Here is a 113,817-nt window from a genome sequence, read left to right as displayed (position 1 = left end):
GCCCGAATTCGAAGCGACCGTCGAAATCGAAGAAGCGTCGCGCCATCAGCTCCGTATCGAGATGGCGAAAGTCAGGACTTGCCAGCACCTCGCCGAGGGAAGCGGTAATGGTCGCCGTGGCCTCGCCGGGTTCGTCGGGCAGCCCCTGCTGCTCCAGCGTTTCGCCGAGAATGAAAGAGAGCAGCGTGGTCATCGCCCAGAGCGCCCGGTCGCGGTCGAGCCCGGCTTTCACCAGCAGCTCCATGAGTGTTTCGGCGCCGCGCAGGGTGCTGTGCTTGGCGGAATAGCTGCCACCCACGATACGCGCCCCGTCACGATACCTCAGCAAGGTACGCCGTAGGCGCCGGACGAACTCGGCCAGATTGACATAGGCATCCTCGTCATCGAGCCCGCCCAGCGGAACGGCGGCCACGACGGCATCGGCCATCTCATCAAGCAATTGCCGCTTGTCGGCCACGTGGCGGTAGATCACCGGCGCCTGCACGTCCATGGCATCGGCCAAGGCTCGCATCGTCAGCCCATCCAGGCCATCCCGGTTCACCAGGAACAGCGCCGCCTCGGCGATCTGCCGTACGCTCAGCTTCTCCTTCTTCCGCCGCCGACGCTTCGGCGCACTGTCGTTTTCCGTCACGCGAATTCTCGCTTCGTGTCATTTGTCGCTTGACATATTAACATCGTTAACAATACATTCAAGCCAGGCATATTAACGGCGTTAACAAAATGCTCCCGATGGCGTTTCAACTCCTACTCACACCGCCCAGATGGCCACGTATTCTGCTCTTCCTGTCGGTCGCGCTGGTGCTTACCGCCTGCACCGAGGGGGGCACCAGCACCGACAACGAGAGCGTGATACGCCCAGTGCGGGTGGAAAACGCCATGTCGCTCCCTGCGCCGAGCCACCGCTTCGTTGCTCGCGTGGAAGCCGCCAGCACTGTCGATCTGGCTTTCCGGGTCGACGGCCAACTCCTTGAGCAGGGCCCACGCGAAGGCGCCCTCGTACCACACGGCGAAACCTTGGCAATGCTTGATACCACCGACTTCGAACTGGCGCTGCGCCAGGTGGAAACGCGGCATGGGCAGGCCCGGCGGGAGTACGAGCGCCTGCGCCGGCTGCATACCCAGAACGCCGCCTCGACGGCGAGCTTCGAGCAGGCAGAGGCCGAATTTCATACCCAGACCGTGGCGCTCGAGCAGGCTCGCCGGCAGCTCGCCTACGCCCGCCTCGAAGCCCCCTTCGACGCTCTGGTGACCCGCAGGCTGGCCGAACCTTTCGCCACCGTGGCCGCGAACACGCCGATATTGCGCGTGCAGGACATGAGCGAGCTTCGCCTGCGCTTTCATGTGCCCGAGCGGCTCAGCGCCCTCCTCGAGCACCCCGAGGCGTACCGAATGGAGGCCATCTTCGAGGCCGCTCCCGAACGGCGCTTCCCGGTCCGCTATCGGGAGCACCGCCCCCAGGCCGACCCGGTAGGGCAAAGCTATCCGGTCAGCGTAGCTCTGCCTCGTCCAGACTCGCTCGAGCTGTTGCCCGGCATGACCGCGAATCTCGTCGTCACTCGGCTCGACTCCGAGCCATCCGGCGTCACGGTGCCGCTTGCGGCGCTGGACCCCGGCAACGATGGCGAGATGCGCGTCTGGCAGTTCGATCCCGAGTCGCAAACGGTAACGCCACGCTCCGTCACCCTCGGCGCTGCACTGCCCGACCGCGTGACAGTGCTCGACGGCCTGGCGGCAGGCGAGCCGATCGTCACTTCCGGCACCCACCTGCTGCGCGACGGCATGCGGGTCAGGCGCCAAGCGCGCCTCGACTAGGACACGTTCATGGACATCGCCCGCACCGCCATCGACCGCCCCGTCCAGACCTGGCTGATCATTCTGGCCTGCCTGTTGGGGGGCCTGTGGGCAATGCTGACCCTGGGCCGGCTGGAAGATCCCTCGTTCACCCTCAAGACCGCCATCATCACCACACCCTACCCCGGGGCGAATGCCGAGCAGGTCGAACAGGAGGTCACCGAGAGGCTGGAATCGGCCATCCAGCAGCTGCCGGCCGTCGACTACGTTCGCTCGCGCTCACGCCCTGGCATCTCCGAGGTCGAGGTCGAAATCAAGCGCGCCTATCCCAGCCGCAACATGCCGCAACTCTGGGACGAGCTGCGCCGCAAGATCGGCGATGCCCAGGCCAGCCTGCCCCCGGGCGCCGGCCCTTCCCTGGTCAACGACGATTTCGGCGATGTCTACGGTATCTACTACGCAATCACGGCGCCGGAACTGAGCGATGCGGAAATTCGCGATCTGTCGAGGTTCCTGCGTCGGGAGCTGCTGACGGTGAACGGCGTGGCCAAGGTCACCACCGCCGGCGAGCGCAGCGAGACCTTGTACGTGGATCTCGACAGCGAGCGTCTGGCCAGCCTCGGCGTACCGCTGGAGCAGGTGATCGAAACCCTGCGCGCTGCCAGCGCCATCGCCGAGAGCGGTGCCATCACCCTGGATGAGCGCCGCCTGCGCATCGCCTTCTCCCAACAGTTGGCGAGCCCCGCTCACCTGGAGGAGCTGCGCATCGGTCGCCCCGGCACCACCGAGCAGATCCGCCTGGGCGATATCGCCACGATCCGGCGCAGCACAACCGAGCTGCCCGACCACCTGATCCGCTTCAATGGAGAGCCCGCCTTCACGCTTGCCGTGGCCGGGGTGGCCGACGTCAACATCGTCGAGGTTGGCCAGGCGGTGGACGCCCGGCTGTACGAGCTACAGGAACGAATACCGCTGGGCGTCGAGCTCCATCCGATCTACGAGCAGCACCGGGTGGTCGACGATGCCATCGGCAGCTTTCTCGTCAACCTGGCGCTGGCCGTGGCGATCGTCATCGGCGTGCTGTGCCTGTTCATGGGCTGGCGGGCCGGCCTGGTAGTGGGTGCCACTCTGCTGCTGACGGTGCTAGGTACGCTGCTGTTCATGCGCGTGCTCGGCCTCGAGATGGAGCGCATCTCGCTGGGCGCGCTGATCATCGCCATGGGCATGCTGGTCGACAACGCCATCGTGGTGACCGAAGGCATGCTGATCGGCATGCAGCGCGGAGCCAATGCCCGCGACGCCGCCAGCACCGCCGCCAAACGCACCCAGATACCGCTGCTCGGCGCCACGGTCATCGGCATCATGGCGTTTGCCGGCATCGGCCTCTCGCCCGACACCACCGGCGACCTGCTCTTCTCCCTGTTCGCGGTGATCGCCGTTTCGCTGCTGCTGAGCTGGGTACTGGCCATCACCGTCACGCCCCTGCTGGGGCACTATCTGCTGAGAACGGTGCACGAAGCCAAGACGCCCTACACGGGCAGGCTCTATCGAGGCTATCGCCGGCTGCTAGAGGGCGTGCTGCGCTGGCGCCTGCTTACGCTGCTGAGCCTCCTCCTGTTCACCGCCGGCTGCATCTTCGCCTTCGGTTTCGTCAAGCAGGCCTTCTTCCCCGCCTCGAATACGCCCATCTTCTTCCTGCACTACCAGCTGCCCCAAGGCACCGACATTCGCGCGACGGACCGTCACATGCAGGGTCTCGATGATTTTCTGCGCGCGCAGCCGGAAGTGCTGTCGGTAACGCAGTTCGTGGGGCGCGGCGCCAGTCGCTTCGTGCTTACCTATACACCGGAACGGCCCAGTTCCAGCTACGGTCTGTTCATGATCCGCACGGCCGAGCGCGACCAGATAGAACCGCTGGCAGCGCGGCTGCGTCAGCGGCTCGACGCACATCACCCCGATTCGCAGACAAGGATCGAGCGCCTCATGTTCGGACCCAACGTCGTCAGTATCGAAGCACGCTTCTCGGGACCCGATCCGGTCATGCTGCGCTACCTGGGCGACCAGGCCAAGGCAATCATGGAGCGCGACGCCTTGCTGACGGACATCGTCGACGACTGGCGCCAGCGCGAACTGGTGCTCGAGCCGGTATTCGACGAGGAGCGCGCTCGCATGGCGGGAGTTCAGCGCGACACGGCCATGCGCGCACTACAGTTCGCCACCACCGGTATTCAGGCAGCCCTCTATCGCGAAAACGATCGCCTGCTTCCCATCGTGCTGCGCCCACCCGAGCACGAGCGCCTGGACGTGACGCGCCTGCATGAGAGGCAGTTGGAAAGCGCCAATGGCAACGTACCTATCCCGCTGCGGCAGATCATCGAGCGTTTCGACACCACCAGTGAGGAGAGTGTCATCCGCCGCCGCGACCGCATGCGCACCCTGACAGTTCAGGCCATTACGGTGAGTGGCGTTACCGCCAGCGATGGCCTTTCACGCATTCGCGCGCCCATCGAAGCGATTCCCCTGCCCCTCGGTTATCGCCTGGAGTGGGGCGGCGAATACGAGGCCTCCGGCCGCTCGCGGGCCTCGCTGCGCGCCCAGCTGCCGTTGGGTTTTCTCGCCATGCTGGTGATCAGCGTGCTGCTGTTCGGCAAGTGGCGCCAGCCGCTGATCCTGTGGCTGGTGGTACCCATGTCGATCTGCGGCGTGGTGATCGGGCTGCTGGCCAGCGGCATGCCGTTCACCTTCACGGCGCTGCTCGGGCTGCTCAGCCTCTCCGGCATGCTGATGAAGAACGGTATCGTGCTGCTCGACGAGATCGACGCCCAGATCCGCGAGGGCAAGCCCGGCGGCCCGGCCGTGGTGGAAGCCAGCGTCAGCCGCCTGCGGCCGGTGGTACTGGCTGCCGGCACCACCATCCTCGGCATGCTGCCCCTGCTCGGCGACGCTTTCTTCGCCAGCATGGCAGCGACGATCATGGGCGGGCTCGCCTTCGCCACGCTGCTCACCCTGGTCGCGATACCGGTGCTCTACGCCCTGCTGTTCGGCATTCAGCCATCGCCAGGGCATGCTTCGCGATGAGAGTGTGGACACTACAGCTCACGACGCCAAACCTGGCCTACCAGGTCCTTGCCGAAGCTGTGATGGGGCTCTTCCTCCACCAGTTCGAATCCTGCTTTTTCATAGAGCCGGCGCGCATCGGTCAGTACGCTGTTGGTCCACAGAATTATCTTCCGGTAGCCGACCTGGCGGGCGAACCTGAGGCACTCCTCCACGAGCCGACTGCCTACCCCAAGGCCACGGGCGCAGGGATCGACGTAAAGCAGCCGCAGCTTTGCGGTCGTGTCGTCTTCCCGAACGATGAACACGGACCCAACGACGCTGCCATTCTTCTCGGCGATCCAGCACCGCTCCCAGCGTGGGTCGAAGTTGCGCAGGTACTTGGCGACGATCTCCGCAATCAGCGCTTCGTACTCTGTGTTCCAACCGTACTCCTGCGCATACAGCACCGCCTGGCGATGGACGATCCACCCCATATCGCCTGCTTGTGGATCGCGCAGCAAGTAGCTCGCCCCCCCGTCGCCGAGCAGGCCCTTGATTTGGCCCATCGCCTCGACCAGCCCTTGCTGCTCGGGCTCCGACAGTTGCTGCAACATGGCAACGACTTCGCGCTGTGACGCCTCGTTCAGTGGCCTGTAAGTCGCCCAGCCCTGCTCCGTCAGCTGCAGTTGCGCCGCTCGCCTATCCGACGCCGAGGGAGTCTTGGTAATGAGCCCCTGCTTTTCGAAGCCCTTGAGCACCCGGCTCACATAGCCGGCATTGAGACCAAGCTCTCGGCAGATATCGGCGCTGGTGAGCATCGGCTTATGCGCCAGCTCATACAGGATGCGAACCTCCGTCAGCGAGAATTGACTCTCCAGAAGGTGCTCGTGCAACACCCCAATCTGCCGCGTGTAGAAACGGTTGAAGCTTCGTACGACCCCGGCGCGCTCTTCAAGAAGCTGATCTGTTCTCATGGAAAAAGCCTTTAAACTTGCCTAAAGCAAACAATTAGCTGCTTTAGGCAAATATGTCAATGGTCCGTGCGCAGCACTTGTCCTCCTGTCGAATCCGACCCCACCAGGACGACTACCTCGTGCAAAGACAGCAACAGGAGAACTCCTCATGTCAGCGCACGATGCAATATCCCACCCCGTCGTCTCCCGCGATGAATGGCTCGCCGCCCGCAAAGAGCTACTGACAAGGGAAAAAGAACTCACCCGCCTGCGCGACGATCTGAGCACCAAGCGCCGCGCTTTGCCGTGGGTGAGGGTCGATAAGGAATATGTCTTCGATACGCCAGAAGGCCGCAAGACGCTCGCCGCGTTGTTCGAGGGTCGCAGCCAGCTCATTGTCCATCACTTCATGTTCGGCCCCAGCTGGGGGGCGGGCTGCATCGGTTGCTCCTTCACGGCCGACCACATCGAAGGCACACGGATACACCTCGAGCATCATGACGTGAGCCTGGTTCGGGTCTCCCGCGCCCCGCTCGACGAGATCGAGGCCTACCGGCGGCGCATGGGCTGGCAGGTGACGTGGGTCTCCTCCCACGGCAGCAACTTCAACTACGACTACCAAGTTTCATTTACCCCCGAAGCGATCGCCCAGGGAACGGCCACCTACAACTACGCCACGGCCAACGTCTCGATCGAGGACCTGTCCGGCCTCAGCGTGTTCTACCGAAACACCGATGGCGAAATTTTCCATACCTACTCGACCTACGGGCGCGGCGACGAACTCGTCGACACCACCTACATGCTGCTCGACTTGACGCCCCACGGCCGTAACGAAACCGGGCCTCACCGCAACCTGATGGATTGGGTGAAACGCCACGACGAGTACGAATCAGCAACTTAGCGAGTGCCGCCCGCCTCGGAGCCGCTCCACGGCGGTAAGCGATGCTCGACCGGGGAGGACTGGACGATTGCGGTATTGGTCATCGCGTAGGGAATGATTTCGTCGATCAATCGCTCCAGATGCTCGACCGATGCCAGGTGCGCTCGGGCGATGAAGCAATCATCGCCCGTGATACGGTCGCACTCGGTGATTTCCGGCAGCCCTTTCAGTAGCTCGGCGACCCTTTGCAGTTGGCCCGGTATCGGCCGGATGCGCAGCCACGCGGTGAGCGACAAGCCAAGCGCCCGAGCATTGACCCTGACGGTATAGCCCTCGATGACCCCCGCTTCCTCCAGGCGCTTGATCCGCTCCGACACGCTGGGTGGCGACAGGCCGACGAGACGCGCCAGCTCCGCGATGCTGATACGCGCATCGGCGACGAGCGCCTGCAACAATCGCCGATCCGTCGCGTCCGGCACTCCATTTTCGTATCGAAGACGTTTCATGAAATTCCCCTTCTCTTCGTGAGAATTACCTCAACTATCCCTTACTTCATGCATGCCATTCCCGCTCCTATCTTTCACATAATAAGAAGAAAGGAGCTACCATGCCGTTGCCGAATACTACCCTCAACCGGGCCGCCGAGGCCGTCCCGCCTCACGTCTGGTTCGGGGTGAGCGCCATCTTCCACTATCTCGGCCCCTCCTTCGCCGTGCTGCTCTTTCCAGCTGTCGGCGTGCTCGGCGTGGCCTGGTTCCGGATCGCAACGGCGGCCATCTTCTTCGCGCCTCTTACCCGGCCATGGCGAACGATTCGACAGGCCGATCCCCGGACGCGGCTGCTGCTGTTGGGGCTCGGCGCTTGCCTGGCGATTATGAACACCTCGTTCTATCTCGCCCTCGAACGCCTACCGATGAGCCTGGTGGCGGCCATGGAATTCGTCGGCACCATCGCCGTTGCTCTCTACGGCCTACGCACACGCCGCAACCTGCTGGCACTCGGCCTGGCGGTGATCGGCGTCTTCGTGTTGATCGACCTAAAATGGACGACCGACCCATTGGGGCTTTTCTGGGCCAGTCTGAACGGGGCACTCTTCGTCGGCTACCTGATACTCGGGCACAAGGCGGCCAGAGACGGTGCCAGTGGTGGCGTCGAGCGACTCGGCGCCGCCATGGCGATCGCTTTCGTCATCCTCGTTCCCATCGGCATTGCCGAGGCTGTCAGGGCCTTCGGTGCGATCGAGTTGGTGCTGGCGGGCATCGCCGTCGGCATATGCTCCTCCGTCATTCCCTACGTCTCCGACCAGCTCGCCATGTCCCGCCTGCCGCGGGCTACCTTTGCCCTCTACCTGGCCATCCTTCCGGCGACCGCTACTCTCATCGCCGCGATCATGCTCGCCCAAATCCCGACACGCCAGGATATGCTCGGCATTGCGCTGGTCATGGCTGGTGTTGCACTACACACACCCGCTAGAGCCCCGTAATTATTGCCGTCGGTTCGGACCAGCCGCGGCTAGCCATAACGCCGCCGCACATGGTCGCGATAGCCGCCTGGCGTCAGGCCAGTGACGGCCTTGAAGTCGTGGATGAAGTGCGACTGGTCGAAGTAGCCGGCGGTAAAGGCAGTATCGGTCAAGGAAGTGGCACTCCCGCCCAGCTTGATCAGCTCGCGGCTATGGGCGACACGCAGCAGCCGTGCATAGCGCTTGGGCGAAAACCCCACGTGGCGCTGAAACAGCCGCTCCAGACGGCGCTGGCCAAACGGCAATTCCTCCACCAGCGCAGCGATGCTGACCTGGCCTTGGTGTCGCTGCAACCAGCCAAGCGAGGACACCAGCCCCGGCGGCACCGGCTCCGCGTCACGCAGCCTGCCCAACAGATACTCCTCTAGCAGCGCCAAGCGCCCGGCCAGGCTGGGAGCCTGCCACAGACGCTCATGTAGCGTTTCGAGCTCAAGCCGGCGCAAGGCATCTCCCGGCGTCAGCTCCCCGCCGGCCAGGGCCGACAGTGCCTCACTAACGAAGGGAAATGCCATGCCCGGCAGGAAGCGTACACCGAGCAAGTCGAGCGTTTCCCCCACCGCCAGCCGCGCTGTGCGCCGCTTGGGGCCATCGACCCAACAGGCGCCACCCACTCGCTCACCATCGCGCTCGAGCATGCCACCGAAGTTGAACAGCAGGCCGGCGGCACCATCCGGATGTAGCAGTTCCACCCTCGCCGCTTCGCTACTGGCTTGCGCCCTGGCCTGCCAGAAACACTGCACGTAGGGACGCAGTGCCGCGCAAGGGTTGAACCGACGAAGCGTCAGGCCTGCAGCAGAGCGACCAGCAGGTCGAAAACCTACAATGCCACCGCTATCTGTCTGGCTAGAGTGGAACCCTTCTTTCACTCAGGAGACCTCCCAATGCGCATGAACTACTTCTCGGCCAGCCCCGAAGGCCTCAAGACGATGCTCAACCTGCAAGGCCATGTCCAGAAGGCCGCGGAAAGCGGCGAACTGGGCGACGGCCTGCTGGAGCTGGTCTATACCCGCGTTTCACAGCTCAACGGCTGTGCCTACTGCATCGACATGCACACCAAGGACGCGCGCAAGGCCGGTGAAACCGAGCAGCGGCTATACGCCCTTAGCGCCTGGCGCGAAACACCCTTTTACACCGAGCGCGAGCGCGCCGCTCTGGCCTGGGCCGAGGCCAATACCCTGATTGCCGGCAACGGCATCGACGAGGTCTTGTACGAGGCCACCCGCGAGCACTTCTCCGCGAAGAGCCTGACCGATCTGACCCTGGCGGTCTGCACCATCAATGCCTGGAACCGTCTGGCAATCAGCTTTGCCGCCGAGGCCGGCAGTTACCAGTCCTGATCGCCAAATGCCAAGCTTGCTTGACAAAAACCATAATGACAAACAAGCTTGGCATATGCACAATCACATTCGCGCGCTGCGCAAGGCGCGGCAGCTGACCCAGGCTGACCTTGCCGAGGCCATGGGTGTCTCGCGCAACACCATCAACTCCATCGAGGTTGGCCGCTACGTGCCCTCGCTGCCACTCGCCTTGCGCCTGGCGCGATTCTTCGGCAAGCCCGTCGAGGAGGTATTCGATGACACACCACCATGACACGCCAGCCCATGACAACCCCCTGCTCGTGCCGCTGGTCGGCGCGGGTCTTGGGGTTGCGATGTTCCTGACCGCCTGGTTGGCCGCGGATGCGCCCGGGGTCGGCCTGGCCATGTTCGCCATCATGCTGGGCTATGCCGCGCTGATGCGCTTCGGCCAGCGCTTCGAGTCGGTCCAGGTACTTAGCCAGGACCCACCGCTGGATGAGCGCCACGCCCTGATCCAGCTCCACGCCCTGCGTGCCGCCTACTGCGCCGTGCTCGGCGTGGCACTGCTCGGCTTCTTCTGGGAGATCGCGCGCGGTGCACCCGGCGCCTTCACCCTGATCGCTGCCGTCGGCGGCGCCACTCACCTGCTCGCCACCATGATCGTCAGGCGACGCCTATGAGCGGCAGCGTGTCACTCCTTCGGTCCTAAGAGCCCTCACCCCGCCAGGGCCTTGCGCAGCCCACCGAAGCGGCGCCGGTACTGAGCCGGGGTCAGGCCAACCTTACGCCGGAACAACCGGCCAAAAAACGCAGCGTCTTCGTAGCCCACCGCCTCGGCGATGGCATCCACCGGCGCCTTCTCGGTCTCAAGCATCTGCTTGGCCTCTTCCAGGCGCAGGGTATGCACGTACTCCATGGGCGTCAGGCCGGTGGCCTTCCTGAAACGACGGTGAAAGCTGCGTTCGCTGAGCCCCGATACCTCGATCAAGGCGGCCACGGGCGACGGCTCGTCGTAGTGTTCGGCGATCCACGTCTGGCAGCGCGCGATGACGGCATCCTCGGCCTGCCGGGTGCGCGCAAGCATGGCGAAGGGAAGCTGGCCGGCCGCATGCCAATCGATCAGGAACAGCTTGGCGAGATGCATCGCCTCGTCGACGCCGGCTAGGCGCGCGACGAGATACAGCGCCAGGTCGCTCCAGGAGGTGCCGCCCCCCGCCATGACCAGGCGACTCCCGGTGCCGCCGATCACCAGGGCTCGATGCGGATGCACCCGTACGTCCGGATAGCGACCCAGCACATCGCAGTAGGCCCAGTGCGTGGTGGCATCCTCGCCCCGCAGCAGCCCTGACTCGGCCAGCAACAGGGCGCCGGAACAGGCAGTCGCCAGGATGGCGCCAGCGGCATGGCAGCGCTTGAGCCATTCGACCTCCTCGCTATAGCGCCCCTCGAGCACCGCGTCAGGCGGCAGCATGATCTCGGGAATGCACACCACATCGGGCACCCAATCCAGCCCGGCATCGGGAACGATGCGCACACCGTTGGCGATAACCATCTCGTGGGGGCCAGCACGAGCGGCCACCTGCGGCACGAACAATGGCTCACCGGTCTTACCCTCGATCAGGGCGGGCCAGTCGCGCCCTGCGGCGGCGAAGACATCGTAGATCCCATAGAGGGTAGAAGCCGCCACTTCGGGAATCGCCAGCAAGGCGATGGTGGGTTTCTGCATCGACATGGCGGAAACCGCCGGTTTTTGTCCGTAGGGACTTCAGTGTAGCCCAGCCGGGAGCGCCAGAATGGACGCGTCAATGACACAACAAGACCTATGGAGAAACGCCATGACTGCCCAAGCCCAACCCTCCGTTCCCGCCAATTTCGACGCCTCCCGCGCCGCCGACTTCGAGAACCGCTTCGTGCGTGCGCTCAACGAAGGCGCCATGCTGCAGCTGATCTCGCTGGCCCACCGCAGCGGCCTGCTCGACCACCTGGCCAACGGCGAGCCAGTGACCAGCAGCGAACTTGCCGCCAAGGCCAAGCTCGATGAGCGCTACGTGCGCGAGTGGCTGGGTGGCGCGACGGTCGCCGCCCTGGTCGAGCACGACCCACGGGCCATGACCTATCGCCTTCCCCCCGAACATGCCACGCTGCTGACCGACGGCGGCGAGGCCAACCTCGCCGTGTTCTCCCAGTACCTGCCGCTGATGGGCCAAGTGGAGGACGACGTGCTGGAATGCTTCCGCCACGGTGGCGGCGTGCCGTACTCGCGCTATGCCCGTTTCCATGAGGTCATGGCCGAGGATAGCGGCCAGACCGTGCTGCCCGTGCTGTTGGATGCCATCCTGCCGCTGGCAGCAGAGCTGCCGGACAGGCTGGCGCAGGGCATCGACGTACTCGACCTGGGCTGCGGCCGCGGCCTGGCGCTGATGAAGCTCGCCGAACGCTTCCCCAACAGCCGCTTTACCGGCTACGACCTATCTGCAGAGGCCATCGGCTGGGCGACGCAGCGTGCCGCTCGCCTGGGCCTGGCCAACCTGCGCTTCGAGGAGCGCGACCTCAGCGACTTCGACCGCACGGCGCCGGCACAGCGCTACGACCTGGTTACCACCTTCGATGCCATCCATGACCAGGCCCACCCGCTGAACCTGCTCAAGGGTATCCGCCGCACCCTGCGCGAGGATGGCGTCTACCTGGCCCAGGATATCCACTCCTCGAGCCACCACCACGGCGACCGCGACCACCCCATGGGCACGTTGCTCTACACCCTGTCGATCATGCACTGCATGAGCGTCTCGCTCGCCCAGGGCGGCGAAGGGCTGGGAACGATGTGGGGCCGGGAGAAGGCACGGGAGTATTTCGGTAAGGCCGGCTTCGGCAACATCGAGGTGCACCAGTTGCCCCACGACATCCAGAACGACTACTGGGTGCTCAGGCCTTGAGCCGTTCGCCGACAACAAGGCCCTGCTTGGCGCTGCGGCCCCGGCTCAATGCTCCATGCTCACTGCCTGCCCGGTGACAACAATGCCGCCCGAGAGCGGAATGTCCACCTGCAGGCGGCTGGGCCGGCCCATCGCCTCGCCCTGCCGGATCGTCAACTGAGCCGGAGCCTGGAGCAGGCCGGCGTCACGAAGGTAGCCACCCAGCGCCGCGGCCGCCGCGCCGGTGGCGGGGTCTTCCACCACACCGCCCACCGGGAACGGGTCACGGGCGTGGAAGTACCCTTCGCGCTCGCGCCATACCAGCTGCAGCGTGGTCAGGTTCTCGCGCAGCATCAGCGCCTTGAGCTGCTCGAAATCATACTCGAGCCGTTCGAGGCGCTGCTGCGTCTTGCATGCCAGCACCAAGTGCCAGGCCCCGGCATAGGCCCGTGCCGGCGGAATCTCGGGATCGAGTTCATCCGCCTGCCAGCCAAGCAGCTCACGCACCTCCTCGACCAGCTCCGGTTCGGCGGGGCGATACTCCGGCGCAACCGACACCAGCGATGCCTGCCACTCCCCCGCCACATCGCGGACCGTGACGCTCACCTCGCCCACCGCCGTCTCCAGCAGATAGGAGCCCGCCCCGCTCAGCTGCCCCACCAGCACGCCGCTGGCTACTGTGGCATGACCGCAGAAACTCACCTCCGCCTCGGGACTGTAGTAGCGAGCCGTGCGACGCTCACCCTTGGCCGGGGCAATGAAGGCGGTTTCGGAATAGCCTACTTCGGCGGCGATGCGCTGCATCTGCGCCGGCTCGGGCAGCGCCTCGCCCAACCACACCCCCGCAGGGTTGCCACCGTTCGGATCGTCGGTGAAGGCCGCAAGGCGATATAGGATACCACTCATTGGGAAGCTCCTCGGGTGTAGATGGTGCCTTAACAGTGTGAGACGAAGGAAAGGATAGAGCAGGCAGGACGATAGCGAAGCGACTATGTTTAAGCATTTCGTAGCCCTGCACTAACCACGCACAACAACACATCCCCGAGGCGCCACATGCAAGTCAAACGCATCATGTCCAACTCGGCCACATCGGATCTCGACAAGGCTGCTACCTTCTATGGTGACATCCTGGGTCTCGATCTGCTCATGGATCACGGCTGGTTTCGAACCTACGGCTCGGACGCCAAAATGACCGTTCAGGTGAGCTTCGGTACCGAAGGCGGCTCCGGTACACCGGTGCCCGATCTCTCCATCGAAGTCGACGATATCGAAACGGCACAGGCACGCTTCGAGAAGGCCAGCATACCCATCGAATACGGGCCGGTAAGCGAGCCCTGGGGCGTGCGAAGGTTCTACGTTCGAGACCCGTTCGGCAAGCTCATCAATATCCTGCAGCATGAGTGAGCCATTTGCTCTGAACATTCTCCGTGCAGATTGGGAGGGAGCCATGGACGAAGACCTGGACAAGATGACCCGCGAACAATTGATCGCAGAAGCCAAGCGGCTACGCCAAGGCATTCGTGAGCACCGAGACTGCAGCGGGCACGATCTGTGCTGGCACCACCCAGCCCTCTGGGCATTGCTGCCCGACAAGAGCGACCCGGTTCCCGTGGTACCTGAATGGCCGGAATTCATCCGTGGCTGCATCAAGTACCGGCAGTCACTCGATGAACAGATGCCAAGCGCCCCGCGTACCGATGAGCCGTATGATGAATAGCCCTACTGCCCAACTGGACCGTCAATTAGGCCGACGCCTCGACTAGCGACTCAACCCGCCTCAGCAATGCCGCCTCCTGTTGCGGCGCAAGCACCAGGCCGAAGCGCTCACGCAGTATCTGGGGCAGCGCCTCGGCATCTAGCCGCTGCAATTCAGGCGCCTTGCCGGGACGGAAGACCTTCAGCTCCAGATCGGTCAACGCCAGGCGCTCCTCCGCGCCGTTGTGCTGGGCCACAATGCGTCGCACGAAGGGCGAGTCCGGATGATGGGAGACGAGGTAGTTTTGCTCCGCATAGTCGGCACGGTAGTAAGGCTCGTCGCTGAACTGGTAGAGATTGAACCAGCCGTCGTGGCGGTGATGGCGCAGCAGCCAGTACCCCAGCGATGAGCGCTCCAACAGGTACTCCCAGCGGCCATGGCGTGCCTCGACGCCCTCCTCGAGACGGATCGGCTCGCGCGGCCCAACGTTGCCGACCCCGACATCGACCAGCCACTGACGCCCCGCCACGGTCACGTTGAGAATGGTGTGACCGAGCGGAGTCACCTTGGCCGCATCATCGCCCATCAGCATCCGCGCGCTGCGCCCCGCGACGACGAAGCCGAGCCGGTCAAGCACCGTGGCAAACAGGGTGTTCTGCTCGTGGCAGTAGCCACCCCGCCGCCGCCTCACCAGCTTGTCCTGCAGGCTCTCCAGATCGAGGCGGATCTCACCGCCGGTGACGATCTCGAGATTTTCGAAAGGCACCGCCGCGAGATGCGCACGCTGCAGCTCGCGCAGCGTACTCAATGTCGGCGCGAGTGGTCCGCGATAATCGATGCGCGCCAGGTAGGCGTCGAGGTCGAGCGGCGATGTCTCCCACTGGGCCGTATCGTCAAGAGCGGATCGAGGCAGCGTAGCGGTCATGTTTGAAGACTCCCTATCCCAGCGGCACGCCGCCGCTGATGGTTTTGCCATGCCGGCACATGAGGGCCGGCCCACTCTTCGGAGCCTAATAGCTGAAGTTAAGTTGAGATCAATGAAACCGCAGACTATCGCTGCCATAGCGACTGCCAATGCCTGGCTTTCATCCTACATCACACCACCGAGGAGGCAGCGGTTGCTTACCTGCCTCCTCGATGGATGAGCGCCACTCAGCCAAAGCGACTAGGCGTGTCGACTACGGCTCACCCAGCGGCTCGAGTGGCTGCCAATCGGAGCGATCGGCCAGAAATTCCGGTCTCGGCCGGTTGCCGCAGTACGGTTCGTGGAGCGTGTTCTCGACACTGTTATAGACGAAGAACAGGTTGCTCCTCGGCCAACAAGACATATTGATATTCGAGCCATGCAGGGTATTGCACTCGAAGATGATCAGCGACCCGGCAGGCCCTTTGGGCGCTTCGATGTCGTTCTCCAGCATCAGTTCTCGCAGGCTGCTGGCGGGCGGCACTCCGACCTCCTGGCTCTTGAGCGACTCCTTGTAGTTGTTCTCCGGCGTGCGCCCCACGCAGGGCACGAAGTAGCGGTGCGAACCGGGGATCAGCATCAGCGGCCCGTTGAACTCACCGTTATCGGTCAACACGATGGAGCAGCTCAGCGCACGCATGCGGGGCATGCCATCTTCGCTGTGCCAGGTCTCGAAATCCGAGTGCCAGTCGAAGCCCTTGCCCTTGAAGCCGGGCTTGTAATTGATCCGCGACTGGTGGATGTAGACATCGCTGCCCAGCAGTTGCTTGACGATCGCCAGCAGGCGGGGGTCACGCGTCAGGCGGTTGAAGCGCTCGGACACCTGATGGATGCCGAACACCGTGCGAATTTCCTCGCGGCCAGGTTCGAGAACGGTGCCCTCGGAGAGCTTCAGGTCGGCATCGTCTTCGTAGCCCCGCAGCTCATCGATAAAGGCCTGCATATCGTCGGGGTCGAAGAAGCCGTCGAACGACAGAAAGCCGTCGCGCTCATACGCCTCGATTTGCGACTTGTCCAACGGCCCATTGGCGAGCTGTGCTTCATCACCGTACACCACTGGGTCGATGCGCTCGAACATGCCCAACTTGCGTTCCAGGCGGGTGGGAAAGAGATCTTGCGAGTCTCTCATGGCAAACTCCTCCATTAGTCTGCATTTAGCCGGTGCGTCACTGCACCCACCCCCAACGTAGCCGCCATCCTGCTCCCCAGCAATGCCCGGCAGGTGCACCTTACCCAAGTACTCGGTCGCTCGCCATGCCATGGGCAATGCGTGTCGCCGACATTGACCAAGGCAACATGCAAGGCTCCTCAGTGGTGAGTTTCGCCAAAGGCACCCACCACATGCCCTGCCAAGGCGTCGCCGGCCTCGCTCAGGTCACTGCGCTTGACCAGCGCGATCTGGTAATCGCCCAGCGGCGGCAGCCGATCTTGCTCGATGCGCCGCAGCGGGGCGCGAATCAGGCTGCGCGGGTAGGGCGATACGACAAGGTCGGCGAGCATCGCCGCCTCCTGGCCCGCCGAGTGCTCACAGGTATAGGCGATGCGGTAGCCGATGCCGGCCCGGTCGAGGGCGTCCAGCGCCATACTGCGCCAGGCGCAGCCTTGGTGGGCCAGCGCCACCGGCAATGGTGAGCGCTGCACGGCCACGCCCCCCTCGCGGCCCACCCATACCAGCGGCTCGCTATGCACGATCTCGCCGCGTAGCTCCTGGCCTGGATTGCCAGCGGTGATCAGTATCAAGTCCAGTTCGCCGTCATCCAGGCGCTGCAGCATGCTGGCGCTATTGCCCACCACCACATCGACATGCACCGCCGGATGCGAGCGGGCGAACTGGGCCAGCACCCCGGGGAGGATGCGCGTGCCGACATCGTCGGTGGTGCCGAACCCCACCCGCCCCTCCAGCGCAGGCGCCAGAAACTGTGTCACCGCCTCCTCGTTGAGCTTGAGCAGCCGCCGGCCGTAACCCAGCAGCATCTCGCCCTCGGGGGTGAGCCGCACCTGGCGGGCTTCGCGCACGAACAGCGGCTGGCCCAGGGTCTCCTCGAGGCGCTTGATCTGCATGCTGAGCGCAGACGGTGTACGGAAGACCTGCTGAGCGGCGCGCGTAAAGCTGCCGCTCTCGGCAATTGTCACGAAGGTCCGCAGCACATCGCTATCCAGCAGGGGCAAGGCACGATGGCCGGAGGGTGAAAGCATCTGTGTCATGGCCACACCTTTCAATTTTCCTTAACTGAAACTGTAGTCCTTTTCGTTTGTTTGATCAAAGAGCCCGAGCCATGCTTCCACCCAGAGGTCGCGACCCTCCACTCACAACCACAGAGACACCGCAGCCGCCGCTAACGGCTGCCTGCATGGAGGTGCGAGATGACCCAGTACCAGCCCATTCATCGTCCAACGCCAACTGACGACAAAGCGCCCACACCGCCGCCCCGGCTGGCGCTGTATATGCCGGCCACGCCACCGCTCGGACTCATCTATGCGCTCGAGCTCTGGTGGTGGCGATACCGCCGGCGCCGCCAGTTCCGGCAGCGTTTCCTGCCACTGCTGGCCCATGACGACCATATCCTCGAGGACATGGGGCACCAACGTGACGATATCCTGTGGGCATCGCGCCTGCCGCTGAAAGAGGATGCGCACCAGGCCCTCACGGAGCGACGGGCGCGGTACAAGCGCTAGCGGCACGTCCAGTTGGCGGCCGAGAGTCGAGGTCGGCCGCTCAATCCAGTATCGCCGCCTGATCATAGTCCTGAACGGCACGGCCCTGGCGCAGCGTTTTGGCCCACCAGGCAAGCCGTGCCAACAGGGTCTGCATACCCCGCTGGAAGCGTTGTGCCTGCAGCGGCTGGCCGCGCTCGTCAAACTGCTCCCAGGCGTTGGGAAACATCACGCCGTCGCGAATGCCCACGGCGTGCAGTTCGGCAAACACATGGCGCAGGTGCTCGACCGCCCGCACGCCGCCCGCAGCGCCGCCATAGGAGACGAAGGCCACCGGCTTGGCCTGCCACTGCGATTTATAGGCGTCGATCAGCGCCTTGAGCGCCGCGGGGAAGGAGTGGTTGTACTCTGGGGTGACCACGATGAAAGCATCCGCCTCGTCGAGACGCCTGGCAAATGCCGAGGCGGGTTCGGCGGCAGGGTCGATCACCAGCGGCGAGAACGCCTCGTGTTGCTGAATCTGGTCCAAGGCCCACTGCCCGACGGTAGCGCAGAAACGTCCTTCCCTGACGCTGCCATAGATCACCGCCACTCTGATTGTCTTGCTCATCGCACTGTCTCCTGCTGATTGATGGGTGCGATGAACGATACGACCTCAAGCTTAGTTTAGGTCAAAGGAGAAAGGCTCGATGGCTCCGATAGCGCTTGGTTATCGATACGGACCGATCACGCCCATCCCTACTTGTCGTACGACTCTCCCTCCAGCCCATCGAGCAGCTTGCCGAGCAACTGGCCGAGCGCTGCCTGCTCTTCACGGCTCAACGCCGCCAGCATGTTCGCCTCGTTCGCCACATGCAGCGGGACGAGCCGGTTCATCAACGCCAGTCCATCGTCCGTCAACGACACCAGGGTGCCGCGACGGTCGTCGGGATTGGGATTACGCCTGATCAGCCCCGCCCGCTCCAGACGATCCAGCCGATTGGTCATGCCCCCGGACGAGACCATCAGGGCGCCGAACAGCTGGGTCGGCGTCAGTGCATAGGGCGCCCCGGCGCGGCGCAGGGTCGCCAGCACGTCGAACTCTCCCGGCTGCAGGTCATGCGCCTTGAAGAAGGCCTCGAGCTGGTTGCGGGTATGCAACTGGCTGGTCTTCAGGTAGCCGACCACCTCCATCGGCAGTAGGTCGAGGTCAGGCATCTCGCGCTGCCACTGGGTGATCGCCGATTTCACTCTGTTCATTGCCAACCACCTATCTTGGTACTAAGATACTTTGTCTCGATGACAAGATACTTTTTGAAGAGATACTTCATGTCGAGATTTAGGAGGAATGATGTCGAATGCACGACTGCCGCGCAAGGGTGCGGACCGAAACGGGCTCTACGCCCTGGGCTGCCTGCTGCTGGTGGGTACCTTCCTGGCGCTGTCGCTGGTAGTGGCCAAGCTGGCCGACGGTGCCGGGGCACCGCGGCTGACCTTCCTGATGGCCGCCATGACGGGTGCCGGCTTGGTGCTGAGCGCGATCGGAGCGATACAGCGTCAGACGATGAGGATCAATCTGCGCAGCCTGGAGTATGCCGCCGTGGCCGGCGCCTTGTTCGCCGTACCCAACGCCTTGGCCTTCCTGGCGATACGCCATGTCGGGGCCGGGTTCATCTCGCTCAGCTTCGCCTTCCCGATCCTGATCACCTGGGTGCTGGCCGTCTGGCTGAGCCTGGAGCGCTTGCGCGCCCTGCGCCTGCTGGGCGTGCTACTAGGGCTCTCCGGCGGGCTGGTGCTGGCCACGGCCAAGGCCGGTGGCGCAGGCGATGCCCAAGGCTGGGTGCTGCTGGTATTGGCCATGCCGCTACTGATCGCGCTGGGCAACATCTACCGCACCCTGCGTTGGCCGACAGGCACCTCGCCGGTGTTCCTGGCAGCCCTGATGATGTTCGGCGGCGCCACGACCCTGCTGCCCTTCGTACTGCTGTTCGAGCCCGGCGAGTACCAGGCACTGCTGACAAGCGGGGCCGCGATGCGGCTACTGCTGGTGGAAATCGCCGTATTCTCGGTGCTCTACCTCTTCTATTTCGTGCTGCAGAAACTCGCCGGCCCCGTCTATCTGAGCCAGATCGGCACGGTAGCGGCGCTAGTCGGCACGCTGATCGCGGTACTGGCGCTCGGCGAGGCGCCGCCCCCCAACCTGGGCCTGGCCGCGCTGCTGGTGGCACTGGGCACCCTGCTCTTCCATCGCGGCGCCCGCGCCGCATCCATATCGAGGGACGCAACGCCCACATGATGGCGTCACCCTCGCAATCCCCTACAAGGAGTAAGCCATGAACCTCATCGATGCCCTGAACTGGCGCTATGCCACCAAGCGCATGAACGGCAAGCAGGTGCCTCAGGCACAGCTCGACAGGATCCTCGAGGCAGTGCGCCTGGCGCCCTCCTCCTATGGCCTGCAGCCCTACTCCGTGCTGGTCATCGAGGACCGGGCGCTGCGCGAGCGGATCAGCCCGGTGGCCTTCGGCCAACCACAGATCACTGAGTCCTCGCACCTGCTGGTCTTCGCCGCCTGGGAACCCGTGGAGGAGGCCCACGTCGACGACTTGATCGAGCTCACCGCCGAGACCCGCGACCTCCCCGCCGAGGCGCTGACAGCATACGCGGGCGCCATCAAGGAGACCGTCAACGGCTTTGCCTCCGACCAGGACAAGTTTCAGTGGGCCGCCAAGCAAGCCTATCTCGCCCTGGGCACGGCTCTAGCCGCAGCTGCCATGGAAGGTATCGACGCCTCGCCCATGGAGGGCTTCGACCCGGCGGCGCTGGATGACCTGCTGGGGCTCAGGGAGCAGAACCTGCGCAGCGTCGCACTGATGGCGCTAGGCTATCGTGACAGCGAGGCCGACCGATACGCCGATCTTGCCAAGGTACGCTGGCCACGTGAGAAGCTGTTTATCCAGATGCCGCCGGCATAACGGCGGCTCATCCCAGACGTTCTATTGAACGCTCAGGGCTGGCCTCAATACTCAGGAGCATCACCGTAATGCATCAACACGACTACCACGTACAAGTCACCTGGACCGGCAACCAGGGCAGCGGTACCCGTGATTACCGCGCCTATTCGCGGGACCATGACATCGAGATCGCCGGCAAGGCCACTCTGCAGGGCTCGGCGGACCCCGCCTTCCTCGGCGATGCCGGGCGCCACAATCCCGAGGACATGTTGGTCGCCTCCCTCTCCGCCTGCCATATGCTGTGGTACCTACACCTGTGCGCCGAGGCCAGGATCGTCGTCGAGGACTATACCGACCAGGCTCAGGGCAGCATGGCCTTGACCAGCAGCGGCGGCGGTCATTTTACCCAGGTGACCTTGCGGCCGCGGGTCACTGTCAGCGGCGACAGCGATGCACAGCTCGCCGAGCGCCTGCATGAGCGCGCCCATGCACTCTGCTTTATCGCCAATTCGGTCAACTTCCCGGTGACATGTGAACCGCGCATCGTGCTGCAGTGAAAGGCGACTGATGCCGGCGTGTCGGAATGCTACGCTTTGGCCTTCCCGAAACCCTTAGCAAGGAAATTCGCATGAAATATCTCGGTGCCCACGTCAGTGCCGCCGGCGGACCGGATCAAGCCGTGCTGCGCGCGGTGGAGATCGGCGCCGATGCCTTCGCCCTGTTCACCAAGAACCAGCGCCAGTGGAAGGCCAAGCCGCTCACCGACGAAGCCATCGAGGCGTTCCGCAGCGCCTGCCGCGAACACGGCTTCGGGCCCGGGCAGATCCTTCCCCACGACAGCTACCTGATCAACCTCGGTCACCCGGATGCCGCCGGGCTCGACAAGTCCCGCGCCGCCTTCCTCGACGAGTTCCAGCGCTGCGAGCAGCTCGGCCTCTCGCTGCTTAACTTCCACCCCGGCAGCCACCTGAAGAAGATCAGCGAACGCGAATGCCTGACCCGCATCGCCGACTCGATCAACCATGTGCTGGCCGAGACCCGGGGCGTCACCGCAGTGATCGAGAACACCGCCGGCCAGGGCACCAACCTGGGCTGGCGCTTCGAGCACCTGGCCGAGATCATCGACCAGGTCGACGACAAGTCGCGGGTCGGGGTGTGCATCGATACCTGCCACGCGTTTGCTGCCGGCTACGACCTGCGCACGCCGGAGGCCTGCGCCGCTACCCTCGATGAGCTCGGCAAGGTGGTCGGCTTCGAGTACCTGCGCGGCATGCACTTGAACGACGCCAAGAGCGCCTTCGCCAGCCGCGTCGACCGCCACCACAGCCTGGGCCAGGGCAACATCGGCCTCGACGCCTTCACCACCATCATGCGCGACCCGCGCATCGACGGCATCCCCCTGGTGCTGGAAACCATCGAGCCGGCGATCTGGGCCGAGGAGATCGCCTGGCTGCGCGGCCAACAGCGCTGAGCCATCATCACACGGCCCCCTGCCGCATGGACTTCGACTCCTCCGCCGGCGGGGTACCCAGCCCTATCCTGCCGGACGGCCGGCTGCTCGCCCTACCGATCCCGGATGCGGCCTCGACGATTCGCTATGCGGATATCAGCTTCGACGGTGCGCCGCTAAGCCGGCTGGTCGAACCGCTCACCCGCGGCAAGATCACTGCGGAACATGGCGCCCACATCGACCCCGACCTGATCCCCGAGATGCTGCCGCGGGCGCCCGGCTGGCGACCGCTCTTCGGCCAGAGCGGCCAGGCCCAGGGGCATTTGCGCAACCACGGCGTCGGCCCAGGAGACCTGTTTCTATTCTTCGGCCTGTTTCGGCGCGTCGAACCCCACGCCGGCGGCTGGCGTTGGGTGCCTGGATCGAGGCCCCGCCATGTGATCTGGGGCTGGCTCCAGGTCGCCTCGGTCTTGCCGGTCGATCAAGCCAGAGGCGACCACCACGCCTGGGCGCACTATCACCCCCATTTTCAGCGCCAGGACGATCCCAACAACGTGCTCTATCTGGCACGTCCCCAGCTCGCTCTGCCGGAACTCGACGAGCCGCTGCCAGGTGTCGGCGCTTTCTCGCACGTCGCGCCGGAACGGCAGCTGACGGCCCCCCAGGCGACGCGGGTCTCCCAGTGGAGGCTACCGCGCTGGTGCTATCCGGAGCATGGCCGCACGCCGCTGAGCTACCATGCCAATCGCCAGCGTTGGCGCCAGCACACCGACCATACTGAGCTTGATGCCGTGGCCCGCGGCCAGGAGTTCGTGCTGGATGGCGACGAATATCCCGAGGCCCTTCCATGGGCAGCTGCACTGATGCAAGGCGGCCGGCCTGTTTAAATCAACGCCCGCGTATCTGCCTGGCCCCACGACGCTTGACCTCAAGTGAAGTCCAGGAGCTAGCCTCGCTAACGAACGAGCCGACAACCGGCTCGCCAATATGCGAGGAGACAGCAGATGCGCATCATGATCGTGGGAGCGAGCCAGGGGCTGGGGCGAGCCTTCATCGAAGGGCTGGGCGACAGTGGCGATAGTCTGATCGGCGTATCGCGCAGCGTGCCGACGAGGCTGCCCGAGCGTGCCGGCATCGAAATCGAGTGGATTGCCGCCGACCTGGCCTCGCCCGAGCCGGCGGCCGCCAAGGTGGCCGGGGCGATGGCAGGGGGCAAGCTGGATGTGCTGATCTATAACCTGGGGCTGTGGGAAAGCCGGGCCTTCGAGCCCGACTACCGCTTCCTGGCGGACAGCCCCGCGGAGATTCAGCACATGGTCACGGTCAACGTCAGCGGAGCCATCCTGCTGATCCAGGCGCTGCTTCCTGCGCTGCTTAACTCCGCCGCTCCACGCATCATCCTCACCGGCTCGACCTCCGCGCTACCCGGCCACGGCAGGCCGGAGGTCACCTTCAGCGCCACCAAGTTCGCCCTGCGCGGCATCGCCGAGGCGCTGCGCGAGGGCTTCCGCGACCAGGGCCTGGCGGTCACCTGCCTGCAGCTCGGCTATCTCAATACCGAAGACGACCTGGCCGTGCCCCTCGAGCGCGCAGCCCAACGCGACGAGGGCGAGTCCATTCCGCTTCATGACGTGGTCCATTTGGTTCGCACTTTGCTGGCGCTGTCGCCGAATGCCTACGTCAGGGAAGTGGTAATGCCGGCCATCGGCGATACGCGCTTCTAGAATATTAAACCATGTGGTTGACAAACTAGTACCCACCGACTATTTAAACCATATGGTTGAATTTAATGAGATGCACTTGGACCGGGTCTTCCACGCCCTGGCCGACCCCACCCGTCGCCGGCTTCTCGAGCGGTTGGCGGCCGGTGAGTGCAAGGTCGGCGAGCTGGCCGAGCCGTTCGACATCTCGCTGGCCGCCGTCTCCAAGCACGTGCGCGTACTGGAGCAGGCGGGGCTGGTGGAGCGGCGCGTCGAAGGACGCGCCCACTACTGCCGGCTGCAACCACAGCCGCTGGCGGCGGCGGAACAGTGGCTAAGCGTCTACGAAGGCTTCTGGAGCCAGCGCCTGAATGCGCTGGAAGCGGCGCTGAAGGCCGAACCCCATGACAAATTGTCGGATGAGGGGGAGTTGAAATGAGTAACACCGGCTACGGAGAGAAGATTGCCGAGGAGAGTATCCGCTTCGAGCGCCTGCTGCCGGGCCCCATCGAACGGGTCTGGGCCTTCCTCACCGAATCCGACAAGCGTGGCCAGTGGCTCGCCCCCGGCGCCATGCAAACGCGAGCAGGTAGCGCCTTCGCACTGCACTTCCACAATAGCCAACTGACGCCCGACAAGACGCCACCAAGAGAGCGGTTTCGCCGCTACGACGGCGGCTTCACGACGCAGCACCAGGTGCTGCGCTGCGAGCCACCCCACGTGCTTGCCTGGACCTGGGGCGGGGGCAAAGAAGCCCTATCGGAGGTGACCTTCGAGCTCAGCGAGATCGGCGACCAGGTACGCCTGGTGGTGACCCATCGTCGCCTCGCCGATGACGACACCATGGTCAACGTGGCCAGTGGCTGGCATACCCATCTCAGCGTGCTGGAAGGCGTGCTGCTGGGCCATGCCCCTGCCCCTTTCTGGCCCACCTTCGAGCGCCTAGAGGAGGAATACCGATGCCACATCATGTCGCCCCGCAGTTGATGTTCGAAGGCAATGCCGAGCAGGCCATGCGCTTCTACGTCTCGCTGTTCGACGATTCCGACATCGTCCGGCTCGATCGCTATGGCCCCGAAGGGCCTGGTAGAGAAGGCAGCATCATGCAGGCCGAATTCACCCTGGCCGGCCGGCGCTACACCTGTATCGACAGCCACATAGCACACCCCTTCAGCTTTACGCCTTCGATATCGCTATTCGTCGAGTGCGAAAGCCGTGAAGAGTTCGAGCGCCTTCGCGAGCAGCTCGGGGCGGATGGCGAGACGTTGATGCCAGCCGACGACTACGGCTTCAGCACTCGTTTTACCTGGCTCAACGACCGCTTCGGCGTGTCGTGGCAACTCAACCTGGCCTGAGAGGAAGAACACCATGGTACCCCTGGCCCTGCCCCCTATCGTCTCCGAAGAAGAATGGCGCAGCGCTCTGAACGAACAGATCGCCCGCGAAAAGGCTCATACCCGTGAGCGCGACCGCCTAAACGCTGCGAGACGCCGCCTGCCGATGGTCGAGGTGAGTGCCGACTACGTCTTCGAAGGGCCACAGGGCGAAGCCAGCCTGCTCGACCTGTTCGAGGGGCGCCGCCAACTGATCGTCTACCATTTCATGTTCGGCCCCGACTGGCAGGCCGGCTGCGACGGCTGCTCCTGGGTGGTGGACGCCATGACCCACCCCGCCCACCTGCACGCCCGCGACACCACCCTGGTGCTGGTCTCCCGCGCATCGAGGGAAAAGCTTCTACGCTATCAGGCACGCATGGGCTGGCAGCACCCGACGTGGGTCTCGTCGCTGAACGGCAGCTTCAACCAGGACATGGGCGTGACGAGCTGCAACTGTCATGCTCCCGACACCGACCGCGGCGAACGCCATGGCATCAGCGTCTTCCTGCGCGACGGCGAGCGTATCTACCGGACCTACTTCAGCGGCAAACGCGGCGTGGAGTACCTCGGCAGCCTGTGGTCCTACCTGGACCTGACGCCCTACGGTCGCCAGGAGACCTGGGAGGACTCACCGGCAGGCTGGCCGCAGACACCGCCCTACGTGTGGAACCGACGTCACGACGAATACGAGACATAGTCGAGCCGTTCGACAATGATGGAGTGAACGGCAATAAAGAGGAGGGACACGACCATGAAGACCATTGGCCTGCTCGGCGGTATGAGCTGGGAATCCACCGCCAGCTACTACCGCGCCCTCAACGAAGGCGTGAAAGCCACCCTGGGTGGGTTTCATTCGGCCAAGCTGTGCCTCTACAGCGTCGATTTCGCCGAGATTGAGCGGCTGCAGCACGCTGGCGACTGGGACGCCACCGCCGAGATCCTCAGCCAGGCCGCTCGCAGCGTGGAGGCCGGTGGTGCCGACTTCCTGCTGATCGGCACCAACACCATGCACAAGGTCGCAGCAGAGATCGAGGCCTCGATCTCCATTCCGCTACTGCATATCGCCGATGCCACGGCACGGCGCCTGGCCAATGACGGCATTCACCGTGTCGGCCTGCTCGGCACCCGCTTCACCATGGAGCAGGAATTCTACAAGGGGCGAATCGCCGAAAGCTTCGGCATTGAGGTGCTGGTACCCAACGAGGCCCAGCGCGACCTCATTCACGAGGTGATCTATACCGAGCTGTGCCTGGGCGAGGTGAAGGAAATGTCACGGCAGCGCTATCTGGAGATCATCGATTCGCTACATGAACGTGGCGCCGAGGCGGTAATCCTCGGCTGCACCGAGATTGCCCTGCTGGTGCAGCAGCCCCATACCGAGGTGCCGCTCTACGACACTACGGCCATTCACGCCGAGGAAGCGGTCAAATGGGCGCTCGAAGGTTGAACAATAGCAAGAAGCAGCCCGCCGAAGCGGGCCGCACTCTTTAGACAATGCTCAAGTTCAAGCGGTCGCCAATGGCCGTGTTCTTACCCCCACCAGGATCATCAGCGCGGCCAAAAGTAATACGGCACCGCTAGCGGCGAATACGTTTAAAGCGCCGCCCAGGTCGAAGATGAGGCCACCCACCGCGGCGCCGGTAGCGATCGCCAGGTTGATGGCCGCCACCAGCAGACCGCTGGCGCTCTCGGCCTCGTCAGGCACCGTGCGGGTGAGCCAGGTCGACCACGCCACCGGAATGGCACCGAATGCCAATCCCCACATCGCGACCAGCGCGGCATCGGTGGCCGGCGTGCTTTCCAGCAGCACCAATGATACCCCGAGCGCGCCCATCAGCAGCGGCATCGCAATCATGGTCAGGCGCAAGTTGCGTTCGACCATCCAGCCGCCCAGGTAGTTACCGAGGAAGTTGGCCACGCCGAAGCCCAGCAGGATGGTGGCCACGCCGTTCACGCCAACCCCGGTCACGGTTTCGAGGAACGGCCGAATATAGGTGAAGAAGGCGAAGTGGCCGGTAAAGACCAGTGCCGCGGCCAGCATCCCCACGCCGATGCGCGGCCGCATCAGCACGTCGAACAGGGTACGCAGGCGGGTCAGACCGGTCGGCGCCATGCGCGGCAGGGTCATAAGCTGCGCCGCCAGCGCCAGCACCCCCAGCAGCGCGGCCAGGCGGAACACGTCGCGCCAGCCGAGCAGGTCGCCGAAGTAACTGCCCAGTGGTGCAGCGGCAATGGTCGCCGCGGAAACGCCGCTGAACATGATCGACAGCCCACGTGGCACCAAGTCCTCGGGCACCAGGCGCATCATGGTGGCGATCGACATGGTCCAGAACCCACCCAGGGCCAGACCCAGCAACACACGCCCGAACAGCAGGATCGTCAGGTTGGGAGCGAAGGCCACCACCAGGTTCGAAGCGACCAATAGCATCGAGAAGCCCAGCAGTACGTGACGGCGGTCGAAGCGCCGTGTAGCGGTGGAGATCAGCAGGCTGGTCAGCAGCGCCACCGCGGCGGTGACCGTTACCGCCTGCCCCGCCATGCCTTCGGTAATCCCCAGGTCTGCCGCCATGGGCGTGAGCAGGCTGGCGGGCAGAAATTCCGCCGTTACCAGCCCAAAGACGCCGAGGGCCATAGAGATGACCGCCCCCCATGCAGGTCGTGCCCGCGATACCAAGTCGTTCATGCTCGTCCTCCTATCCTAGAGAAGCGTTCGTCAGGAACGAGAAGACTAGAGCGACCAGGCCGGACGATCTATGCTAGACACTCTTGAATACTTGATTATTCATCCGAATCTTGAAGAAAGGAGTCCGAGATGCCCAAGCCGGAACAGCCCAGCGACCTGGTAAGCGAACTGCTGCTTGGCATGCGCCTGCGCGGCATCGCCTATCGACGCATCCAGCTCTCGCCTCCGTTGGGGGTGGAGTTCGGGCAAGTGGAGGGCTGGGCGCAGTTCCACTTCGTGGCGCGCGGCCCCGTCTACCTGCGCAGCCCCAGCGGCAGCGTTCATACCCTCTCGACGGGAGACGCCCTGTTGCTGCCGCGCGGTGGCTTGCATGCCCTGCTCTCCGCGCCCGATCAGCCGGCTCAGGACATCGCCGCCTTCGAGAGCGCCACGCTGTGCGAGGCGGTCAGCGCAATCCGCGCTTGCCCGCAGGGCTGCACCGTGGATGGCGCCCTGACGTTCAGCGGCTGCATGGAGTTCGACCTGGGCAGCATGCACGCCTTGGTCTCGCTGATGCCCGAAGTGATGCACGTCGGCACCCTGCTCGAGCGACAGCCCGAGATCCTGCCCATGCTCGAGGCGATGGAGCGCGAGGCGGGAAGCGAGCGGGCAGGCTACGCCGCCATCCTGGCGCGGCTCGCCGATGTGATGGCCGCCTTTATCGTACGCGGCTGGGTGGAGTGCGGCTGCGGCGATGCCAGCGGCTGGATCGAGGCGCTGCGCGACCCGCGCCTGGGCCGCGTCATCGCCGCCCTGCACCGCGAGCCGGGGCGCAACTGGACGGTAGCGGAGCTCGCCGCCGAGATGGGCAGCTCACGCTCGGTATTCGCCGAACGCTTCCTGGCGGTAACCGGCATGACACCGCACCGCTACGTGACCGAGCTGCGCATGCGCCTGGCGGCCCAGTGGATCGGCCGGGAACGACAGCCGATCGAGACCGTGGCCTACCGCCTGGGCTATGGCAGTGCGGCCGCCTTCAGCCGCGCCTTCAAGCGCATCCACGGCTACCCGCCCGGGGTCCTGCGCCAGCAGCGCGAGCCTGGTACCGGCATCACCATGACGACCTCTGCTACCGAGACTACCCATGAACGACGCCCAGTCGCTGCAGCAGGCCATTGACGAGCCAGTGCAGTTGGTGGAGTACGATTCCACCTGGCCGGCACGCTACGCCGCCGAACGCGACCGCTTGCTGCAGCGATTCCACGCCGAGCTGCTCGACGTGCAGCATATTGGCAGTACCGCCATGCCCGGCATGCCGGCCAAGCCCATCATCGACGTCATGGCCGGGGTCGCTTCCATGGCCATGGCCGACGCCCTGTTCGAGCCAATGCTCGATTACGGCTACGTGACCTCGATCGAGTTCAACGCCGGCCTGAGCGACCGCCGCTGGTTCATGCGCCACGCCAACGGCCGGCGTACCCACCACCTGCATGTGGTGGTGCACAACGGCGAGCTGTGGCGCCAGCGACTCGCCTTCCGCGACGCTCTGAGCCGCGACCCGGCGCTGGCCGCACGCTATGCCGACCTCAAGCGCGAGCTGGCTTCCCGCCACCAAGCGGACCGCGAGGCCTATACCCAGGCCAAGGGGGAGTTCGTGCGTTTCGTCATCGCTCAATAAAGATGCACCGCTTCGAACTGCGCCACGACTGCGCCTGACTCATCGCGTAAGGTCAGTGCCTGACCTTCGACCTGCCAGGTGGCCGTCGCTTCGAGTGCGCCAAGAAAAGCCGGCTCGGTATCGCCTCCCTCCAGACAGGCCATGCGCGTGGTGACCAGCGGGCCAAAGCTCAGGGCATCGTTCTCCAGCCGGTAGCTGCCTGCCAGGCGGTTGCAGCCGGTGGAGCCCGCCACGCGGTTCTCCTCGGTGTGCAGCACGAAATGCGCCTCGCGCTGGTTGTCCACCGCTACGGGCGTGACATCGCCGACTCGAGTCAGCTTCCAGTAGGTATTTTCCAGCGGCTCGTCGTGGGTCGTCGCATGCTCCATGCCGGTACAACCCATCAGCACGACGGCCAGCGATCCCAACAAGATGGCAAAGCGACTTTTCATTCTCATTCCCTCATCAAGTTTTCTCCACTCCCGCCGCTACGCAGCGGGCTCCATGTGCCGTAATGTCGGAAAAGCCGCGGCGAATAGCCAGCCTGAATTACGCAGATACCGGGGATTTCGCACCCTCGCCCGTCAGGTCGCCGAGATCGAGCAGCGTGGCCGCCACCGCCTGGGCGCGAGGCACCAGGGTGTCGAGGCGGCAGACCTCCTCATCGGTGTGCATCTTGGCCCCTACCGGCCCGACGCCGCACAGCGTCGGCACACCCAGGCTGGCGGTGAAGCCGGCATCCGAGCAGCCACCGGTGAACTCCCCCTCCACCGCGAAGCCCAGCCTGGCGGCGTGCCCCTGGTAGTGGCCGAACAGCACCTCGCTCATGCGCGCTTCCAGCGGTAGGAAGGCGGAGGTTCGGGTCAGGGAACCACTCGTACCTGGTAGCTCCTGCTCGGCAACGATGGCCTCGATGTCGGCATAGAGCCGCTCGCGCTGCGACGCGCTGACGAAGCGTACGTCGAGCTGGGCGCGGGCCCAGGGGGCCACGGTGTTGCGCGACATGCCACCCTCGATGACCCCGACGTTGGTGGTGACACCAGCGGCATGATCGGTCAGGGCGTGAAGTTTGACGATCTTGCGTGCCAGCGCCTCGATGGCGCTGGCGCCGTCGGCGTGATTCACCCCGGAGTGCGCTGCCCGGCCCTCGACCTCGATGAGAAAACCCGCGCCACCCTTGCGAGCGGTGACCACATTGCCGCTGACCCGCCCCGGCTCGGCATTGAAGACCGCCCGCGCGCCCTGAACCGCTTCCTCGATGAAGGCGCGGCCATCCAAGGAACCGATCTCCTCGTCGGCAGTGAACAGCGCATGTACGGGATACGGCAGCGAAGGCAGGCGGCGCAGGGCGCGCAGCACGAAGCAGTTCAGCACCAGCCCGGCCTTCATGTCGGCCACACCGGGGCCGAAGGCCAGGTCGCCCCGCTGGGTATAGCCGCGGCGGGCTACCGTACCGGTGGGAAACACCGTATCGCGGTGCCCCATCAGCAGCACATGCCCTGCCTGAGTCCCCTCCAGGCGCGCCTCGAGAATATCGCCGGCGTGCGGTCGCGATGTTCGCTTGAGCTCAATGCCGTCGGCCTCGAGCCAGCCGGCGATCACATCGGCCACGGCATCGTTACCAGCCTTGTCGTGGCTGTGGGAGTCGATCTCGACCAGGGTCTTCAGGCACTCGGCCATGGCCTCGCGCTGATCGGCGAGCCAGCTGCATGCCTGCTCCATCAGCCTCGCCGTCATGACGATCTCTCCTTCAATATCTCCTGCCCCTGGGCACCCAGGTCCCACCAGAGCCCCGCCATCAGCAGCAGGCCCTCACGCGCGACGCTGCCCAGCAGGTGCTCGTCCGGGGCGTGCTGCGAGCAGGCCGGATAGGAGTGCGGCACCCACAACGTAGGCAGTTCCAGCGTCTCGGCGAAGACGTCATTGGGCAGCGACCCTCCCAGGTTCGGCAACAGCGTCGGGGCCTTGCCGCTGGTCGCCTGCATCGAGGCCAATGCCCAGCCGACCCACGGGTCTTCCGGGTCGAGACGCGTCGCCGCCATCTGCGACACCCGCGCCGGGGTCACCTCGATGTCTTCGAAGCCGTGACGGTCGAGATGCTGGCGCAGGTGTTCGAGGAAGCGGGTATGGTCGCTGCCCACGACATAGCGCAGCTGGCAATGCGCATGGGCACGCTCCGGGATGGCATTGGCCGGCGCGCTGGGATTGCCGGCTTCGAACGCCAGGATCTCCAGGGTGTTCCAGGCAAACAGCCGTTCCGCCGGCGACAAGCCCGGTTCGCCCCAGTCGGGGTCGATGGCCGGGGCATTCTCACCCGTACCGACCTGTAGCGAAGCGAGTGCCGCACGTACCGCCTTGGGGATGGGCCCCGGTCGCAGCCCCTCCACCTGAATCACGCCATTGGCATCGACCAGCGTCGCCAGGGCGTTGGCCAGGCGCACAGCGGGGTTCTTCAGCACCCCGCCCCAGTTTCCCGAGTGGTGGGCGCCTTCCCTGGCGCACAGCCGCAGGTCGAAATTGAACGAGCCCCGCGAGCCCAGGAACAGCGTCGGTGAATCGGCGTTCAGCCGTGGCCCGTCAGAGGCGATGAAGAGATCGGCGGCGAGTCGCTCGCGGTGGCGTCGGCAGATCTCCTTCAGGCCCGGTGAGCCGGTCTCCTCGCCCATCTCGATCACCAGCTTGACGTTGTAGCCGAGCCGACCGTCGCACGCCTCGAGGGCACACGCCAGCGCCGCCAGGTTGATGCTGTGCTGGCCCTTGTTGTCCGCCGTGCCGCGGCCATACCAGCGGTCGCCCTCCCGGGTGATACGCCATGGCGATAGCCCCTCACGCCAGCGGTCGTCGTAACCGCGTACCACGTCGCCGTGGCCATAGGTCAGTACGCTCAGGGCGGCATCCGGCTCGATACGCTCGGCGATCAGGAAGGGGCCGAACCCGGCCACCGGGTTATCGACGATCTCCCAGTCGAACCCGAGGGCCTCGATGTCGGGCACGACCTGCTCGTCGAGGTAACGCTGCAGCTCATCGAGGCGCCCCGCTACCTGGCTCTCACTGGGCACCGCCACACGCGCCTCCAGCCGTCGTTGCAGGGCACCGCTATCGAAGTGGTGGCGGGCGTTATCCAGCGCTCGTTCGCGCGACATGGCAAGCTCCTGATTCACAGTTAGAGATTGGAGTGGCACGCTCACGCCAGGTGGCAGGCAACGCGCCCCCCGCCCTCGGCGTCATTCAAGGATGGCCGGTGCCTTTCACAGTTCGCCTCGGCCAGCGGGCAGCGCGGGTGAAAAGCACAGCCGGAGGGCGGCGCGCTGGGGTCGGGCTGTCCGCAACCCAGACCGATGTCCGGCACGCCGAGGCCGGGCTCTGGGGTCAGCGCCGAGGCCAGCAGCGCCCGGGTGTAGGGATGGCGCGGGGCGCCGAAGATTTGCTCGCGGCTACCCTCCTCGACGATGCGCCCGAGGTACATCACCGCCAGCCGGTCGGCGAGATGCTCGACTACCGCGAGGTCGTGACTGATGAACAGATAGGTGAGGCCGAACGCCTCCTTGAGGTCGAGCAGCAGGTTGAGGATCTGCGCCTGTACCGAGACATCCAGCGCCGAGGTGGGCTCGTCGCAGATCACCAGGGCGGGGCGCATGATCAAGGCCCGGGCGATGGCCACCCGCTGGCGCTGGCCACCCGAGAGTTGCCCGGGGTACTGCCGTGCAGCGCGCCCCGGCAGGCCGACCAGATCGAGCATCTCGGCTACCCTGGCGGCCTGCTCCTTGGGGCTGCCAATACCATGGACGCGCAGCGGCAAGCCGACGATCTGGGCGATCCGCTGGCGGGGATTGAGCGATGAGTATGGGTCCTGGAAGATCGGCTGAATATGGCGAGCCAGCGCCTTCTGGTTGGCACCTGCGATCGGCCGACCGTCTACCAGCACCTCGCCGGCAGTGGGCGATGTCAGCCCCAACAGCATCTTGGCCAGCGTGCTCTTGCCGCACCCCGACTCCCCCACCAGGCCCATGACCTGGCCGCGAGGCACGCGCAGCGACACCTCGCTGACGGCGTGCAGCTTGCGTCCCTTACGCAATAATCCACTGCCCAGGGTAAAGCTCTTAGACAGAGCCCGGAGTTCCAGGGCGCATGGTTGCTCCCCCCCCGCCGACGGCACCTGGGTGGGTTCGGTCGCAAGCATCATGACATCACCTTAGGCTGTGGTTGGCGGGAAGGATCGGCCAAGCGCGTGGCGAAATGGCAGCGTGCGACATGCCCGGCGGCGATGCGAGTCTGCGGTGGAGGCGTCTCGCACGCAGCCTCGGCCAGCGGGCAGCGATTGCGAAAGGCGCAGCCCTCGACCGCTCCAACCAGACTCGGCACCACCCCGGGTATCGCCTGCAGGCGACTACCTGGAGGGGTCTTGCCAGGAGCCGGAATACAGTTCAAAAGCCCCTGGGTGTAGGGATGACTGGGAGCCGCGAAGAGCGCCTCGGCGCTTGCCGTTTCGATCACCTCGCCGGCATACATCACCGCCACTCGGTCGGCGATGCGTGCCACCACCCCCAGGTCATGGGTGATGAAGATCACCGCGGTGCCGAACTCGCGCTGCAGGTCGCGCAGCAGCCGCAGGATCTGCGCCTGGATGGTGACATCAAGCGCCGTGGTCGGCTCATCGGCAATGATCAGGTCGGGTTCGCACATCAGCGCCATGGCGATCATCACCCGCTGGCGCAGGCCGCCCGAGAGCTGGTGCGGGTACTGGTCCATACGCTCGGCGGCAGCACTGATGCCGACCCGCTCCAGCAGATACACGGCCCGTTCACGGGCTTCGCCGCGGCTCACCCGGCGATGGCGACGCAGCGCCTCGCAGAGCTGGTTGCCCAGCGTATACGCCGGGTTGAGAGCGGTCATCGGCTCCTGGAAGATCATCGCCATGCGCGCGCCGCGCAAGTCGCTGCGGGCCCGCTCCGTCAGGCCCAGCAGCTCCATGCCATCGAAACGCAAACTCTCGGCCGTGACCCGCGCCCGGCGCGGCAACAGCCCCATCAGCGCCAGCGAGGTCATCGACTTGCCGCAGCCCGACTCGCCGACCAGACACAGCATCTCGCCGCGCTCGACATGAAAATCGATGCCGCGCACGGCATGCAGCGTCCCGGCGTCGACCGGCAGGTCGACGCGCAGCTTGTTGACCGTCAGCAGTGGCATGGCTGGCTCACTCATTTCGACCTCCCGGCGCGCTGATGTCGCGCAAACCATCGCCCAGCAGGTTGATCGCCAGCACCAGCACGAACAGTGCGCTGCCGGGAATGGCGATCACCCAGGGTTGGAAGAACATGTAGGACTTGCCCTCGGCGATCATCAGCCCCCACGAGGGCAACGGCGGCTGCACCCCCATGCCCAGGAACGACAGGGTCGCTTCGAGCAGGATGGCATTGGCCACCTCCAGGGTGGCGACCACGATCAGCGCCGCGGCGATATTGGGCAGCACCTCGCGCAGCAGGATGTGATGCAAGGGGCAGCCCAGCGCTCGCGCCGCCTGGACGTACTCGGCGTCGCGCAGCTGTAGGGTGGCGGAGCGCGCCACCACCGCGAAGCGGTCCCACAGCAGCAAACCCAATAGCAGGGTCACCGTGATTAGCGAACCGCCGATCAGCGAGGCCATGGCCAGCGCCACCAGCACCACCGGCATGGCCAGGCGGGTGGTGAGCAGGTAGCTGATCACGGCATCGACGCGGCCGCCGAAGTAGCCCGCCAACACCCCCAGGGTGGAGCCGATCAGCCCCGAGATCAGCGCCGCGACCAGGCCGATGAACAGCGAGATGCGCGTACCGTAGATCAGGCGGCTGAGATAATCGCGCCCCAGCCTGTCGGTGCCCAGCGGATGTTCCCAGCTGCCCGCTTCGTGCCACACCGGAAGCACCATGCGGTTGGCGGTGTTCTGCAGATAGGGGTCGTGGGGGGCCAGCCAGGGCGCCAGCAAGGCGGCGAGTAACAGCAGCGTGACGATGGCGGCACCCAGCGCCAGCCCGCGATGCCCAAGCACGGCACGCGTGAAGCGCGGCCATGTGCCGTCCGCCACGGCACCGGGCGTCGATATCAGGGAATCGTTCATGACGCTCTCCTTAGCGGGCACGTAGCCGCGGATCCAGCACGGCGTTGAGAATGTCCGCCAGCAGGGTCAGCACGATGTAGAACAGCGCGATGATCAGCACCACGGCCTGCACCACCGGGTAGTCGTTGCGCGAGATGGAGTTCCAGGCCAACTGCCCCAGCCCGCGCAGCGAGAACACCGTCTCGATCACCACCGAGCCGCCGAGCATGAATCCCAGCTCCACCGCCGCCAGGGCCACCACGGGAATCACGGCGTTGCGCAGCGCGTGCTTGAAGACCACCGTGCCGGTACGCAGCCCCTTGGCCCTCGCCGTGCGCACGTAATCCGACGCCAGCACCTCGAGCATGCCGCTGCGTGTCAGGCGCATCATCGCCGGGGTGGCGTAGTAGCCCAGGGCGATGGCCGGCAGCACGAAGCCTTGCCAGCTTTCGCTGCCGGCCGCCGGTAGCCACTGCAGGTTGACCGCGAAGAGGATGATCAGGGTCAGGCCGAACCAGAAGTTCGGCATCGCCTGGCCGGTCACGGCGATGGCCATCGCCAGGCGATCAACCCAGCTACCGCGCATCAGGGCAGCTGCCACGCCCAGCGGAATCGAAACGCCGATGGCGATGGCCAGCGACAGCACCCCGAGCGTCATAGTCACCGGCAGACGCTCGACGACCAGGTCCATCACCGAGCTCTGGTAGTAGTAGGAGCGCCCGAAGTCGAGCTGTATCGCCCCCCATAGCCAGCTGGCGAACTGCTCGACCACGGGACGGTCGAGCCCATACTCGACGCGGATCCGCTCGACCTGCTCGGCGGTGGCCTCCGGCCCACCGATGGCCACCGCCAGGTCGCCGGAAAGCTGTAGCAGGCCGAAGCAGAGCACCGAAATGGTCAGCGCCACGCACAGCGCCAGCAGGCTTCGCTTGAAGATGAATGATCCCATGATGTCTCACTCCCGGGCCGCCGCGATACCGCGGCCCCGTTGATCAGTGAAAGATCGCCAGCGCCGTTACTTCCAGCTCGCTTCGTAGAAGCGCGGCAACTCGTCGGGATAAGCGGTGAAATCGAGGTCGGCGGTATGCGCGTAGTAGGTGGAGTAGGAGAACAGCGGCGCCCAGTAGGCCTGCTCGGAGATGCGCGCCAGGGCCTGGCGGTAGTGCTGGCGGCGCACCTCGGGATCGACGGAGTTGTCGGCGATGCTCAGCCACTCCTGCACCTGGGCGTCCTGCCACAGGTCGTCAACGCCACCATTGAAATAGACGCTGGTGAAGGCCGAGACGTCGTTGATCGAGAACGAGCCCCAGGCCTTGAACGCCATGTCGGTACGCCCACTGCGCTGCAGCTCGAGCAGGGCTGGCGAGGTCATGAAACGCAGATTGGCGTTGATGCCCACCGCGCGCAGGTCGCCGATCATCGCCTCGGCGTAGTCGCGTTCGCGATAAGCGTGCAGATCGATCTCGAAGCCATCGGCATAGCCCGCCTCGGCCAGCAGCTCGCGCGCCTTGTCGGGATCGTACTCATACTCGATCACGTCCTGGGTCTCGCAGCCGAACTGGGTCGGGAAACAGGGCGCATACAGCGGCTGGCTGCCGCCCCGCACCAGGTCATTGGCCAGGCCTTCGCGGTTGAGGGCATGGTTGATGGCCTGGCGCACGCGTAGATCGCTCAGCGGCGAGTCGTCGCGCGTCGCCGCGTCCAGCCCAACGTAACCGACGCGCATGGTCTCGTCGCCCAGCACGCTGATCTGGGGCATGCGCTCGAGCGACTCGGCCTGATCTGCCGGTACCCGCCAGATCCAGTCGACCTGTCCCGACATCAGCTGCGCCATGCGCGAGTCCTCGTCGGCGATCGCCTTGAACTCGATATTGCCGATCTGCGGCTGGCCGATGGGGCTCTCCTCGAAGTACTCCTCGAAGCGGGTCAGGCTGACGCCATCCCCGGGGCGCACGGCGGTAATCCGATAGGGGCCGGTACCCACCGGCTCGCGGCTGAAGCCCTCGAGCCCCACTTCCTGGAAATACTCGGCGGGGTAGATCGGCGTCGGGCCGGAGAGATACTCCAGCGCCGCCGGAAAAGGTGCCCCGAGATGGATGCGGACGAGATAGTCATCGAGCGTCTCGACGCGCTCGATCCAGTCGACGTTCTGCCGCGTCACCACCCGGGACTCGGGCGACACCGCATAGTTGAAGGTGAACGCCACGTCGTCGGCATCGAACGCCTCACCGTTGTGAAACGTCACCCCTTCGCGCAACTCGAGCTCCAGGGTGGTGTCGTCGACCCACTCCCAGCGCGTCGCCAGCCGCGGCTCGTACTCCTGGGTGTCGGGGTTGCGATAGATCAGGGTGTCCCATGCCAAATGGGCGAGGATCACCCCCTCGCGCAGATTGTTGTGGTAGGGGCTTACGTTTTCCGGCTCGCTGTCGGAGGCATAGACCAGGGTGTCGTTGGCCTTGCCGGCCAGTGCCGGGGATGCCAGGCAGCCCAATAGGGCAACGGAAATCGCATAGCGGAGTGGACGCAATTGCAGCATGTCATACCTCGTTTGTTATTGGTCTGGCAGCGGATATGAGCGTTGGGAGCACCTAGTGGTGTTGTCGTTGTTAGGTGTCGCTTCACCATGGGTCCAAACTAGGCATGGACAAGAAGTGCTACAAGTATAATGTTTAGAATATATCGTTGCCGTTTCGGCAAACCTTTACCGCATCGAGGAGCCAATGCGATGAATACCCGCGCCCTGCAGGAGACCGCCCTACGCTATTTCCTCGAAGTGGTGCGCTGCGGCTCCATCAGCGAAGCCTCCGAGCGACTCAAGGTGGCGCCCTCGGCCATCAGCCGCCAGATCGCCCGGCTGGAGAGCGAGCTCGACACCCTGCTCTTCGAGCGCCGCGCTCGCGGCATGATGCCGAGTGCCGCCGGTGAGCTACTGGCGGTACACGCTCGACGCATGCAGCTCGAGGCCGACCGGGTGGGTAGCGAGATCCTGGCACTGCGCGGCCTGCAGCGGGGCACGGTGCGCCTGGCCAGTTCGGAGGGGTTTGCGGTGGACTTCCTGCCCGGTGCGGTGGCGGCGTTTCGCCAGCGCTACGACGGCATACACTTCCAACTAGCGGTAGGCCCGCCGGCCGAAGCGACCCGTCGTGTCAGGGAGGGAGAGGCGGATATCGGCATCACCTTCAGCCTGAAGCCCGAGCCCGACGTGCAGATCGAATATCGCCAGCCCGCGCCGATCATGGCAGTGGTAGCACCAGGCCATGAACTGGCCGGCAAGCGTCAGGTATCGATGGCGCAGTTGCAGCGCTATCCGCTGGCACTGCCCACGGCCGATACCACCCTGCGCCAGCTGTTCGATATCTGCAGCAGCCGTCAAAATCTGACTTTCGAATCGATCTTCAGCAGCGACTACACCGAAGCGCTGATCAACTTCGCCATGCTGGGAGGTGGGGTAGCACTTTCCGGCGAGATCTCGATCCGCCAGCGCATGCAGCAGAGACGAGTCGTCGCCATTCCGCTTCGCGACCGCGGCATGGACTCACGCTTCATCGAGATCCAGACGCTCGCCAAGCGCACCCTACCAAGCGCCACCCAGGCATTCCTCGAGTTTCTCAAGGGCCATGTCCCGACGGGTCGTCTACCGCTGGCGGAGTCGGCCTCGGCGCTGGACGGCGAGGCCTGACGCCTCAGCCAGGAATATCGATACCCCGGTGCCCTTGGCCGGTTAAGCCGACCGCCATGCTCAGCCGCCCCGGCACCGCTGGTTGGGGCATGTGACCACTTAGGAACATGGACGCGATAGGCCACTGTCTCCAATCGCAAGCGCTGAATCATCCGAGGACACCAGCTCTTAGGGACAGGATATAGCGCAACAGGTCACTTGCTCGGCCATCGCTCACCAGTTGCTCTGGCGTCTGGTAGTCGAATGTGGGAATCGGCTCGTTACGAAACCAGAACAGAGCGTCCGGCAGATTGCCATTGATATCCGCAGCAGCACCGAGCACCCGGATGGCATCGCGCAGGAAAGTCTGCAGCTTCTCGGCCCCCTGGGCACGAGCGATCGTGCTCCGATGCACATGGGCACGAACAGCCAGCGTTTGGATGTCCATGCCGAGGGCACTGGAAAAGAGCCGCGGATCGATGATTGGCTCGCCGCTCGCACGGGCTGAGACCTTCAGGTCCGCGACAAAACGCTCAAACGACTCCGGCGCATGGTACTTGGCCGGATCGGGATCGCGGAGGACTTCAGCGGTCATAGGAGGCTCCTTACCACACAAAAGCAACGCATTTTCTACATATATGTAGCATAGCAGTGTCAGATAAGAAATGCGCAACGACCATTCAGCCCATCTCGATGGAACTTTCCGTGCCCCCCCTACCCCCGAAGAGGGTTCCACCATGGCCTCCATGAATCCTGCCATGCCTCGGTCGTCTGCCAGTGCAGTCGCCGTATGGTCAAGGTTACGTGTTATCGCCGAGGGCCGCCTGCCGGTAACGCCGGGCCGGCAGCAGCAGTGCTGCCACCGCCACCCCGACGGCACAGGCGGCCAGCAGCAGATAGAGCCGCCCGAATCCACTGGCCGGATCGTAACCCCAGGCCACGATCGGTACGGCCAGGGCGCCAACGCCCAACGACAGCACGTACTTCACGGCATAGACACGTGCCCGCCAGCCGCTGACGGCATGGCGCGCCACGATGGCGTCCTGCACGGGAATGACCCCGAATACGGTTATCATCAGCCCCAGCGACAGTAAAACGACCCACCACTGCCCGCCCTGGGTCAGCAACAACAACAGGGGCACCTGCACCAGCGCCAGCAGCAGCATCAACTGCCGCGGCGACACCCGATCCACTGCCCTACCGGTCACCAGCTGCGCCATGGAGGCGCCGGCAAAGATCAGCGATGCCAGCCCGGTGGCACTGATCAAGCCATTCCCACCACCACGGAAAGCCTCCTCCATGATCTTGGGCAGCACGATGGTGGTAGCCGCGAACACCAGCCCACCCATCAATGCCGTGATGACCAGGTAGGCGAGGATACGGCCAGGCAGCGCCGTCGAGGCTTGTACCGGCGGTGTATCGGCGGTCTCAGCCGTCGACTCACGCGTATCGCGCTCGGCCGGCACCAGTGCCAGATAGGCGATGCCGCTGGCTAGACAGAGCGCGCCGGGCATCAGGAAGGCCGCCTGCCAGCCGAATACGCCCGTCAGCGCACCGGTCAGCAGCGGCGCCGCCGCGACACCCATGTTGCCCCATACGCCGTTCACGCCCAGTGCTTGGCCTACCCCCGCGCCGCTCTCCGCCACCATGGCGATACCCACCGGATGATAGATCGCCGCAAAGGCGCCCACCAAAAACAGACCGGCCGCCATCTGGTATGGGCCGCTCGCAACGCTTGTCAGCATGGAAGCCACCCCGAGCCCCAGGAACATCAGGGCCATCATGCCGTTTCGGCTCCAGCGGTCACCCAGCCAGCCCGCCGGCAAAGTAAACACCGCAAAAGCGACGAAACCCGCGGTGGCCGGCAACAGCAGCTCGCCATACTCGCCCTGGCCGCGCCGCTCCAGCACCACCGCCACCGTGGGGTGAATCAGCATGAAATAATGGGCGTAGGCGTGCCCCAGGTTGAGGAACAGTAGCCGAATGCGATTGCCGCTCATGGCCAGACTCCAGTTGGTCGGCCTTTCAGGCTAAACTCGACGCGACGCCGTTTCTCTCGCTATTCTGACAATATATATAGCGAAACAGCCAATATGCACCACACCAACCCCCTGCCACGCAACGCCCTGCAGCAATACATCGATACCGCTCCAGGCCCCGTGCAGCCCTATGCCTGCGACTACCCCAGCGGTTGGGATACCGGCCGCCATTGCCACTCGCGCGCTCAGCTCGTCTTCGCCACGCAAGGCGTGATGACGGTATCGACTCATGCAGGGTGGTGGGTGGTGCCGCCACAACTCGCCGTCTGGATACCGGCACGCCAGGAGCATGCCCTGCAGATGCATAGGGTCGTCAAGCTGCGCACGCTGTATCTCGACGAACGACTAGCGGAGCTACCCTCCCAGCCACGCGTGTTGAGCGTCTCGCCACTGTTACGCGAACTGGTACTGCGTTTGATGGAGCTACCGGCCGAGGCGAGCGCCAGCGGTGCCGGTGCACGGTTGATAGCGGTACTGCTGGATGAGCTGCGCGAAGGGCCCACCGCCCCATTGCACCTTCCAGACCCCGACGACCCCGTGTTGCAACGGATCTGCAGCGCCCTGCGCACCGATCCGACGCATCAGCAGGATCTCGCGGCCTGGGGCCAAGTGGTGGGCGCTTCGCCACGGACCCTGGCGCGGCGCTTCCAGTCACAGACGGGCATGGGCTTTGCCGCCTGGCGACAGCAAGCACGCTTGCTCGCCGCCCTGCCCATGCTGGCGGAAGGCCGCCCGGTCACGACGGTGGCCCAGGAGGTCGGCTACGAAGCACCGAGCGCCTTCATTGCCGCCTTTCGACGCCACCTGGGAGTGACCCCGGGGCGCTACTTCGCGCGCCCGGGATCCCGTCACTGAATCGAACTCGCACGGCGCCTATAGGCGCCTAGAAAGACAGGCAGATCTTGCCGAAGTGGCGCCCCGCCTCTTCGTGACGGAAGGCATCGGCGATCTTCTCCAGCTCGAAGGTGCTGTCGATGATCGGGCGCACGCCGATGGCCTCGATGCCACGCACCATCTCCTGCTGCTGGGCACGGCTGCCGACGATCAGCCCCTGCAGGCGCGCCTGCTTGGCCATCAGCTTGATGGTCGGCACCTCGCCACCGCGGCCAGTCAGGATACCGATCAGCGCAATATGGCCGCCGATGCACACCGCATCGATGGACTGCGGCAGGGTGCCGGGTCCGCCGACCTCGATCACGTGATCCACACCCCGGCCGTCGGTCAGTGCCTGCACCGTCTTGCCCCACTCCGGGTCGGCCTTATAGTTGATGGTGTGGTCGGCGCCGAGCTCCTTGAGCTTCTCGATCTTCTCATCGGAAGAGGAGGTAGAGATCACCCGCGCGCCCATCGCCTTGGCGAACTGCAGGGCAAAGATCGAAACGCCGCCGGTGCCCAGGGTGAGCACGGTATCGCCGGCCTTGAGGTTGCCGTCCACCACCAGCGCGCGCCAGGCGGTGAGCCCCGCCGTGGTCAGGGTGGCGGCCTCGGTGTGGCTATAGCCCTTGGGTGCGTGGGTAAACCAGGTGGCCGGGCGCACCACTTGCTGGCGGGCGTAGCCGTCAAGGCCGTCGCCGGGGGTGGTCTTGAAATCCGCCACCCTCGCCGGGCCGTCGAGCCAGTAGGGGAAGAAGGTGGAGACCACCGCATCGCCCACCGCGAACTCCTCGACGCCTTCGCCCACCGCCTCGACCACGCCCGCCCCGTCGGCCATGGGGATACGGCCATCGTCGGTGGGGATCATCCCGGCGACCACGGCATAGTCGTGGAAGTTGAGGGAATTTGCCTTCACCGCCACGCGGATCTCGCCCGGGCCCGGCTCGCCGGGCGCATTGCGCTCGACGACGTGCAACTGGTCCAACCCACCACCACTGCCTAATGTTACAACCTTCATGGCGTACTCCTTCTTGAACCTAAAAATGAGCGTGCTAAGAGACTAGCCCAACATGCCGGCGGCAGGTCAAGCAATGGCTCGCTGCATGCAACCCACCAGCGCTTCCACCCGCGGCATGCGCAGCGCCCAGTCGTCACTGCCCTCTTCGAGATAGGCGCGCCGCGCCAACGCCAGTGCGTCGCGGTGCGCCGGGGGCAGGCGACAGCAGCATCCTTGGGGTAATGGCCCTTGCATCCATTCAGTAGTGCGGCGGTGTCATCGCCCAAATCACTATGGTCTTGGACTGTCCCGGATTCCTATACCTATGAGGCCGTGAAGAATCGAAATGGAAGCTATCGCCTTCATTGAGCAGAAAGACTTCTGACTCAATGGTGAGCTCCAGCTGTCCTTGGTCCACATAGCCGGCCTCTTCCCCTTTATGGCAATAGAGTTCGTTTCCAGAAGACCCGCCAGGCTCGAGGGTGCACCGCAGGAGTTCAAGCTGACCGGACAGCGTGGGCGTGAGTAGCTCATCACGGATTCCCGACTCGAATTTCAAGGCACGGCGCCGGGATGCGCGCACGACGATTGCAGCCTCGGGCGCTTCTTGCTCTTCTGGATCGGGGAAGAACCAGTTGATATTCACGCCGAGGATACGCGCAATCACATTCAGCGCACGGATCGACGGCGTCGCCTGCTCGCGCTCAAGCTGACTTAGATATCCAACGGACAGACCGGTTTCACCCCCTAAGGCCTGAAGTGTCATTTTCTTTGCTTTGCGCAGCTCACGCATGCGCGAACCAATGATCGGCTGCGTCTCACGCGGGCCAGCACCTCTGGAGCCATTTTGCCCTTGATCCGAAGTATACCTAGATTGACTCATCTAAATTTTTCGCATATTTTTTTGATGTGAGTATAAATATCTATCAAAAATTGTAGCACAACTGGGAATGGAATCATCCTCACTCAGTTAAGGTTGCTCTGCCTTCTGCAGGGCGATGCGAGGAGCAACCGATGGGACGATCTGGACTCAACAAGAAAGCGCTTCTAGACCGCGCAGGTGCAAACGGGCCGGTCATGATCCTTTGTGCAACGGCACTGATGGCGTTCCAAGACGCCATGGTAAAAATAATGAGCGCTGACCTGCCGCTTTGGCAGCTATTCCTAACCCGGTCAATGATCGCCCTTCCAGCGCTTCTGATACTGTCACGGGAAAAGTCCAGCACGGTACTGAGAGCCGCCCTCGCCCCCTGGGCGCTTCTTCGGTCGTGTCTTATTGTAGCGATGTACGTTGCATTCTATGCAGCGTTACCAATTCTGGATCTGTCCATAGTGGCTGCATGCTACTATATGGGACCTATCATTATCGTTTTGCTCTCAGCAATCTTTCTCCGGGAACCGGTTCGACCAGGACAAATCGTTGCCATCGGCATGGCATTCTGCGGCGTCCTGATCATTGTCCAGCCAACGGGCGAAGCGTTCTCCGCAGCGGCCCTCATACCTCTCGCTTCGGCACTTTGCTACGCGATTGCCGCAGTAGTGACACGAGGCTATACGAGTGCAGCTGGCCCCTGGGCCCTTACCGTTTCGGTTAATATTGCCTTCATAGTAATCGGCGGTACTGGTATCGGGGTCCTGAAAGTTTTCGCCCCGGATCCAGTTTATCCATTTCTAATGCGCATCTGGGTGCCGCTCGGCAATGAGACGTTTGCGAGTCTCGCAGTGCTTGCAGCAATCTCCATCGGCATTCACCTAGCTCTGGCACGAGCGTATCAGGCTGGACCGATGACGGCCGTCGCAAGTCTCGACTATTCATACCTCTTATTTGCCGCACTATGGGCATTTATCCTCTTCGGCACTGTGCCTGAAAGCATGATTGTAGCCGGCACCGGCCTTATCACCGCAGCCGGAATGTGGATCACATTAGGATATCGAAAGCGGCGAGGCTAACCTCCGTTATGAACATGTCTCCCGCTTGCATTGCAATACTGTTTTAGCAGCATCCCCGTCCCATTTTAATTTCTTCAATAGCTATAGAGAAACTGGGGACCCCGGTACGACTCCGATGGCCAAGTGATTAGTCAAGCACATCCGCCTAGAGGTCAAGCAATGGCTCGCTGCATGCAACCCACCAGCGCTTCCACCTGCGGCATGCGCAGCGCCCAGTCGTCACCACCCCCTTCGAGATAGGCGCGCCGCGCCAACGCCAGGGGGTCGCGGTGCGCCGGGGGCAGGCGCTCCAGCGCCCAGGCGGCGGCCACGTCCTTGGAAGCGATCTGCCCCGTTTCCAGGGTCATCCACATCCGCGCCAGGGTCAGTAGCACGTTGCGCTCATCGCCCTCGAGGCCAGCAACCAGGCCAGGCAGCGAGTCGACGATTGCCCGTCGCAGGTCCGCCTCGGGAATCGGCGCGATCAACTCCTCGAGCTCGGGCCCACACAGGGCGAGGCTTTGCTGCCTGGCAGTGGTCAGCACCACCGCCAGGTCGGGGTCGGCTGCCGCCGGCGGAATGCGGCCCTGTTCGAACTCATCTCGCAACCACTCGCCATAGACCAGCTCGCTGCGTGGCGGGTAGCGCCAGGGCACCAGTGCCTGCCGACACAGCAGCGTCACCTCCAGCGGCCTGGTCGTGCCATCGTCTTCAGGGCTGCCGGACACCGCCATCAGTGCCTCGACAATGCGCCTACGCACCAGCGCATCAGGCGGCTGGCCGATGATCGCCAGCACGTCCACATCGCTATTGGGACGCAGCCCGCCAGCCAGTGCCGAGCCGAACAGATAGACGCCGACGACGCTATTGCCCAGCTCGCGCGTCAAGATATCGAAGGCGGCCTCGGCCTCGTCAGGCAGCGGGGTCACGGCATCCTGTCCATCAGCGGCCGCAATGCCACGCTACGCGGCCCGCCGTCGAAGTCGTCGCTGACCAGCACCTCGGCGCGCTGGCGCAGGTAGTGTCCTGCACCCTCTACCTCGGCGATGCGCTGCATCTCGGCCAGGGCCTCGATCAACTGCGGCGTCAGGCGGTCGAGCACCGGGCGCACTTCCTCGCCAAGGTCAGGCGGATCGGCGAATGGCGGGCGCCCCTCCTGAGTCCACTGCAGATGGAGCCGCCGCTGAATCTGCTTGCTGGCCTCGAACTGCTGCTGAAAGAAGTCGCGGGCGAAGCCCTCATCGATGCCTGCCGCAACCGCCTCCTCGGCCACCGACTCGAGGATCTGCGCTTCGCGCTCCGGCGCTTCGATGGCTGCCCCTGAGTTCCACTTCGACTGCGCCACCAGCGGCGCCACCTCGAGGCGTTCATCGACCAGCTGCAGCATGTGGTCGATGGCCGCCTGGTCCTGCTCCGGCGGTGCCGGCGGCTGTGTCTGACACCCGGCGAGCAGCAACAAGACAACGAGGCCGACAAGATGGCAACGCCATGTAGCGCGATAACCAAACGACATGGGAACGACTCCTTTCGTGATTGAACGACACCAGTTTGGCAGCATGGCCGGTGTCCGGCCACCCGCTATCCACTGCCACTACCCACCACTGAACGAGGGCGGTCTCAAGTACCAAGTGCAACGCTATTGAAGGGAGCTTGGACCAGCGACCGATTTCTGGAGCACCTCGGCCCCAAAGGCCATGAACGCCCGAATGCGCGCCACCTGCCGCAGGTCGGGATGGGTCAGCAGCCACAGGTCAGTGGCAAGCTCCTCCCCCACCAGCGAGCCTGTGTCGACAGTCGCCAGGATCACCCTAAGATTCAGCCCCTGTTCATTCATGCAAAGTCACTTCTCATGGAAAGGGAATGTTCGATCACAAATGAACAGCATAGCCTCGAACCTACACACTCCTTCAAAGGTTTCCGCCATGAACGTGCTGATCGTGTTCTGCCATCCCGAACCCCGCTCCTTCAATGGCGCTCTCAAGGAGGTTGCCGTGGAAACCCTGCAGCGCCAGGGTGATAGCGTCGAGGTCTCGGATCTCTACGCCGAAGGCTTCGATCCGGTGGAGGGAGCAGCGCACTACCCCGAGCGCGGCGAACCCGATACCTTCTTTCCGCTCACCGAGCAGCGCCACGCCTTCAAGGGAGGCACCCTGCCCGCCGACGTACAGCGCGAGATCGCGCGGCTCGAGCGTGCGGATCTGATCATCCTGCAGTTTCCCCTTTGGTGGCACGGGCTGCCGGCGATGCTCAAGGGCTGGTTCGACCGGGTGATGGTCTACGGCGGCCTCTACTCCGGCAGCATGCGCTACGACCGCGGCCGCCTGGCGGGCAAGCGGGCGATCTGCTCGGTGACCACCGGCTCGCCGGCGGCGGCCTTTAGCCGCCACGGGCGCGGCGGCGACATGGCAACGCTGCTGTGGCCGATACACTGCTCGCTCTACTACCTGGGCCTGGAGGTGCTGGCACCGCAGGTCGTCTATGGCGTGCAGGGCGGCGGGCTCAGCTACCAGGCCGAGGGCGAATTCCGCGAGCACCTCGAGAGCGCCAAGGCGAGCTGGGCCCAGCGGCTGCCCAGCCTCGCGGATGCTGCGACGATTCCCTTCAGCGGCTGGCAGGACTGGGACGAGCACGGCGTGCTGAAGGCACAGCATCCGCTGAGCTGGAGGCCTTAGAGACCCTAAGCACGCTGCGGCCAGCCGCCCGCCAGCGCGCGATAGAGCCCCACCAGCGCCGTGGCCGAACGCGTGTGACTGCGCGCCAGGCTATCCTCGGCTTCCAGCAGCGAGCGCTCGGCGTCGATGACCTCCAGGAAGTCGATCACGCCCACCTCGAAGCGTACGCGGGCCTGGCGCGCCGCCTCGGCGCTGGCCTCGGCGGCATCCACCAGGTGTTCGCGCTCACGCAGCGCCTGGGCATAACGGGCAAGCGCCGTCTCCGCCTCTTCCAGCGCTTGCAACACGGTCTGCTCGTAGCGCGCCAGGTTGACCTCGGCGTCGGCATCGGCGGCGGCCATGCGCGCCCGCACCCGGCCGCTGTCGAGAAACGACCAGTCGACCCCCAGCGCCAGCAGCCGGGTCTCGCTGTCGCGGCCGAACAGATCGCCGGTGCTGGCGGCCTGGGTGCCGAGCAGGCCGCTGAGGGTGAAGCGCGGGTAGAGATCGGCGGTAGCCACGCCGATGCTGGCGGTGGCGGCGTGCAGGCGCCGTTCCGCCGCAGCGATGTCCGGGCGGCGGCGCAACAGCTCGCCGGGCAGGCCGATCGCCACCTTCTCGTGCAGCGCCGGCAGCGCTGCCGGCGCCTCCAACCGCGCAATCAGCGCGCCCGGCTCGCGACCGGTCAGCACCGCCAGGCGATGGATGATGGCGGCGATCTCGCCTTCCAGTGCCGGAATGCGCGACAGCGTGCTCTCCAGTTGCGCCCGGGCGCGGACGCTATCGAAGTCGGTACCGCGCCCCGCCTCGAGGCGCGCATCGACCAGCGCCAGCGACTCGCGCTGGTTATCGGCGTTGGCCCGGGCCACGCGCAGCTGCTCCTGCAGCCCGCGCAGGCGCACGTACTGGTCGACCAGTTCACCGACCACCACCACCTGCATGGCGCGCACATCGGCGGCCGAGGCCTCGGCTTCCGCCTGCTGCGCCTCCACGCTGCGCCGCACGCGGCCGAAGAAGTCGAGCTCCCACAGCGCGGCGACGCCGGCGTCATAGCGCTCGACATCACGCTGCGAGCGAGTCGCCTGGGGCATCTGGTCGGCGCTGGCGCGCTGATGGGCGGCACCGCCTTGAGCGGTAACGCTGGGCGCCAGGTCGCGACGCGACTGGCGCAGTAGGGCCAAGCTGCGGTCGTGGCGCGCCAGGGCAATACGCAGGTCGTGGTTGGCGTCGAAGGCTTCCTCGACCAGCTCGCTCAGCAGCGCATAGTCGAAGCTGCGCCAGAAGTCGTGCTCGACGGCCTCGGGTGTCACCAGCCCAGCCTCGGCACGCACCAGGGCAGCGGGCTCGGGCAGCGCCGGTGCACGGTAGTCCGGCCCCACCGCGCAGGCGGCCAGCGCCAGGGTCAGTGGCAACAGCATCAGGTGTCGCATGGCTCTCATGGGTTTGGCCAGATCAGGCATGATAGGCGCCCTCCACAGGCTGCGCGTCGCGTGGGTCGGGTTGGCCACGCGTGACCAGCTTGCGCAGCGCAACGTAGAACACCGGGGTCAGGAACAGGCCGAACAGGGTGACGCCGAGCATGCCGGCGAACACCGCGGTGCCCAGCGCCTGGCGCACCTCGGCGCCGGCTCCACCGGCCAGCATCAGCGGCACCACCGCCGCGGTGAAGGTGATCGAGGTCATGATGATCGGCCGCAGGCGCAGGCGGCAGGCCTCAAGCGCCGCCTCGACGATGCCGCGGCCCTGCATCTCCAGCTCGCGGGCGAACTCGACGATCAGGATGGCGTTCTTGCATGCCAATCCGATCAGCACCACCAGGCCGACCTGGACGAAGATATTGTTGTCACCGCCGGTGAACTTCACGCCGATCAGCGCCGAGAGCATGCACATCGGCACGATCAGGATCACCGCCAACGGCAGGGTCCAACTCTCGTAGAGCGCCGCCAGCGCCAGGAACACCAGCAGGATCGCCAGCGGGAAGACCACCAGGGCGGCACCGCCCTGGTTGACCTGCTGGTAGCTCAAGTCGCTCCACTCGAAGGTCATGCCGGCGGGCAGCACCGCCGGCGCCAGGCCCTCAACCAATGCCAGCGCCTGGCTCGACGACAGCACCCGAGGATCGGATTCGCCCATCAGGTCGGCGGCCGGGTAGCCGTTGTAGCGGATCACTGGATCCGGCCCAAAGGTCTCGCTGATACGGATCATGCTGCCGATCGGCACCATCTCACCGTAGTCGTTGCGGGTGCGCAGACGGTCAATATTCTCGGCATCCATACGATAGTCGCCGTCGGCCTGGGCGATCACCTGCCAGGTGCGGCCGAAGCGGTTGAAGTCGTTGACATAGGCCGAGCCCAGATAGACCTGCAGGGTCTCGAACAGGTCGCTCAGCGGCACCCCCTGCGACTTGGCCTTGACCCGGTCCACGTGCAGGTCGAGCTGCGGCACGTTGGCCTGGTAGGAGGTGATCGGATAGCCCATCCCCGGGGTCTGCGCCAACGCCCCGCTGAGACCGTCGACAGCATTCTGCAACTCGCCATAGCCGAGGTTGGCGCGATCCTGCACGAACAGCGAGAACCCCGAACCGGAGCCGAGTCCCAGGATCGCCGGCGGCATGAAGGCGAAACTGAAGGCCTCCTGCAGGGCGGCGAACTTGCCGTTGAGCTCGGCGGTGATCTCCTCGGCACTGCGCTGACGGTCGCCGAACGCTTCCAGGCCGAAGAACACCGTGCCGGAGTTGGGCGTGTTGGTGAACTGCAGCGGATTGAGGCCGGGGAACGCCACTGCCGCCTCGACCCCCTCGGTCTCCAGGGCGATCTCGGTCATGCGCCGGACCACCTCCTCGGTGCGATCCAGCGAGGCCCCCTCGGGCAGCTTGGTACCGCCGATCAGGTACATCTTGTCCTGGGTGGGGATGAACCCGCCCGGCACCGCCTGGAACATCAGCCCGGTGGCCGCCAGCAGCAGCACATAGATGCCGAACACTACGCCACGCCGGCGCAGGCTGCGCCCCACCCCGCGCTGGTAGCGCTCGGAGCTGGCGCCGAACAAGCGGTTGAAGGGGCGGAACAGCCAGCCGAAAAGCAAGTCGATCAGCCGCGACAGGCGGTCCTTGGGCGCATCGTGGGGCTTGAGCAGCAGCGCGGCCAGTGCCGGCGACAGCGACAGCGAGTTGATCGCCGAGATCACCGTGGAGATGGCGATGGTCACCGCAAACTGGCGATAGAACTGGCCGGTGACGCCCTCCAGGAAAGCCATCGGCACGAACACCGCGCACAGCACCACCGAGATCGCGATGATCGGCCCGCTCACTTCACGCATCGCCTGGTGGGCCGCCGCCAGCGGCGCCAGTCCCTCCTCGATATTGCGCTCGACGTTCTCCACCACCACGATGGCGTCGTCGACCACGATACCGATCGCCAGTACCAGCCCGAACAGCGTCAGGGTATTGATCGAGAACCCCAGCAGGTAGAGCACCGCAAAGGTACCCACGATCGACACTGGCACCGCCAGCAGCGGGATGATCGAGGCCCGCCAGGTCTGCAGGAACAGCGTCACCACCAGCACCACCAGCAGCACCGCCTCGAGCAGCGTCTTGATCACCGACTTGATGGAGTCGCGCACGAACACCGTCGGATCGTAGACGATCTCGTGCTCCACGCCCTCGGGGAAACGCTCGGCCAGCTCGGCCATCTTCTCGCGCACCGCGTCGGACAGATCAATGGCGTTAGAGCCCGGCGCCTGAAAGATGCCGATCGCCACCGCCTGCTGATTGTCGAGCAGTGAGCGCAGCGAGTATTCGGCAGCGCCAAGCTCCAAGCGCGCCACGTCGGAAAGGTAGGTAACCTGGCCGTCACTGCCGGCGCGGACAACGATATCGCCGAACTCCTCCTCGCTGACCAACCGCCCCTGGGCATTGATCGAGATCAGGAAGTCCGAGGCCTCCGGCGTCGGCGGCGCGCCGAGCTGGCCCGCCGAGACCTGCACGTTCTGCTCGCGGATCGCAGCCAGGATATCGCCGGCGGTCAGCCCCCTGGCGGCGGCGCGGTCGGGATCGATCCACACCCGCATGGCGTAGTCGCCAGCACCAAACAGCATCGCCTGGCCGACGCCGGGCAGGCGCGCCAGCTCGTCGCGCACGTGCAGCGCCGCGTAGTTGCGCAGGTAGGTGCTGTCGTAGCGCCCGTCCGGAGAAATCAGCTGCGGCACCATGGTCAGGTCGGGCGACTGTTTCTCGGTGGTCACGCCCTGGCGGCGCACCGCTTCAGGCAGCCGCGCCAGCGACTGACTAACCCGGTTCTGCACCTGCACCTGGGCCGCGTCCGGGTCGGTACCGGGGCGGAAGGTCAGGGTCATCGCCAGTACTCCGTCGGAGCCGGCCACCGACTTCATGTACATCAGGTCCTCGACCCCGGTGATCGCCTCTTCCAGCGGCGTGGCCACCGTCTCGGCGATCTCCTTGGGGTTGGCGCCGGGATACACCGCCCGCACCTGCACCGTGGGCGGCACCACGTCGGGGTATTCGCTGATCGGTAGTAGCGGGATGCTGATCGCCCCGGCGATGAAGATCAGAATCGACAGCACCGCGGCAAAGATCGGCCGGTCGACGAAGAATTTCGCAAAATCCATGGCAAGGCTCCCGCCTCGGGGCAGACGCCGAGCGTCAGCCCTGGGGGCATCGTTCAGGGGTTATGGTTGGCACTGAAGTGGTAACGCTCAGCGCGTGGCGGCGAGCTCCGTGCCGCCGGCGGTTGGCCCACGCATGTCGACGCTTTCGGCTGCCACTTCCATGCCCGGGAAGAAGATCCGCTGGGTACCGCGCACCACCACCCGGTCGCCGGACTCGAGACCGGACGCGACGACCCTCAGCCCCTCGGCCATGCGGCCCAGCTGCACGTCTCGGCGCTGCGCAATACCCTCGTCGTCGACCACATAGACATACTTGCGGTCCTGGTCGGTGAGCACCGCCTTGTCGTCGATGAGGATGGCCTGCTGCGAGCCGCTGCCGAGCAGCTGTACCCGAGCAAACATGCCCGGCGCGAAGCGCCCCTCGCTGTTGTCGAGCACGGCCCGCATCAGGATGGTGCCCGCGGCGGCGTCCAGCCGGTTGTCGACGAAGTCCACCTCGCCCTGATACGGATAGCTCTCATCGCTGGCCAGCCCCACGCGGACCGGCGTGCGCTCGTCGCGGGAGCTCGCGCGCTCGCCGCTGCGGGCCATGGCGTCGTAGTTCAGATAGGCCCGCTCGTCGCTATAGAAGTACACGTGGACCTGATCCAGCGAGACGATGCTGGTCAGCGGCGTGGCCTCGGAGACCAGATTGCCGACGGTTACCAGGGCCCGGCCGGTGCGCCCGGAAATCGGCGCGCGGACCTCGGTAAACGCCATGTTCAGGCTCGCCGTGTCGAGCGCCGCCCGCGCCGCAAGGACCTCGGCATTGGACTGGGCCGCCGCCGCCCGACGCTGGTCCAGCTCCTCGCGGGAGATGGCCCGGGTCTGCGCCAGGGTCTCCGCCCTGGCGGCCTCGCTGCGGGCAAGCTCGGCGCGGGCACGCGCCCGCTCCAGGTCGGCCTCTGCCAGCGCCAGCGCGGCCTGGTAGGGACGCTGGTCGATCACGAACAGCACCTCCCCCGCCTCGACACTCTGGCCCTCGGTGTAGTGAATGCTGTCGATATATCCGGTCACCCGCGGACGTAGCTCCACCGTCTCCACCGCCTCGATGCGGCCGGTGAATTCGTCCCAGAAGCGCACGCTCTCGACCACCACATCGGCCACGCTGACCTGGGGCGGAGGCGGCGCCTGCTGCGCATTGTCGGCCTGGCTGTCACAGCCGGCCAGGAGTACGAGTCCCACCGCCATGGCGGTAACCATAAGGCGTCTGGCGAGACCCGAGGAAAGGAACATCTCGTGGACGTTCATAAGTGACCTCTATCGACTCGGAAAAGCGAAATGCACCGACAACGCTCGTCGGACCTGGCAGTTGAGTTGCCGTGGACGCTAACCAGTCGATTGATGTGACGGGGAATCGACGCGCGGCAACCTATCGCAATGCGACACCATAAAGCCCTATTGACAACTTGATTAGTCGGGCTACCAGGGAAATACTGTCCCGTTGACGGGACAGTCAGCGAGCAGGCATTCCTCGAGCACCACACAGGACAACGACAATGTTGCAGGATCTCAACGACGCCTTGATCTTCGCCAAGGTGGTGGAACAAGGCAGTTTTATCGCTGCGGCCAAGCAGCTGCATCTTTCCAAGACAACGGTGAGCCGCAAGATCCAGGGGCTCGAGCAGCGTCTGGGCGCCCGCCTGCTGAATCGCACCACACGCAACCTGAGCCTCACCGAGGCCGGTGCGGTCTACTTCGACTACTGCAATCGCATCGCCCAGGATCTTGGCGAAGCCGAGAGCGCCGTCCAGCGCCTGGAGGACAGCCCACGTGGCTGGCTACGAGTCACCGCCCCCTTCACCATGTGTACCGAGTTCACCTCGGATCTGGTGCGGGAATTTCGCGTGCGCCATCCCGCCGTCAGGATCGAGCTAGTACTCTCCAATGATCGCCTCGACTTGGTCTCCAACCAGATCGACGTGGCACTGCGGGTCGGCCCACTGCCGGACTCGACCCTTGTCGCCCGTCCCTTGGCGCGCTTCCGCTCGTTCGTGTACGCCAGCGACCACTATATCGCCATGCATGGCGAGCCCAGTGAGCCGGCGGACCTGGCCCACCACCCGGCACTGGCCAAGTCCACCGACCAACGCGGCCAGCGCTGCCTGTGGCAGTTACGCAATGGAACGCGTCAGGTGGAAGTAGAGATCGACCCGATTGCCATCGCCAACGACCCCTTCGTGCTGCGCGGGCTGCTGGTCGAGGGGCAAGGCGTGATGCTGGCCAGCGAGATCGTCGCCTGCCTGGGGCCGGAAGAGCAGCGGCTGCGCCGCGTGCTCGAGGGGTGGGAGGGCCCCGAGGTAGAGCTCAATGCGGTCTTTCCCGGCGGGCGTCTCATCTCTCCCAAGGTGCGCACCTTCGTCGACTTCGTCGTCGAACGCATGCAGATCGAGAACATGCCAACTTCCGAGCTATGGCATCCCCCGGCGTATCCCGAGACCGAAGCGCCGGCACCGGCCACGGCAGAGACCGCCTGATCCGACAGGAACCCTCGCGGCCCCGAACGAGTCAGACAGGGGGCTGATTCGATACGGAGATCCCATGCTCGAGCACCACAACGACCCCACCCTGCCCAGCCCGCACTTCCCCGGTAGCCATATCGTGCTGGACGACCGCTACGCCTTCGTCTCCGGCCTGACCGCCGCGGATATCCACGGCACCGAGGGCGATATCGGCAATATCAAGGAAGAAACCCACCGCATCATGCGCGAGCTCGAGCGCATGCTGGATATGGTCAACGTGCATATGAGAGACGTGGTGAGGGTTGATCTCCACCTCGCCGACCTCGACGAGATCAGCGAGATGGACAGCATCTACGCGGAGTTCTTCGAGGGGCCGAACTATCCGGCGCGCACCTGCACCGAGTCACCCAAGCTGTTCGGCGGCTGCCGGATCGAAATCACGCTGATGGCGCGCCGACCGAAGTAACGGCAGGTTCGCCGTTGACGTCGACGCCCAGAAAGCCCCCCGACTGACGCCGCCACAGGGCAGCATAGAGCCCGTTCATGTCGAGCAGCTCCTGGTGGGTGCCGGTCTCGACGATGCGCCCCTCATCGATCACCACCAGCCGGTCGAGCATGGCGATGGTCGAGAGGCGATGGGCGATGGCGATCACCGTCTTGCCCTGCATCAGGGTGTAGAGCTGCTCCTGAATCGCCGCCTCGACCTCGGAATCCAACGCCGAGGTCGCCTCGTCGAGCACCAGGATCGGCGCATTCTTGAGCAGTACCCGAGCAATCGCAATGCGCTGGCGCTGCCCGCCCGAGAGCTTGACCCCGCGCTCGCCGACGTGGGCATCCAATCCGCGCCGGCCCTGCACGTCGACCAGGTCATCGATGAAGCTGTCGGCATGGGCGCGGCGCACTGCCTCCAGCACCTGGGCCTCGCTGGCATGCGGGCTGCCGTAGCGAATGTTGTCGCGCAGAGAGCGATGCAGCAGCGAGGTGTCCTGGGTCACCATGCCGATCTGCTGGCGCAGCGATGACTGGGTGACCGCGCCAATATCCTGGTCGTCGATCAGGATGCGGCCCCCCTCCAGGTCGTAGAAGCGCAGCAGCAGGTTGGCCAGGGTCGACTTGCCGGCGCCGGAGCGGCCAATCACCCCGACCTTCTCCCCCGGCGCAATGGTCAGGCTCATGCCGTCGAAGACCCGCTGGGCCTCGCCGTCCGGCCGCGCATAGCCGAAGCGCAGCGCATCGAAGCGAATCTCGCCCTGCGACACCTCGAGCGGCCGGGCGCCCGGCGCATCCTTGACCTCGGGTTCACGGGCGATGGTATTGATGCCGTCCTGCACCGTGCCGATATTCTCGAACAGCCCCGCCACCTCCCACAGGATCCAGTTGGACATGAAGCGGATGCGCATCACCAGCGCGATGGCCACCGCAATCACCCCCAGCGAAACCGCCTCCAGGTACCAGGCGCCGATGGCGATGGTCGCGACCCCGGCCAGCAGCAGCGAGTTGAGTAGCGTCAGGCTCACCGTCAGCTTGGTGGCCAGGCGCATCTGACGGTGCACCGTGGCCATGAAGCCCTCCATGGCATCGCGGGCGTAGTGCTGCTCGCGCTGGGTATCGGCAAACAGCTTGATGGTCTGGATATTGCTGTAGCTGTCGACGATGCGCCCGGTCATCCGTGCGCGGGCGTCGGCCTGCTCCATGGAGACCTGGCGCAGGCGCGGCACGAACACCCTCATGATCGCGATATAGCCGACCAGCCAGGCCACCAGCGGCAGCATCAGCCACGGCTCGGCGTTGCCCATCAGCAGCATGGCGCCGATGAAGTAGACGATCACATAGACCAGCAGGTCCATCAGCTTCATCACCGTCTCGCGAATCGCCAGCGCCGTCTGCATCACCTTCTGCGAGACCCGACCGGCGAACTCGTCCTGATAGAAGGCCATGCTCTGGCCGAGCATATGGCGGTGCGCCAGCCAGCGGCCGATCATCGGGTAGTTGCCGAAGATGCTCTGGTGGGTGATCAGCGACTGCAGCAGGGTCAGCAGCGGCAGGCCGACCACCACCAACGCCGCCATGCCGGCCAGGCGCCAGCCATATTCAGCGAAGAAGCCCTCGCGCTCTGCGGCTGCCAACCAGTCGACCAGGTCGCCCATGTAGCTGAAGAACAGCACCTCGACCGCCGACACCAGCGCGGTGAGCAGCGACATCACGATCAGCAGCGGCAGCACCGGCCGCGAGAAGTGCAGTATGAAGGCACCCAGCCCGCGGGGCGGCGTCTCGGGCACACCAGGCGGATAGGGGTTCACCAGATTTTCGAAGAATCGGAACATGTCATCACCTTGTGTTGAGGCGACCAGCAGGGTAAAACCTCAAGTAAACTACAGGTCAAGGAAAATCGCATGTCCCGTAGCATCCCACGTGAACTCAGTGTCGGCGAGGTCGCGGCGCGCAGCGGCGTGGCCGTCTCCGCCATTCACTTCTACGAAGCCAAGGGGCTGATCGCCAGCCGCCGCAACGCCGGCAATCAGCGCCGCTTCACCCGCGACGTGCTGCGCCGGGTGGCGATCATCAAGGTCGCCCAGCGCACCGGCATCTCACTTGCCGAGGTGGGTGAGGCCTTCGCCACCCTGCCCGACCACCGTGCCCCCAGCGCCGCCGACTGGCAGCGCCTCTCGGCCAACTGGCGGGAAACTCTCGATGAACGCATTCGCTGTCTGACCCAGCTGCGCGACCAGCTCGACCACTGCATCGGCTGCGGCTGCCTGTCGATGGACGACTGCCCGCTGCGCAACCCTCGCGACACCCTTGCCGAGCAGGGCTGCGGGGCGCGCCTGCTGGAACCGGGCTGAAACCTCACAGCAGGCTGTCGAATCGACAAGGCCAGGTTCGACACACGGGGGTACCCACCAGCGAGGAGAGATCGCATGCGTTTCATGATCATCGTCAAGGCCAGCCAGGAGAGCGAGGCCGGCGCCATGCCGGAGGACAGCATGGTTGCCGCCATGGCCGAGTTCCACGAGCAGCTGGCCAACGCCGGCGCCCTGCTCGACGCCTCGGGCCTGCAGCCCAGCGCCAAGGGCTGGCGCATCGAGTACCGAGACGGCGAGCAGCTGCTCACCGACGGCCCCTTCAGCGAGGCCAAGGAGCTGATTGCCGGCTACACCCTGATCAAGGTCGCCTCACGCGAGGAGGCGCTGGAGTGGACGCGGCGCTTCCCCAATCCCGGCGGCCCAGGGGGCAACGCCGAGATCGAGGTGCGCCAGCTGTTCGAACTGGAAGATTTCGCGCCCGGCGAAGGGATACAGCGCTTCCGGGCGCTAGGCACGGTTTAACCCGCCACCTCACCCGGTACCCTGACCCAGCCCTCCATCAGCACCCGGGCGCTGCGGCTCATGGTGACCTGCTCGACCTGCCAGTCGTCTCCCGCCCGGCTCGCCTTGGCGCCGACCCGCAGCGTGCCCGAGGGATGGCCGAAGCACACCGAATCGCGCTCGGCGCCGCCAGCGGCCAGGTTGACCAGGGTGCCGGGGATCGCCGCGGCGGCGGCGATGGCCACCGCCGCGGTGCCCATCATGGCGTGGTGCAGCTTGCCCATCGAGAGCGCCCGCACCAGCAGGTCGATCTCTTCGGCCGCCACCTGCCGGCCGCTGGAGGCCGTATAGCCCGACGGCGGTGCCACGAAGGCCACCTTAGGCGTGTGCTGGCGGCTACCCGCCTCACTGACGTCCTTGATCAGGCCCATGCGCAGCGCGCCGTGGGCGCGCAGCGTCTCGAAGCGCAACAGTGCCGCCGGGTCGCCGTTGATCGCCTCCTGCAGCTCGGTGCCGGTGTAACCGAGATCGGCGGCGTTGACGAAGATGGTCGGAATGCCGGCGTTGATCAGGGTCGCCTTGAGGCGTCCGCCCGCCACCACCTCGGCGGGCACCTCCAGCTCATCGACCAGGTTGCCGGTGGGGAACAGCGCGCCCTCGCCGTCGGCGGGGTTCATGAAGGCCACCGGCACTTCCGCCGCCGGGAAGGTCACCCCGTCGAGTTCGAAGTCGCCGGTCTCCTGCACCTGGCCGTTGGTGATCGGCACCCGCGAGACGATGGTCTTCTCGATATTGGCCTGCCAGATGCGCACCTCTACCACTCCGTCGGCGGGAATCCGCGCCGGGTCGACCAGGCCGTTGGCGATGGCGAACGGCCCCACCGCGGCGGAGAGGTTGCCGCAGTTGCCGCTCCAGTCGACGAACGGCGTGTCGATGGAGACCTGGCCGAACAGGTAATCGACATCGTGATCGGGGCTCGCGCTCGGCGACAGGATCACCGCCTTGCTGGTGCTGGAGGTCGCCCCGCCCATGCCGTCGACCTGCTTTTGATACGGGTCGGGGCTGCCCAGCACCCGCAGCAGCAGTGCATCGCGGGCCGGCCCGGGCACCTGGGCCGCGGGTGGCAGGTCGGCGAGGCGGAAGAACACCCCCTTGCTGGTGCCGCCGCGCATATAGGTCGCGGCAATGCGGATCTGCGGCGTATGGCTCATGCGCTGGCCCCCGCGCTGGATTCGAGGAAGTCCTGGGCGAAGCGCTGCAGCACGCCGCCGGCGGTGTAGATGGTCAGCTCCTCCTCGGTGTCCAGGCGGCAGATCACCGGCACCCGCAGACTCTCGCCGCTGGCACGCTGGATCACCAGGGTCAGCGTCGCCTGTGGCGCCGCCGAGCCCTCGACGTCATACACCTCGGTGCCGTCGAGTTCGAGGGTGTGGCGGGTGGTGCCCGGCTCGAACTGCAGCGGCATCACGCCCATGCCGACCAGGTTAGTGCGGTGGATGCGCTCGAAACCCTCGGCGACGATCGCCTCCACGCCAGCCAGCGCCACGCCCTTGGCCGCCCAGTCCCGCGACGAACCCTGGCCGTAGTCGGCGCCGGCGATGATGATCAACGGCTGCCTGCGCGCCATGTAGGTCTCGATGGCCTCCCACATGCGCGTCACCTTGCCCTCTGGCTCGATCCGCGCCAGCGAGCCCTGGCGCACCTTGCCCGCGGCGTCGCGCACCATCTCGTTGAACAGCTTGGGGTTGGCCAGGGTGGCGCGCTGGGCGGTGAGGTGGTCGCCGCGGTGGGTGGCGTAGGAATTGAAGTCCTCCTCCGGCACACCCATCTTGTCCAGGTACTCCCCCGCCGCGCTATCGAGCTGGATGGCATTCGACGGCGACAGGTGGTCGGTGGTGATGTTGTCGGGCAGGATCGCCAGCGGGCGCATGCCCTTGAGGCTGCGCTCGGCGGACATCTTGCCCTCCCAATAGGGCGGACGGCGGATGTAGGTGCTCTGCGGACGCCAGGCGTAGAGCGGCTCGGTCCTGGCCGCCGCGCTCTTGTCCAGGTCGAACATCGGGATATAGGTCTGGCGGAACTGCTCCGGCTTGACCGCGCGCTTGACGATGGCGTCGATCTCGGCGTCGTCGGGCCAGATATCCTTGAGCGTCACCGGATTGCCGTCGGCGTCGACGCCCAGGGCGTCCTTCTCGATATCGAAGCGGATGGTACCGGCGATGGCGTAGGCCACCACCAGCGGCGGCGAGGCCAGGAAGGCCTGCTTGGCATAGGGATGAATGCGGCCGTCGAAGTTGCGGTTACCCGACAGCACCGCCACCGAGTAGAGGTCGCGCTCGACGATCTCCTGCTGGATGACCGGGTCCAGCGCGCCGGACATGCCGTTGCAAGTGGTGCAGGCATAACCCACCACGCCGAAGCCCAGATTCTCCAGCTCGCCCATCAGATCGGCCTCTTCGAGGTACATCTTGACCGTCTTGGAGCCCGGCGCCAGCGACGACTTCACCCACGGCTTGCGGATCAGGCCAAGGCGATTGGCGTTGCGCGCGATCAGCCCCGCCGCCACCATGTTGCGCGGGTTGGAGGTGTTGGTGCAGCTGGTGATGGCGGCGATGATCACCGCGCCATCCGGCAGCTTGCCGGCCTGCTCCTCGGCGCGGGCGGCGTCGAGCCCCACCGCCACACCGCGCTTGGCGAGTTCGCTGGTAGGCAGGTGGGCGTGGGGATTGGAGGGCCCGGCCAGGGTACGGGTCACGCTGGAGAGATCGAAGCGCAGCACGCGCTCGTACTCGACCTCGGCGAGGCTATCGGCCCACAGCCCGGTGTGCCTGGCGTAGGTCTCGACCAGCGCCACCTGCTCGTCGTCGCGGCCGGTGAGCCGCAGGTAATCGATGGTCTGGTCGTCGATGTAGAACATCGCCGCGGTGGCGCCATACTCCGGGGTCATGTTGGAGATGGTGGCGCGGTCGCCGATACTCAGTGCCTCTGCACCCTCGCCGTAGAACTCCAGGTAGGCCCCCACCACCCGCTCGCGGCGCAGGAACTCGGTGATCGCCAGCACCATGTCGGTGCCGGTCACGCCGGGCTGCAGCTTGCCGCTCAGCTCCACGCCGACGATGTCCGGCAGGCGCATCATCGAGGCGCGGCCGAGCATCACGCTCTCCGCCTCCAGGCCGCCTACCCCCACCGAGATCACCCCCAGGGCGTCGGTCATCGGCGTGTGGCTGTCGGTGCCCACGCAGGTATCCGGAAAGGCGACCCGCTGGCCGCTGGCATCGGGCTGGACCTGCACCACTGGCGACATCTTCTCCAGGTTGATCTGGTGCATGATGCCATTGCCGGGCGGGATCACGTCGACGTTCTCGAACGCGGTCTTGGTCCAGTTGATGAAGTGGAAGCGGTCGTCATTGCGGCGATCCTCCACCTGGCGGTTCTTGTCGAAGGCGTCCGCCTCGAAGCCGGCGTGCTCCACCGCCAGCGAGTGGTCGACGATCAGCTGGGTGGGCACCACCGGGTTGACCTTGGCCGGGTCGCCGCCCTGCTCGGCAATCGCGTCGCGCAGGCCGGCCAGGTCCACCAGCGCAGTCTGGCCAAGGATGTCGTGACACACCACCCGCGCCGGGTACCAGGGGAAGTCGAGGTCGCGCTTGCGCTCGATCAGCTGGCGCAGCGCATCGCTGAGCAGCGCCGGGTCGCAGCGTCGTACCAGCTGCTCGGCCAGCACCCGCGAGGTGTAGGGCAGCCCGGCGTAGGCGCCGGGGGCGAGGTCCTCGACCGCGGCCCGCGCATCGAAGTAGTCGAGCTCGGTGCCGGGAAGCGGCTTGCGGTAGTCGGTATTCATGGTCTCACCCCGTGGTCAGTGGGCTCAGTCACGCTGCTCGATAGGCAGCCAGCCGCGGGCGTCCGGTCCCACATAGTCAGCGCTTGGGCGAATGATGCGATTGTTGTCGCGCTGCTCGAAGACGTGGGCGCACCAGCCGGTGACCCGCGAGCAGACGAAGATCGGCGTGAACAGCTTGGTCGGGATATCCATGAAGTGATAGGCGCTGGCGTGGAAGAAGTCGGCGTTGCAGAACAGCTTCTTCTCGCGCCACATCACCGCCTCTACCCGCTCCGAGACCGGGTAGAGCACGCTGTCGCCGACGTCGTCCGCCAACCGCTTGGACCATTTCTTGATGATCGCGTTGCGCGGGTCGGACTCGCGGTAGATGGCGTGACCGAAGCCCATGATCTTCTCTTTACGCTCGAGCATGCCGAGAATCTCGCGCTCGGCCTCGTCGGCGGAGCGCCAGTGCTCGATCATCGCCATCGCCGCCTCGTTGGCGCCGCCGTGCAGCGGGCCGCGCAGGGAGCCGATGGCGCCGGTCACGCAGGAGTGCATGTCGGAGAGCGTCGAGGCGCACACCCGCGCAGTAAAGGTCGAGGCGTTGAACTCGTGCTCGGCATAGAGGATCAGCGACACGCTCATCACCTGGGCGTGCAGCTCGCTGGGCACCGCGTCGCGCAGCAGGTGCAGGAAGTGGCCGCCCACCGAATCGTCGTCGGTCTCGGTATCGATGCGCACGCCGTCGTGGGAGTAGCGGTACCAGTAGCAGATGATCGACGGCAGCACCGCCAGCAGGCGGTCGGCGGCGTCCTGCTGCTCGTCGAAGCGCTCCTCGGTCTCGAGGTTGCCGAGCATCGAGGCACCGGTGCGCATCACGTCCATCGGGTGGGCATCGGCGGAAATCTGCTCGAGCACCGCGCGCAGCGGCGCCGGCAGGCCGCGCAGGCCCTTGATCTTGGTGATGTAGGCGTCGAGCTCGGCCTGGGTGGGCAGCTTGCCCTTGAGCAGCAGGTAGGCGACCTCTTCGAAGCGCGCCTTGTCGGCCAGCTCGGCGATATCGTAGCCGCGGTAGGTCAGCCCCGAACCGCTCTGGCCCACGGTGCACAGCGCCGTGCTGCCAGCGCTCTGGCCACGCAAGCCGGCGCCTGGTGTTGGTTTATCTGCCATGACGTGTCTCCTTCTCCCAAGCCGCACGGGCCGGTGAATATTGGATATTGTTATGGGGTATGCGTTGCCGTTACATGCTGCGCAAACTAGGCCTTGTTCTCCTGCACGAATAGCGCATCCAGCTTGCGCTCGAAGTCGTGGTAATTGAGGAAGTCGTAGAGCTCGTCGCGGGTCTGCATCAGCTCGACCACGTCGCGCTGGTGGCCGTTGGCGTGGATGCTCTGGTAGACCTTGAGCGCCGCGGCGTTCATGGCGCGGAACGCCGAGAGCGGATAGAGCACCATCTGGCAGCCCACCTCGGAGAGCTCCTGCTGGGTGAACAGCGGTGTGGCGCCGAACTCGGTGATATTGGCCAGGATCGGTGCATCGACCCGCTCGCAGAACGCCTGGTAGTCGTCGAGGCTGTGCACTGCCTCGGCGAAGATCGCATCGGCGCCGGCCTCGACGCAGGCATTGGCACGCTCGATGGCGGCATCCAGCCCCTCCATCTGAAAGGCGTCGGTGCGCGCAATGAGGAAGAACTCCGGGTCGATGCGCGCGTCGGCGGCGGCCTTGATGCGATCGACCATCTCCGCCTGGCTGACGATCGCCTTGTTGGGGCGATGCCCGCAGCGTTTCTGGGCCACCTGGTCCTCGAGGTGCACGGCGGCCACCCCGGCGCGCTGCATCTCCTTGACCGTACGCGAGATATTGAAGGCACCGCCCCAGCCGGTGTCGATATCCACCAGCAGCGGCAGCTCGCTGGCGCCGGTGATGCGGTGGGCGTCTTCGACCACGTCGTTCATGGTGGTCATGCCCAGGTCGGGCAGGCCGAAGGAGGCGTTGGCCACCCCGCCGCCGGAGAGGTAGATCGCCTGGTGCCCGACCCGCTCGGCCATCAGCGCGGTATAGGCGTTGATGGTGCCGACGATGGGCAGTGGCTGGTTGGCGTTGAGCGCGGCGCGAAAGCGGGCACCGGGAGTGGCATGGCTCATGGGGCTCTCCTTGTAAGGTGGCGGTGTAATGACAGTGGTTACGACGCCGGCTGGCCGGCTTCCTGCTCGAGCACCGCGGCGTAGCGCTCGGCGACGTTGGCCCGCGAGGCGCTGACGTGGCGGCGCATCAGCAGCTCGGCGAGCTCGGCGTCGCCGCTCTCAATGGCGTCGACGATGCGGTGGTGCTCGACGAAGGCGCGCTGCGGCCGCGAGCCGCTGGCACTGAACTGGGTTCGGTAGAGGCGCACCAGGTAGTAGAGGTCGTCGCAGAGGATCGTCATCAGCATGCGATTGTGGCTGCCCTGGACGATGCGATAGTGAAAGTCCAGATCGCCCTCGCGCTGGAAGTAGGCTTCGCCGCGCTTGAGGTCGGCCTGGCGCTCGTGCAGCGCCAGCACCTCGCGCAGCCCGGCGATCTCCTCGGCGGTCATGTGCTCGGCGGCAAGCCTGGCGGCCATGCTCTCCAGCGCCTCGCGCACGTCGAACAGCTCGAGCAGTTCCTTCATCGACAGCTTGACCACCCGCGCGCCGACGTGGGGCACCCGCTCGATCAGGCGGTGCACCTCGAGGCGGCGCATCGCCTCGCGCAGCGGTCCACGGGAGATGCCGTAGGTCTTGGACAGGCCCGGCTCGGTGATCTTGGCGCCCGGCGCCAGGTCACCGCGCACGATGGCCTCCTGCAGCTGGTTGAAGACCCGCTCGGCAAGGGTGCGGACTTCTGGCGTATTCAGTTCTGGTGTGGCTTGATTCATGATTAATTGTCGACAATTGGGATCTAAAGGCACTCTACCCAGCCGTCGCCGAGGAATCAAGCACCGGCTACGCTGCATGGCCTACGCCTTTGGGCGTAGGGCCCGACCGTCACGCTGTCTACCCACCAAGACATTGTCAACAATGATGCTATTTTAGCATAAGCCGTTGATAGGCCGTCGCCTACGCCTCCACGGCAGATGAGACAAACGCCGGGGCGACGCCTAGAATGAGGCGCTCGTTGAGGAAAGTGCCGCGCATGACATCACCACTCGAGATCACCGCCCTGCCCTATCAGCCCGACCCGTTGGGCTATTTTGCCGCCCTGCGCCAGCAGCCTGGCGCGGTGCTGCTCGATAGCGGCCGCCCCCATGGCCCCGGCGGCCGCTACGACATCCTCAGCGCGCGCCCCCTCGAGACCCTCGAGATCGACACCCGCGGCCAGGCCCGCGACGCCCAGGGCAAGCCCCTGCCGGGCACGCCCATCGAGGCGCAGAAGGCGCTGTTGGCCAGCCTCAGGTGCGACCCGCCCGACAGCGAGCTGCCGTTCCTCGGCGGCTTGATCGGTTTCTGGAGCTACGACTTCGGCCGCTGCCTGGAACCGCTCGACGGCGCCGCCCGCAGCGCCACCGCCCTGCCCTGGAGCCGCGTCGGCCTCTACGACTGGGCGTTGATCCAGGACCACCAGCGCCAGCAGAGCTGGCTGGTGGCCAGCGCCGCGCGCCGCGCCGAGGTCGAACAGTGGCTGGCCGCAGCGGCGCCAGAGGGCGCGCCGTTCAAGATCACCGCGCCGTTCGCCGCCGAGCTCGACCGCGACGGCTACGGCCAGCGCTTCCGCCGCGTGAAGGACTACATCCAGGCCGGCGACTGCTACCAGATCAACCTCGCCCAGCGCTTCAGCGCGCCCTACCACGGCGACCTGTGGCAGGCCTACCTGCGCCTGCGCCGAGCCACCCCCACGCCCTTCGCCGGCTACCTGGCGTGGGACGACAAGGCGGTGCTGTCGCTGTCGCCGGAGCGCTTCCTGCAGGCCCACCACGGCCAAGTCGAGGCGCGGCCAATCAAGGGCACCCGCCCGCGCGGCGCCACGCCGGAGGAGGATCACCGCCTGGCCGAGGCGCTGCTGACCAGCGAAAAGGACCGCGCCGAGAACGTGATGATCGTCGACCTGCTGCGCAACGACCTGGGCCGGGTGTGCCGCCCCGGCAGCGTACGGGTACCACAGCTATGCGGCCTGGAGAGTTACGCCAACGTCCACCACCTGGTCAGCAGCGTGCGCGGCGAGCTGGCCACGCGGCGCTCGACCCTCGACCTGCTGGCGGCCTCGTTCCCCGGCGGCTCGATCACCGGCGCACCCAAGGTGCGCGCCATGCAGATCATCGACGAGCTCGAGCCCAGCCGGCGCAGCGCCTACTGCGGCAGCCTCGGCTACGTCGACCAGCGCGGCCACATGGATACCTCGATTGCTATCCGCACCGTAGTGGCCGATGCCGGCCAGCTACACCTGTGGGGCGGCGGCGGCCTGGTCGCCGACTCCGACGAAGAGGCCGAGTACCACGAGACCCTGGACAAGATCCGCCATCTGCTGGGTGCCCTGGACCACGACAGCGCCGCGCATTGACACCAGCGCCGCCCCTTAGCACGTTCTGCACTAACAGGGCAGCCACAAACTTGCTTTTCGCTATATAACGACCTAACCAAACGATATTGGGGCGTTGCCCACCGCCTTTGGTAATCTGGCGCCATACACCAGAGCGGCGGTTCTCCGCCTATGGAAGCGCTTTACACATCGTGCGGCGTTTCCCTTCAGGAGCCAGGTAATGGAACTCGATATCGACAGCATCAACCAGCAGTACGGCAACGACCCCGAGGCCCTCACCCGCTGGGCACTTAGCCTCGGCAAGCGCGCCATCTGCACCACCAACTTCCGCCCCTTCGAAGCGGTGATCCTGCATATGGTCACCCAGGTACAGCCCGACATCCCGGTGGTGTGGATGGACAGCGGCTACAACACCGAGGCCACCTATCGCTTCGTCGACGAGGTCGTCAAGCGCCTCGGCCTCAACCTGATCACCTACCACCCGCAGCGCTCCCGCGCCCATCGTGAAGCCCTGGAAGGCGACTTTCCCGGCATCGACGACCCGCGCCACGCCGCCTTCACCGAAGAGGTCAAGCTCGAGCCCTTCCAGCGCGCGCTACGCGAGATGGCTCCCGAGGTGTGGTTTACCGCGCTACGCGCCGAAGACACCGCCGAGCGCGCCCGCATGCAGCCGGTCTCGCGCAACGCCGACGGCCTGATCAAGGTCGCCCCGGTGCTGCACTGGACCGCGAAGGAGATGTACCAGTACCTGCAGCAGCACGACCTGCCCAACAACTTCGACTACTTCGACCCCACCAAGGTGGAAGAGAAAAGAGAGTGCGGGTTGCACCTCCAGCACTGACACCATCGTCCAGTTAAACGAAAGGCCCGCCCGGTAGAACACTACCGGCCGGGCCTTTTGCTGTTGTCGGATGCGCGTTTAGCGCGTCGGCAGCTCGACTTTCTCGAATAGCTCCTGCTCATGGCGCGGGCCGGCGGCCAGCGCGGCATCCACGCTGTCGCGGTCGAGGTGGGCGGCGAAGCCCTGCACGAAGTCGTACATATAGCCGCGCATGAAGGTGCCACGGCGAATGGCGATCTTGGTGGTGGAGCTGGCGAACAGATGGCTGGCATCCAGCGCCACCAGGTCGCTGTCGGCCTCCGGGTCCACCGCCATGTGCGCGACGATGCCCACCCCCATCTTGAGCCGCACATAGGTCTTGATCACATCGGCATCGGCGGCGGTGAGTACCACGTTGGGAGTCAGGCCGCGGGCCTTGAAGGCGTCGTCGAGCTGCGAGCGGCCGGTGAAGCCGAACACATAGGTGACTAGCGGATACTCGGCCAGCGCCTCCAGGGTCAGCGTCTCGACATCCGCCAGCGGATGCCCCTGGGGCACCAGCACGCAGCGGTTCCAGCGGTAGCACGGCAGCAGCACCAGGTCGTTGAACAGCTCCAGCGCCTCGGTGCAGATGGCGAAGTCGGCATGCCCCTCGCTGACCATCTGGGCGATCTGCTTGGGTGTGCCCTGCTGCATGTGCAGCGCCACGTCGGGGTACTTGTGGGTGAAGTCGTGAATCACCGGCGGCAGTGCATAGCGCGCCTGGGTATGGGTGGTGGCAATAGAGAGGCTGCCGCGGCGCTCGTCGCTGTGCTCCTGGGCCACCTGCTTGATGTTCTCAGCGGTACGCAGCACCTGGCCGGCCAGCTCGATGATCGCCTCCCCGGCCGGGGTCACTCGGGTCAGGTGCTTGCCGCTACGGGCAAAGATCTCCACCCCCAACTCGTCCTCGAGCAGGCGGATCTGCTTGGAAATCCCCGGCTGCGAGGTGTACAGGCTCTGGGCGGTGGCGGATACGTTGAGGTTGTGGCGCGTGACTTCCCAGATATAGCGCAGCTGCTGCAGTTTCATCCCCGAAACCTCTTGCTGTTGGGCCGGCCGCAAAAATCGGCCGCCTAATACGACAAGGCAATAAGCCTGAATTTATAAATTACTTTATAGCATATAAAGCCAGGTGCCGTAACGGCGCGGGATCCGCCTCGCTGGCACCTTCCGATAGCTCCCCGCTATCATCGGTATTGGCCAGGCGATATTTGCCAGCAACGCAGGCTGCCGCTAACATCGGTCAGCTAACCTTGCGAAAGCACGCTCGACAAAGCGCAAAGCAACTGGAGATTCACATGGCTAATAACGTCGATGTCACCACTGCCAACTTCGAGCAGGAGGTCCTCAAGGCCGACAAGCCTGTCCTGCTGAAGTTCTGGGCACCCTGGTGCGGCCCCTGCAAGATGATGGCGCCCGTGGTCGATGAAGTCGCCGATGAGCGCGCAGATAACCTCAAGGTCGTCAGCGTCAACGTCGACGATGCCCCGGAAATCGCCGCCGAGCACGGCGTGCGTGGCGTGCCCACCGTGATGCTGTTCAAGTCCGGCGCCAAGGTCGCCTCACTGGTTGGCGCGCAGTCAAAGTCTCAGCTCGCGCAGTTCATCGAGCAGAACGCCTGATCGCAGCGACGCCATGTCGCTATTCGGCGCCCCGATGATCCTCATCATCGGGGCGCCGTCGTTTGAGGCGCACCCGCCCCGGCAAAATCTCGTCGCCCGCCGCCTTCTTCTCCGCCCCCGGCCCCAGCAGCCGTGCGATCCAGCGCGTGTCCGGGTGGCTATCGAGGGCGATCTTGAGGGTCATGGTCAGCAGCACCGAGAGCAGCATGCCCACCGTGCCGAGTATCCAGCCCCACACCACCAATGATAGAAACGCCACGAAGGTCGACAGCCCCAGCGCGCGGCCCATCACCCGCGGCTCGACCAGGTTGCCCATCACGAAGTTGATCGCCAGATAGCAGAGTGCCAGCACCACCGCCGAGCCCCAGCCGGCGTCCGGCGACACCAGCAGCAACAGTACCGGCGGAATCGCCGCCAGCGCCGAGCCGATGTTGGGAATGAAGTTGAGGCCAAAGGCCAGCGTGCCCCACAGCAGTGGAAAGCCCACCCCCACCACCACGCAGGCGATCCATACCAGCACACCGGTGACCAGGCTGATCACGGTCTTCACCGCCAGGTAGCGTTTCAGGGTCAGGCTGAATTCGCTGAGCCGGCGCAGGCTCGGCGCCGGGTCGAGCAGCGCCTGGGTCACCTTGTCACGAAAATTGAGCGTCTCGAACAGCATGAACACCACCAGCAGCCCGACGATCACGCTCTGAACCAGCAGGTTGCCCAGGTGGCCGAGGAAGGTCGGCACCATCTGGGTGGCATTGACATCATCGAACCACTCGGCGAACTGCTCGGGCCGCACCGACATACCGCGGCTGGCCAGCCAGTTGAGCAGCTCATAGTAGTAGGCGTAGGCCTGCTCCTCGATTCCCGGCAGCGCGGCGATGAAGGTGCTGAAGGTATTGGCCAGCAGCAGCATCAGCAGCAGCAGGAAAGAGCCGATCACCAGCAGGGTCACGCAGACCGACTTGCGCAGGCTCAGGCCAAGGCGGTTGAGCCACTGCACCGGTGCGGTACACACCACGGCGATGAATAGCGACAGCAGCAGCGGCACCAGCAGGTCGGCGCCAGCCTTCATCCCGCCGATGATCACCACCAGCGCGGCCAGCGCCAGGGTCAGGTTGAGCGGGATGGTACGGGTATGCTGATTCGAGTCGGGATCCATGAGCCTTCCTGGCGTTATAATTGTCCTTCATGATGGCCGCAGTTGCACGCCGAGACAAATCCGCCGCGCCGCTGCCATCCTGATTGGGGAAACACCGTGCAGACACGCACCGTCCGGGAACCGCTCCCCCGCAGCGCGCTCGAAGCCACACACACTACCTGCAAGGAGGCCACACCATGACACTCAACCGTTCTCGCCTGGGTTTGCCGCTGGCACTGCTGCTCGCCGCCAGCCTCAGTGCCCCGCTGGCGATAGCCGACATGCCCCGTCCCCAGGAGTCACGCCTCAGCGTCCAGGCCCAGTCCAGCGTCGAGGTAACCCCCGACAAGGCCAGCCTCAGCGCGCGGCTGTGGGAGCGCACCCCGGCGGTAGCCGCCGGTGACGACCAGCAGACCGACCCCGACGCCCTGCGCGAGGCCCGCGAGCGCCTCGAGGAGCGCACCGGCGAGCTGATCCGCACCCTGGAAGAGGCCGGCCTGGAGCGCGACGCCATCAGCGCCGGCTCACTCAACGTGCGGCCCGACCATATCAATGCGCCGCGCCAGCAGGATGGCGAGCGCGAGACCCTGGTGCGCACCCAGCTCGAGCGGCCGATCACCCTGACCATCGACGACCTCGAGCAGCTGCCGGTGATCCTCGATGCCCTCACCGAGGCCGGCGTCAACGCGCTGGACGGCGTGCAGTACGACCTTCACGACCGCGACGCCGCCACCGACCGCGCCCTGACCCAGGCGCTGGAGAAGGCCCGCCATAAGGCACAGCTGATGGCCGACACCCTGGAGGTGAGCCTGGGCAGCGTGACCAGTGTGAGTGAGGTGCAGTCGCCGGTGTTCATGCCGCGCATGATGGCGATGCGCGCCGACGCCATGGAGAGCCAGGGCGCCGGCGCCGAATACCGCCCCGGCACCATCGCCATCGACGCCGAGGTCAGCGTTAGCTGGGAAATTCAGGACTGAAGAAGCAAGAGCGAAGAAGGAAGAGGGAAGAATCGCTAACCCCACCATCGGTGGGGTTAGCGCGTATGGAACGTCTTACGCGTTAATCACTTCGACGCCACCCATATAAGGCCGCAGCGCGGCGGGGATGGCGATCGAGCCATCGGCCTGCTGGTGGTTCTCCATCACCGCCAGCAGGCAGCGGCCCACCGCCAGGCCGGAGCCGTTGAGGGTATGCAGCAGCTGCGGCTTCTTCTGCTCCGGGTGGCGGAAACGCGCCTGCATGCGCCGCGCCTGGAAGTCCTCGCAGTTGGAGACCGAGGAGATCTCGCGGTAGGTCTCCTGGCTGGGCAGCCACACTTCCAGGTCGTAGGTCTTGGCGGCGCCGAAGCCCATGTCGCCGGTGCACAGCGTCACCACCCGGTAGGGCAGCTCGAGCTTCTGCAGGATCGCCTCTGCATGGCCGCGCATCTCCTCCAGGGCGTCGTAGCTGGTGGCCGGATCGACCAGCTGCACCATCTCCACCTTGTCGAACTGGTGCTGGCGGATCATGCCGCGGGTATCGCGGCCGTGGGAGCCCGCCTCGCTACGAAAGCACGGTGTGTGCGCGGTGAGCTTCATCGGCAGCGCCTTGGCGTCGAGGATCTCGTCGCGGGCGAAGTTGGTCAGCGGCACCTCGGCAGTGGGGATCAGGTGGAAGCCGCGCTCGTCGTCGAGCTTGAACAGATCCTCGCCGAACTTGGGCAGCTGGCCGGTGCCGGTTAGCGACGCCTCGTTGACCATGTAGGGCACGTAGCACTCTTCATAGCCGTGCTCGAGGGTCTGGACGTCGAGCATGAACTGGGTCAGCGCGCGGTGCAGGCGGGCGATCTCGCCGCGCATCACCGCGAAGCGCGAGCCGGTCAGCTTGGCCGCCAGCTCGAAGTCGAGGTTGGCGCACTTGGCGCCCAGGTCGACGTGATCGAGCACCTCGAAGTCGAAGGTCCGCGGCGTGCCCCAGCGGTGCAGCTCGACGTTCTCCTCCTCGCTCTCGCCTTGCGGCACGCTCTCATGGGGCAAGTTGGGCAGCCCCACCACTGCCGCATCCCACTCGGCCTGCACCTCGACCAGGCGCGCCTTGGCAGCGTCCAGGCGCTCGCCCAGGTCGCTGACTTCATCGAGCAGCGGCTGGATGTCCTCACCTGCGGCCTTGGCCTTGCCGATCGCCTTGGAGCGCGTGTTGCGCTCGTTCTGCAGGGTCTCGGTCTCGGTCTGGATCTCGCGACGCCGGGATTCCAGCGCCTCGAGTCGCGCGGTATCGAGGGTAAAGCCACGCGTGGCCAATCGTTGGGCAACCTGTTCGAGGTCACCACGCAGCAGTTTCGGATCGAGCATGGAATCCTGTCCGTCGCAATTCGGTGGTGGGTAATTACCAATCAGGCGCTTATTGTAGGGAAAAGGCACAAGGGGCGCCACGCACAGCGGCCAGCTCCCGGTATCAGGCTGTGATTACCTCCCCCCTTCAACGTTGCCAAATCCTGGCGACGCCCTATCATCATTGTCCCATGTCGACCCCCGGAAGCCAGATGCCCGACACGCGACCACACTGCCCTCTCTCCACGAGCAGCACCCCATGAATATGCGCAACTGGGGCATTGCTGCGTTCACCGGCCTGGCACTGCTGGTGTTGGCAGGGCTCTGGTTGATCTGGCAGTGGCAGTACACCCAAGCGATGCAAGATGCCGAGCGCCATGCCCAGAATCGACTGGCGCTCTACAGCAGCAGTCTTGAGGGAGCGCTGGAGCGCTTCGCCTACCTCCCGAGGCTGCTCGGCCGGCAACCGCTGGTACAGGCCGCGCTGATGGATGATGTCGGTATCTTCGCCGACCAAGTCAACGCTCACTTGGCGGAGGTGGCCGAACGCTCGGGTGCCGAGGCGATTTTCCTGATGGATGCCCAGGGGGTAACCGTGGCAGCCAGCAACCACGCCACGGACGATAGTTTCCTCGGCCACCACTACGCCTTCCGGCCCTATTTTCGCGATGCCATGAGCAGCGGCCAGGGCGAGTTCTACGCCATCGGCAGCACCACTGGCCGCCCCGGCTACTTCATCTCCGCCGCGGTGGAAGGCGGCAACGACGGGCGCCCCCAGGGCGTGCTGGCACTCAAGGTTTCACTGGAGAATCTTCAAGAGAGCTGGCGTCAGGCTGGCGAGAAGGTACTGCTTTCCGACGCCAATGGCGTGGTCATCCTGTCGAGCCGTCCAGACTGGCGCTATCACCGCTTGGGTGAGCTATCCACCCAGGCGCGTGAGGAGATCCATGAGCAGCGGCAGTTCATGGATCACCCGCTACCTGCCCTTGGTGAGCGACTTCGCGACGGCTCGCTCAAGACGGGTAACCAGGGGCACGCCGAGCGTTTTCTGAACATGTCCCTCGACCAAGCCACCCTAGGCTGGACCATGCACTACCTGGTACCAGTACGCCCCCTCTATGTGAGCGCACGCAATGCCCTGCTGGCCGCCGCCGGCTCCACGCTGGCCTTGCTACTGCTGGGGCTATGGCTGCGTGAGCGCCAGAAACGCCAACGGCTGCGCGACCGCGAGGCGCGTATCATCCACGAGGCCAACGAACGCCTCGAAGCCCGCGTGACAGAGCGCACCCGCGAGCTCCAGGAGGCTCAGACCGAACTGGTCCAGGCCGGTAAGCTGGCCGCCCTGGGCACCATGGCGGCCGGCATCGCCCACGAGCTCAACCAGCCTCTGCTGGGGATTCATACCTATGCCGCCAACGGCGAGCGGCTGCTCGCCCGCGGCCGGGGCGATGCGGCCGAGGAGAATTTTCAGCGTATCCAGGCGCTTTGCGAGCGCCTCGGCACCCTGATCCGCCAACTCAAGCTGTTCGCTCGCAAGGGCGGTGCCCGAGAGCCCGTGGATCTCATGGCTCGGCTGGGTTTCGTTCTCGAGTTGCTCGACGAGCGCATCAAGCAGCAGGGCGTCACGCTTCGGATATCATCCCCCGAGACCACGTCAGGTGCCATTCCATGGGTAGCAGGTGATGAGGTGCGCATCGAGCAGCTGCTGACCAATTTACTGCGCAATGCCCTGGACGCCCTGCGCAACGTCGCGTCGCCTATGCTGACCATCACGGTCGAGGTATCGGCCGCACGCTTGGTGCTCACTATCACCGACAATGGGCCTGGCATCGACACTACCGCACTCGAGAAGCTCTTCGATCCTTTCTACACCACCAAAGCGGTCGGCGACGGTCTCGGCCTGGGGCTATTCATCAGCTACGGCATCGTCCAGGATCTCGGCGGTCGCATCACCGCCGGCAATCGCCAAGCGGGTGGCGCCTGGTTCCAGGTAGAACTGTTGACCTTGGAAGGAGACACCGGCCATGAGCGATGAGCTGGCACCCATACCGTCCCTGCCAATCTGGCTGGTCGACGACGACCCCGTCGTGCGTGAATCCCTGAGCCAGTGGCTGGAGGTCTCGGAGCTCGAAGTGCGAACCTTCGCTCGTGCTCAGGCAGCACTCGACGCATTACAGGCCAACGCGGCCTGCGGTGTGCTGGTCAGCGATGTCAGGATGCCGGGCATGGACGGGTTGGCACTACTCGATGCAGTGCAAAGACTCGACGCGCCACCCCCGGTGGTGCTGATCACCGGGCATGGCGATGTGCCCATGGCGGTGGCGGCAATGCAAGCCGGGGCCTGGGATTTCGTCGAGAAGCCCTTCGCTCCGGAGCGCCTCGAAGAGTGTATACGCCGTGGCTTGGAGCGCCGCCGCCTGGCGCTGGAGAACAGCCGCCTGCGCCAGGCGCTTCGTGAAGGCGGTCTGGCCACTCGGCTGCTCGGCCAGGCACCAGCCATCGTGCGCTTGCGCGAACAGCTGATGAACCTGGCGCCGGTTCGAGCCAATATACTGGTGCTTGGCGAAACCGGCAGTGGTAAGGAGGTTGTCGCGCGCTGCCTGCACGACAACGGCCCGGGGCAGGATACCGCCTTCGTGGCACTCAACTGCGGCGCCATGGCCTCGGAGCTGATCGAGTCGGAACTGTTCGGCCACGAGAAGGGCGCCTTCACCGGCGCTCTGGAGCACCGCATCGGCAAACTGGAGTACGCCAGCGGTGGCACTCTGTTCCTCGACGAAGTCGAATCCCTGCCGCTGGCCGCCCAGGTCAAGTTGTTGCGCGCCCTCCAAGAGGGTGAGATCACCCGCCTGGGCAGCAACGAGGTACGCCCTATCGACCTGCGCGTGGTGGCAGCGACCAAGGTCGATCTGCAGGCGCTAGCCAGTGAAGGGCAGTTCCGGGAAGACCTCTACTATCGGCTGGCCATTGCCGAACTGACCATTCCTCCCCTGCGTGAGCGGCGCGAAGATATCGCCCTGCTGTTCCAGCACTTCTGCCGCCAGGCCGCCGAGGTCCACGACCGCCCCCTGCGACACAGCGACAGCGAGTTGCTGCGCGCCCTGGAGCAACACTCATGGCCGGGGAATTTGCGCGAGTTGCGCAACGCCGCCACCCGCTACGTGCTCGGCCTCGACATACCCTGCCTCGCGACGAGCGATTCGGCGCAGCAAGATTCCCTCGCCGCCCTGGTGACCACCTTCGAGGCAGCGCTGCTACGCGCCGCCCTGAGTCGTCATTCCGGCAACATTCAGGCTGTGATGGAGGAGTTGGACCTCCCGCGCCGCACCCTCAACCAGAAGATGCAGAAGTATGGGTTGCGTCGTGAGGCCTTCCTCGGCAAAGACGCCCCCTCCTGACGTCTTGCTCCTGCCCCCATCATCGGCAAGAACTTGCCGATGATGCCCGATGACGTCGGCAAGAACTCGCCGATCCAGGCTCGTCGCGGCTAGCCTCACTCGCTGCTTCCGAGCATTAATCGATTGATAAAGAAAGATAAACCTCCGATTGGCAAGGTTATCGCTACGTCGAGACGCCACATAACCATAACCATCCGACGTCGATACGGAGACTTCCATGCAAAAACGCCAGTTCCTCAAGTCCGCTCTCGGCCTTGCCACCGCTGCTGCCCTTGGCTTTACAACCATTAGCGCCAGCGCCAACGACGAAGGCGGTCAGTACATCATGGGCACAGCCACCACCGGCGGCACCTTCTACCCGGTCGGCGTGGCCCTCTCGACCCTGGTACGGGTCAAGCTGGAGCCGACCCACAACATCACGGTGGCGGCCATCAGCTCCGCCGGATCCGCCGAGAACCTGCGCCTGATGGACGACGACCAGGCCCAGTTCGGCATTCTCCAAGCCCTCTATGGCGCCTGGGCCTGGCACGGCGAGGGGCCAGTACCCAAGGCCTACGACAATGTTCGCTCGGTCTCCATGCTGTGGCAGAACGTCGAGCACTTCGTAATACGCAGCAACCTCATCGAGACGGGCACGATCGACGATCTGGACCAGCTCTACGGTCGCGGCTTCTCCATCGGCGCCCGTAACTCCGGTACCGAAGGGTCCGGTCGGCAAATTCTTGCCGGTCTTGGGATCGACCCGGAGCAGATGGATCTGGCCTATCTCGGCTATGGGCCCAGCGCAGATTCCATGCAGAACGGCAATATCGCCGGCATGAACATCCCCGCCGGCGCTCCCGCCTCAGCGGTGACCAGCGCCTTCGCCAATATGGGCAGCGATATTTCCATTCTGAATGTCACGGAAGAACAGCTCGAGCGCATCAATAGAGAGTACCCGGTCTGGTCTGCGTTCGAGATCGCTGCCGACACCTACCCCGGCCAGGACCAAGCGGTAAGCACCATCGCCCAGCCCAACATCCTGGTGGTCAATGCCGATGTGCCCGAAGAGCACGTCTACCAGATCACCAAGGCGATGTTCGAGAACCTGCCGTTCCTTCACAACATCCACCCGGCGACCCGCGACATGGCCCTGGAGAGTGCCCTGAATGGCCTGCCCATGCCGCTGCACCCCGGGGCGGCCCGCTACTTCCAGGAGCAAGGGCTGGAGATACCCGAGCATCTGCTCGAGGGCTAAGCAAGAACGGTGAAGTGAGCCTCTGAAGGGGCGGCCGGGGACAAGCCGAAGAGAAGGTCTTTTTCCAGGGAAGGAAAAAGTAGCGCCCAGGGAGGGGTTCACAGCGCCTTCTCGGAGGCTTGTCACCGGCAACAGCCCCGTACCGATGAAGGCCTGTATCCGGCAAAGCCTAGTGACACTGCCGGTCGAGGTTCGACGGTCCAGCCCTCCCATCCATACCTGTCCTGCGAGAACGCCCATGAACACAACGCCCTCCCCCGAGGTGCGCGACGAAGCCGCAAGCGAAGCCTCCGAGCGCCTCGATCACTCCTGGCTCGGCCAGGTGCTGTTCGCCCTGGCCATCGTCGTGGCCCTGTCGCACCTCTACTTCAACACCTTGAGCACCCTCTCCGAGATATGGATCAGTGCCCTGCACTTCGGCATGTTCGGCCTGCTCTGCGCCCTCTCGGTGCCGATGCTCAAGGCACGTACTGCCGGCGGCCAGCGTCTGGTACTGGCGGTAGATATTCTGCTCGGCCTGGCGGCGCTGGGCTGCGCCTTCTACCTGATCGGCTTCGAGGACGCCCTCTACGCCCGTGGCGTACGCTTCTCCACCGCCGACTGGGTCGTTTCCATCGTCGCCCTGGCCCTGATCCTGGAGTTCGCCCGTCGCACCACCGGCTGGTTCATTCCAGTACTGTGTCTGGTGGCGTTGACCTACGTGGCCTGGTGGGGAAGCCTCGTGAGCGGCGTGTTCGGCTTCCCGGGCCTCAACTGGGAGACGGTGCTGTTCCGTAGCTACCTGGGCGGCGACGGCATGCTGGGCTCCATCGCCCGCATCTCCTGGTCCTATGTGTTCATGTTCATCCTGTTCGGTGCCTTCCTGGTCCGCTCCGGCGCTGGCGACTTCATCATTCAACTGGCACGCTGCGCCGCCGGACGCTTCATCGGCGGCCCCGGCTTCGTGGCGGTGTTCGCCTCGGGCCTGATGGGCTCGGTCTCCGGTTCCAGCGTGGCCAACACCGTCTCCACCGGGGTGATCACCATCCCACTGATGCGCAAGGCCGGCTTTCCACCGCGCTTCGCCGCCGGCGTCGAGGCCGCGGCCTCCACCGGGGGCCAGCTGATGCCGCCGGTAATGGGCGCCGGCGCCTTCATCATGGCCTCCTACACCCAGGTCTCCTACCTCACCATAATCGGCGTGGCAGCCCTGCCAGCGCTGCTCTACTTCCTCTCGGTAGCGATGTTCGTGCGCATCGAGGCCAAACGCAGCAACGCCCAGCACATCGAAGCCGAGGAGGCGCCGCGCTTCCTCGACGTGCTCAAAGGCGGCTGGCATTTCCTGTTGCCGCTAGTGGTACTAGTGGCATCGCTGATCTATGGCTATACCCCTACCTACGCGGCAGGCATTGCCATTCTGTCCGTAGTAGTGGCCTCGTGGCTTTCGACGTCACCCATGACCCCCAAGGCGATTCTCGAAGCCCTGGTACTCGGCAGCCGTAATATGGTGACCACCGCCATCCTGCTACTCACCGTGGGCTTGATCGTCAACGTGGTCTCCACCACCGGCATCGGCAACACCTTCTCGCTGATGATCACCGACTGGGCTGGCGGCAGCCTGCTGATCACCATGGTACTGATCGCCATCGCCTCCCTGGTGCTGGGCATGGGGCTGCCGGTCACCGCCGCCTATATCGTCTTGGGCACCCTCTCCGCCCCGGCGCTATATGGCCTGATGGCTCACGGCCAACTGCTGGAACTGCTGATGACCGGCGACCTGCCCGAGCAGGCCAGGGCAATCTTCATGCTGGCCGCCCCGGAGCACCTCGAGGCGTTGAACGCGCCCATGGATGCTGCCAGTGCCCGTGAGCTGCTCGCCGTGGTGCCAGACGACTTCCGCAGCCAGCTCTATGAACAGGCCCTGTCGCCACACACCCTGACCATGCTACTGGTGGCAGCGCATATGGTGATCTTCTGGCTCTCCCAGGACTCCAACGTCACCCCACCTGTGTGCCTCACTGCCTTCGCCGCCGCGGCCATCGCCAAGACGCCACCCATGCGCACCGGCTTCACCGCCTGGAAGATCGCCAAGGGGCTCTACATCATTCCCTTGCTGTTCGTCTGGTCGCCCATGATCACCGGCACGCCACTGGAGATGCTCAAGGTGTTTGCCTTCGCGCTGTTCGGCATTTACGCCATCATCGCCGGGTTGGAGGGTTACCTGGAGCACGAGTTGCCATGGTGGCTGCGCCTGGCGATGTTCCCGATCGGCACCCTGATGCTCTGGCCCCACGGACTGCTGGTGCTGGACGCCTTGGGCATGGCGCTGTTCCTGGGCATTCTGACCTGGAGCTCTCGCAAGGGCCGAGTGACAGGACACCTCCAAGGAGCCACGGCAGCCTCTTGAGGCCCAGCCGTAGAGTCCTGCATGTTGTCGCGGCCGCTCGGCCGCGATGGCGTGGTGGCGCCGCCAGCATGCCAGGATGCGACCCGCCCCCGCCTCGGGTAAAGTAGTGGCACGACTCCAACAGCCCGCGCGGCTAATTCAGCCGACGCCCGCGACCGATGGCTTGATATCACCGATGATCGCTCGACTGGATACCGCTGCACCCGACACCCTGCCCGCCCTCGATGACCACTACCTGCGCTTCCTCGAGGCGCTCAAGGCGGCCGGCTTCGAGGGCGAGATCGCCCCGGACTTCGCCAACCGCACGGTGATGGCCACCGACAACTCGATCTACCAGCGCCTGCCCCAGGCGGTGCTCTTTCCCAAGGGCGCCGAGGACCTGCAGCGCATCGCCCACCTCGCCGGCCAGGTCGAGCATCGCCGAGTGGTGCTCACGCCGCGCGGCGGCGGCACCGGCACCAACGGCCAGTCGCTCACCGACGGCCTGGTGGTGGACGTCTCCAAGCATATGAACCGGATTCTCGAGATCGACGTCGAGAACCGCCGAGTGCGGGTCCAGGCCGGGGTGGTCAAGGACCAGCTCAACGCCGCGCTCAAGCCCCACGGGCTGTTCTTCGCCCCGGAGCTCTCGACCTCCAACCGCGCCACCATTGGCGGCATGATCTCCACCGACGCCAGCGGCCAAGGCAGCTGCACCTACGGCAAGACCCGCGACCACGTGCTCGAGCTCGACACCCTGCTGCTCGGCGGCGAGCGCCTGACCAGCCGCCCGGTGGACGACACCGAGCTCGAGGCGCTGTGCGCCCGCGACGACGCCACCGGCCGCGCCTACCGCACCGCCCGCGAGATCATCGACACCCAGCGCGAGCTGATCGCGGCCAAGTTCCCGCCGCTCAACCGCTGCCTGACCGGCTACGACCTGGCGCACCTGAGAGATGCCCAAGGCCGGCTGGATATCAACAGCCTGCTGTGCGGCTCGGAGGGCTCGCTGGGCCTGCTCAACGAGGCGGTGCTCAACGTGCTGCCGATCCCCAAGCACGCCACCCTGGTCAACGTGCGCTACGCCGACTACATGCACGCGCTGCGCGACGCCAAGGCGCTGATGGGCGATGAAGACGGCTCGCAGGACCGCCCCACCTCCATCGAGACCGTCGACGACACCGTGCTGCTGCTGGCGATGGACGACTTCGTGTGGGACAGCGTGGCGGAGTTCTTCCCAAGCGGCGAGACGCCGGTACGCGGCATCAACCTGGTGGAGTTCAACGACGACGATCCCGAGCGCCTGGCGGCACGGGTCGAGGCGTTCTGCCAGCACCTGCAGGAGGACACCAGCGTCGAGCGGCTCGGCTACACCCAGGCCGTCGGCCGCGAAGCGATCAAGCGCGTCTACGCCATGCGCAAGCGCGCGGTGGGCCTGCTCGGCAACGCCAAGGGCGAGAAGCGACCAATTGCCTTCATCGAAGACACTGCGGTTCCCCCGGAGCACCTCGCCGACTTCATCGGCGAGTTCCGCGACGCGCTCAGCGCCCGCGGCCTCGACTACGGCATGTTCGGCCACGTCGACGCCGGGGTGCTGCACGTACGCCCGGCCATCGACATGAAGGACCCCGAACAGGCGACGCTGATCCGCGAGCTCTCCGACGAGGTCGCCGAGCTGACCCACAAGTACCACGGCCTGCTGTGGGGCGAGCACGGCAAGGGCGTGCGCTCCGAGTACGCGCCCAAGTTCTTCGGCGAGCTCTACCCCAGCCTGCAGCGCGTCAAGGCGGCCTTCGACCCGCACAACCAGTTGAATCCGGGCAAGATTGCGACGCCGGCCGCTTCAGCGCCGGCCACCGGCGACGTACCCGAAGAAGCGGTAAGGCTCGTCGACCCCGGCCTGCTCACCGTCGACGGCGTGACCACTCGCGGCGAGCTCGACCGCACCATCGACGAGCGGGTGTGGCAGGCCTACGACGCCGCGGTGTACTGCAACGGCAACGGCGCCTGCTACAACTACGACCCCAATGACGCCATGTGCCCGTCGTGGAAGGCCACCCGCGAGCGGGTCCACTCGCCCAAGGGCCGTGCCAGCCTGATCCGCGAATGGCTGCGCCAGCAGGACGCCGCCGGCATCGACCTGGTCGAGGAGGCGCGCAAGAAGAAGGCCGAGGGCGCCTGGGGCTTTATCAAGGACCTGCCCAAGCGCAGCCTCAACAGCCTGCGCCGTAAACGCGAGGCGGACGTCTCCCACGAGGTCTATGACGCCATGGCCGGCTGCCTGGCGTGCAAGTCGTGCGCCGGCCAGTGTCCGGTCAAGGTCAATATTCCCCAGGTGCGCTCGCAGTTCCTCGAGGTCTACCACGGCCGCTACCTGCGCCCGCTGCGCGACTACCTGATCGGCGGGCTGGAGTTCATGGTGCCGAGCCTGGCCCGGGTGGCACCGCTCTACAACGGCCTGCTGGGTACCCGCCTGGTCGACCGGCTGCTGGCCGGCCCCATTGGCATGGTCGACAGCCCGCGACTGTCCCGCGCCAGCCTCAAGAAGCAGCTGGCCGCCTGGGGCGTTGCCGAGGCCACGCCCACCGCGCTGGGGCTGCTCACCGAAGCGCAGAAGGCGCGCAGCGTGGTGCTGGTGCAGGACGCCTTCACCAGCTACTTCGAGGCTAGGCTGGTGATGGACATCGTCGAGCTGCTCAGTCGGCTCGACGTCAAGGTGTTCGTGGCGCCCTACTCGCCCAACGGCAAGCCGCTCAACGTGCAGGGCTTCCTCGGCGCCTTCGAGCGCACCGCCGCCAAGCAGGCCAAGCGCCTGCGCACCCTGGCCGAGCACGGCGTGCCGCTGGTCGGCATCGACCCGGCGATGACGCTTACCTACCGCCAGGAGTACGTCAAGGCGCTGGGCGCGGACGCCGTGCCCGAGGTGCTGATGCTGCAGGAGTGGCTGGTGACCCAGTCGCCCAGCCTGGCCAAGCGCCTGGCCCCCAACGGCGTGACCCTCAACGATCCCGGCTACCGGCTGCTCAGCCACTGCACCGAGGCCACCAACGCACCGGGCAGCCCCAAGGCGTGGCAGCAGGTGTTCGCCGCCTTCGGCCTGGAGCTGGAGCTGGTCAATACCGGCTGCTGCGGCATGTCCGGCACCTACGGTCACGAAGCGCGCAACCTCGAGACCTCCAAGGCGATCTACGCCCTCTCGTGGCAGCCGCTGGTGGACGACGACGCCAACGCCGGGCGCCTGCTGGCCACCGGCTACTCATGTCGTAGCCAGGCCAAGCGGCTCTCCGACCAGGCCCTGCCGCACCCGCTGCAGGCGCTACTGGGTGCGCTGCGCGCCGCTGGCTAAGCGCTCGCTACTGGCCAGACATGGTGGCCCGCGGGAACTCCCCGCGGGCCGCCGCAGGTCGAAACAGCATCCAGGAGCTCTGAACCTCGGGAGGCCCCATGTCCCGCAGCCTGATCCTCATAGGCCTGATCATCGTCGCCATCGGCATCCTCTGGCCGTGGCTCTCCAAGCTGCCCTTCGGCCAGCTGCCCGGCGATATCGCCATCCGCCGCGAAGGCTTCTCCTTCTTCTTCCCCATCACCACCATGATCCTGGTCAGCGTGGTGCTGTCGCTGATCATGTGGCTATCCGGCCGATAGTGCTGCAGTTCGTGGCTCCGCGCCACGCCAGCCGAGCCACCATTGGCTAGCGCTATCAATACAACAGCCCAGGGCTATCACTGCTTTTCCAGAGAGCGTCTATGCTGAGTTAGCGGCACCCGACCGCCTCTATAATCATAATTAAGAAGGATCGCCAGCTATGACACTCCCCCGCCTGATGCCTCTCAGCGTTGCCATCTCCGCTGCAGGGCTACTGTTCAGCGCCACCATCACCACTGCCCTGGCAGACGAGCATGAACCCGCCTGGGCCCAGGGTCGCTCATCCGACATGGCCGACTCGCCGCTCGCACCCCACGCCACACCGCTGACCGTCACCGCCGAGGAGGACATCCCCCTCGACCACCTGCGCATGCCCGACGGCTTCAGCGCCGAGATCTGGGCCCACGGCATGCCCGGTGCGCGGATGATGGCCCGCGGCGACGACGGCACCCTATTCATCGGCACCCGCGGCATCGGCCGCGTCTATGCAGTGCTCGACAACGACGACGGCGAGGAGCGCGAGCACGTGATCATCGCAGAGGGCCTCACCCAGCCCAACGGCGTGGCCTTCAAGGACGGTAGCCTCTACGTGGCGGCCATCAACCGCATCCTGCGCTACGACGATATCGAATCGCACCTCGCCAACGGCGGCGATATCCCCGAGCCCGAGGAGCTGACCGACGCCTTCGGCCTGCCCGACGACGAGCACCACGGCTGGAAATTCCTCGCCTTCGGCCCCGACGGCCGGCTCTACGTGCCGGTGGGCGCGCCCTGCAACGGCTGCGAGGTCGATGAAGACACCCACGCCACCATCCACAGCTTCGAGCCCGACGGCTCAGATATGCGTGTGGAAGCCCGCGGCGTGCGTAACAGTGTCGGCTTCGACTTCCACCCCGAAACCGGCGAGCTGTGGTTTACCGACAACGGCCAGGACTGGCTCGGCGAGCACGGCCCCCAGGACGAGCTCAATCGCCTCAGCGAGAGCGGCGAGCACTTCGGCTTCCCGTTCTGCCACTCCCACGGCATCATCGACCCGGACCTCGGCTCGGAAGGCGCCTGCGACAGCGTGACCATGCCCGCCGCACTGATGGGTGGACATGCCGCAGCCCTCGGCATGCGCTTCTACACCGGCGAGATGTTCCCCGAGGAGTACCAGAACGCCATGTTCATCGCCCGCCGCGGCTCCTGGAACCGCACCCTGAGCGTGGGCTATGACATGCAGGTTGCGCATATCTCCGAGGACGGCGAGCGCGCCGCCATCTCACCGTTCATGGTCGGGCTGCTCGACCCGCGCGAGAACGACTTCGCCGGCCGCCCGGTGGACGTGCTGCAGATGCCCGACGGCGCACTGCTGGTCGCCGATGAGTACAACGGCGCCATCTACCGCATCAGCTACGAAACGCCTGACTACGTGGAGGAGTGAGGCCGATGCGGCTAACCACCCGCGCGCCCTGGCGGCGCGCTCTTGTGGCCTGGGGTGGCGCTGCTGCCCTGGGGTTGAGCCTCGCCCTGCCCGCCGCCGCCGAGGATGCACCGGCGGTGGGCCTGCCCTTCGAGGAGCAGCTGCAGGTGTGCGGCGCCTGCCACGGTAGCGACGGCAACTCACAGCAGGCCGGCACGCCGTCGCTTGCCGGCCAGCCCGAGCTGACCATCGTCAACCAGATGATCTACTTCCGCGAACGCCTGCGGCAGAACGAGGTCATGACGCCCCAGGCCCGCGGCCTGCCGGATGGCGAGATACAGGCCCTGGCGGCCTACTATCACGAGCAGCCGGTGGCCGCACCCGAGGGCGAGCCCGACTCCGAGCTCAAGGCCCGCGGCCAGGAACTCGCCGCGCAGCAGCGCTGCGCCAGCTGCCACCAGTCCGACTACCGCGGCCGCGAGCAGATGCCGCGGCTGGCCGGCCAGCGCGAGGACTACCTCTTCGCCGCCATGGTGGCCTACCGCGACCGCACCCGCGGCGGCCCCGATACCACCATGATCGACGTGATGCGCGGCGTCCCCGATGAAGACATCGAAGCCATGGCCCACTACCTCACTTACCTGCACGCCGAGGAGTAGGCGGCCACCCAAAACCACAAGGGGCAGCCATGTAGGCTGCCCCTTGTGTTTGTTACGGCGGCATGTGGGTGGACAGCGTCAACCCCTATAGTGTATATACACACTATGGACGACGAGATTTCAAATGAAGCACTGGATCTGGTGGCCGGTGAGTGTATCTGCCGCCGCGCCAGGATGGTGGCACGCACCATCACACGTGTCTTTGACGACGCACTGAGGCCTTCTGGGTTGAGAATTACCCAGTTCACCCTGCTTGTCGCGATCGGCAAGGGGGCGCCCGACTCCATCTCGTTACTGGCGGAGTGGTTGGCGATGGAGCGTACCACCCTGGTGCGCAACCTCCAGCTCCTCGAAAAAGAGGGCCTGATCGAGCGGGGGCCCGAAGGGGGGCGCCGCGCCAGGGCCACCCGACTGACCCAAGCGGGTCGCCAGCGGTTGGCAGTGGCCTATCCCTATTGGGAAAAGGCCCAGCAGACAATGCATCAGCGACTCGGAGACGAGTGGCAATTGACTCAGAGCACGCTGGATAAGCTGGTGCGCAGCGGGTGATATTTTTTTACCCAATGCCGTGTAGTTACACATGTGGAGGCGATGAATATGCGTACACAGCAAACACGCTGGTGGCCCATGCCGCTTGCCTGCTGCCCAACGGCTTCACGCCACAACAGCGTGAGGTGATCCATGTCCATGCAACGCCGTCTTCACCTACTGACCGTGCGCGGCCTCTCCTGCCTGCTTCCGGGCTACTTCGGGGCGCTGGGCGCACGCGCCTTCATGCGCCCCCGCCGCTCCAGGCGCCACCACCGCTGGACCCGCGCCTTTGCGGCAAGCACGCCGGTCATGGTCGACATCGATGAGGTACGGGTGCCGGTGTGGCGCTTGGGAGCCGGCTCGCCTGTGCTGCTGGTGCACGGCTGGGAGCAGGATCACGATGCGCTGGGCGGCTTCGTGAAACCGCTGCTGGATGCCGGCTACTCGGTGGTGGCCTTCGACCTCCCGGCACACGGCGCCGCCACCGGCGAGCAGGCCCCGCTTCCGCTCATGGCGCGAGCCATCGCCGCGGTTGCCGAGTCGGTCGGCCCGCTGCATGGCGTGGTCGCTCATTCGGTCGGCGGGGCGATGACGGTGCTCGCCGCGCGAGATTTCGGCCTGCAGACGGGCAAGGCGGTCTTGATCGGCGCGCCGAGTGGAGCCCGCGCCTATGCGCTGGCCCAGGGGCGCCGTCAGGGGCTGTCGCGGCGGGCATTAGCGGGGATGGAAGCGCGTATCTCCGCGGCACTGGATGAACCGCTAGCGCATTACCGGGTGGACCTCAGCCTTCGAGAGCTGGACCTGGACGTACTGTTGATCCACGCCAAGAACGATTCAGTGGTGCCTCTTGCTGACGCCAGGGCCAATGCCACGGCAGGCAACACAGCGTCGATATGGCTGGATGATGGCGGACACAATCGCCTGCTCGGGGACGCGGCGGTGATTCGTCAGACCATCGCCTTTCTGAGCCGGGAGTGACACACAGCCAAGAGACTGACTGTGCTGGTCGCTATTCATTGTGTGTGATGTCACTCAGCGACAACGGGCGACGCAAGGCTGCCCGTTGTCTTTTATATAGAAATATACTACCTGACTACTCCTGAGTCGGTGCCTCATACCGAAAAACCGGTCTCAAGCAATTAGAGAAGTACTCTAAAAAAGCCCTCACTCTACTAACATTCCTATAATCACGATGGGTTAGAATCCATAAGTCAGAACTCATTTCATCGATTACCTCTCCCCACTGAACGAGACTTGAATCCGTATTAGCCAGATAGCATGGAAGCACTCCTACCCCAACACCGCCACGAATTGCTGCCAACATTCCATTGATTGAATTCACGCGAAAATTACATTTATCACTAAAACCGTTTCCATCCATCCATTTATCCAATAATTGATAGAGTGATGCTTTGTCGGTAGCCACCCATGGCATATCACTTAAGGATGTATCAGGAGAGTAAAGATCACTTCTAACATAAACCGCTTGCCGGATGGCACCTACCTTTCGTCCAATTAGTGATTCCGGCGGATTCATCTTAGGAAAGATGGCCACGTCTGCTTCATGTCTGGAGATGTCAAGTAAGAAATTTGAGACAACCACTTCGACTTGGATGCCAGGATACTCCTGCATGAAGTCAGCAATTGCTGGCGCGAGAATTCCGCTAAATAGAGAATCGGTAGTCGCCATCCTGATATACCCAGTGAGGCTGTAATCTTCACCTGCAACCCGCCTAGCAACGTCGATAACATCATTTTCGATACGACCGGCTGTTGCAGCGACCTCTACACCTGCTGCAGTTGGAGTATAAACACCATTGTGCCTATCAAAGAGCCTGACACCCATCTGCTTCTCAATGTCATTCAGCCTCCGGAAAACAGTTGCATGACTTACAGAGAGCTTCTTTTGCGCCCCCATCAGGCTTCCCGTTTCAGCAATGGCTAAAACAGTCCGAAAGTCATTCCAATCCAGTGCGTCAACATTCATTTACTTTGCATCCCAAAAACATACATGGCCGGAAGGCAAGAGGAGGTAAGCTCCATAAATTAACTGCATCGCTTACCAAGCTCAACTCCAACTTACGCTGTCATTTTCAAATTTGCAAACAGGGTTGTCATTATATTCCATTGCAACGTCCCCCCATGTGGACTTTAATACCCACAAACAACAAAAAGACTTTTATAGATAAATCCATATTTTTGCAAAGAGGGTAGTAATGTCTATCAAGAGCTTGCATGGAATAGAAAACGAGATCGTGGAGTTACGGCATTCTATTCATGCCCATCCAGAGCTTTCCGGAAAAGAGCATGCTACCAGACGCAGAATAAAAGATTTCCTTTATAACGCAGGCATCGACAATATAACAGAAACACCCTCTGGTGCCTTAATTGTCGATGTGTTTGCCAAAAACAAGAATACAACTCGATTAATCACCATTGGGATCCGTGGTGACATGGATGCGTTACCTATAGATGAAGAGCGTAGCGACCTTCCTTACGCATCCTGTGTAAAAGGCGTAATGCACGCTTGCGGTCATGACACTCACACAGCCATTGCAGCAGGTGCTGCTGTTTACTTTAATAACAAGAAAGATTTAAACGGGAATATACGAATCATTTTTCAACCTTCCGAAGAGTCTGAGCCACTGGGCGGACGCAATGTGATTAGGGAAGGATGGGTTGATGCCATAGATGCAATGATTGGCGTTCATGCCTTTCCATCTATACCATCCGGAACAGTCGGGGTTGTTCATGATTATGTTACCGCAGCAGCGGATAGCTTTAGCCTTATATTTCAAGGAAAGAGCGCCCATGGCGCGCTTCCCTATCAGGGAACTGACACGATATTCATAGCATCAGCATTTATCCAACTATTACAAGGGATCGTATCACGTCAGACCGCCCCAGATGAAAGTGCGGTCATAAGCATTGGAATGATTTCCGGAGGTACCGCTGAGAATATAATATGTGACCATATTGAATTACGTGGCACGATTCGTACTCGGTCGCCAGAGGCCAGGAGAGAGATACAAAAAAAGGTTGCCCAGCTAGCCGAGGGTGTAGCGATGATTCATGGTGCTAAATCGAGCTTTAGCTTACATGAAGGGGAACCTTCTATCCAAAATGACGAACACCTCGTATCAACTTTCATAAAGACAGCAGAGGAACAGCTTGGAAAGGATAAGTTACACCTGATAAAGCCGCTGATGGGCAGTGATGATTTTGGGTTTTATTCCCAACGGTGCCGAAGCCTATATTTCTTTTATGGATGTTACAACCCTGACCAGGGCAACATTTACCCGCTTCATAGCCCAAGGTTTGGGATAGCTGATGAAGACATGCTATCTGGCTTTAGACTCACCATCTCGACAGCCGAAGAAATTTTGAAAAAACTAAGCGAGGCACCAGAATCGTGAACAATATGACTTCTCCCGTATCACTTCCCTTCACTAGGCAAGAACACGAAAAGCGTCTGGATGCGATAAAGAAGGAGATGCACTCAATAGGCATCGAAGTACTACTGGACTCAGACCCCGCTAATATTTTCTACACCACAGGCTACGATGCTGTATCTTACTATACGCCTCAAACGATGATTATATCCATTTACCGGACTGAACCAATACTTGTCATCAGAAAGCAAGACCTACTTGCAGCCAAAGTCAGGACACACCTGTCTGAGGATAGCATTATTGGATGGCAAGACTATATGGTAGATAACGAGCATTCCCATCCTTTTGAGCTGGTCTTGAGTCTGCTCAACGAACACAGCCTTTCCCGATTAAAAGTTGGAATCGACGTGGATGCCGGTATGACAACCCACTTTGACACCTCTTTTTTAATAAAAGGTCTAAAAAAACCAATTACAGAAGTGCGCAGGTTGATAAACTTTGTGCGGATGATCAAGACAGACCGTGAAATAGATTATATGAAGCAGGCAGCCAGGATTACGGAATCTTCTATGCGTGCAGGCCTCGACGCGATAGCGGCTGGCGTCCGAGAGAGCGACGTCATCGCCAACGTCTATCATGCCCAAATCAAAGGTACTTCAGAGTATGGTGGTGATTATCCAGCAAACCCTCCCGTCATGCCCACAGGCAGGAGAAGCGCCACTCCGCATTTGACCTGGAGTGATGAGCCATTAATGCCCAACCAGAACCTTACGCTTGAACTATCAGGGGCTAGGTTCCGCTATCACTGTCCGTTAGCTCGCACTGTGTATATTGGAAAAACACCGCCTAAAGACCTTTCGGATGCAACAAAGCATGCAAGCGAAGGTGTTCAGGCAACGCTCAGATCCATATCGCCGGGCATGGCGCTCTCAGAGGTTCATGCTGTTTGGGAAAAAATCAACATAAAACACAACTTGGGGAAGACATCCCGTCTCGGCTATTCGGTCGGATGTGCCTTCCCGCCCTCTTGGCTGGAGCGTACTGCCTCCATTCGCCCCGAAGACACTACGGTCCTCGTACCAAATATGACTTTTCATCTCATCGCCGGCATCTGGAAAAATCACTGGGGTGCCGAGGTTAGTGAGACATTTCGAGTCACTGATCGAGGGGCGGAGACATTATGCGACATGAGCCAAGAATTATATATCAGGTGAAAGATCGTCGAACATGACACAAACAATCATAGGAAGCATATGATGGAAAACCCAAAAACAAACATCACATTTTTATCATCTTGCGCCATTGTTATCTTAATAACAGCGCTAGGTGCCACACTTCCGGCAAAGCTTAGCGGCCTGAGCGGCGATACATTAATGATAGTAAGCAACCATTTTGGGTGGCTATATTTAATTTCAGTATTTACTTTTGTATGCTTCCTCTTTTATCTGGCACTATCTAGATATGGTAAAATCAAGCTCGGCAGCGAGGATTCAGGCCCAGCCTATGGCACTTGCACATGGTTGAGTATGCTACTAGCCGCAGGATTCGGCGTTGGCTTAGTGTTTTATGGCATGGCGGAGCCGATGTTTCATTATGTCAATCCGCCATTTGATGATGCCGAAGGCAAAACCACACAAGCCGCTCGCTTAGCAATCCAGTACAGTTTTTTCAACTGGGGAGTACATCAATGGTCTGCATCAGCGCTTGTAGGATTAATTATAGCTTATTTTCAGTACAACCGAGGTCGAAAAGGCCTTATCTCCTCTGTATTTACAGACCTAGAGACTAAATCGACAATAAAAACCAATCGCTTTACCATGCTGGATATTATAGCCATAGTAGTTACAGTGATAGGCGTCGCCACATCATTAGGCCTCGGGGTATTACAGATTAATAGTGGTATTGCTGATATCATTAATACGCCCGATAATGCTTCTCGACACCTCATCATATTGGCAGCTATTTTTATAGCCTATATGCTCTCCACTTACACAGGGCTTGACAAGGGCATAAAATACCTATCTCTAGCATGCATGACAATTTGCTTGGCAGTTATGGCTTATATTCTCATAACTGGACCGACGACATTCATCCTCAACTCCATTGCTCTAGGAATTGGAGACTACGCACAGAACTTTATTGGTATGAGCCTTCGTACGTCACCTAATACGAGTAACGCCTGGGCAAGTTCGTGGACGATATTTTATTGGGCATGGATCATCGCTTGGTCACCGTTCGTAGGCACCTTCATTGCAAGAATATCAAAGGGTAGAACGATCCGAGAGTTCGTTTTTGGCGTACTATTAGTACCCCCTCTCATCGCATGCCTTTGGATTGGTGTGCTGGGTAGCTCTGCTCTATATATCGACTCAAACAGTAATGGCGAGCTTTCCGAATTGGTTCAGTCCAACATCACATCCGCAATTTTCCAAATGTTCGAGACTATGCCAAACTCCCTGATACTTTCAAGTATAACCATGCTGCTTATATTCTTTTTCCTTGTGACATCTCTGGATTCAGCGACCTACATAGTCGCTCAGATGTCTGATGATGGGTCACAATCTCCATCGGTCTACAAACGTACCGTATGGGGAGTCCTGATCTCCGTAAGCTGCTGGGTCTTATTAACTCGGGGTGGGCTAACAGGCTTGCAGTCGGCCTCCATCGTTGCCGCACTCCCTTTGACTATCATCATATTTTTCATGGCCTTTTCATTTATGCGAAAACTACACAAAGACCCTAATGTGAGCGAAGACGACAGAAAGCTCAGAAAAATATAAAGGCATAAATTTATGCCTAATGACCGTCATCGACCACCATCTCATACGATGGTTATTGAAAACTTAAAACCTTCCTAGTGAAAGCATAACCACGAGGAATAAGATGAATACAGAGACAATGAAGATTCCACAGGCAGCGCCCTCTGCATCCTACTCGCCGCTGTTAATCGGTGAACTGCTTGACTCAGGCGTGCGAATGGCAGGTAACAACCAGATCGTCTACCGCAATCTCTACCGCCACGACTATCGCCGGTTTCGGGAACGCGTGCACCAGCTCGCTCACCTGCTCTCCGCTCAGGGTGTCCAGGCCGGCAATGTGGTCGCAATGCTTGACTGGGACAGCCACCGCTATCTGGAGGCATTCTTCGCCATCCCCATGATAGGTGCCGTTCTGCACACGGTGAACGTACGCCTGTCGCCAGAGCAGGTCCACTACACCATGGCGCACGCTGAGGACGACTTCGTACTGATTCACGAGGATTTCTTGCCACTGCTCGAACCTTTGGCTGAACGGCTACCACGCATTCGTGGGTACCTACTATGTCAGGATACCCCCAGCAGGCGAGAGACCGTACTCCCTCTTGTTGGTGAGTACGAAGAACTGCTGGCCGAGCACCCTGCCCACTACGAATTTCCTGTTCTTGATGAAAACGCGGTGGCTACGCTGTTCTACACCACCGGCACGACCGGCAACCCCAAAGGCGTGTACTTCTCTCATCGCCAACTGGTTCTCCATACCCTTTGTGAGGCGAGTACATTCCAGTCACCAGGGTTCGAATTGCTCAATCGCGACAAGGTGTATATGCCGATTACGCCAATGTTCCATGTGCATGCATGGGGAGTGCCATATACCGCCACACTGTTGGGTGCCACTCAGGTTTATCCCGGTCGCTATGAACCGGATGTCCTGGTCAACTTGCTCGTCGACGAGAAGGTAGATTTCTCTCACTGCGTCCCCACTCTGCTGAATATGGTAGTGGACGCTGAGGCCATCAGCTCGGGGAGTGTCGATCTCACCGGTTGGAAAGTACTGGTGGGCGGTAGTTCCCTACCACAGTCACTGGCAATAAAGGCTTGGGAGCTGGGTATCGATACACGCAGCGCTTACGGCATGTCTGAAACCTGTCCATTGCTTACCGCCAGCATTCTTCCCCAAGATATCAATGAGGTCGACTTCAACAGCCAGCTGCCCTGGCGCAGCAAGGCAGGCATGGCCGTCCCGCTGGTAAAATTGGAGGTGGTCGATGAAGGTGGCATTGCACTACCTCACGACGGCGAGAGCGTCGGGGAAGTACGGGTGCGTGCCCCATGGCTTACCCAGGGATATTACAAGGAAGAGGCTCGCAGCAAGGAACTATGGCGCAACGGCTGGCTTCACACCGGCGACATGGCAGTACTCGACGAGCGCGGTTTCCTGCAGATCCGAGACCGCATCAAAGACGTGATCAAGACCGGCGGAGAGTGGGTCTCTTCACTTGAGCTCGAGAACCTGGTTGGCCAACATCCTGGCGTTTCTGAAGTGGCCGTAATCGGCATTCCCGATGAGAAGTGGGGCGAGCGCCCCGCAGCGCTTGCTAGAGCCAGTGATTTAAACGATCCTCCCATGCCCGAAGAGATACAGGCGTTCCTGCAGCGCTTCGTAGACGAGGGCCGCATCACCCAATGGGCGATTCCATCATTCGTACGCTTCGTCGACGAGATTCCCAAAACCAGCGTAGGGAAACTAGACAAGAAGCGTATTCGACGGGAACTATGAACTCTAGCGCTCCGACTGCGTCTTCAGGGCTCCCCCTCTAGGGAGGGGGAGTAGCAGCGGGAAGTAGAAGCTGCCCGCGTCTTAGCTTAATGCTAGCTCGTTAACCAGCGCCGCCAGGCGCTCCCGCGCCTCGCCATCCACCGCCTTGAGCGGCCGCGGCAGGCACGGCGCCTCGACTAGCCCAAGTAGCTCTGCCGCGGCTGCCGTCACGCGCAGGCTGCCACCATACTCACCAAACAGCTGCCACAGCGGCTGCAGCCGAGCGGAGAGGCGCAGCGACTCGTCGGCATTCCCGGCCTGGGCCGCGCGGGTGATCGCCAGCATCGCCTCGGGGAAGGTGCCGCCAATTGCCGAGTACCACACCTCACAGCCGGCATTCAGCCCCATGGCGCCTAGCGCATCGCCGCTAACGCCAATCGATACGTGCGACGGAATCAGCGCGCGCAGCCGCTCGACCCGTACCTTGGCCTCGATGGTGTCGTTCGGCACGCCGGGGATCTTGATCGAAGCGACGTTGGGCAACCGGGCAATCTCACCATGTAGCTCATCGCTGAAGGTGAAGTGCGTGGTGCCCGGGTTGTCGTAGACGCACAGCGGCACCGACAGTGCCCGCGTCACGTCCTCGAACAGCCCGTACACCTCTTTATCCGACAGCCGCTGATAGGAGACCGGCGCCAGCATCACCGCGCTGGCCCCCGCCCGCTGGGCCTCTTCCGCCAGGGCCAGCACGTCGCGGGTGCGCACGGAGCCAATACCCACCATCACCGGCACCCCAGCGGCATGCTCCACCGCCAGCCGCGCAACGCGACCGCGCTCGGCAATCGACAGATAAGCGTAGTTACCGGTGGAGCCCAGCGCCCCAATCGAATCGACCTTGGCGGCCACCAGGCGCTCGATCAAGCGAACGAACGCCGGCTCGTCGATACCGCCGGCGTTGAGTGGCGTCAGGGGAAAGGCGCTCAAGCCGCTGAACATAACGGGTGCTCCAGTGTGAGTGGTGTGAGGTGTGTTGGCGGCCAGTATCGCCTATCGGGAATCAGCCACCAACGTATACCTGGTAGTTCACATTCAACAACGAATCGTCCGGGCCCTGGGACATCAGGAAGATGCTTATCCTGCGATTGCCGTCGATCCAGCTCACTGTCGCTTGGCGTATCGGCCCGGATGCCCTTACCTCTGAGTCGACTTCCTTGCCATACTGATCGCGCATTGTTTCCGTCAGCGACTCTACAAAACCCAGCATGGAATCGAAGTCACGCGTGTCGTTCAGCCTCATCGTCACTTGAGTAAGCTGCCCGTTGAGGAAGAAGAATCGCTGCGTGTAGGTCTCACCCGCCATCTCGGCATCATCTCGGCGCACCGCTTCCACTGCGCCGGTCGCCAAGCGATTCTCCTCCTGTTCCTCCATGCGGTAAGCGTCATCAACGACACCCATGACCTCGTCAATCATCATACCAGCGGAGGTAGGCCCCCAAAGCTCTGCCGATAGCGCAGCGGTGGGCAGCAGAAGCAGCAGCAGCAAGATTCCCGCAAGTAGTCTCTTCATCCGTGGCTCGTCCTTGATGTGGTTATTCTCTCGATAAGCGTTCACAGCTTACTTCGCAACGTGACTTAGGGGGCGAGAATCTTGGTAAACCGTATCTGCCCATCGTCAAGATGGCCGCTATCGACCCAGCCCAGGTGCCGATAGAAGCCAGGCGCACGAAAGCGCTCCTCCTCCCCGGTAGATAGCCATGCCTCCTTGACCCCGGCTCGCCGCAAGCCCTCCTCCGCCGCCGCCATCAGCGCACCACCAACGCCCTGACCATGGAACCCAGGCCGCACAAAGCAGGCGAAGACATACCCCTCGGAGATCTGCGCCATCGAGAACCCTACTGGCTGGCCGCCGATCTCGGCGATAGTGGTCACATAGTCGCCGCTTGCCACCATCGCCCCTACGCTTTCGACGGTGATGCCGAGCGATGCCAGTTCCTCGCGCGACTGGTGATTCTCGGTGACCGAGCAGCGGATATCGAACAGGGTCTCAACGTCATCGACGCTGGCATCGCGTAGCGTCATGTTTTCCTCGGTATCGGGGCCCCAACAGACTCCAGGCATTTCTACAGCCTCAGCAATAGCGCAACCAGCCATCCACCGAACAGCACCGGTACTGACCAGACATGGAACTCGCGCCACAGGCCAGGCTGATAGGCGAGGCGCAGGGCAATCAGATTGGCCAGCGAACCAATCGCCAGACCGAACCCACCCACCGTCACTCCCCACGCCAGGGCCTGCCAGTCATCGGTAAACGAGGCCAGGAAGATAGCGGCGGGCACGTTGGACATGACCTGCGAGGTCAGCACCGCAGCGGTAAACACCGCCCCCGGCAGCTGCAGCAGGTGATGGGTGATGCCCTGCACCGCAGGCAACCCCGACAGGAGACTCATGTTGATGAACATCAGCGCGAACACCAGCAGCAGCAGCCAATCCACGCCCAACAGCAGATGCCGCCGGTAAAACAGGTAGAGCACAATCAGCATGGCCGCCCCTAGGGCCGCATAGCCCCAGTCAGCCATGACCAGAAAAGGCACATACAGCAGCAGCGAGACCCAGAACAGCCGGCGGTCCCGGGGCACCGCGGCGGCCACACCGGACACCGAGATCCGCTGGCGGGGAAACGCCAGCGGTACCGCGGCGATCAATAGGGCGGTAAGCGCCAGAGCCAAGGGCGCCATCATCGCCGTGAACTCCAGGAAGCCCGCGCCAGAGGCCTGCCACATGAAAAGATTCTGCGGATTGCCGATGGGGCTAAGCGCAGAGCCGGCATTGACCGCCAGCGCCTCGAAGATGATCAAGCGCCCCAGGGGAAGCTCCGCGACCCGGCGCAGGCTGACGGTAAGCGGCACGACGATGAACAGCGCCACATCATTGGTGATAACGGCAGACAAGCCCGCAGAGAACAGGATCAGATAGACCGCCAGCAAGCGCTCCCCCCGCACCCGCTGCAACAGCCAACTGCCCGCCAGGCTGAGGTAACCGCTCACCTCCAGGCCCCGGCTCAGCACCATCAGCCCCGCCAGGGCCCCCACGGTCTTCCAGTCGACCCGCTCATACAGCGCCCAGCCCGCATCGGGGGAAAGCCACCACAGCGGCACCAGCGCCGCCAGAAGCACCATGAAGAGAACATCTTGCACCACCCGGGACAGGGCATGACGGAACATTGAAATGGGGGCCTTTTAGCCGTGGAGCGAACCTGCGAAGGATACCATCAACGCTGCCCAAGCCACGCTACCACTCCTTGGATGCAAGATGACCGCAGAGATAACACCCGCTCCTTCTGCATATGGCCGCCATACGATACCGAGCCTTAGTCGCTTTCTTGGCCGGTAGGCGTTACTTCTTCTCGATACATCTTGAAACCACGCGCCAAATAGTTAGCCAATGCATTCGGATGATCCAGCGTACAAGTGTGAACCCACACTCTCTGGGTACCGGACCAATCCCATGCAGACTTGATGGCATGGCTCAAAAGCGGCCCACCAAAGCCCTTACCAATAGCACCAGGTGCCAAGCCAAAGTACAGGATCTCGGTATTGACTCCGTCTGGCCGGTACAGCTCATAATACCCAGCGATACTCCCACGGTAATAGGCCACCCAAGTACGATGACAGTCGCTTTCTACTAGCTCCCGCCATTGATCATCAATCCAGCTATCGCGATCTCCCCATTCCCAATCGGCACCAACAAGCTGATATAAAAATCTATTCAACTGATACTGTGGCTCCTCGCATTCCACAACGGATAGAGTGTCGGGAAGTAGTTTCGAGTTTAGCTCATGTACAGATTTCATCTCTAGGAAGAAAGTTTTTACATTGCTTGCGATCATTCTATAGCCTCGAACGAAAAATTATAACGCTCAGCTCTGCACCGGAGGAAGTCCAGGAGTTATCGATGCGTGTCCACTAGAGTGGGGGAAGTCCAGAGCCCAGTCACGTTGAGCGACGTATTATAAGCTAATCCATACATCCCCGTATCCCCAAAGAAGTGTGCCAGCTACAACTAGTATATGCGCGACATACCTCGATAAGCGGCGATACCAAGCCCACTCAAAGATGACGGGTCCACCAACTCCGGAGGCCCAGCGAATTGATTCTTCCATAGCAATCTTGAGGTAGTTTGCATTCCTGTACTCTAGGATTGCACCAGCCAAGGCTATTATGGAGCCGGAACGGGTCACCCACTCCACCGACGAGCCAAGCCAGCTCAACCATACGGAGCCTCCGACGACGACGCCGCATAGCAAAACAATAAGTAGATCAGGAACCGCTTCGGCGGGTCGATTCCCCCTTAGCCATGCAACTACGATCTTATCACGATCGCTATTCATAGAATAACTCACAACACCCCAAGCAGGGGGAAAATTTTGCGTCTTGAACACAGCGAAGCAAAATATGTTCCGCTGCCTGGCTTGCTATAGCTTCACGCACCATATATGGAATTGTCATCAAAACGCTCACTAACCTGAGATACTACATCTCCATTTTTCAGCAGCTGAAGATGGATTTTGTTTACATCAGGAAGGTTTTTAAATGGCCCAGATGGATCATATGAACGAAATGAAAATTCAATAGATGAGCCATCCTTTGCCATGTATGAACACTTTAAGTTCATATAGTTAACTTCGCCTTCTGTATTGAGGTTCAATGCGTTAACCTGATCGACCAGCAAGCTTGAACTCTGAGTCCTTACGGCCTCCTTCATGTAACCAGCTATTTGATTAAATAGGCTCTCGGCAATCATCTATTTCTCCATGCTGTTCTGAGCTATAACGCCAGTGGTAATGGGCGCCAACGGTCGAGTAGGCCCTGGGAACCTCCCCCAGAGCCTCTCACAGAACCGTACGTGAACCTCTCGATTCATACGGCTCTTGTTATCCAACCATCAACTTTGATCCTGCCCAATGCGCAAACAGGTCTGGTCGTCGCCGACGCAGCCCGTTCACCCTCCGGGCAGCCTGTAACAGACCCCTGAGTTTCCGATACTTCCCTACGGCCCACCGGCTCAGCCTCAAGTCAAAATGAAATAACACATTCCGAATGTAGCTGCGGCCAAACAAGCCATAGTACTGCATCCAGCCTCGGAGGCGGGACTGACAGAATCGGATGAACTGCCCGAGTTCCTTCTGTCGCCACCATTTCCAGGGCCACTCGTTGATCTGCTTACGGATCTCTTTCGCTGCACTCTGGCTGATGGCCGCCGTAAAGTAGATTTTCTTCTGTCCCTGCCGGTTCCGTATCAATCGTGGTCGGAAGGTGTAGCTCAGAAAATCAAACGCGATCACCGGGTAGTCCCGGCGGTTGTACTCGCTCTTACAATACACGATCTTTGTCTTCCGGGGATGGAGGGTCAAGCCACAGGCTGTGAATCGGGCTTCAAGGACCGATTTCAGTGCTTGTGCTTCCCGCTCGCTGGCGCAGTGGCACACAATATCGTCCGCGTAGCGTTCAAATTGGATACCACCCCAGCGCTTCTCCACCCAGCGATCAAAGACGTAATGCAGGAACAGGTTCGCCAGTAAGGGGCTGATCACACCGCCTTGCGGCGTGCCCCGGTCGCGTTCCTCAACGGAACCATCCGCAAACTGAACCGGAGCGCTTAGCCAGCGCCGGATGTACAGCTTCTGCCAGTCTTCCGTCACATGCCGATCCACCGCCTTCATTAACAGGCCATGGTCGATGTTGTCGAAGAAGCCCTGGATGTCCATATCCAGCACCCAAGCTTTCTTCCAACACCGAGCCTGGGTTTGCTTCAGCGCATCATGCGCCGATTTCCCCGGTCGGTAGCCGTACGAATCTGGGTGGAAGTGTTGTTCCAGTTCCGGTTCAATCAGCAGCTTGACCACCATCTGCGCAATACGGTCAGCGACCGTCGGAATGCCAAGGCTGCGGGTGCCCCCATCCGCCTTTTCAATCTCCACGCGCATGACCGGTGGTGGATGATAGCTGCCCGAGGACAAACGGTTCCAAACCTTATACAGGTTGTTGCCAAGGTCGACCTCAAAGTCTTGCAGACTCTGATCATCAATACCGGCGCAGCCCTTATTGGCCCGGACCCGTTTGTAGGCCTGATACACCAGGCCCTTCGGGATGGTAAATGGTTTTGTCAGGTTCCGGTGGCTCCTCCCGGATTCCGGTTGGCCTCCTGAATCCGACGGGATAACTTGTCCCCTTCGCTCCACACCCATTACAGGTGCTTCAACACTACTACGGGACAATCCGTCCCTGTGTCCTGCATCGGTACTCTCGCCTCGTGGGGTTGCCACTTGTGCTTCTCCCTTAACATCAGGACGACAGGTTCTCATGTTCCATACTCAAGCCTGTACCCAGGTCATGCCGCCTCAAGACCGGCTGCCGCTGCGTCCGTTGTTCCAGTTCACGTCGCAACTGATCCCAGGGATACGCTCGGTCCCCGTTTTTGACAGCGTCCAGCTCCATTTCGACCCCTCATCGGCGGTTCACTTGCGTTCATCTCCTTGGGCACTTACCTGACAACTCACGGCTGCCTTTTCCCGTGTCGCTCACGACCCGCACTCTTAATGCGAGCCGCACAGGGCGGTTTGGTCCCAGTGTCTGGTCACCGAGACCGAGGGGCCTTCCCTCATCTTGAGTACAGCAAGAAAGACCGGAGTCTTTCGTCATGACACACGAGCGCAGCGTAGTTGGCGTCCCGTTGACCACTTTGTTAACTCCTGTGCGCGCGGCAACGAGGTAAGCTACTGCCCGGAATTTGGTTGATAGTGGTAAACAACTTGCCACACTCGTGGCAACGATATTTATGGTTGCCCTCCATAACCCTCTCTAGGTTTAGCTGGAAGTAAAACGGATCAATGTCGCACTTGTAGTCAAGGTAAGAATATGAAGAGTGCTTGTGATCAGAGTCCAGCTCATCCGGGTGAGTGGTAACCACCAAGACGTTTTTCGTGTAGTCGGGATAAGCAACCCTCAAGGCTGGCAGCATATCGGCATCACCACTTACAACGGCGTGATAGTCGTCGGGACTATCGAATGCTGACTTAACAAGTAAGGCGACCAATGTTGTATCCACTTGCTTCTCTTGGTAAGAGTCATTATCGAGTGCGGACATAATCCAAGGTTTCATTTTTACATGGAATTCCGCCTCATCAGAAAAGCCAGCGTCTTTTGCTTTTTGAGAGAAGGTTTCCTTGGCGTGAACAACTCGTTTTGTTAACTCAACTTTATCTGGAAGCACCTCAGGAATTTTTGTAGGCCAATCGTTAAAGTCATCCGGCAGATCAAAAATGGATGTACACAGCACCAGCTTCCCCGAGGACACTTGATCGTTTCCAGTCTCAGCTTTCACATGATCAACTAAAGCCGAGACAAACCCCGAAAAATCGAATGGGAAAGGGTAGGTTGGGCTCGCGGTCCCCTTGGCCAGAGCTGAGCCGGCCTTGCAAACTTTGAAAAGCCAAGACCCGTCCACGAATACATTGATCTTACTCAAAAGCTCCTCCTTTTTTAGAGTTAACGCCCACATAAACGGCGCGAGGGACGAGCGTCCGGCGACCGATAGGGAGCGAATTTAATATGATTGTTATAAGTAAGTTCAAATACGCCAATCGCCAACATCCTGTAAGGCTAAATTATTATTCTTGATGATAAGCTCTGCCGGAATAATAATATCTATGCCGCACATTCTGAACTTAAATGTACGATTTGCGTATATCCCTTTCTTAAACTCCACTTCACCATCGACCTCTGAAGTATATTCGATATCCTCTAATAGCAAATCGAACAACGGCTCTGAGGGAGATATTGTTTTTTTTCAGTAAAGTCGCTATACACTCGAGGAATAATATTAATTTGTACGAGTCTTTCGCTTTGATAAAGGGATTTAATTACATCAGGCAGCACAATGCCAAACAACTTTTCACACATTGAAAGGGCTGCACTTTTTTCATATAGGCTGTAAGCATTATTTCTGGAGCACATTAAAGCGACATTAAAAACCAGTCGATTAAGAAGGCTAAAATCAGCTATTTTATACTTTCGCCCATCGGAGACTGTCAACATAGTTGGCATATGAAATGACTTCGTCTCTTTAAAATCCTGCGGCCTGTGGCGCCGTGTCCCGCTCAGGGTTTAGGTGCACCACATCCGGCAGGTTGAGTTTCTAGATGTCACCTGGCCAGCGCTCCGGGTGGCGCTGTTTCGCAGCCTCAAACACGTTCCGGCGCTGCGCCAGAATGGTCTCTGCCTCACCGCTGTGACGCTGGCTTGGGGTGACGTAACGAAGGGCGCTGTGCCGGTGCTCATGGTTGTACCACTGGATGAATAGCTGGACCCATTCCTGCGCTTCAACCAAGGTTGCGAAGCCGTCGACGGGGAAACCCGGCCGGTACTTCAGCGTCTTGAAGGCCGACTCGGCAAAAGCATTGTCATTGCTGACTCGCGGCCGACTGTACGACGGGGTGATACCCAAGTCGTACAGCTTCTCCAGGAAGGTCGCCGCTTTCATCGGACTGCCGTTATCTGAGTGCAGAATCAATGGCTTGTGGCGGCCTGTCAGGTGCTCTCGCCAGCAGGCTTTCTGGATCAGCTAGGCGGCCAGCTCGCCGGTCTCGCTTTCATAAACCTCGTGCCCGACGATTTTGCGGCTGAAGACGTCCATGATTAAGTACAGGTACCACCAGGTGCCGCGCGCAGGGCCAGGCAGCCACGAAATGTCCCAGCACCACAGATGGTTAGGCGCGGTGGCCTGGTGCGTGGTCGGCGGGCGCTTGCGCTGCGGGGCCTGCTGGCGGCCTCGATGATGTTGCTGGCCGTATTCCTCAAGAACTCGATACATCGTCGACTCAGACGCCAGGTAGCGGCCTTTGTCCGCCTGATCGGCTACGATGAAGGCCAGAGGGCGGCTTCGGTACTCCGGCGCGTTGCACAGCGCCAAGATCGCCTCTCGCTCTTCGTGAGACAGCTTGTTGGCTGGCTCCGGGCGGTCGGCATCGGGACGGCGGTCAGCCGTCACTTCGCCCTCTGCGACCCAGCGATAATAGGTCCTCACGTTGATGCCCATCACCTGACAGGCCTTGGCCAGCCGAGCTCCGTCACGCTGGGCATCTTGCACCAGAGTCACGATGCGCTGGCGATCCGGGAGGCTGGTCAGTCGTCCTCGTCGTTGGTCGTGCCCCAGATCGCCTCTGCCTTTTTTGACAGAGTCAGCAGTGCCGCCGTCTCGGCCAAGGCCTTGTCCTTGCGGTGCAACTCGCGCTCTAGCTTGCGGAGCCGCTTCTGCTCCGCCTTGCGCGCCTGGCGAAGATGCTTGGCTTGCGCTGCTGCATCATCGTTGGCGTTCATACAGGCATCCCGCCAGGCCTCCACCTGCTCGGGGTAGAGCCCGCGCTCGCGGCAATAGGCGCTGAGTTCGGCCTCGTTCATCGGCGCTGCTTCCAGGACGATCTGGAACTTCTCCTGGCTGGTCCATTGATCGGGCTTGGTGGAACGTGATGGCAAAACCTGTCCTCTTGCTCTGGCCTGTTTCCGCCAATTGTAGAGGGTTGTCGGTGTGATGCTTTCCTGTTCGGCCAATTCCGGGATGGTCAGGCTCATGGGCGGTGCCATTTTCTTGAGGATGGCTTCCTTACGCTCCGGGGAGTAATGCACGTTGATCACCTCTAATCTGGGTTAGGTGACAACTACGTTGACGGATAGGGCCACCGCGCCACCACGTACCTTTGGTACCAATCTTGATTCTATTATGGTGGTACTTCCGGCAATCTTCATCAACGACCCACATATTCGCATAACCCCGTTTGGGGATATTTCCAGGAGTGGTATCTCTAATTACCAAGCCATTCTGATCGAGTATTTCTGGCCAAATCATGTGAACCCCATCGGTCTGAGGATCATCGCCGTCGTAAAGAAAGTCTACTCTCATGCCTTGCACAGGCTTCGCATTTCCAATTTCGTCAGCCAAGTCAATTTCATACTCCACGATGAAATCTGGAGATCGTCGAGCTCTTTGTTCGTATGGTACGTGTTCTTCCATCATAAGGTGCTAACGTCCCGCACATCGGCGACGCGTAGCGGTGTCCGAGTGATGCCGATTGTTATGATAGCTCATGCTTCCAATTTAAGTGATTACACAACCCCACCAAATCGGGGAAAACAGTTTTAGAGCTAATCCCGTGGCGCTCCAATGCTCCAAGCATTGCGCCCCTGCTGCCTGCAGGAATTCTAAATTCGTTCAGATGCTTCTTTGTTTCCGTGTTTTGTTCTAATGGAACAAACTTGCTATTTTTCTTCGCATACCGATGCAAGGTAAACCATCCCTGCTGCGCAATAATGCGCGGATTATTTAGCCTTGGCTGGATTATTCTGGTTTTCAGAGGCGTAAATGGATCACGTCCGTATACATCTTCTTCTAAAAGAGAATCTGCCTCCAACCCATACACATATGCGTCACCTTTTTGATGATCAGAGCAGGCGAACCACAATGCCATCAAGGGATTTGTAGTCCAATCGAGTAAACGCGTTTTCAAACCATAATGTTGGGCTGCCACCAAGAGATCTAAGTCCGTTTCACCTATACTAGATAACATCGAGGCACTTTGTAACTTTAGTTGGTTTATTACCTGCTTCTCTAGCTCGGTTGTATCTACATTGGGATTTTTTCTAGCGATACTTGGTAACAATCCGCCTTCAACTGTCTGCCCTCGAAAGACTACAGGATGGCATACAATGTCAAAAAATCTGTTTCTTTTATAAAATCAACAAAAGTGCTAACTTTCGCTTTTCTCACGCCCCCCCCCTTTTATTCATAACGCCCCTAAGCAGAGGCACACTTTTTGTATTCGAGCGCAGCGAAAAAATATGTCTCACTGCCTTGGCTTGTTATTCGAACCCATACTCAGAGATTATCAAAAATTGAGCAGCTTAGCTATCGCCTCTTTTAATATCCTTGAGCGAGTTCAGACATGACCAGATCAAGTCGGAATAAGCTTCCTCAGGAGAAAATTCCTCGGTGTATACATCGGAAGCAATACCCTTAAACAGAGCCTTTACTCCTGAACTAGACTCAAGTTCATCAATTCTTCGGATAACCGAGGAAAATGATTCTCCACTTAATCTGGCTTCAGCCGTTTGTGCTGCAAAGGTTGCAATATTGTCACAATATTCTTGCTTTTCGCTAGAGTCGGCGGCAATTGATTTCAAAGAGGCTAACAGTAAAAACGCAAAAAAAATAAACTTCATGTTGATTTCCTTACCGCCGACACTGCATAGCGCTTGCAGCATGCGCGCCCTTGGAATATAGCCGAAGGCGCAATGCAAAGGGCGTCACCGTAACTGCACTGGTTATGTGGACTTACCTTATGTATAAAATTCAGAATCTCTACACCCACATCACTTTTACGTATGAAATATCTATACCAAGATTCATTAACTCGGTCCGTGTTGTTTTATAAAGGACCGGTATTCCTGCACCCTCACTACCTGGTATTTTCGCTTCAGAAAAAAGCAAGGAACTTACTTTAGCAGCACTATATTTACACTTTTCTTTGAAGAAATACTTTAAAAAACCATGTGCAGCAGACATTACGGAAATCGCAGAGGTTTGATCCCACCCCTGAGGATTTTTAGGAATACCCAGAAGATTAGTGGTCTCGAACTCCCCTGACCCGCTATCACCTATAATTTCCATCTCAATTTTATGAGGCTTCATATGAACATAGCCATCACGGAGTCTTTTTAACTCATTAATACCTTCAACTTCCTTGCTCCCTCTATCTATCTTTTTATTCCTGAAAGAAATTCTCAGAAAGTAATCAAACTTACCTAAAACAGACAATTTGTCAATTTCATTAAAAACGGATCTCTCAAGATCCAGCGTTTCTATACAAATATTTGCAACCAGCTCCAGCATAAGTATGGAATTAATCATTGAGCTTCGAGCGAGAGTTTGCCCAAAATCAAAATTCGTTTCTCGATCCAAGCTACGAAATAACATTTCAACACTATCAAAAAGCAGTGTGTCAAAATTTCTTTGATACTGGATCTCTATTCTCTTATTCATTCCGAGCTTCAACCCTAAATACAAATATTTTCATGAAGATAATATACATGAAAAGAATTGACATCACGCTACATAACGCCTAAATCAGGTGCGCCGTAGGCGTCACCTGGATTTTCTTGTTAGCCGCACTGCTGAATTAGACTGTGACATTATAAAGGTGCTGGTCCTTGAGCTTTTCATTCTCTTCTATTTTTCGTCCAAGATACACAAATTCCATTATGTCATTGAAATGTCTGTTTTCTGGTTTATCGTTATCTAGAATTCCCTTTTCCAAATAGAGCTGTTTTGCCTGCTCGAAGTTATTGTAAAGCAACCCTTGTTGCTCGAGGATTTGCGCCACTTCCTCTAAACGATCAAGGCAAGAAATATACATGTTCTCAGGTGCATTAGCTACGATAGCCTCCGCACACAGTTTCCCGTGAGCAGTTTCTATGTCAGCAATTGCTTCTGATGTATATGGTAGTGTGTTAGATAACTCTTCTTCTCTTTCCTTTATCCACGCTAAAGCATTTTCTTTGTCAAATGCTTTGAGTAGTACAAGACATAGCTTATCAATCACTAACAAGTTGGCTTTATCATTCTCGTATAAATTTTCAAGAACAATATATCTAATAATGGGAGGCAGAATAGAGAATGCACTAACAATTTCATTACTGGAACCAAATTCATATTTCTTAAAATGCAAAACAAATAGACCAGCATAGAGATTAAACAATGCATTAATTGCTGAATCTACATCATCATCGGAAATAGGGTTTGTGTTTTGTGTGTGAGTACATTTGTTTCCGAACTTTTGTAGCTTACGAACTGAGTTTATTAGTTTCTTGTCATTCAAGCTAACTTCTTTTAGCTTTATAATGCTATCAAACTCACCAAGGGTGACCTTATCTGTTCGGTTTGAATTTATTAATTTCCGTATGACAACTTCTGCATATTGTCGAATTGTTGAGATCTTACCTCTGTTTGATCTTGAGTCGATGTAAAAGGCATCATTAATTAAATCTTTAACGAGGTCTTCGTATGCCTGATTTTTAAACTTCATTTTTACTACTTCCTTGAAGATGAACTCTTGTGCGGCTAACGCCACAAATACCGGATTTGTGAAATTGGCGGTTTTTTTGCGCAATCGAAAAAGGTGACAGTTTTGCCGAGTCCGCGTGCTTTGACTTGTTAGGGGTTTGCTAGCAGAAAGTATACAGGCTTATACCCCCCCATAAAATACATTGGGATATAGTGCCCTACACCCCTGCTGATCATCTTGATCTCTTTAATTGCATCAATAAATGTACTTATATCAAAGTGCTTATCGGAACGATCAATAATTTCAGAAACCCTGTCAATATCTTTAAAGAAGTAACCTTCAGGTTCCTCTTCTATTACGCCCTGAGCATTAATCACTGCACAATAATCAATATCATTAGCATTGAACTCAGCCAAATCTGCCCAAAGAAAGTCTTCACATTCACTTAATTCCCAAAAACTTTTTGCCAATGGACAACCAGCAATAATAGGGATTCCCAATTTCTGACTAGCTTTTGCGCCATAGATAATTTGTTCGCTGAATTTCACTATTGTTCTGTCATCGTTCGGCAATAACTTGGGGCGCCGTGGATACAGTCCAAGCACTTTGAAAGAACAGGATCCATTGACCAGCTTAGATATATTACTCCCTTCTCTCGAAATCCATGGGTATATAGGAACTACATATCGGAAATTATCTCTAAGTGCCTCTATTACCTGAGGAACCAATATATATTCTGCTGAGCGCTCACAAATAAAACTCGTTGGATTCATCCTGTACCCCCTAACGAGGCTGTAGAAAAACCCGATTCTGAGCCCTTCCCTACGCCCGCTTTCTGATTTTGTGTAACGCTCACCAAATGGACAATTTCCTTGGCCAAGGAGAGCCTAAGGGCCATTTCAGCTTCTTGATGATGTCAAAGGCACTCATCACCGGCATTTAGCGGTCTCTTTCAGGCCTTCTAGCCCTTGTTTCACGTGCCTAATCGACCGTAATTGGCGAGCTTCTCAATGTTGTGTATCACGCAGTATAGCTGCCATTGCCCTTGCACCTTTTTCTTTCCACGAAGACCGAATCGGTTCAAGCGTTTCGTGGTACCGATGTTGCCGAATACCGGCTCCACCACTGACATTCGATGGCTATATATTTCCTTACCCTGCTGGCTATCCACTCGGTGCTTCATCCAGTCAGTGTAGCTCGGTTGTCCGTCGCGCTTCATCGTAAAGGATACTTGCCGACCAGCGCCGTTGCGGTGATCTGCTGAGGCTGGATTATGCATGCATTGATGTTTCTTCGGGCAGTGCCGGCATTGCAGCAGCCTGCCTTCGAAATGTGCCCGAACCTTGCCATTCTCGGCTTCCCGTTGCCCCCGGTAGGTGAGGGATTCGCCAGCCGGGCAGATACAGGTCATGGTCACCGGATCGAATTGAAATTCACTGGCGGGGATGGTGCTTTTCCAACCCGTATTCGGCAGATTCTAGTGGCGCTTGCCGTATTTGTCTTTTTGATGAGCGAACTTCGGATCCCGGCTGCGGAACTGATTATCCGGCACATAGCCGTTGATCTGTCGCTCGTACAGGTACTTCATGTTGGCCTCATTGGCGAAGCCAGTGTCAGCGGTGACGACGGTGCCCTGCTGGTAGATGTCGTCAGCAATGCCTAGCTTCTTGAAGCGAGCCCTCACCCTTTCCAACACCGGTTGCAGCGTGTGGTGTTCCTGCCCCTCTCCAAACGCCTGGGCATCGATGATGACTTGGTGTTTCTTGTCCACCGTGGCCACGCCGTTATAGCCCTGGATCGTGCCCTTGCTGGTGGTCATCTTGGCGCTTTGGTTATCCGTGATGTTGCTCTTCACTTCCTTGCTCCGCTTCCCCTGGCCCATCCTTGGGCTGTGCGTCTTTAGGAAGCGATCGACTTTGTTCATGGCAGCATCTAGCGAGAGGATCGTCTTGGCTCGACGGATATCCCGGCCAAGGTCGGCCTCCGTCTCGGCTTCATCCCGCGCGTAGTGCTCCAGCAGGTGATGGCGAACCAACCGTCGTAGCTTCTCCCGCTTCTCAGCCAGCTCTTTGAAGGTGCCAGACCACTCCTTTGAGGCATCCGAGGGCATCTTGCAGCCGTCGATAGCAAAGAGCTCGTTGCCTAGCAGGCCTTGCTCATGGCACACCAGCAGCACCTGCTCAAAGAGATCTTCAATCTCATCGGCGTGGCTGCTGACGAACTTCGCCAAGGTGGTGAAGTGAGGGACGGTATCGCAGGACAACGCCTTGAAGATGATGTTGGTTTCACAGCACCACTGCATCTCGCGGCTGGAGGTGATTCCCTTGGAATAGGCGAACAGGATGATCTTCAGCAGGATGGCGGGATCATAGGCCAGACGGCCCGTGTCGTGGTTGCGGTATTGGGGATGAAAAACCGACAGGTCCAGCTTGTGTTCGATCAGGTAGTGCACAGCGTGCTCGAAGGTGCCGGGCTGCAGCTGGTCCTGGTAGTTGATCACCACCATGGCGTTCTGATCATGGTTGTAGGGCTTGAAGCGGGGCATGTTGACCACTCCTAGGCTGTTTTCCCGATCCTACCAAAACGGCGTGGGCTGTGGGCTTTTTCTACAGCCTCAACGCCTCAAGCAGAGGCGCGCGTTGTTTGTGCATCCTTCTGACTTGACTTGTTACATTCCGATCCTTCATCAGTAAACGACCTTTTGAATCCTTGATATAGGCTAGCTCTATTATCTCTAAGAGGATTTCCATCTTCTTGCTTATAATGCTTCAGCAATCGATCTATCCGCTTCTCTATATTCTTAAGATATGCACCTTGCTGTGCAGTTTTAGTTGAAAGCCTTTCCCACACTTCTTTCTGGCCGAAAAACACTTCACGCTCAACTTCTCTTTCGCCTAGATAGAATCTCTGCTCTTTACCCATACCGTATATCCTAAACGGGGTGATACCAGCGTGATCCACCCACGCTCTATCTAGACAGTACTGCGACATAATATCTCGGACTTTCTCTGTATACAGAAATTTATAAATGGCCCACCACACAACAGAATCACGAATGGTTAATAAGACTGGCGCAATGACATAAGTTAAAAAACCCATCGCAAATATCTTGAAAATTGATGACCAAGCCAGTTCTATTTCCATACTCTTACCTAAATGTAACGCCAGCGCTCAACCGCGCGGCTTGCCCGCGTCGGTTGCAGCGCATTGTTGGGCGTTCATGGGACACGAGGCGCACCAATGCCATATACTCGAAGGCCGCCCGCCACGACTCTATACGCGTATTTGATCCAGATCCAAATCCTCGATCCGCCCTCTGAAAGCACTGCGTCTCTTACCCGCAATGTACCAGAGAGTCTCTCGCCCACTCTATTTGGGAATGCTTCTGTACAACAGAATAAATCGACTTTGTACATCAACATGAGCAACTGCGTGATGTGTCTTTTCTTTAGCTTTTGGGGCGATTGCCACACTCTGACCAAATAGGCGGCCTTCTCCGGCTTAGAGACATCTGACGATGGCGGGTACAAAAATGCCACGATGTGCCCTGAAACACCTTGCGAAATTACGGCTGTCGCTCGTTTTTCGGCAATAGCTTTACTCCGCCCTTGGACGGGCACAACAGCTTTTCTAGGGACAGGCTCCGACCCGAGATCAATCTGCACAGAGTCACCCCAGATTTCTTCCATTTGTGCTTGATACAAGCCCTTTGCGACATTCTCACTCACTACGGAAACTATCGGCGCTTTTAGATCATTTGGGACGCAATCATGGGCAAACTTTTGTGTCACCGAGCGTACTAACTCAGGCACTGAACAAGACCAATCACTATAGGCTTTCCGGTTCGACTCAATGATTTTTCTTGCCCGCCTTTTCGCTCGCTCCAGACGCCATCTATTCAGCATAATGAATCCTTCGCCCAACGCCCGCAGCATGCGCGGCTTTGGAATGGAGGCGAAGCCGCAATGGAAAAGACATCGCCGTGCCTGCGATTGTTAAATGGATATGTTCTGTTCAAAGCAGGTAGTCCTTATCCAATTTGGCTTCAGTTTATTATCTTTTATGTACTTTTTAAGCGTTTTTACTCTTTCTTCTTCAGGCTGAATTTTCAATCCTGATTCGGCCAAGATCTCATTAACTAGGTCGTGCTCACCAATCAGCCAGTTGATCGAATGGAGATTATTTTCTATTCCATTTGATTGGAAATTGAAAGATATACGGTCTTTGTTGGTTGAATCTATCGTAAGCAGCGACCCTGAAGGACTCCTTTTATCAACAGAAACAGCATTTATTAACGCTGTTCCCATTACTGGAATAATAGTCATCAAACCTCCGCCAATGGATACAATACCGTCGTGTTCATTATCGGTAACTGGCTTTGGGTTACAGCTTTTTATGTCAGAAAATCCACCCTCAGATATTGAGGCTTTGGCAAGCCCTCCCGATGCAAGTACATGACGCATCAAAGCTATCGCAATTGAGGTTGCCCGGTCCAATTTTTCTTCTTCGAAACAGCTAACAATGACAAAGCCATCGCCAAACTGGTGAGCAAAAAGACGATTAACATCATCATCGTATTTTTTACTGCCTACCAAGTAGATCCCTTCCATCAAGGCATTAAGAGGAAGCAATGCGGCCATGGTCTGATCGTAGCGCGCACCAAACCCCTCGATATCAATGTAGATACTCCAACGTTTATCCATGCCTCATCATCCATTTAACGCCGCATTCAGCGGCTTGTCCGCTGCAATGCTTTGTTAGGCGACCGAAAGTAAGATTGATTGCCTAAAAGCCATTTTTTATCAACTTCCCGTCCAACAAGGTGTTCAATAAACCTAGATTCAGCGCTTGCGTTCGGAAAAGAAACACCTCTCTCAATCCCAGTGCCATCGATATAGATATATATATTTTCATAAAGATAATCGCACCCCATCAAACATACAGGCATTACAATATATGGATCTAAGCGCTCTGCATCATTACAGTCTGACCTAGGTTTCTTATGTGCAGTGACCAAAGTTTTCACATTAAACTCTTGCCCGCAAATAGCACAATTTTCATGAGTTTTATCTTTAAATAACCATTCTTTTAATATGTACTGCTCTTTTCTTGCAGTTTGTTCTCTGGTCTCATCCGTCCCAGCACCAAGGAGTGCTCTTAATCTTCGGAGGTAAAATTCATATGCATCTATAACTGACCTATCATCATCTGATGAAACCCGATGACCGATAAGACTATAAATATAATGCATCCGGCCATTTGTCTTATCTACATGCACCAACGGTGAGGAATTTGTGGTTTTCTGTATATGGGCGCTTCCATAGCCTTTTTCTGACAAATAATCTCGAAGCTCAGGAAACGATGCAGTCTTACCGGAATCAAGGAAAGATATCAAGTCTTTTTCAATTTCATTTAGTTTCGTAGTTTGTCCGACGAACTTTAGACCAGAGCCCGTATTGACCATGTAGACAGAACTTACTGAGTATTCCTCGATTATTTTTTCAGGTGGGTATGGGTACTTATAGGTCCTCCCATCTAAGGCATTTCTAAATGTCGCTGCAAGCCTCGCAGAATCGCAATACTCGATAACACCAAAAACCTTTTCGCAGTAATTGATAATGGTGTTATCTCGATTTTCAAAAATATACCAGTAATCATCGTCGATAACTCTAACCCAAGACGTAGGCGAGCTCTCAATTAACAACGAAATGAGCGAATAGTATTCGCCAAGCTCTTCATTTAGATACTTCAAATTCGCAATGCCACAGCGACCCGGCACCCCCTGTGCTTTTTTAAGCATCTTTTCAATACCCTTGACACTAGACTTCCTAATCAAGAATATATTTTTGCTAGTTAAAATTGAATTCCTCGTGGCTCGCTTTAACTCCGGAGTATAAAAATCAAATTCACAATCAAGCCCTACATCTTCAATTAGATTAAAGATCCCCTTTAAGTGACTTTCGCTATCGATTAGCTCAGAGGTGCAAACCTTTTCTTCAAGCTCTGAGATGAGCCAATAATCTCTGGATTTTACGGCATCAACAAAATCGTTCAGAGAGGGTATAGAACTTTTGCTGACATTATCTCTGAATTTAGAATTTAGTAGTTGTCTAATTCTTTCTCTAGTACCTACACTAAACTTGCTTGCAGTTTCCTCCAATGTAGGCCAAGGCGACTCATTTAGCCCATAGTAGAATTTTACAATTTCAATATCCCTAGCTTTATTCGCTCCGTCCTTGATGCTGCTCTCTAGGAAATCTACCAATTCACTTTCAATGCCCATTTATACTCCTCGATAGAGGTATCGCCTAACGCTTCGGTTCAGTGGCGGCGTGAGCCGTCCGCTGCAACCGATTGTTATACGACGTTTTCAACTATATAGCGCTCTTGGACAAACCCGTTATCGGATGCCGTCGCCTGCGACAGTTTTAGCTTCTGCTCAGGGCCAGCGTCCCCAAAGAGCGGGAGGCCCGCCCCAAGCAGCACGGGAATGCGGGTGATTGTGAGCTCATTAATCAATTTGTCTTTCAGGAACCGCTGGATCGTAACCCCGCCGTCAATGTAGAGATGGCGCATACCGGCTTTGGCGAGCCGTTCAACAATTTCTTTTGGTTCTCCTGACTCATGCCTGACCGCATCTCCCAAATGTTCCGGGATTGCCAATTCAGCGCTGGAAAGAACCACCACCGGCGTTCCTTCGTACGGCCAAGCTCCAAAGGTGAGTACTTTTTCGAAGGTATTTCTGCCCATCACAAGCGCATCTACGGTTGAGATGAACTCATCATAGCTCAGCCCCTCCATGGGCACTGCAGAGTACTCAGGCTTTTCGAGCCACTCGACGCCACCGTCGGGAGTGGCAATAAATCCGTCGACGCTTGCTGCAATATAAACAGAGCACTTAATAGTCATCAGGTCTCCCTCGTCGTATAACTGTTCAGCATTTGTTCGCTGTGCGCAGCATGGCGAATAAATGCCTGTTGGACTAAGCCGCCCCTCAAGCTGCTGCGCCGCTTCTATAGGGTATTGTATTGACCGCTGCGCTGCCTGGGGGGGATAGATCGCTCGGGAGCAGTGCCCTGGTGACGTGTGTGAACCGTGTTCGTGATCACTATGCCCATCTTTTCCCGACCCAATTTACCCCAACGTAACGCGCCGGCTTGTTAAAAGCCATCGCCAGGAC

General features: G+C 61.6%; 108 protein-coding genes and 3 pseudogenes (1 of these 111 cut by a window edge). 50 read left to right on the top strand and 61 right to left on the bottom strand.

Going from position 1 to position 113,817, the window contains the following annotated elements:
* Positions 1-631, bottom strand: the 5' portion of a protein-coding gene (locus CK498_RS16430) for a TetR/AcrR family transcriptional regulator C-terminal domain-containing protein (protein ID WP_095621940.1). 71 nt of this gene lie to the left of the window's left edge; only the first 631 of its 702 coding nucleotides appear in the window; the start codon lies at positions 629-631; its stop codon lies off the left edge, out of view.
* A gap of 98 nt (positions 632-729) precedes the next feature.
* Here CK498_RS16430 and CK498_RS16425 point away from each other — a divergent pair, with 98 nt between their 5' ends.
* Entirely contained in the window at positions 730-1,812 is a 1,083-nt protein-coding gene (locus CK498_RS16425; protein ID WP_176475816.1) for an efflux RND transporter periplasmic adaptor subunit, read from the top strand.
* A gap of 9 nt (positions 1,813-1,821) precedes the next feature.
* Positions 1,822-4,869: an efflux RND transporter permease subunit gene (locus tag CK498_RS16420; RefSeq protein ID WP_095621938.1), complete on the top strand. Its 3,048-nt coding sequence runs from the start codon at positions 1,822-1,824 to the stop codon at positions 4,867-4,869.
* 11 nt (positions 4,870-4,880) lie between these two features.
* Here CK498_RS16420 and CK498_RS16415 read toward each other — a convergent pair whose 3' ends face one another.
* The gene (locus tag CK498_RS16415; protein WP_095621937.1) at positions 4,881-5,804 is read right to left on the bottom strand and encodes a bifunctional helix-turn-helix transcriptional regulator/GNAT family N-acetyltransferase; all 924 of its coding nucleotides are present in this window, start codon (positions 5,802-5,804) and stop codon (positions 4,881-4,883) included.
* Between the two features lie 148 nt (positions 5,805-5,952).
* On the opposite strand from CK498_RS16415, the gene CK498_RS16410 reads away from it, so the two are divergent.
* Positions 5,953-6,684, top strand: coding sequence for a DUF899 domain-containing protein (locus CK498_RS16410; RefSeq protein WP_095621936.1), 732 nt, complete (start codon positions 5,953-5,955; stop codon positions 6,682-6,684).
* Here the strand turns inward: CK498_RS16410 and CK498_RS16405 are convergent.
* The gene (locus CK498_RS16405; RefSeq protein WP_095621935.1) at positions 6,681-7,169 is read right to left on the bottom strand and encodes an Lrp/AsnC family transcriptional regulator; all 489 of its coding nucleotides are present in this window, start codon (positions 7,167-7,169) and stop codon (positions 6,681-6,683) included. The two genes, CK498_RS16410 and CK498_RS16405, sit on opposite strands and share 4 nt — an antisense overlap.
* Before the next feature lie 101 nt (positions 7,170-7,270).
* Here CK498_RS16405 and CK498_RS16400 point away from each other — a divergent pair, with 101 nt between their 5' ends.
* Complete coding sequence (locus CK498_RS16400) at positions 7,271-8,146, top strand: EamA family transporter (RefSeq protein WP_095621934.1); 876 nt, start codon at positions 7,271-7,273, stop codon at positions 8,144-8,146.
* A 29-nt stretch (positions 8,147-8,175) separates the two neighbouring features.
* Here CK498_RS16400 and CK498_RS16395 read toward each other — a convergent pair whose 3' ends face one another.
* Entirely contained in the window at positions 8,176-9,051 is an 876-nt protein-coding gene (locus tag CK498_RS16395; RefSeq protein ID WP_324615548.1) for an AraC family transcriptional regulator, read from the bottom strand.
* Positions 9,052-9,066: 15 nt separating this feature from the next.
* Here CK498_RS16395 and CK498_RS16390 point away from each other — a divergent pair, with 15 nt between their 5' ends.
* The 3 genes from CK498_RS16390 to CK498_RS16380 are packed head-to-tail and all read left to right on the top strand — an operon-like array spanning position 9,067 to position 10,163.
* On the top strand, positions 9,067-9,522 hold the full coding sequence (locus CK498_RS16390; RefSeq protein ID WP_095621932.1) for a carboxymuconolactone decarboxylase family protein: 456 nt from the start codon (positions 9,067-9,069) through the stop codon (positions 9,520-9,522).
* 55 nt (positions 9,523-9,577) lie between these two features.
* Positions 9,578-9,775, top strand: coding sequence for a helix-turn-helix transcriptional regulator (locus CK498_RS16385; protein ID WP_095621931.1), 198 nt, complete (start codon positions 9,578-9,580; stop codon positions 9,773-9,775).
* A complete protein-coding gene (locus CK498_RS16380; RefSeq protein ID WP_095621930.1) occupies positions 9,759-10,163 on the top strand; it encodes a hypothetical protein in 405 nt (134 codons plus the stop codon). The genes CK498_RS16385 and CK498_RS16380 overlap by 17 nt, the downstream gene beginning before the upstream one ends.
* A 35-nt stretch (positions 10,164-10,198) precedes the next feature.
* On the opposite strand, the gene CK498_RS16375 is transcribed toward CK498_RS16380, so the two are convergent.
* Complete coding sequence (locus CK498_RS16375; protein ID WP_176475815.1) at positions 10,199-11,215, bottom strand: GlxA family transcriptional regulator; 1,017 nt, start codon at positions 11,213-11,215, stop codon at positions 10,199-10,201.
* Between the two features lie 103 nt (positions 11,216-11,318).
* On the opposite strand from CK498_RS16375, the gene CK498_RS16370 reads away from it, so the two are divergent.
* Entirely contained in the window at positions 11,319-12,416 is a 1,098-nt protein-coding gene (locus CK498_RS16370; protein ID WP_095621929.1) for a methyltransferase domain-containing protein, read from the top strand.
* Between the two features lie 45 nt (positions 12,417-12,461).
* Here the strand turns inward: CK498_RS16370 and CK498_RS16365 are convergent, their stop codons facing one another.
* Positions 12,462-13,301, bottom strand: a complete 840-nt coding sequence (locus CK498_RS16365; RefSeq protein ID WP_095621928.1) for a PhzF family phenazine biosynthesis protein — start codon at positions 13,299-13,301, stop codon at positions 12,462-12,464.
* 147 nt (positions 13,302-13,448) lie between these two features.
* Here CK498_RS16365 and CK498_RS16360 point away from each other — a divergent pair, with 147 nt between their 5' ends.
* Both CK498_RS16360 and CK498_RS16355 read left to right on the top strand, forming a co-directional pair.
* Positions 13,449-13,799, top strand: a complete 351-nt coding sequence (locus CK498_RS16360; protein WP_095621927.1) for a VOC family protein — start codon at positions 13,449-13,451, stop codon at positions 13,797-13,799.
* A 43-nt stretch (positions 13,800-13,842) separates the two neighbouring features.
* Positions 13,843-14,112, top strand: coding sequence for a hypothetical protein (locus tag CK498_RS16355; protein ID WP_095621926.1), 270 nt, complete (start codon positions 13,843-13,845; stop codon positions 14,110-14,112).
* Positions 14,113-14,137: 25 nt separating this feature from the next.
* Here the strand turns inward: CK498_RS16355 and CK498_RS16350 are convergent, their stop codons facing one another.
* The 3 genes from CK498_RS16350 to CK498_RS16340 form a co-directional block, all read right to left on the bottom strand.
* Positions 14,138-15,016: an arylamine N-acetyltransferase family protein gene (locus CK498_RS16350; RefSeq protein ID WP_095621925.1), complete on the bottom strand. Its 879-nt coding sequence runs from the start codon at positions 15,014-15,016 to the stop codon at positions 14,138-14,140.
* Between the two features lie 253 nt (positions 15,017-15,269).
* Positions 15,270-16,184: an ectoine hydroxylase gene (thpD, locus tag CK498_RS16345; RefSeq protein WP_095621924.1), complete on the bottom strand. Its 915-nt coding sequence runs from the start codon at positions 16,182-16,184 to the stop codon at positions 15,270-15,272.
* 179 nt (positions 16,185-16,363) lie between these two features.
* Positions 16,364-17,260, bottom strand: a complete 897-nt coding sequence (locus CK498_RS16340) for a LysR substrate-binding domain-containing protein (RefSeq protein WP_095621923.1) — start codon at positions 17,258-17,260, stop codon at positions 16,364-16,366.
* 159 nt (positions 17,261-17,419) lie between these two features.
* On the opposite strand from CK498_RS16340, the gene CK498_RS16335 reads away from it, so the two are divergent.
* Positions 17,420-17,731: a hypothetical protein gene (locus tag CK498_RS16335; RefSeq protein WP_095621922.1), complete on the top strand. Its 312-nt coding sequence runs from the start codon at positions 17,420-17,422 to the stop codon at positions 17,729-17,731.
* Between the two features lie 40 nt (positions 17,732-17,771).
* On the opposite strand, the gene CK498_RS16330 is transcribed toward CK498_RS16335, so the two are convergent.
* Both CK498_RS16330 and CK498_RS16325 read right to left on the bottom strand, forming a co-directional pair.
* Positions 17,772-18,320: an NADPH-dependent FMN reductase gene (locus tag CK498_RS16330; protein ID WP_095621921.1), complete on the bottom strand. Its 549-nt coding sequence runs from the start codon at positions 18,318-18,320 to the stop codon at positions 17,772-17,774.
* Positions 18,321-18,448: 128 nt separating this feature from the next.
* Positions 18,449-18,949, bottom strand: coding sequence for a MarR family winged helix-turn-helix transcriptional regulator (locus tag CK498_RS16325; protein ID WP_095621920.1), 501 nt, complete (start codon positions 18,947-18,949; stop codon positions 18,449-18,451).
* A gap of 91 nt (positions 18,950-19,040) precedes the next feature.
* On the opposite strand from CK498_RS16325, the gene CK498_RS16320 reads away from it, so the two are divergent.
* The 11 genes from CK498_RS16320 to CK498_RS16270 all read left to right on the top strand — a co-directional run bounded on the left by CK498_RS16320 (position 19,041) and on the right by CK498_RS16270 (position 26,616).
* Positions 19,041-19,985, top strand: a complete 945-nt coding sequence (locus CK498_RS16320) for a DMT family transporter (RefSeq protein ID WP_095621919.1) — start codon at positions 19,041-19,043, stop codon at positions 19,983-19,985.
* Positions 19,986-20,022: 37 nt separating this feature from the next.
* A complete protein-coding gene (locus CK498_RS16315; protein ID WP_095621918.1) occupies positions 20,023-20,664 on the top strand; it encodes a nitroreductase family protein in 642 nt (213 codons plus the stop codon).
* A gap of 68 nt (positions 20,665-20,732) precedes the next feature.
* Positions 20,733-21,200 (top strand): OsmC family protein, encoded by a 468-nt coding sequence (locus tag CK498_RS16310; RefSeq protein ID WP_095621917.1) that lies wholly within the window; start codon positions 20,733-20,735, stop codon positions 21,198-21,200.
* A gap of 71 nt (positions 21,201-21,271) precedes the next feature.
* Complete coding sequence (nfo, locus tag CK498_RS16305; protein WP_095621916.1) at positions 21,272-22,114, top strand: deoxyribonuclease IV; 843 nt, start codon at positions 21,272-21,274, stop codon at positions 22,112-22,114.
* Between the two features lie 26 nt (positions 22,115-22,140).
* Positions 22,141-22,980: an Nmad3 family putative nucleotide modification protein gene (locus CK498_RS16300; protein WP_095621915.1), complete on the top strand. Its 840-nt coding sequence runs from the start codon at positions 22,141-22,143 to the stop codon at positions 22,978-22,980.
* 117 nt (positions 22,981-23,097) lie between these two features.
* Positions 23,098-23,817 carry an SDR family NAD(P)-dependent oxidoreductase gene (locus tag CK498_RS16295; protein WP_095621914.1) on the top strand — a complete coding sequence of 240 codons (720 nt, stop codon included), beginning with the start codon at positions 23,098-23,100 and terminating at the stop codon, positions 23,815-23,817.
* 76 nt (positions 23,818-23,893) lie between these two features.
* On the top strand, positions 23,894-24,232 hold the full coding sequence (locus CK498_RS16290) for an ArsR/SmtB family transcription factor (protein WP_217987796.1): 339 nt from the start codon (positions 23,894-23,896) through the stop codon (positions 24,230-24,232).
* Positions 24,229-24,780, top strand: coding sequence for an SRPBCC family protein (locus tag CK498_RS16285; RefSeq protein WP_095621912.1), 552 nt, complete (start codon positions 24,229-24,231; stop codon positions 24,778-24,780). The genes CK498_RS16290 and CK498_RS16285 overlap by 4 nt, the downstream gene beginning before the upstream one ends.
* Positions 24,753-25,148, top strand: a complete 396-nt coding sequence (locus CK498_RS16280; protein ID WP_095621911.1) for a VOC family protein — start codon at positions 24,753-24,755, stop codon at positions 25,146-25,148. The genes CK498_RS16285 and CK498_RS16280 overlap by 28 nt, the downstream gene beginning before the upstream one ends.
* Before the next feature lie 13 nt (positions 25,149-25,161).
* Positions 25,162-25,866 (top strand): DUF899 domain-containing protein, encoded by a 705-nt coding sequence (locus CK498_RS16275; RefSeq protein ID WP_095621910.1) that lies wholly within the window; start codon positions 25,162-25,164, stop codon positions 25,864-25,866.
* 54 nt (positions 25,867-25,920) lie between these two features.
* Entirely contained in the window at positions 25,921-26,616 is a 696-nt protein-coding gene (locus CK498_RS16270) for an aspartate/glutamate racemase family protein (RefSeq protein WP_095621909.1), read from the top strand.
* Positions 26,617-26,673: 57 nt separating this feature from the next.
* Here the strand turns inward: CK498_RS16270 and CK498_RS16265 are convergent, their stop codons facing one another.
* On the bottom strand, positions 26,674-27,852 hold the full coding sequence (locus CK498_RS16265) for an MFS transporter (protein WP_095621908.1): 1,179 nt from the start codon (positions 27,850-27,852) through the stop codon (positions 26,674-26,676).
* 129 nt (positions 27,853-27,981) lie between these two features.
* Here CK498_RS16265 and CK498_RS16260 point away from each other — a divergent pair, with 129 nt between their 5' ends.
* Together CK498_RS16260 and CK498_RS16255 are read left to right on the top strand one after the other, a co-directional pair.
* The gene (locus CK498_RS16260; RefSeq protein ID WP_095621907.1) at positions 27,982-29,010 is read left to right on the top strand and encodes an AraC family transcriptional regulator; all 1,029 of its coding nucleotides are present in this window, start codon (positions 27,982-27,984) and stop codon (positions 29,008-29,010) included.
* On the top strand, positions 28,976-29,509 hold the full coding sequence (locus CK498_RS16255) for a GrpB family protein (RefSeq protein ID WP_095621906.1): 534 nt from the start codon (positions 28,976-28,978) through the stop codon (positions 29,507-29,509). Before CK498_RS16260 ends, CK498_RS16255 begins: the two co-directional genes overlap by 35 nt.
* On the opposite strand, the gene CK498_RS16250 is transcribed toward CK498_RS16255, so the two are convergent.
* The 8 genes from CK498_RS16250 to CK498_RS16215 form a co-directional block, all read right to left on the bottom strand.
* The gene (locus tag CK498_RS16250; protein WP_176475814.1) at positions 29,503-29,940 is read right to left on the bottom strand and encodes an META domain-containing protein; all 438 of its coding nucleotides are present in this window, start codon (positions 29,938-29,940) and stop codon (positions 29,503-29,505) included. The two genes, CK498_RS16255 and CK498_RS16250, sit on opposite strands and share 7 nt — an antisense overlap.
* A gap of 97 nt (positions 29,941-30,037) precedes the next feature.
* A complete protein-coding gene (locus CK498_RS16245) occupies positions 30,038-31,225 on the bottom strand; it encodes a M20 family metallopeptidase (RefSeq protein WP_095621904.1) in 1,188 nt (395 codons plus the stop codon).
* Positions 31,222-32,631, bottom strand: coding sequence for a M20 family metallopeptidase (locus CK498_RS16240; RefSeq protein ID WP_095621903.1), 1,410 nt, complete (start codon positions 32,629-32,631; stop codon positions 31,222-31,224). The genes CK498_RS16245 and CK498_RS16240 overlap by 4 nt, the downstream gene beginning before the upstream one ends.
* A 41-nt stretch (positions 32,632-32,672) precedes the next feature.
* The gene (locus CK498_RS16235; RefSeq protein WP_229359119.1) at positions 32,673-33,671 is read right to left on the bottom strand and encodes an ABC transporter ATP-binding protein; all 999 of its coding nucleotides are present in this window, start codon (positions 33,669-33,671) and stop codon (positions 32,673-32,675) included.
* Positions 33,668-34,690 carry an ABC transporter ATP-binding protein gene (locus tag CK498_RS16230; protein ID WP_229359118.1) on the bottom strand — a complete coding sequence of 341 codons (1,023 nt, stop codon included), beginning with the start codon at positions 34,688-34,690 and terminating at the stop codon, positions 33,668-33,670. Before CK498_RS16230 ends, CK498_RS16235 begins: the two co-directional genes overlap by 4 nt.
* Positions 34,683-35,582 (bottom strand): ABC transporter permease, encoded by a 900-nt coding sequence (locus tag CK498_RS16225; RefSeq protein ID WP_095621901.1) that lies wholly within the window; start codon positions 35,580-35,582, stop codon positions 34,683-34,685. Before CK498_RS16225 ends, CK498_RS16230 begins: the two co-directional genes overlap by 8 nt.
* A gap of 10 nt (positions 35,583-35,592) precedes the next feature.
* Positions 35,593-36,510 carry an ABC transporter permease gene (locus CK498_RS16220; RefSeq protein ID WP_095621900.1) on the bottom strand — a complete coding sequence of 306 codons (918 nt, stop codon included), beginning with the start codon at positions 36,508-36,510 and terminating at the stop codon, positions 35,593-35,595.
* 66 nt (positions 36,511-36,576) lie between these two features.
* The gene (locus CK498_RS16215) at positions 36,577-38,097 is read right to left on the bottom strand and encodes an ABC transporter substrate-binding protein (RefSeq protein WP_095621899.1); all 1,521 of its coding nucleotides are present in this window, start codon (positions 38,095-38,097) and stop codon (positions 36,577-36,579) included.
* Between the two features lie 189 nt (positions 38,098-38,286).
* Here CK498_RS16215 and CK498_RS16210 point away from each other — a divergent pair, with 189 nt between their 5' ends.
* Complete coding sequence (locus CK498_RS16210) at positions 38,287-39,240, top strand: LysR family transcriptional regulator (protein WP_095621898.1); 954 nt, start codon at positions 38,287-38,289, stop codon at positions 39,238-39,240.
* Positions 39,241-39,388: 148 nt separating this feature from the next.
* Here CK498_RS16210 and CK498_RS16200 read toward each other — a convergent pair whose 3' ends face one another.
* Entirely contained in the window at positions 39,389-39,814 is a 426-nt protein-coding gene (locus CK498_RS16200; RefSeq protein WP_095621897.1) for a DUF2384 domain-containing protein, read from the bottom strand.
* 205 nt (positions 39,815-40,019) lie between these two features.
* Positions 40,020-41,219, bottom strand: a complete 1,200-nt coding sequence (locus tag CK498_RS16195; RefSeq protein ID WP_095621896.1) for an MFS transporter — start codon at positions 41,217-41,219, stop codon at positions 40,020-40,022.
* Between the two features lie 93 nt (positions 41,220-41,312).
* On the opposite strand from CK498_RS16195, the gene CK498_RS16190 reads away from it, so the two are divergent.
* Positions 41,313-42,113 (top strand): AraC family transcriptional regulator, encoded by an 801-nt coding sequence (locus CK498_RS16190; protein ID WP_095621895.1) that lies wholly within the window; start codon positions 41,313-41,315, stop codon positions 42,111-42,113.
* Between the two features lie 28 nt (positions 42,114-42,141).
* Here the strand turns inward: CK498_RS16190 and CK498_RS16185 are convergent, their stop codons facing one another.
* The 3 genes from CK498_RS16185 to CK498_RS16180 all read right to left on the bottom strand — a co-directional run bounded on the left by CK498_RS16185 (position 42,142) and on the right by CK498_RS16180 (position 43,921).
* Positions 42,142-43,149 carry a zinc-dependent alcohol dehydrogenase family protein gene (locus CK498_RS16185; protein ID WP_095621894.1) on the bottom strand — a complete coding sequence of 336 codons (1,008 nt, stop codon included), beginning with the start codon at positions 43,147-43,149 and terminating at the stop codon, positions 42,142-42,144.
* Positions 43,150-43,215: 66 nt separating this feature from the next.
* Entirely contained in the window at positions 43,216-43,383 is a 168-nt protein-coding gene (locus CK498_RS25870; RefSeq protein ID WP_141246973.1) for an aminoglycoside adenylyltransferase domain-containing protein, read from the bottom strand.
* A gap of 4 nt (positions 43,384-43,387) precedes the next feature.
* Entirely contained in the window at positions 43,388-43,921 is a 534-nt protein-coding gene (locus CK498_RS16180; RefSeq protein WP_229359117.1) for a helix-turn-helix domain-containing protein, read from the bottom strand.
* Positions 43,922-44,142: 221 nt separating this feature from the next.
* Between CK498_RS16180 and CK498_RS16175 the strand changes: the two genes are divergently transcribed.
* Entirely contained in the window at positions 44,143-45,078 is a 936-nt protein-coding gene (locus CK498_RS16175; protein WP_095621892.1) for a DMT family transporter, read from the top strand.
* 152 nt (positions 45,079-45,230) lie between these two features.
* On the opposite strand, the gene CK498_RS16170 is transcribed toward CK498_RS16175, so the two are convergent.
* The 3 genes from CK498_RS16170 to CK498_RS16160 all read right to left on the bottom strand — a co-directional run bounded on the left by CK498_RS16170 (position 45,231) and on the right by CK498_RS16160 (position 46,891).
* Entirely contained in the window at positions 45,231-45,986 is a 756-nt protein-coding gene (locus CK498_RS16170) for an aminoglycoside adenylyltransferase family protein (protein ID WP_095621891.1), read from the bottom strand.
* The gene (aroQ, locus tag CK498_RS16165; protein WP_095621890.1) at positions 45,983-46,570 is read right to left on the bottom strand and encodes a gamma subclass chorismate mutase AroQ; all 588 of its coding nucleotides are present in this window, start codon (positions 46,568-46,570) and stop codon (positions 45,983-45,985) included. The genes CK498_RS16170 and aroQ overlap by 4 nt, the downstream gene beginning before the upstream one ends.
* A gap of 123 nt (positions 46,571-46,693) precedes the next feature.
* Positions 46,694-46,891, bottom strand: a complete 198-nt coding sequence (locus CK498_RS16160) for a hypothetical protein (RefSeq protein WP_095621889.1) — start codon at positions 46,889-46,891, stop codon at positions 46,694-46,696.
* Positions 46,892-46,979: 88 nt separating this feature from the next.
* Here CK498_RS16160 and CK498_RS16155 point away from each other — a divergent pair, with 88 nt between their 5' ends.
* On the top strand, positions 46,980-47,729 hold the full coding sequence (locus tag CK498_RS16155; RefSeq protein ID WP_095621888.1) for an NAD(P)H-dependent oxidoreductase: 750 nt from the start codon (positions 46,980-46,982) through the stop codon (positions 47,727-47,729).
* A 5-nt stretch (positions 47,730-47,734) separates the two neighbouring features.
* Here CK498_RS16155 and CK498_RS16150 read toward each other — a convergent pair whose 3' ends face one another.
* The 3 genes from CK498_RS16150 to CK498_RS16140 form a co-directional block, all read right to left on the bottom strand.
* Positions 47,735-49,138 carry an efflux transporter outer membrane subunit gene (locus tag CK498_RS16150; protein WP_217987795.1) on the bottom strand — a complete coding sequence of 468 codons (1,404 nt, stop codon included), beginning with the start codon at positions 49,136-49,138 and terminating at the stop codon, positions 47,735-47,737.
* A gap of 22 nt (positions 49,139-49,160) precedes the next feature.
* Positions 49,161-52,334: an efflux RND transporter permease subunit gene (locus CK498_RS16145; RefSeq protein ID WP_095621887.1), complete on the bottom strand. Its 3,174-nt coding sequence runs from the start codon at positions 52,332-52,334 to the stop codon at positions 49,161-49,163.
* A gap of 87 nt (positions 52,335-52,421) precedes the next feature.
* A complete protein-coding gene (locus CK498_RS16140; RefSeq protein WP_324615546.1) occupies positions 52,422-53,564 on the bottom strand; it encodes an efflux RND transporter periplasmic adaptor subunit in 1,143 nt (380 codons plus the stop codon).
* Between the two features lie 308 nt (positions 53,565-53,872).
* On the opposite strand from CK498_RS16140, the gene CK498_RS16135 reads away from it, so the two are divergent.
* Together CK498_RS16135 and CK498_RS16130 are read left to right on the top strand one after the other, a co-directional pair.
* Complete coding sequence (locus CK498_RS16135; protein WP_095621885.1) at positions 53,873-54,850, top strand: LysR family transcriptional regulator; 978 nt, start codon at positions 53,873-53,875, stop codon at positions 54,848-54,850.
* A 64-nt stretch (positions 54,851-54,914) separates the two neighbouring features.
* Complete coding sequence (locus tag CK498_RS16130; protein WP_095621884.1) at positions 54,915-55,301, top strand: RidA family protein; 387 nt, start codon at positions 54,915-54,917, stop codon at positions 55,299-55,301.
* Here CK498_RS16130 and CK498_RS16125 read toward each other — a convergent pair.
* Positions 55,273-57,159 carry an ABC transporter ATP-binding protein gene (locus tag CK498_RS16125; RefSeq protein ID WP_095621883.1) on the bottom strand — a complete coding sequence of 629 codons (1,887 nt, stop codon included), beginning with the start codon at positions 57,157-57,159 and terminating at the stop codon, positions 55,273-55,275. The two genes, CK498_RS16130 and CK498_RS16125, sit on opposite strands and share 29 nt — an antisense overlap.
* A 69-nt stretch (positions 57,160-57,228) precedes the next feature.
* Here CK498_RS16125 and soxR point away from each other — a divergent pair, with 69 nt between their 5' ends.
* Positions 57,229-57,678, top strand: a complete 450-nt coding sequence (gene soxR / locus CK498_RS16120) for a redox-sensitive transcriptional activator SoxR (RefSeq protein ID WP_095621882.1) — start codon at positions 57,229-57,231, stop codon at positions 57,676-57,678.
* A gap of 75 nt (positions 57,679-57,753) precedes the next feature.
* Positions 57,754-58,161 (top strand): YciI family protein, encoded by a 408-nt coding sequence (locus CK498_RS16115; RefSeq protein WP_095621881.1) that lies wholly within the window; start codon positions 57,754-57,756, stop codon positions 58,159-58,161.
* On the opposite strand, the gene prpF is transcribed toward CK498_RS16115, so the two are convergent.
* The 5 genes from prpF to CK498_RS16090 form a co-directional block, all read right to left on the bottom strand.
* A complete protein-coding gene (prpF, locus tag CK498_RS16110; RefSeq protein ID WP_095621880.1) occupies positions 58,158-59,351 on the bottom strand; it encodes a 2-methylaconitate cis-trans isomerase PrpF in 1,194 nt (397 codons plus the stop codon). The genes CK498_RS16115 and prpF overlap by 4 nt on opposite strands.
* On the bottom strand, positions 59,348-61,981 hold the full coding sequence (gene acnD, locus CK498_RS16105; protein ID WP_095621879.1) for a Fe/S-dependent 2-methylisocitrate dehydratase AcnD: 2,634 nt from the start codon (positions 61,979-61,981) through the stop codon (positions 59,348-59,350). The genes prpF and acnD overlap by 4 nt, the downstream gene beginning before the upstream one ends.
* A 24-nt stretch (positions 61,982-62,005) precedes the next feature.
* Positions 62,006-63,133 (bottom strand): bifunctional 2-methylcitrate synthase/citrate synthase, encoded by a 1,128-nt coding sequence (gene prpC, locus CK498_RS16100; protein ID WP_095621878.1) that lies wholly within the window; start codon positions 63,131-63,133, stop codon positions 62,006-62,008.
* Positions 63,134-63,219: 86 nt separating this feature from the next.
* Positions 63,220-64,107 (bottom strand): methylisocitrate lyase, encoded by an 888-nt coding sequence (prpB, locus tag CK498_RS16095; RefSeq protein ID WP_095621877.1) that lies wholly within the window; start codon positions 64,105-64,107, stop codon positions 63,220-63,222.
* A gap of 38 nt (positions 64,108-64,145) precedes the next feature.
* Complete coding sequence (locus CK498_RS16090) at positions 64,146-64,859, bottom strand: GntR family transcriptional regulator (protein ID WP_095621876.1); 714 nt, start codon at positions 64,857-64,859, stop codon at positions 64,146-64,148.
* A gap of 257 nt (positions 64,860-65,116) precedes the next feature.
* Here CK498_RS16090 and pabB point away from each other — a divergent pair, with 257 nt between their 5' ends.
* Positions 65,117-66,478: an aminodeoxychorismate synthase component I gene (gene pabB, locus CK498_RS16085; RefSeq protein ID WP_095621875.1), complete on the top strand. Its 1,362-nt coding sequence runs from the start codon at positions 65,117-65,119 to the stop codon at positions 66,476-66,478.
* A gap of 199 nt (positions 66,479-66,677) precedes the next feature.
* Positions 66,678-67,298, top strand: coding sequence for a phosphoadenosine phosphosulfate reductase domain-containing protein (locus CK498_RS16080; protein WP_095621874.1), 621 nt, complete (start codon positions 66,678-66,680; stop codon positions 67,296-67,298).
* A gap of 78 nt (positions 67,299-67,376) precedes the next feature.
* On the opposite strand, the gene cysB is transcribed toward CK498_RS16080, so the two are convergent.
* Positions 67,377-68,348, bottom strand: a complete 972-nt coding sequence (cysB, locus tag CK498_RS16075; RefSeq protein ID WP_095621873.1) for an HTH-type transcriptional regulator CysB — start codon at positions 68,346-68,348, stop codon at positions 67,377-67,379.
* Between the two features lie 269 nt (positions 68,349-68,617).
* Here cysB and trxA point away from each other — a divergent pair, with 269 nt between their 5' ends.
* A complete protein-coding gene (gene trxA, locus CK498_RS16070) occupies positions 68,618-68,941 on the top strand; it encodes a thioredoxin (protein WP_095621872.1) in 324 nt (107 codons plus the stop codon).
* A 19-nt stretch (positions 68,942-68,960) separates the two neighbouring features.
* Here the strand turns inward: trxA and CK498_RS16065 are convergent, their stop codons facing one another.
* Entirely contained in the window at positions 68,961-70,094 is a 1,134-nt protein-coding gene (locus CK498_RS16065) for an AI-2E family transporter (protein ID WP_095621871.1), read from the bottom strand.
* 176 nt (positions 70,095-70,270) lie between these two features.
* Here CK498_RS16065 and CK498_RS16060 point away from each other — a divergent pair, with 176 nt between their 5' ends.
* On the top strand, positions 70,271-71,050 hold the full coding sequence (locus CK498_RS16060; RefSeq protein ID WP_095621870.1) for an SIMPL domain-containing protein: 780 nt from the start codon (positions 70,271-70,273) through the stop codon (positions 71,048-71,050).
* A gap of 75 nt (positions 71,051-71,125) precedes the next feature.
* Here the strand turns inward: CK498_RS16060 and serS are convergent, their stop codons facing one another.
* Entirely contained in the window at positions 71,126-72,403 is a 1,278-nt protein-coding gene (gene serS / locus CK498_RS16055; protein ID WP_095621869.1) for a serine--tRNA ligase, read from the bottom strand.
* Positions 72,404-72,641: 238 nt separating this feature from the next.
* Between serS and CK498_RS16050 the strand changes: the two genes are divergently transcribed.
* The 10 genes from CK498_RS16050 (at position 72,642) to CK498_RS16005 (ending at position 86,597) form a co-directional block, all read left to right on the top strand.
* Positions 72,642-74,417, top strand: coding sequence for a sensor histidine kinase (locus CK498_RS16050; protein WP_229359116.1), 1,776 nt, complete (start codon positions 72,642-72,644; stop codon positions 74,415-74,417).
* A complete protein-coding gene (locus CK498_RS16045) occupies positions 74,407-75,780 on the top strand; it encodes a sigma-54-dependent transcriptional regulator (RefSeq protein ID WP_095621868.1) in 1,374 nt (457 codons plus the stop codon). Before CK498_RS16050 ends, CK498_RS16045 begins: the two co-directional genes overlap by 11 nt.
* 217 nt (positions 75,781-75,997) lie before the next feature.
* Positions 75,998-77,017, top strand: a complete 1,020-nt coding sequence (locus CK498_RS16040) for a TAXI family TRAP transporter solute-binding subunit (protein ID WP_095621867.1) — start codon at positions 75,998-76,000, stop codon at positions 77,015-77,017.
* A gap of 238 nt (positions 77,018-77,255) precedes the next feature.
* Positions 77,256-79,403, top strand: coding sequence for a TRAP transporter permease (locus CK498_RS16035; RefSeq protein ID WP_095621866.1), 2,148 nt, complete (start codon positions 77,256-77,258; stop codon positions 79,401-79,403).
* A 175-nt stretch (positions 79,404-79,578) separates the two neighbouring features.
* Entirely contained in the window at positions 79,579-82,728 is a 3,150-nt protein-coding gene (gene ydiJ, locus CK498_RS16030) for a D-2-hydroxyglutarate dehydrogenase YdiJ (protein WP_095621865.1), read from the top strand.
* A gap of 98 nt (positions 82,729-82,826) precedes the next feature.
* Positions 82,827-83,027: a DUF2905 domain-containing protein gene (locus CK498_RS16025; RefSeq protein ID WP_095621864.1), complete on the top strand. Its 201-nt coding sequence runs from the start codon at positions 82,827-82,829 to the stop codon at positions 83,025-83,027.
* Positions 83,028-83,187: 160 nt separating this feature from the next.
* Complete coding sequence (locus tag CK498_RS16020; protein WP_229359115.1) at positions 83,188-84,450, top strand: PQQ-dependent sugar dehydrogenase; 1,263 nt, start codon at positions 83,188-83,190, stop codon at positions 84,448-84,450.
* A 5-nt stretch (positions 84,451-84,455) separates the two neighbouring features.
* On the top strand, positions 84,456-85,088 hold the full coding sequence (locus tag CK498_RS16015) for a c-type cytochrome (protein WP_095621863.1): 633 nt from the start codon (positions 84,456-84,458) through the stop codon (positions 85,086-85,088).
* 105 nt (positions 85,089-85,193) lie between these two features.
* On the top strand, positions 85,194-85,637 hold the full coding sequence (locus CK498_RS16010; protein WP_095621862.1) for a MarR family winged helix-turn-helix transcriptional regulator: 444 nt from the start codon (positions 85,194-85,196) through the stop codon (positions 85,635-85,637).
* Positions 85,638-85,775: 138 nt separating this feature from the next.
* Positions 85,776-86,597 (top strand): alpha/beta fold hydrolase, encoded by an 822-nt coding sequence (locus CK498_RS16005; protein ID WP_217987794.1) that lies wholly within the window; start codon positions 85,776-85,778, stop codon positions 86,595-86,597.
* 115 nt (positions 86,598-86,712) lie between these two features.
* Here CK498_RS16005 and CK498_RS16000 read toward each other — a convergent pair whose 3' ends face one another.
* A complete protein-coding gene (locus CK498_RS16000) occupies positions 86,713-87,606 on the bottom strand; it encodes a LysR family transcriptional regulator (protein WP_095621860.1) in 894 nt (297 codons plus the stop codon).
* Positions 87,607-87,835: 229 nt separating this feature from the next.
* On the opposite strand from CK498_RS16000, the gene CK498_RS15995 reads away from it, so the two are divergent.
* The 4 genes from CK498_RS15995 to CK498_RS15980 all read left to right on the top strand — a co-directional run bounded on the left by CK498_RS15995 (position 87,836) and on the right by CK498_RS15980 (position 93,547).
* Positions 87,836-89,035, top strand: coding sequence for a M20 metallopeptidase family protein (locus CK498_RS15995; protein ID WP_095621859.1), 1,200 nt, complete (start codon positions 87,836-87,838; stop codon positions 89,033-89,035).
* Positions 89,036-89,040: 5 nt separating this feature from the next.
* Entirely contained in the window at positions 89,041-90,225 is a 1,185-nt protein-coding gene (locus tag CK498_RS15990) for a M24 family metallopeptidase (RefSeq protein WP_095621858.1), read from the top strand.
* Between the two features lie 42 nt (positions 90,226-90,267).
* Positions 90,268-91,791 (top strand): BCCT family transporter, encoded by a 1,524-nt coding sequence (locus tag CK498_RS15985; protein WP_095621857.1) that lies wholly within the window; start codon positions 90,268-90,270, stop codon positions 91,789-91,791.
* A gap of 103 nt (positions 91,792-91,894) precedes the next feature.
* Positions 91,895-93,547, top strand: coding sequence for a fatty acid--CoA ligase (locus CK498_RS15980; protein WP_095621856.1), 1,653 nt, complete (start codon positions 91,895-91,897; stop codon positions 93,545-93,547).
* Between the two features lie 81 nt (positions 93,548-93,628).
* Here CK498_RS15980 and CK498_RS15975 read toward each other — a convergent pair whose 3' ends face one another.
* From CK498_RS15975 to CK498_RS15900, 20 genes and pseudogenes are all read right to left on the bottom strand, one after another.
* A complete protein-coding gene (locus CK498_RS15975) occupies positions 93,629-94,522 on the bottom strand; it encodes a dihydrodipicolinate synthase family protein (RefSeq protein WP_095621855.1) in 894 nt (297 codons plus the stop codon).
* Between the two features lie 61 nt (positions 94,523-94,583).
* The gene (locus CK498_RS15970) at positions 94,584-95,093 is read right to left on the bottom strand and encodes a hypothetical protein (protein WP_095621854.1); all 510 of its coding nucleotides are present in this window, start codon (positions 95,091-95,093) and stop codon (positions 94,584-94,586) included.
* Positions 95,094-95,158: 65 nt separating this feature from the next.
* Positions 95,159-95,605: a GNAT family N-acetyltransferase gene (locus tag CK498_RS15965; RefSeq protein ID WP_095621853.1), complete on the bottom strand. Its 447-nt coding sequence runs from the start codon at positions 95,603-95,605 to the stop codon at positions 95,159-95,161.
* A gap of 41 nt (positions 95,606-95,646) precedes the next feature.
* Positions 95,647-96,747 (bottom strand): SLC13 family permease, encoded by a 1,101-nt coding sequence (locus CK498_RS15960; RefSeq protein WP_095621852.1) that lies wholly within the window; start codon positions 96,745-96,747, stop codon positions 95,647-95,649.
* A 146-nt stretch (positions 96,748-96,893) separates the two neighbouring features.
* Positions 96,894-97,412 carry a GNAT family N-acetyltransferase gene (locus CK498_RS15955; protein WP_229359114.1) on the bottom strand — a complete coding sequence of 173 codons (519 nt, stop codon included), beginning with the start codon at positions 97,410-97,412 and terminating at the stop codon, positions 96,894-96,896.
* 593 nt (positions 97,413-98,005) lie between these two features.
* Entirely contained in the window at positions 98,006-98,326 is a 321-nt protein-coding gene (locus CK498_RS25865; RefSeq protein ID WP_141246971.1) for a hypothetical protein, read from the bottom strand.
* Between the two features lie 130 nt (positions 98,327-98,456).
* Positions 98,457-99,659 (bottom strand): group II intron reverse transcriptase/maturase, encoded by a 1,203-nt coding sequence (gene ltrA, locus CK498_RS15950; RefSeq protein WP_229359113.1) that lies wholly within the window; start codon positions 99,657-99,659, stop codon positions 98,457-98,459.
* Between the two features lie 608 nt (positions 99,660-100,267).
* Positions 100,268-101,050, bottom strand: a complete 783-nt coding sequence (locus CK498_RS15945; RefSeq protein WP_176475813.1) for an NYN domain-containing protein — start codon at positions 101,048-101,050, stop codon at positions 100,268-100,270.
* A 597-nt stretch (positions 101,051-101,647) separates the two neighbouring features.
* Positions 101,648-103,164: pseudogene (locus CK498_RS26890) on the bottom strand (IS3 family transposase).
* 488 nt (positions 103,165-103,652) lie between these two features.
* Positions 103,653-104,285, bottom strand: a complete 633-nt coding sequence (locus CK498_RS15925; RefSeq protein WP_095621846.1) for an FRG domain-containing protein — start codon at positions 104,283-104,285, stop codon at positions 103,653-103,655.
* 193 nt (positions 104,286-104,478) lie between these two features.
* Entirely contained in the window at positions 104,479-104,796 is a 318-nt protein-coding gene (locus CK498_RS25860; RefSeq protein WP_141246968.1) for a hypothetical protein, read from the bottom strand.
* A 139-nt stretch (positions 104,797-104,935) separates the two neighbouring features.
* Positions 104,936-105,616: a hypothetical protein gene (locus CK498_RS25855; RefSeq protein ID WP_141246967.1), complete on the bottom strand. Its 681-nt coding sequence runs from the start codon at positions 105,614-105,616 to the stop codon at positions 104,936-104,938.
* 136 nt (positions 105,617-105,752) lie between these two features.
* The gene (locus CK498_RS25850) at positions 105,753-106,658 is read right to left on the bottom strand and encodes a hypothetical protein (RefSeq protein WP_141246966.1); all 906 of its coding nucleotides are present in this window, start codon (positions 106,656-106,658) and stop codon (positions 105,753-105,755) included.
* A 128-nt stretch (positions 106,659-106,786) separates the two neighbouring features.
* Positions 106,787-107,410, bottom strand: coding sequence for a hypothetical protein (locus CK498_RS25845; protein WP_141246965.1), 624 nt, complete (start codon positions 107,408-107,410; stop codon positions 106,787-106,789).
* A gap of 200 nt (positions 107,411-107,610) precedes the next feature.
* Positions 107,611-108,558, bottom strand: a pseudogene (locus CK498_RS26990) (transposase); the annotation flags it as partial.
* A gap of 86 nt (positions 108,559-108,644) precedes the next feature.
* Positions 108,645-109,182 (bottom strand): annotated as a pseudogene (locus CK498_RS26985) (transposase); the annotation flags it as partial.
* 77 nt (positions 109,183-109,259) lie between these two features.
* Positions 109,260-109,781: a hypothetical protein gene (locus CK498_RS25840; protein WP_141246964.1), complete on the bottom strand. Its 522-nt coding sequence runs from the start codon at positions 109,779-109,781 to the stop codon at positions 109,260-109,262.
* 851 nt (positions 109,782-110,632) lie between these two features.
* Positions 110,633-111,340: a hypothetical protein gene (locus CK498_RS25835; protein ID WP_141246963.1), complete on the bottom strand. Its 708-nt coding sequence runs from the start codon at positions 111,338-111,340 to the stop codon at positions 110,633-110,635.
* Between the two features lie 26 nt (positions 111,341-111,366).
* A complete protein-coding gene (locus CK498_RS15905) occupies positions 111,367-112,920 on the bottom strand; it encodes a sigma-70 family RNA polymerase sigma factor (protein ID WP_095621843.1) in 1,554 nt (517 codons plus the stop codon).
* A gap of 74 nt (positions 112,921-112,994) precedes the next feature.
* Positions 112,995-113,546: a dihydrofolate reductase family protein gene (locus CK498_RS15900; RefSeq protein ID WP_095621842.1), complete on the bottom strand. Its 552-nt coding sequence runs from the start codon at positions 113,544-113,546 to the stop codon at positions 112,995-112,997.
* Positions 113,547-113,817 lie beyond the last annotated feature (271 nt).

This window comes from Halomonas salipaludis, assembly GCF_002286975.1.
Taxonomy (GTDB): domain Bacteria; phylum Pseudomonadota; class Gammaproteobacteria; order Pseudomonadales; family Halomonadaceae; genus Franzmannia; species Franzmannia salipaludis.
This window is presented reverse-complemented; position numbering and strand designations above follow the sequence as displayed.

Excerpts from the sequence above, each read along its gene's own strand:
- CK498_RS16425 (WP_176475816.1), top strand. The coding sequence starts at position 730 with ATGGCGTTTCAACTCCTACTCACACCGCCCAGATGGCCACGTATTCTG.
- CK498_RS16420 (WP_095621938.1), top strand. The coding sequence starts at position 1,822 with ATGGACATCGCCCGCACCGCCATCGACCGCCCCGTCCAGACCTGGCTG.
- CK498_RS16415 (WP_095621937.1), bottom strand. The coding sequence starts at position 5,804 with ATGAGAACAGATCAGCTTCTTGAAGAGCGCGCCGGGGTCGTACGAAGC.
- CK498_RS16410 (WP_095621936.1), top strand. The coding sequence starts at position 5,953 with ATGTCAGCGCACGATGCAATATCCCACCCCGTCGTCTCCCGCGATGAA.
- CK498_RS16405 (WP_095621935.1), bottom strand. The coding sequence starts at position 7,169 with ATGAAACGTCTTCGATACGAAAATGGAGTGCCGGACGCGACGGATCGG.
- CK498_RS16400 (WP_095621934.1), top strand. The coding sequence starts at position 7,271 with ATGCCGTTGCCGAATACTACCCTCAACCGGGCCGCCGAGGCCGTCCCG.
- CK498_RS16390 (WP_095621932.1), top strand. The coding sequence starts at position 9,067 with ATGCGCATGAACTACTTCTCGGCCAGCCCCGAAGGCCTCAAGACGATG.
- CK498_RS16385 (WP_095621931.1), top strand. The coding sequence starts at position 9,578 with ATGCACAATCACATTCGCGCGCTGCGCAAGGCGCGGCAGCTGACCCAG.
- CK498_RS16380 (WP_095621930.1), top strand. The coding sequence starts at position 9,759 with ATGACACACCACCATGACACGCCAGCCCATGACAACCCCCTGCTCGTG.
- CK498_RS16375 (WP_176475815.1), bottom strand. The coding sequence starts at position 11,215 with ATGTCGATGCAGAAACCCACCATCGCCTTGCTGGCGATTCCCGAAGTG.
- CK498_RS16370 (WP_095621929.1), top strand. The coding sequence starts at position 11,319 with ATGACTGCCCAAGCCCAACCCTCCGTTCCCGCCAATTTCGACGCCTCC.
- CK498_RS16365 (WP_095621928.1), bottom strand. The coding sequence starts at position 13,301 with ATGAGTGGTATCCTATATCGCCTTGCGGCCTTCACCGACGATCCGAAC.
- CK498_RS16360 (WP_095621927.1), top strand. The coding sequence starts at position 13,449 with ATGCAAGTCAAACGCATCATGTCCAACTCGGCCACATCGGATCTCGAC.
- CK498_RS16355 (WP_095621926.1), top strand. The coding sequence starts at position 13,843 with ATGGACGAAGACCTGGACAAGATGACCCGCGAACAATTGATCGCAGAA.
- CK498_RS16350 (WP_095621925.1), bottom strand. The coding sequence starts at position 15,016 with ATGACCGCTACGCTGCCTCGATCCGCTCTTGACGATACGGCCCAGTGG.
- thpD (WP_095621924.1), bottom strand. The coding sequence starts at position 16,184 with ATGAGAGACTCGCAAGATCTCTTTCCCACCCGCCTGGAACGCAAGTTG.
- CK498_RS16340 (WP_095621923.1), bottom strand. The coding sequence starts at position 17,260 with ATGACACAGATGCTTTCACCCTCCGGCCATCGTGCCTTGCCCCTGCTG.
- CK498_RS16335 (WP_095621922.1), top strand. The coding sequence starts at position 17,420 with ATGACCCAGTACCAGCCCATTCATCGTCCAACGCCAACTGACGACAAA.
- CK498_RS16330 (WP_095621921.1), bottom strand. The coding sequence starts at position 18,320 with ATGAGCAAGACAATCAGAGTGGCGGTGATCTATGGCAGCGTCAGGGAA.
- CK498_RS16325 (WP_095621920.1), bottom strand. The coding sequence starts at position 18,949 with ATGAACAGAGTGAAATCGGCGATCACCCAGTGGCAGCGCGAGATGCCT.
- CK498_RS16320 (WP_095621919.1), top strand. The coding sequence starts at position 19,041 with ATGTCGAATGCACGACTGCCGCGCAAGGGTGCGGACCGAAACGGGCTC.
- CK498_RS16315 (WP_095621918.1), top strand. The coding sequence starts at position 20,023 with ATGAACCTCATCGATGCCCTGAACTGGCGCTATGCCACCAAGCGCATG.
- CK498_RS16310 (WP_095621917.1), top strand. The coding sequence starts at position 20,733 with ATGCATCAACACGACTACCACGTACAAGTCACCTGGACCGGCAACCAG.
- nfo (WP_095621916.1), top strand. The coding sequence starts at position 21,272 with ATGAAATATCTCGGTGCCCACGTCAGTGCCGCCGGCGGACCGGATCAA.
- CK498_RS16300 (WP_095621915.1), top strand. The coding sequence starts at position 22,141 with ATGGACTTCGACTCCTCCGCCGGCGGGGTACCCAGCCCTATCCTGCCG.
- CK498_RS16295 (WP_095621914.1), top strand. The coding sequence starts at position 23,098 with ATGCGCATCATGATCGTGGGAGCGAGCCAGGGGCTGGGGCGAGCCTTC.
- CK498_RS16285 (WP_095621912.1), top strand. The coding sequence starts at position 24,229 with ATGAGTAACACCGGCTACGGAGAGAAGATTGCCGAGGAGAGTATCCGC.
- CK498_RS16280 (WP_095621911.1), top strand. The coding sequence starts at position 24,753 with ATGCCACATCATGTCGCCCCGCAGTTGATGTTCGAAGGCAATGCCGAG.
- CK498_RS16275 (WP_095621910.1), top strand. The coding sequence starts at position 25,162 with ATGGTACCCCTGGCCCTGCCCCCTATCGTCTCCGAAGAAGAATGGCGC.
- CK498_RS16270 (WP_095621909.1), top strand. The coding sequence starts at position 25,921 with ATGAAGACCATTGGCCTGCTCGGCGGTATGAGCTGGGAATCCACCGCC.
- CK498_RS16265 (WP_095621908.1), bottom strand. The coding sequence starts at position 27,852 with ATGAACGACTTGGTATCGCGGGCACGACCTGCATGGGGGGCGGTCATC.
- CK498_RS16260 (WP_095621907.1), top strand. The coding sequence starts at position 27,982 with ATGCCCAAGCCGGAACAGCCCAGCGACCTGGTAAGCGAACTGCTGCTT.
- CK498_RS16255 (WP_095621906.1), top strand. The coding sequence starts at position 28,976 with ATGAACGACGCCCAGTCGCTGCAGCAGGCCATTGACGAGCCAGTGCAG.
- CK498_RS16250 (WP_176475814.1), bottom strand. The coding sequence starts at position 29,940 with ATGAAAAGTCGCTTTGCCATCTTGTTGGGATCGCTGGCCGTCGTGCTG.
- CK498_RS16245 (WP_095621904.1), bottom strand. The coding sequence starts at position 31,225 with ATGACGGCGAGGCTGATGGAGCAGGCATGCAGCTGGCTCGCCGATCAG.
- CK498_RS16240 (WP_095621903.1), bottom strand. The coding sequence starts at position 32,631 with ATGTCGCGCGAACGAGCGCTGGATAACGCCCGCCACCACTTCGATAGC.
- CK498_RS16235 (WP_229359119.1), bottom strand. The coding sequence starts at position 33,671 with ATGATGCTTGCGACCGAACCCACCCAGGTGCCGTCGGCGGGGGGGGAG.
- CK498_RS16230 (WP_229359118.1), bottom strand. The coding sequence starts at position 34,690 with ATGAGTGAGCCAGCCATGCCACTGCTGACGGTCAACAAGCTGCGCGTC.
- CK498_RS16225 (WP_095621901.1), bottom strand. The coding sequence starts at position 35,582 with ATGAACGATTCCCTGATATCGACGCCCGGTGCCGTGGCGGACGGCACA.
- CK498_RS16220 (WP_095621900.1), bottom strand. The coding sequence starts at position 36,510 with ATGGGATCATTCATCTTCAAGCGAAGCCTGCTGGCGCTGTGCGTGGCG.
- CK498_RS16215 (WP_095621899.1), bottom strand. The coding sequence starts at position 38,097 with ATGCTGCAATTGCGTCCACTCCGCTATGCGATTTCCGTTGCCCTATTG.
- CK498_RS16210 (WP_095621898.1), top strand. The coding sequence starts at position 38,287 with ATGAATACCCGCGCCCTGCAGGAGACCGCCCTACGCTATTTCCTCGAA.
- CK498_RS16200 (WP_095621897.1), bottom strand. The coding sequence starts at position 39,814 with ATGACCGCTGAAGTCCTCCGCGATCCCGATCCGGCCAAGTACCATGCG.
- CK498_RS16195 (WP_095621896.1), bottom strand. The coding sequence starts at position 41,219 with ATGAGCGGCAATCGCATTCGGCTACTGTTCCTCAACCTGGGGCACGCC.
- CK498_RS16190 (WP_095621895.1), top strand. The coding sequence starts at position 41,313 with ATGCACCACACCAACCCCCTGCCACGCAACGCCCTGCAGCAATACATC.
- CK498_RS16185 (WP_095621894.1), bottom strand. The coding sequence starts at position 43,149 with ATGAAGGTTGTAACATTAGGCAGTGGTGGTGGGTTGGACCAGTTGCAC.
- CK498_RS25870 (WP_141246973.1), bottom strand. The coding sequence starts at position 43,383 with ATGCAAGGGCCATTACCCCAAGGATGCTGCTGTCGCCTGCCCCCGGCG.
- CK498_RS16180 (WP_229359117.1), bottom strand. The coding sequence starts at position 43,921 with ATGCGTGAGCTGCGCAAAGCAAAGAAAATGACACTTCAGGCCTTAGGG.
- CK498_RS16175 (WP_095621892.1), top strand. The coding sequence starts at position 44,143 with ATGGGACGATCTGGACTCAACAAGAAAGCGCTTCTAGACCGCGCAGGT.
- aroQ (WP_095621890.1), bottom strand. The coding sequence starts at position 46,570 with ATGTCGTTTGGTTATCGCGCTACATGGCGTTGCCATCTTGTCGGCCTC.
- CK498_RS16160 (WP_095621889.1), bottom strand. The coding sequence starts at position 46,891 with ATGAATGAACAGGGGCTGAATCTTAGGGTGATCCTGGCGACTGTCGAC.
- CK498_RS16155 (WP_095621888.1), top strand. The coding sequence starts at position 46,980 with ATGAACGTGCTGATCGTGTTCTGCCATCCCGAACCCCGCTCCTTCAAT.
- CK498_RS16150 (WP_217987795.1), bottom strand. The coding sequence starts at position 49,138 with ATGCGACACCTGATGCTGTTGCCACTGACCCTGGCGCTGGCCGCCTGC.
- CK498_RS16145 (WP_095621887.1), bottom strand. The coding sequence starts at position 52,334 with ATGGATTTTGCGAAATTCTTCGTCGACCGGCCGATCTTTGCCGCGGTG.
- CK498_RS16140 (WP_324615546.1), bottom strand. The coding sequence starts at position 53,564 with ATGGCGGTGGGACTCGTACTCCTGGCCGGCTGTGACAGCCAGGCCGAC.
- CK498_RS16135 (WP_095621885.1), top strand. The coding sequence starts at position 53,873 with ATGTTGCAGGATCTCAACGACGCCTTGATCTTCGCCAAGGTGGTGGAA.
- CK498_RS16130 (WP_095621884.1), top strand. The coding sequence starts at position 54,915 with ATGCTCGAGCACCACAACGACCCCACCCTGCCCAGCCCGCACTTCCCC.
- CK498_RS16125 (WP_095621883.1), bottom strand. The coding sequence starts at position 57,159 with ATGTTCCGATTCTTCGAAAATCTGGTGAACCCCTATCCGCCTGGTGTG.
- soxR (WP_095621882.1), top strand. The coding sequence starts at position 57,229 with ATGTCCCGTAGCATCCCACGTGAACTCAGTGTCGGCGAGGTCGCGGCG.
- CK498_RS16115 (WP_095621881.1), top strand. The coding sequence starts at position 57,754 with ATGCGTTTCATGATCATCGTCAAGGCCAGCCAGGAGAGCGAGGCCGGC.
- prpF (WP_095621880.1), bottom strand. The coding sequence starts at position 59,351 with ATGAGCCATACGCCGCAGATCCGCATTGCCGCGACCTATATGCGCGGC.
- acnD (WP_095621879.1), bottom strand. The coding sequence starts at position 61,981 with ATGAATACCGACTACCGCAAGCCGCTTCCCGGCACCGAGCTCGACTAC.
- prpC (WP_095621878.1), bottom strand. The coding sequence starts at position 63,133 with ATGGCAGATAAACCAACACCAGGCGCCGGCTTGCGTGGCCAGAGCGCT.
- prpB (WP_095621877.1), bottom strand. The coding sequence starts at position 64,107 with ATGAGCCATGCCACTCCCGGTGCCCGCTTTCGCGCCGCGCTCAACGCC.
- CK498_RS16090 (WP_095621876.1), bottom strand. The coding sequence starts at position 64,859 with ATGAATCAAGCCACACCAGAACTGAATACGCCAGAAGTCCGCACCCTT.
- pabB (WP_095621875.1), top strand. The coding sequence starts at position 65,117 with ATGACATCACCACTCGAGATCACCGCCCTGCCCTATCAGCCCGACCCG.
- CK498_RS16080 (WP_095621874.1), top strand. The coding sequence starts at position 66,678 with ATGGAACTCGATATCGACAGCATCAACCAGCAGTACGGCAACGACCCC.
- cysB (WP_095621873.1), bottom strand. The coding sequence starts at position 68,348 with ATGAAACTGCAGCAGCTGCGCTATATCTGGGAAGTCACGCGCCACAAC.
- trxA (WP_095621872.1), top strand. The coding sequence starts at position 68,618 with ATGGCTAATAACGTCGATGTCACCACTGCCAACTTCGAGCAGGAGGTC.
- CK498_RS16065 (WP_095621871.1), bottom strand. The coding sequence starts at position 70,094 with ATGGATCCCGACTCGAATCAGCATACCCGTACCATCCCGCTCAACCTG.
- CK498_RS16060 (WP_095621870.1), top strand. The coding sequence starts at position 70,271 with ATGACACTCAACCGTTCTCGCCTGGGTTTGCCGCTGGCACTGCTGCTC.
- serS (WP_095621869.1), bottom strand. The coding sequence starts at position 72,403 with ATGCTCGATCCGAAACTGCTGCGTGGTGACCTCGAACAGGTTGCCCAA.
- CK498_RS16050 (WP_229359116.1), top strand. The coding sequence starts at position 72,642 with ATGAATATGCGCAACTGGGGCATTGCTGCGTTCACCGGCCTGGCACTG.
- CK498_RS16045 (WP_095621868.1), top strand. The coding sequence starts at position 74,407 with ATGAGCGATGAGCTGGCACCCATACCGTCCCTGCCAATCTGGCTGGTC.
- CK498_RS16040 (WP_095621867.1), top strand. The coding sequence starts at position 75,998 with ATGCAAAAACGCCAGTTCCTCAAGTCCGCTCTCGGCCTTGCCACCGCT.
- CK498_RS16035 (WP_095621866.1), top strand. The coding sequence starts at position 77,256 with ATGAACACAACGCCCTCCCCCGAGGTGCGCGACGAAGCCGCAAGCGAA.
- ydiJ (WP_095621865.1), top strand. The coding sequence starts at position 79,579 with ATGATCGCTCGACTGGATACCGCTGCACCCGACACCCTGCCCGCCCTC.
- CK498_RS16025 (WP_095621864.1), top strand. The coding sequence starts at position 82,827 with ATGTCCCGCAGCCTGATCCTCATAGGCCTGATCATCGTCGCCATCGGC.
- CK498_RS16020 (WP_229359115.1), top strand. The coding sequence starts at position 83,188 with ATGACACTCCCCCGCCTGATGCCTCTCAGCGTTGCCATCTCCGCTGCA.
- CK498_RS16015 (WP_095621863.1), top strand. The coding sequence starts at position 84,456 with ATGCGGCTAACCACCCGCGCGCCCTGGCGGCGCGCTCTTGTGGCCTGG.
- CK498_RS16010 (WP_095621862.1), top strand. The coding sequence starts at position 85,194 with ATGGACGACGAGATTTCAAATGAAGCACTGGATCTGGTGGCCGGTGAG.
- CK498_RS16005 (WP_217987794.1), top strand. The coding sequence starts at position 85,776 with ATGCAACGCCGTCTTCACCTACTGACCGTGCGCGGCCTCTCCTGCCTG.
- CK498_RS16000 (WP_095621860.1), bottom strand. The coding sequence starts at position 87,606 with ATGAATGTTGACGCACTGGATTGGAATGACTTTCGGACTGTTTTAGCC.
- CK498_RS15995 (WP_095621859.1), top strand. The coding sequence starts at position 87,836 with ATGTCTATCAAGAGCTTGCATGGAATAGAAAACGAGATCGTGGAGTTA.
- CK498_RS15990 (WP_095621858.1), top strand. The coding sequence starts at position 89,041 with ATGACTTCTCCCGTATCACTTCCCTTCACTAGGCAAGAACACGAAAAG.
- CK498_RS15985 (WP_095621857.1), top strand. The coding sequence starts at position 90,268 with ATGGAAAACCCAAAAACAAACATCACATTTTTATCATCTTGCGCCATT.
- CK498_RS15980 (WP_095621856.1), top strand. The coding sequence starts at position 91,895 with ATGAATACAGAGACAATGAAGATTCCACAGGCAGCGCCCTCTGCATCC.
- CK498_RS15975 (WP_095621855.1), bottom strand. The coding sequence starts at position 94,522 with ATGTTCAGCGGCTTGAGCGCCTTTCCCCTGACGCCACTCAACGCCGGC.
- CK498_RS15970 (WP_095621854.1), bottom strand. The coding sequence starts at position 95,093 with ATGAAGAGACTACTTGCGGGAATCTTGCTGCTGCTGCTTCTGCTGCCC.
- CK498_RS15965 (WP_095621853.1), bottom strand. The coding sequence starts at position 95,605 with ATGACGCTACGCGATGCCAGCGTCGATGACGTTGAGACCCTGTTCGAT.
- CK498_RS15960 (WP_095621852.1), bottom strand. The coding sequence starts at position 96,747 with ATGTTCCGTCATGCCCTGTCCCGGGTGGTGCAAGATGTTCTCTTCATG.
- CK498_RS15955 (WP_229359114.1), bottom strand. The coding sequence starts at position 97,412 with ATGATCGCAAGCAATGTAAAAACTTTCTTCCTAGAGATGAAATCTGTA.
- CK498_RS25865 (WP_141246971.1), bottom strand. The coding sequence starts at position 98,326 with ATGATTGCCGAGAGCCTATTTAATCAAATAGCTGGTTACATGAAGGAG.
- CK498_RS25860 (WP_141246968.1), bottom strand. The coding sequence starts at position 104,796 with ATGAAGTTTATTTTTTTTGCGTTTTTACTGTTAGCCTCTTTGAAATCA.
- CK498_RS25855 (WP_141246967.1), bottom strand. The coding sequence starts at position 105,616 with ATGAATAAGAGAATAGAGATCCAGTATCAAAGAAATTTTGACACACTG.
- CK498_RS25850 (WP_141246966.1), bottom strand. The coding sequence starts at position 106,658 with ATGAAGTTTAAAAATCAGGCATACGAAGACCTCGTTAAAGATTTAATT.
- CK498_RS25845 (WP_141246965.1), bottom strand. The coding sequence starts at position 107,410 with ATGAATCCAACGAGTTTTATTTGTGAGCGCTCAGCAGAATATATATTG.
- CK498_RS25840 (WP_141246964.1), bottom strand. The coding sequence starts at position 109,781 with ATGGAAATAGAACTGGCTTGGTCATCAATTTTCAAGATATTTGCGATG.
- CK498_RS25835 (WP_141246963.1), bottom strand. The coding sequence starts at position 111,340 with ATGGATAAACGTTGGAGTATCTACATTGATATCGAGGGGTTTGGTGCG.
- CK498_RS15905 (WP_095621843.1), bottom strand. The coding sequence starts at position 112,920 with ATGGGCATTGAAAGTGAATTGGTAGATTTCCTAGAGAGCAGCATCAAG.
- CK498_RS15900 (WP_095621842.1), bottom strand. The coding sequence starts at position 113,546 with ATGACTATTAAGTGCTCTGTTTATATTGCAGCAAGCGTCGACGGATTT.